We start from the raw sequence: 111,148 nt of genomic DNA, 5'->3' as shown, positions 1-111,148 counted from the left end.
TTCAGAGAAGGCGGTAACCGTTCCTGCGAGAAAGATATGGATTATGGATAGCGTAAAACATATACATTCTTATATTTCAAATAAAAAGCAGGCACCGGCAAAAGCCGCCGGCAGCCTGCTCTTTTAATGTGTCTTACCATCCGTTTCGCTGAATAAGGGAGGTAATCTGGGCAATATGATGCTTGTTATGCCAGATATATCTTTGCAGAGCGGCATCCAGACTCAGCTCGCCCAGGCCGGCGCTCACGAAGCCTCTTTCAAAGTCCGGCTCTGCCATTGAATTCAGCAAGGTTACGAACCGCCGGTTAAGGCTGTCCATAAGCTGCAGCGAGGATTCTGCCGGTTCTTCCAAGTAGTCGCTTTGCTCAGCCCACAGATCCTGCCGGTAAGACGGAATCTGAGGCGCTTCCTCGGTCAGCCCTTTTTTGAAACGGAGATAGGCATACATCCCGCTATCAGCCAGATGATGAACGACCTGCCTGACACTCCAGCCTCCTTCACGGTAGGGAGTATCCAGCTGTAACAACGTCAGTGGCAGAACGGCTCTGCCCACATCGTCTGCCAGCCGGCCTGTTGTCTGGATATCCTGTTTCCGCTCCTCCGCATTCAGATAGATTCTTGCTTCAAATCTGCCGATAGGATAACGTAACCGCTCAAGCTCCTCCGGTGTAATTCCGCTCATATTGTTGTCCTCTCTTAAAGGCATGTTATAAGAGCCCGTAGCATTCTTCCAGCGACACCACTGTATAATCCGGCTTCACCGTATGCTTCCAGCTTGCTCCGGTCCGGTTAATCCAGCATGAAGTCATTCCTGCCCTTGCTGCTCCCAGAATATCTGACGGCGTATCTCCGATATGAATAATCTGCTCCGGTGCTGTTCCGTAGTGGGTAAGGACCGCATTAAACATAAGATTGCGGCTGTCGTTCTTGTAGGATTGGTACTGTTCAGAAGTAAACAGGGTGACAGGATAGTTCAGGTAGAACTCCGGAAGCATCAGGATATCTGTATCACTGACAATGCAGACCTCATATTCCCGGCAGACCTGTTCCAGAAACCGTTCCGTGTCATCATACAATGCAGACAGCCGATGCTGTGCGAACAGAATATCTACAGCCTGCATGTAATCAAAATCCACCTTATGCTGTCCGAATACCCGCTGGAAGCCGTGTGAGTATATCTCTTTACTGGTCCAAAAGCTTCCCGTTTCCCTAACCTCTGCCGCCGTTTCATAATAGCTTCGCAGCAGCAGGCTGCCTAGCTCCAAAGCCCGTTCTTCACTGTAATCCTGCTTCAGGATAGGCCTCCATACATATTCTCTGCGTCCTTCAATATTCACCAGCGTCTGAAACATATCCAGACTGATTACTTTGTAGCGGCTCATCCCCGGCTGTTCCCTGCGTTAAACCGCGCTGCAACAAATACAGCCGGTGAATTCCAGTAAATCGTAACCTCATTGGTGGAATAGCTCGCCTCATGATCTGCAAAGCACTGCGCGGCAGGCTTGCCCTGCAGATGCTCTCTGACATGTTCATCATGCAGACCGCTGTCCGGTCCGCCGGACACTAGCCCGGGAACCGGCTCCGCCACCCCGTCTCCCACTGACGGCCTGTGATGCGGATAGCGGACCGGATGGTCGCCGTATCCGGTTACATAGCTGATGTCGAGTACATTCCGGCCGAGCAGATAATGCAGATGTTCCAGTGCATGTTCCGCATAGGAGGTATCTCCGCTGAAGCGCTCTGCTGCCAGCAGCAGCATCGCATTATTCATCACGAGCATATTGCTGCCCCAGATATAATCCTCTTCCCGCAGGGAAATACCGTATCCGTCTTGTTGGCTGACTGCAACCAGCCGGTCAGCCTCAGCCAGCAGGCCTTCCAACAGTGTCCGGTACAGGATCTCACCGGTCTGCTCCTTACCGGTCAGCAGATAAGCAAGTGTGCCGTAACCGCCCATATCCGCCCAGCCCAGGCTGTATTTCGGGAACGATAGCGGGATCAGTTCATTAGCGGCTTCGTGATACGCCTGTTTACCGGTAGTCCGGTACAGCTCCGCCGCTGCCCAGAAGCGTTCATCCCGGTCTGTGTCGTCACCGTACTCTCCGGTTGTTATTCCCGGAGGATTAGTGAAGCCCGGCTCATCCGGATGCTGGTCCAGCCAGCGCCAGGCAGCTTCCGCTGCGTCCAGACAGCGGGCTGCATAGTCCTTATCCCATGGCTCATAAATTCTGGCTGCCATAGCCATTACCCCGGCGAAGTCGCCTGTGGCTGCCGCAGATACCGGTGAGAAAAACAGCTCGGTCGTGTCATCCTCAGGCATCACTTCGAGACCCGGAAAGCCCGCAGTCGTCAGCTTGTGATACACACCGCCGCTGCCTGCTTCCTGCATTTTGAACAGCCAGTCCAGCTCGACCCTGCACTCCAGAAGCACATCAGGTGTACTGCCGTCACTTTCCGGAAGTGTGAGCGCATCCAAAAAGGCAGCAGGGTACCATTCAAAGGCAAGCAGCAGATCGGCAACCGCCTTGGCTCCCGGACCTGAATATTTACCGTAATCTCCGGCGTCATGCCAGCCTCCGCTGCTGTCCAGCTTCACACCATCCTGTCCGATTACACTGCCCTCGGCCAGATGACAGGCAGCATGCCCCCACGGACCGGCGTATTCTCCGCCCAGCTCTGTCCCGCAGCGGTAATAATAAAAGGCTTTCAATAACCCCTTCTGCAGCTCATTATAAGGCCGTTCTTCAATAGCAAATACAGCAGATCTCGCGCCATCCTCAGCTTCGATAAGGTAACGGCCTGCAGCTGTAACCGCAGAGAAATCTGCGGAATGTACTGCAGCTCCGCTGCTCCCGTCTATAACTGCGGCTGATGTCTCCCCGCTGAACACGACCGTGCCGGTTGTTGCCTCCAACACTCTGTATTGATGCGCCTGGCCTGTGAAGAAGGCGGTCTTCCTGCTGCTAACCGGATAACCGATCTGATTCACTGTAATTGTTCTGATATTGTGCTCACTCACCTGATACACTCTCCCTTTTCATATTCAGTGTATGTTTCAGATACGTTGCGACACCATCTTCATTATTGGAGGCAATCACCTCATCCGCCAGTGCTTTGAGCTCAGGCTGGGCATTCTGCACAGCTATTCCCCGGCCAGCTGCCTTGAATAGGCCCACATCATTAACATGATCACCGAACACAGTGATATTGCTTGTCTCCACCCCCATATGCTGTGCCCACAGTTTCAGCCCATCACACTTGTTGCCCCGGGGATGGCTGAATTCCAAGAAATAATGCTCTTCTATGTATAGGTCCTTTATGAAATGAATCTGCAGCTTATCCCCGAACCGCTCCAGCGCCGCCTGCCGGATGGGCTGAAGCTCCCCGAATAGGCCGATGTAGCTGATAATAAGTGTCCGGTACCGGTCCGGGCACTCCAGCCTATCTACCTCACGGAACCGTTTGTCGCCCGGCCGGCTATTATAGAACTGCACCTCTCCACTCCTTTTAAGCGGTTCATGCAGCACACGTTCATTGTCCGCTTCATCGAGTGAAAAATAAAACGGGCTTACGCCGCTAACCTCCCGCCCGAGAGCAATGATTTCCCCGGAAATAACAGGGTCCAGCCAATAGCCGTCAATTACCTTTCCGTTAATTCCGTCGTAGATCAATGCCCCGTTGTACAGAATCAGGGGATGTTTCCAGACTATCTGTGAAACGGCGCGGGCTGCGCTGACATACCCTCTGGCGGTTGCATAGCTGATTAGGACACCCTGATTCAGCGCTTCCGTAATCACCTGCACTGTAAAGTCAGTAAGCTTCTGTTCTGAGGTGAGCAGTGTTCCGTCCAGATCCGTAATAAAGGCCTCTGCCGGCATAAATGAACCTCCTTAAATGTATTTTATTCGCCCAGAAGCTTCATGAAACCTGCCGGCAGATTGAACTGCTGATTATTAATCATGATCCGCTGGAATTCGATGGAGTCATCTTCTGCCTGGGCATCCTTGATTTCCTGTATCTCACGGTGCAGGCGCTCCATCTGCAGATCCAGCTCATTTGCTTTTACCGCTGCATTCTTCAGCTCGCGGGTCAGATGCTCAGGAACAGACTGGCTGTACTTATAGAAAATTTTATGTTCAAGACTGGCCCAGAAGTCCATGGCGATTGTGCGGATCTGTACCTCTACACATACCAGCTCCGTACAGTCTGACAGAAACACCGGCACTTCCACCAGCAGGTGAAGGCTCTGATAGCCGTTCGGCTTCGGGTCTTTGATGTAATCCTTTACCTGCAGCACTTTCAGGTCATCCTGCTTCTGCAGCATCTCGCTGACCTGATAAATATCCGAGATAAAGGAACATGTAATCCGGAGACCGGCGATATCCTTGATGCTCGATCTTACTGCATCCAGAGAGAACGGTTTATTTTTGCGCAGCATTTTATTCATAATACTCTCAGGGGATTTGATACGGGACTTGGTATGTTCAATCGGACTATAGTCATGTAGCATCTGGAATTCCTGCTTCAGAATTTCTATTTTGGTCTCTATTTCTTCCAGGGCAAACTTGTAAATCATCATAAACCGGGTCAGCTCATACTTAATCTGCTTAAAATTCTCAATCTGGTTGCCAGCGTTCATCTTCATTTCTCCTCTTTCTGCTGCCGATAGGCTCGGCAGGTTCTCTTTTAATCATAGCTACTAAGACCGAGGAATTCAAATATGCCCAAAGAATAACAAAAGCCACCCCAAGTGCTCATATAAGGAGCATTTCAGGATGGCTTTTATGGATAAAGGTATGAAACAACGGCAGTCTAGACCAAAACCTCTTCGACCGTCAATGTACGTTCACGCGACAAATCCCTATATCCTTCATTCACTTTGATCAGCGGCTTAAAAATATCAAGGGCATTGTTCATCACAATCGTCCCGGTCTCCCCGTTGCTGAGCTGCACCGTCTTTCCGACAAAGCCCGGCAGCAGATGTCCGGTCAAAGCCTGAACCACATTGCCGTTCAGTCTGCCGAAGCCCCATTCATGCACCTGACGGAGTACGCTCACCAGACCTTGCTTAGGACGGCTCAGTCTGGACGTGGTAAGCTTCATGTATATATCCGCAACTGTAACAATTTCGGTATACGGATGAAGCTCCGACTTGCCCAGACCGGCCGGATAACCGGAACCATCCTCATATTCATGATGCTGCAGTGCAACAAGCGCTGCGGCTTCATCCTTCATCGACCCGCGGATGATATCATAGCCGTAGTTAGTGTGGCGTCTCAGCTCAGTAACCTCCGCCGGGCTCAACAGTCCGGGATTGTTCAGAATCGACAAGGAAACCTGGCTTTTGCCGATGTCATGCAGATAACCTGCACGGCTGATCCGGTAACATTCTTCCTTGGAATGTCCCAGCCATGTGGCAATATAGTAAGACAGCAGACCCACCTGAAGCGAGTGCTGGTACGTATCAATATCTTCACGGTCAAGCAGGAGCAGCAGTGATACAACATCCTTCTGCTTGTCCAGCGTTTCCAGCAGCGGCTGAAGCGTAGCATCCACTAGATCCGGAGTGAAACACCCTTGGGACAAGGCCTCCAGAAAGGTCGCTTCATAATTCATAATGACCTCGTCAAATTCTATATCCAGCCCGTGGCCCGACTCCTCGCCCTGCAGCAGCAGCCCGCCGGCCTGGATGGAGACATGGCCTACTCTGTGCCTGATCAGCAGTGAAATTTCATCACGCTGTACAACGGTTCCGCCGGGCAGAATATGCAAGCCCACACTGTTGAAAGTATCAGTCAAGAGGCGGTCGCCGGGTTTAAGATCAGTGACATGAACCTTCAAGTAGCAGCACTCCTTTTACATGTAAATATAATCTTCTTATGTTACTTGATCATAGCTAAATATTAGCTTAGCAACAATATGGTAAAAGTCGCATTCATCTATCCGGTCTAGTTCTAATGTATCCCGACTTTAGCCGCCTTTTTTAATTGCAATTGTTGATTTAGTAAAGATTAGAGTATAATCAGTCCCGGATCAATTATAATTAGGAGGTTCGATATGTTCGAGCATTTGGTAGTATTCAAGTTCAACAGCAGCTATCAGCCGCAGCAGGAGCAGCAGCTGGTCCAGACGCTTCTGGGGCTGAGGGATCAGATTCCGGGAATTACCGGGTTAACAGCAGGAGTGAATGTAACTGAAGAGACGGAGAATATCCACGGCTATACACTGGGGCTCCGCGTGACCTTTTCAGATCAGGAAGCCCTGCGTGCATACGGACCGCATCCGGCCCATCAGCATTTTGTAGCGATGCTTGAGGGGATTATTGAAAGTGTTGTAGTTGTAGACTATCCTGTTCAGGGCTAAAACATATCATTTACATTAGCAAGCATTTTGCCGACCAACTGATCCTTGGCGACAAACGGAGTTGCCCACAAATGGGCATCATAGCTGACATTCCGGTTATCGCCAAGGAAAAAGTAATGCTCCTCCGGCACAGTAACCGGACCGAAAGTATAATCCATCGGTTTCTGCAAGTACGGTTCGGCTATCTGCTCACCATTTCGGTACAGCGCCCCGTCTTTAATTTCAATTATGTCCCCCGGAAGGCCGATCAGCCGTTTCACATAACGCTTCTGCTCCTCCCCGGGGACAGGCGGATGGAACACTACGATGTCACCGTGCTTCAGCTTAGTCATCCAGAGCATTTTTTCAACGAACAGCCTGTCATTCACTTCGATCGTGGGAACCATGGAGTCGGTCGGGACTCTCATGGCTTCGGCAACATAAGAACGTATACATAAGGACAGAACTATACCCAGTGCGATACTGGGCAGCCATTGCTTCAGAAATTTTTTCATGCTGGCACCTCTTTTGTCCGAATAGGAATAGAATTAAAGCTCAAACTTTGCCGATATCCGTGACATTTCAGCCTCAACATCGACGGCAGCCCCGTCATGGATATGTATGACAAAAAAACCTCCAAAAATGTGTTCAGAACGCCCGCCATTGTCCTTAACCGCCTGCTTCAGCGCTGAAATCTCTCTTGAAGCTGCCGCTTCCTTGCTGAGCAGCCACGCAAATCTCCGGTAGTCCGACTTTTGCACAGTCTCGATATAATAAGAGATTCCCTGCTTCACTTTGACGCGGATGACATCTCCGAGCGCAATGCCCGGGTTAAATATCGGCGTCTCTTCAATTCTGTATTTATCCTGCGCTACTGGAGTCACATCGAGCACCTCAATCTCTCGTCCCGACTCATCAAAGCAGATATGCAGCCCCACTGTTTCCGGCATTGTACACCCCGATTCTCTATGCAAATCCATGAATCTTCATTGTATTCAAACTTTCAAAGTTTGGCAATGAGCGTGATCATTAGACGTTATGCATACATGACCGGCCTGGATAGGAAAGGCCTGAGCTCAGGCATCCCGTCTACGGTACAATCCGATAGCTGCCGATATAAACATCAGTGTCCAAGACAACGATAAGCCTGTCCCTTGCAATGCTGTAAGGGCATCAGCTTCGGCAAAAGTAAACGGCGTGTACATATAGTAACCTGCTCTATCAGGGAAATAATGACTAATGCCAGGCAGAATGCCCATTGTTAATGGACTAACTATGAAATAATAACTCAGCAATACTACCATAGCAGGGGTGCTTCGTCTTAATACAATGCTTATAGCTGCACTTAGGAGTGTGGTTAGTGTCAGATAACCTGTTGCACCTGTTAAAGAACTTATCACTGTGCCTATTTCTATCCCTGCTGCTGTCTCTTTCATCATAAAAAAAGAATATAGAATACCTGATCCGGCAATGATAAAAGCCGCAGGAACGGTTACAAGGGCCAATACCAAAAGCTTGGCGGATAATAGAAGCCCCCGCCAGGGCATCACTGTCAAAGTTGTTCGAATCTGTCCGCCGGTGTACTCTGAACAAGCAGACAAGACACCAAGCACAATGAACCCCGTTTGAAGATATTCCATAGAGGCGAGCCCTGTATTCAAAATAGCTTGTGTTCCTGCAGCCCCCTGCAGGCCGGCAGAGGTAAAGGCCGCAGCCAAAACTAAATTAAGCATGAAGGCAGCCATGAGATTAAAGCGGATTGTGGGTAAGGTGGCCAGCTTTTCCAGTTCAGCAGCAAATATCCGGAGGAGCCTTCTATTGAATGAGACTTTCATGAAGCAACATCCCGCTTAAGGATTACAACAATTGCTGCAGAAAAAAGAACGCCTACCCAGGCAAACATGACCAAAGCGCCTGTGAACGGGCTGAGAATGCTTTCACTTAAAGACATAAACATATCAATGCCGGCCCGGTCCGGCAAATATAGTGCCAGCTTTGTAACCTTGGAGAGCAGAAAGCTGATGGATACAAAGGAAGAGTTCATTATGAGCACAGCGAGCGGGACTATACCATTCTTTGTAATGACTGTTATTCCGAATGCTAAAAGAGCAGTGAATGTCCAGTAACATACGGCACCGATAAGCTTAGGCCATTCAAACAAAGGGGTATATTCACCAAGAATAAGATACGTGGCCGGTACAACAGCCGTAATCGCAATTATGCACTGCAGCATGCTGATTACCGTCACTGCGCCTGCTTTTGCCAATAAAAAATGAAGCCTGGAGGAAACAACCGTTAAGCTTGATGCAATTTGCTGCCCTCCGCCGGATTCACTGCTCTCGGTAGAATACTCACTGCTGACGGCAAGCACACCGAGAATAATGACACCTTGCACACCTACGGCTAATCCGATGTAACCAGCTTCCGGCAGCCGTGTGCTGACTCCAGCTATAATATCCTCTTTTTGCGCTATACTGTCCAATACAGCAATGACCGCCGGGGCAAATGCCCCGATGCCGCAGGCAAGCCAAATGCCCGGCAAGGAGAACAATTTAGACAGCTCTGCAAGAAACGCCCTCATACATTCTCACCAGGATATTCAGTGGTCAGGGCAAAATAAGCTTCCTCCAGCGTAGGATGTTTCCCTATTACTTCTGCTAATGTCCCATCTGCAACAATTTGACCCTGCTTAATAATAACCACATCATCGACCGTCTCGGCAAGCTCTCCCATTAAATGACTGGATAACAGCACCGTGTTACCAGACTCCGCACGTGTACGAAGAAATGTCCGGATCCAGCGGATACCTTCCGGGTCGAGCCCGTTTACAGGCTCATCTAAAACAAGTATTTCGGGATCACCAAGCAGAGCAGCAGCCATTCCAAGTCTTTTTCCCATACCAAGGGAGTAGCTCCCGACTCTTTTGCCTGCTGCATTAGTAAGGCCTGTTATTTCCAGAACCTCCTCGACCCGTGCACGGGGCAATCCTGCCGCGCGGGCAATCCAGCACAAATGTGCCCGTCCTGTCCGCATCCGGTGAGCTCCAGCTCCATCCAGTGCAGCACCTACCCTTGTCAGCGGATTATCTAATTCTGCGAACGGCTTGCCGTTTATTAGCGCGCTCCCTGAAGTGGCACGGTCAAGTCCAAGGAGAATACGAAGTGTAGAGCTTTTACCCGCCCCGTTCGGACCTAAAAACCCGGTTACTCTGCCCGGCCTGGCTTTAAAGCTGATGCCTGATAAGATTTCTTGCTTCCTGCGGTGTTTGACCAGACTATTAATTGTAATCAACCATAACACTTCCTTTCGGTTATGGTTCTCATTATAAAGAAGCAGGGTTACATGCCGGGTATCCGCTTGTTTAATTCCGGGTTACATTTAGGTTAAGCTCTGCCTATCGTTACACTTGTGCCGGTTTCATCCGTTGTAAATTCAGCCTTCAACCTCATTTTTGCCAGCATATAGCTCACCGCAGATAAACCGATTCCCGCCCCGTGCCCATAGGATGAGTTGTCCATGCCCGGACCTCTGTCTCCAACTATGACCCTTTCTTTTTCAACATCAACTGTTATGCTTATATATTTGCCCTCAGCCGCATGCCGAATGATATTCTGAAATAAATTATCCAGCACCCGTGCCAGCCATTTAGGATCTGCTTCCCAATAAAAAGTATCCTCTGCGGGTATATCAGCATCAATCTGAATGTCCTGTTCTTCAAATATAGGATACCATGCTGCAACAGAGGCTCTTACCAGGCGCCCAATATCTGTTGAAGCAGGTACAAATGGCTGTTTTCCTGATGTAAGCAAGGTATAAGAAAACAAATCGTCCATCAGCTCTCCGACTCTTGTAATCGTAAGGTCCATCTCTGCTAATGAGCTTTGTCCGTCTGAACTGACTGATTCTTTATTTAATCTGATGACATGTCCCCGTAAAATGGTAAGCGGTGTCCGTAAATCGTGAGATAAGCCCGCAATTAGCCGGTGCCGCAATAATTCCTCTTCGCGCTCCCGCGTACGGCTGTCTTCAAGCTGCTGAATCATCCAATTGAAGGAGCTGCCTAACTGGTCTATCTCATCCATCCGGTTACTTTGAACAGGTACAGGCTGCGGGAACGGGTTATGTTCAGCTGATAATGCCATGGCTTCCTGTAAGCTGGTGAGGCGTCTGCGAAGCTTCAAGAAGAACCGCCAGGATATCAGAACAAACGCAACAATAATAAAACCAAACAAAAACAGGGTGGCGTAAAATTGATTCAGCGTATCCAGATTTACTTCATTGACAGTAACCCCGACAAACGCAGAAAGAATAATAAGCACTATGGGAGGAAAAAAGATAAACATAAAATGCACTTTCAGATAACTTCGAAATAACGGCCTGCCCTGTTTCATAGCTTCACCCGGTAGCCGATTCCCTTCAGCGTCTCAATAATCTCCGGTGAGTCCGGGTTGCGCTCCAGCTTTTGACGCAGCCTGCGGATATGAACCATTAAGGTTTTGTCCCCTGTAATGTAAGCTTCCTCCCAGACGGCTTCATAAATCTGTTCCTTGGGCAGAACCTGATTGGGGTGGCGCAGGAAGTACATCAGGATTTGATGCTGTTTGCCTGTTAATATAATTTCATTCCCTGACCGGTTATCAAAAACCATCTGTCCTTCGCGGTCTACTTCGATATGGGTACCCAATAAAATACGCCTCGTGTGTGCCCCCCCGCTCCGGCGGATCAACACTTCCATTCTCGCCACTAATTCATCCGTATGAAACGGTTTTGTTAAATAGTCATCTGCAAACTGCAAACCGTCCACCTTATCATTTATAGATGTCCGGGCAGACAAAAGCAGAATAGGAACAGTAGGAGCGGCCTTTTTTAAGCGTCTCCCCACAGTAAATCCGTCTAAACCGGGTAACATGATATCAAGAATAACCACTTCATGCCGGTTTACCTCTTGCTCAGCCCCTTCACCGGAAAGCAGCCACTGGACCGAAAACCCCCGCTGCTCCAGTTCTTCCTTAACCCAGCTGCCTATTTTCTCGTTGTCTTCAATGTACAAAACGTTTCTTTTCAAGCAATACCCTACTCTCTAAAAGAAGTCACACAGCTTATTTTATCCCTGCCAGTGTTTTGGCGATGAAGCGTTCAAGCGTTTTCCAGGGCAGCAGGCTTTTGCCGAAAATCAGGCTGTTAATGCCTTTACCAACCGGATAACGCAGCTTGGGAGAGCGCTTCTGTACAAGCCTTCCTATCAATTCTGATACCTGTGAAGGATCAGGCGCAGCTTCTGCAGTGCGCCGGGAGTAACGCAGCACCTGCTCCAGCTGCTTTTTGTAAGGAGAGGTGTCACTGGTGCGGATGCTGTCCATTCCTTTGCCCCAGATCGGTGTGCGGAAGGAGCCCGGTTCGACCAGAATGACCTTAATCCCAAAAGGCAGCAGCTCCTGGCGCAGACTTTCGCTAAAGCCCTCTACCGCAAATTTGGATGCCGCATACGGCGCATAGCCGGGAAAGCCGAACAGGCCGCTCACGCTGCTGACATTAATAATACAGCCTTCACGCTGTCCGCGCATAACAGGCAGCACTGCCTTGGTAACCTCCACGAGACCGAAAAAATTCGTATCCATCTGCCCCCGCCATTCCTCCATGCTCACCTCTTCCGTGAAGCCGCCAAGAGCAAAGCCCGCATTATTCACAAGTACATCAATGGCTCCGAAACGCTCGTTAACCGCGGATACAGCCGCTTCAATAGAGTCTGAGCACGTAACATCCATCGTCATCAGATGAATTTTCTTGGTTACACCGGCCGCCTCCGCCTGGCGGAGCAGCTCGTCCCTTCGCTGCAGATCACGCATTGCTGCAACCACCTGATACCCCTGGGCTGCGAGCTTTACCGCTGTCAGCAGCCCGAATCCGCTGGAGGTTCCCGTAATCAGCACGATTCGGTCCCGGACCTCTTCTTGTGTTTGTTTCATATTATACCTCCTGTTATGTAGCACACCGCAATTCTGTAATTCGAATGATTGCGAACTAACGTTCCTTTATTCCTTGACTTCCCATATCATTCAAGCTATATTAAGTATAAATTATACATGTTAAGCGGGCGAAGCACCTCGCAGGATTGGCATTCATGCCTTTCTTGGGGGTGCTTTTTTGCGTCCGATAATAACATGCAGAACTGGAGATGATCTAAGTGAACAATGCTGTAATTGCACACAGATGGCGCAGGTTTACGGTACTGCTCGTCCTTCTAGCGGTTTTGTCCGGGAACACACCACGGGCTGCCGCAGCCTCAGACTGGGATGAAGCACTTGACCAGATCAATGACCTCTACAGCAGCTACACCGCCCTGCAGGAATACGTTAAGGCTGACAGCAAGCGAAATCAGGAGCTTCGCAAGCAGAACACGGCCGATCTTGCTGCCGTTAATGCCAGGCTTCTGGCAACGGACAAGAGTCTCTTGAGCCGCCTCAAGTCAGACGCCGATACGGCCAGAAAGAAGCATGCTCCGCTGCTGGAGCAGTACGCTTCGCTGGGCAAGCAGGCTGCTGCAGCCCGCAAAGCAGGCAATCTTAAGAATGCTACTGCCTTCGATCTGAAGCGCAATAAATTGAAGGCTGCTGCAACAGCAGCTAATGCTGAGATCAAAGCGAAGAACACTGCGCTGACGGAAGCCAAGGCAGCTGCCGCGGCCAAGAACAAGCCTGCCAAAGATGCGCTGTCGCCGGTAGCCGGGCTCAGAAAGCAGATCACGGCCGGCAACAAGCAGATCAGCGAAGCGCAAGCTCACCGCTCAGAAGCGGACAAGCAATACAAGACAGCAGTAAAGGCCGGAGACGCTGTCGCAGCTGCGGCCGGAATGAAGCGTTCCTGTGCCCGGATGACGGAAATCCGCACCTTATCACAGCAGGTGTATGTACTGGAGCAAAAGATCACTGCAGCCCTCCGGCTGGCTGAAGCTAAACTTCCTTGAGTGGCCTTGTCAGATCAGCTGAACCATCCAGCTGATAAAATAAGCCGCAGGCTCGAACACAAGCTGGCCCAGCAGTGTGCCCAGAACCCTTGAGAACATCAACAGAATATAGATTTTACCGAGCTGGTCACGGTACTCTGCACTCTCCGTAGCCTTGTGGGTGATAATCCCCAGCTGCGGATCAATAAACACTGTCAGCAGAATGGTAGCCAAGCCGTTAATTAGCCCCGAAGCGTTAGAGGCAGTGGCAAGCAGCTGGGGAGACAAATGTCCGGCGTACAGTGAAGACAGCACCCCGACCGTATAGAACCCTGTGACGAAGATGTTCATAATGATAAAGCGCTTGGGGATGCCAAGATACCGGAAGCTGGGCAGGCGCAGGCCGGGTCTTTTGAAATATTTGCGGGTGTTCTTGAGCTGCTGCACCGTCACACTGCTGAGCAGCTTGGGAATAGAGCCCTCTACCTCCAGCTTGGAAATCACCCTGCTGAACAGGCCGACAAAGGTGGGGAAAAGTGCAATAGCGAGCAGGGTACCCAGGGTGGAAGCGAGCATAATAATCCGCAGATAATTGCCGAGCGGAAAGCCGGGATCATCATTGTTGGAGTAATCTACAAATTTAGCCGTCAGCGGGGCCTGAATCATATTCGCCGTTCTTGAGATCAGCACAATAATACCGGTCAGGGATAAGGCAATAGCAATCTTGTTCAGCTTCACACCGGCAAAACGGACTGAATAAGATAACGTTTCTGCCGTATTGATGATCAGAGTCAGCAGGCATACGACTATCAGGCTGTTCGTCATTGTCATTAGGGAATGTCATCTCCATCATACTTATTTATCAAGTTGATGCTCTGTTCAGGAAGAACCGGTCCAATGCACAGGCTGTACAGATTCCAGCTGTATAGCGAACCAGGTCGATCCAGAGAAAACCTCTGCCCAGAATCAGTCTGCCGGGCAGCGTGGCCCGCCATCCGTTAATCCATGCTGCCTGGTACAGCTGGCTGAACTCGATGCTGAAGCTGAACAGCACGCTTAACGCGAATGCCAATACCAATGGTCGCCCGGGAAGCAGCAGGCGGAATCCGAAATAGACCATTGCCGCCCATAATGCATCTCCCAGATGAGCTGCTGCGAAAGAAGGCAGATAATCTGCATATGCCCTGGAACATAGTCCTGACACTACAGTAATGAGAATGGCACAGCCATAGATAATTCTGCTGCGGCGGTTCACCGGGAATCTTTGCATGCTAATAGCTCCTGTCTCTACAAGGAAGAATCTACTCAAAAATGGCTGGCGATGCTTCACCGGAATGCCTCCGGAACAGCTCTGCCGGATATGGAATGGCAGTCTGCGGCAGCTCTTCCTCTCCGAAGAATCTGAGCTCCTCGCACTCCCCGTCCATACTTCTCAGTGTCCCCTTTACGATGGCGCACTCAAACACCGTTACGGTGTACTCAACACGGTCGCCGTTGCTGTACTCATATGTGTACTTTTCTCCGCCGAAGACACCGCTGATCTCAAGTGGTGTTACCATTAATCCCGTCTCCTCGAACACCTCCCGGCGTATGGCTCTGGAAGGCGTCTCCCCCGGTTCAACAGCACCGGCCGGCAGGCCCCACAGCTGTTCCCCGCCTTTGCGGATGAAGAGAATTCCTCCTGCATCGTTACGGATAACCGCAGCCACTGACGGAACCATCAGAAGACCTGCTCCTACACTGCTGCGCAGTCCGCGGTAATATTCAGAAATCGGCATCTTCACTCATCCTCACTTCCTTGTACTACTATATGAGTTTATCAAAGAAGGCATTACGTCACTACCTATATTTGACACTGGATTCCCCATCCCAAATAAATCCCTGCACCTGTACATTCTAGGATGCCAAAAAAAAAGGACAATGCTTTGCCGGATTAGCAAAGCATTGTCCCTATATATAAGCTGGACTTCAGGCAGACGTCATCCCTCTTCAGGCTCCAGCCCGTTCAGACTGCGCCGGCGTACCCGCCAGGTCCAGAGCAGATCCAAAACGAACAGCAGCGTAACCAGCGGCAGCAGCGGTATCCACAGAAGGCGGACCGATGAATAGATCAGCCTGATCAGCGGATGCAGCACATAAATGCAGCCTGCGGCCAGCACCCACCAGTACAGCGAAAATTTCAGGCAGATGTGACCATGAAGCTGGCGGGGCATGTCCGAATAATCCCACCATTGCTTATGGAAAAACCCCTTTAGCAGCCAGCCGCTGATGTATTCAACCAGCGAAGGAATAATCAGCACCAGTGCCAGGAAGAGCGGCAGCGGCAGCTCCAGTCTTTGTATTGTAAGCAGCAGCAGCGGCGCAAAGCCGTACATCGGCTTAACCGGCCCTTTTAGAAAACCCTCCTTACGGAAGCTTCCCTGACTATAAAGATTGTATGTCCCTTCAAGCAGCCAGCCCAAAAAGGAATAGACCGCAAAGTAAAAGAAATATCCGCCCGCCGCGGATATTGCCGTATAACCGCCCGGCGGCAGCAGCGGAAAAAGATTCACCAGCCCCGCCTCCCCTATTGTCAATTATTGATACAGGTCCTTCCGGGAGGTAGTATGTCAATACGCCGCTGTAATTATGCGGACAACAAGTGGAAACGGATGCCGTCCTTATGAGGACGGCATCCGTTTCAGCGAGAAAGATAAGTATCATTTATTGTGCAAAGCATATAAATTCTTATCTTCAAAAAAAAAAGATGTCCCAAAGCCTGTTAATTACGGCTCCCGGGACATCACCTTGTAATGCTCGTCTGCATACTGAACACCTTATGTTCACTGCTTCTGCTGCTGTTCCTTCATCAGCTGCGCTGCCGGCAGATTATCATATTGCTTCCTGATTGCCTCCAGTGTAAGCTCGCTGCGCGCACCAAAATCCGAGCCGTACTTTTTTTCAAGATTTCCTGCCAGCGCTTCACCGCGCTTTTGCCTGTCCCTGCCGTTATCGCTACGACTACGCATCCTCATACCTCCCTCAAGTTCATTAGAATGAGTTCCGGGAAATCTGCGCTGCTGTTCTATTACGGGAAAAGCGGCTGTACTTGAACTGAGTATACAACAGCCGCTTATCATACTCAATACGCCGGTGTGCCGTAATATACAGAGACAGGCTGCCCGGATCGGACAGCCTGTCTCTGTTAGCAGCGTTTAGTTTTTGGGAAGCGGGTCCGGGTGAGCGGATTCTGCCGGTTTGGCTACCCAGTCATCAGCCTCCGGTTCAATATCTACGCCATTCTCCATTTTTTTGCGTTCTGCCAGAGAGTCGCCGTCCTTGTTCTCTTTATTGCGGATGTCCGCTTCATTCTGAATGTGATCTGTCACTTGATTTCCTCCTTGAGCTTAACAGTATTGTGGGACACTTAGTTATAGTTACCCGATGGACTGCTTTGCAAACATAAAACTCTGATTGAAAGAATGGTTCAAGAAGTCCTATTCATAATAAACTCTAAATACAATATCCTGCTCATAATTGCCGAAGCCGCGCCCGTAGAGCGTCAGTCCGCCCCGCCTTCGGGTTGAATCTTCGGCCGTCAGCCTGAATGTCCACTGATCCTTCTGCCAGCATACATCATCCAGCGTTAACGCCGAGATCTGCTGGCCGTCGATATAGGTCCCGCCCCGGTTCACCCGCAGCACCTTAAGCAGGCCATACTGGTTCACATCGGAATTCCACCATGAAGGGGTAAGCCGTCCGCGCATTACTCCGAAATCACCGGGACTTGTCCATTTGCCCAGCTCGTGCCCGTTCAGCGCGAAGTGAATTTCAGACGGCCACTTCTCATTGACATTCGGGGCCTCCGAGCCAAGCTCCATGGAGATTTCAATCTCCTGAACCTTCTGATCCATGAACAGATAGTTCGGCACTTTGTATTCTGCATATCCTTTTGCGAACCATAGAATTCCCGCATCCACCCGCTCAGGATCAAGAAAATAACGCGGATCATCATAGTACCCGATCAGCTTCTCTGTCGTGGCGATTCCGCAGGTCGGAGAAGCCTGAAGATCAGTGTAATGTCCAACCGGAACCGACACCTCCACTACCTTACGGGCGATCCCCTTTGCTCCCGACAATTTAATCTGCAGAAAGTTTGCTGACAGCGAGCAGTATTTGTAGGTTCCGCCATCAATTCTTTTCATCTGCGAGCTGACAATCCCGGCTTTCTGCAGCTTGGCTACATGGGAGCTGACTATCGCGCTGCTGAGATACAGCTTCGAGGCCAGTTCCTTAATATGCATCTCTTCCGTGCCCAGCAGGTCAATGATTCTGAGCCTGACTTCACTTGCCAGCGCTTCATAAACCTTAAGTGACTCCGAATCTGTAGTTAAGTACATCGTTACCCTCCACTCTCTTTGGATTAGTAATTATATTAATCCTAAAGATTTATATTGCCTATTTTAGCGTAAAATACGTATGATGTAATCATAAAACGATTAATTAATTAACAAATTCATTAATTCTAATTAAAGGAGCTGCACAGATGACAATAAAATCAACAATGATCGTTGACAAGGATTTCAGACTAGGTGAGGTTGACCCGCGGGTATACGGTTCTTTCATTGAACACCTGGGCCGGGCGGTATACGGCGGAATCTATGAACCCGGACACGCTACAGCTGATGAAGACGGCTTCCGCGGAGATGCCCTGCAGGCTATCCGTTCACTGAACGTACCTATTATCCGTTATCCGGGCGGTAACTTCGTCTCCGGCTATAACTGGGAAGACGGCGTGGGCCCCCAGTCCGAACGTAAGCGCTCTCTTGAATTGGCGTGGTGGGTTACTGAAACCAATCAGGTAGGCACCAATGAATTCGCCAAATGGGCGAAGCTGGTCGGCTCTGAAGTCATGATGGCGGTCAACCTGGGTACACGCGGAATCGATGCCGCCCGTAACCTGGTCGAATACTGTAATCATCCATCCGGCTCGTATTACAGTGATATGCGTATCTCCCACGGGGTAAAAGAGCCGCATAAATTCAAAACCTGGTGCCTGGGCAATGAAATGGACGGCCCTTGGCAGATCGGTGCCAAAACGGCGGTAGAGTACGGCAGACTTGCTAATGAAACTGCCAAAGCGATGCGCTGGGTTGATCCGTCACTTGAACTCGTTGCCTGCGGCAGCTCAGGCAGAAGCATGGCTACCTTTGCCGAATGGGAAGCTACGGTGCTTGACCTCAGCTATGATAATGTAGACTTCCTGTCCCTTCATACCTATTACAATAATAATGAAGGCGATTCGCCGAATTTCCTGGCCAGCTCGCTGGATCTGGACCAGTTCATCGACAGTGTAGCCGCTGTGTGCGACTATATCAAGGCCAAAAAGAAAAGCAAGAAGAAAATATACCTCTCGCTTGATGAATGGAACGTATGGAAATCACAAGGGTCCAGCCGGGCTGAAACCTACTGGGAGGTTGCACCGCCTGAATTCGAGGATGTATATAATCTGGAGGATGCCCTGGTTGTGGGCTGCTGCCTAATCAGCCTTCTCAAGCATGCGGACCGGGTAAAAATGGCCTGTATCGCCCAGCTGATCAATGTAATCGCCCCAATCATGACCGAAAACGGCGGTCCGCTCTGGCTGCAGACCACTTTCTACCCTTATATGCATGCTTCACAGTTCGGCCGGGGCACCGTGCTGCACCCGCTGATTACCAGCCCAAAATATGATTCCAAGGACTTCACCGATGTCCCTTATCTTGAGGCAGTCAGCGTCTACAACGAGGAGCTGGGTGAGGTTACAGTATTCGCAGTTAACCGCCATTTGACTGAAGGCATGGAATTCTCGGTTGACCTGCGCAGCTTCGGTGAAGCGTCGGTTATCCAGCACACGGTGCTTGAGAATGAGGATCTGTATGCTGCCAACACCCGCCAGAATCCCGGCAATGTGCTTCCGCATGACCGCGGAAACGCTGCTGCTGACGGCGGACGTGTAAGCGCCCTGCTGCCTAAGGCTTCCTGGAACGTGATCCGCCTGAAGGTCAAAGCAGAATAAACTTGCTTCCGGCTAATGATACATGATCCATGCGACGAGCGGTCCGATTATAGAGCCCACGATGGCACAGACTGTCATCGCCACCGAGCTCATGGAGACGGACTGCTCGCCGTATTCCAGCGCTTTGGCTGTTCCTAGCGCATGTGATGCTGTGCCAAGCCCGATTCCGATTCCCGCCTCACTGCGGATTCTGAACAGCTTAATAATGTAAGGGCCGCCGATGGCTCCGGTGAACCCGGCAATCATCACGAATACGGAGGTCAGTGAAGAATCTCCGCCGAGATTATCTGAGATTTGAATGGCTACAGCTGTTGTAATGGATTTGGGCAGAATTGAGAGGACGTAGATTTTGGAAAAACCGAGACTAGCCGCCATCAAGAGCCCGCTGAGCATTCCTACCAGCAGGCCGGTGACTGTTCCCCCAAGAACAGCCGGCAGATTCTCCCGCAGCACGTGCCGCTGTTTATACAGCGGATAAGCCAGGGAGACGACCGCCGGACCAAGCAGACGGTTTATCCATTCGCCGCCGATCATATATGTATCATAGGAAATATTGAATCCGAGCAGCAGAACCACTACGGTAAACGTCGCAGTCAGCGCCGGCAAAAGAACAGGGAGACGGTAGCGCTTATACAGCATAGCCATGAACAGGTAGATCGCAACATTGAATACTACAAATCCGGCTGCCAGCAGTATTCTCATGCGCCCTTCCTCTTTTCACCCATGCTGTCCGCCGGGAGGCTCTGTCTGGCGCCGGCCTGTCTGGACCCCAGGCCGGTTATCCACTGGCTGGAATGCGCAGTGACAACCATAGTCAGCACACTGCTGATTATCAGAACTGCTATAAGCAGCAGCCCGCGGCCGCTAAAAATATCAAGATGGTTCATAATGCCTGCGGTTGCCGGAATGAAGAACATCGGCAGATAAGCCAGTATAAACGACGAGCCGTTCTCTATCAGCTTAACGGGTACAATCTTTAGCAATAACAACGCAAAGAGCAGCAGCAGGCCGACAATACTGCCGGGAACCGGCAGATGCAGCAGCTTCTGCAGAGCATCGCCAGCAAGATAGAACACGTACAATATTCCGACCTCAGCTATGACACGGATCATTTTCATGTTGCAGGAATCCCTTCAGTCTAAAATGATTATTTCACGGATGATACTTCCCTTCTTAGACTAGCGGGCTTTCAGCAAATTTTCAATCGTTTTTCGCACCTTCTCAATATTTTCACAAAAAAGAAAAAACCTCTCTGCTAACCGGCACACGCAGTACCGGCTTTTACAGAGAGGTTGTTTGTGTTGCAATGACTCAGACCCACTGAATGACTTGTTCAGCGGTTTGCCGAATCCGCCGCCAGATCGGCCGGCTGCTGTCAAATTCCTTAGTGCCATGCCTGAACCTATTGGCTTCCAGAATGTCTTTCTTTAAGGCCGGTTTCTTTTCCAAAGTTTCCATAACGGCTACACTTTTTCCTGTCCTGCAAAAATATTATTTTGACGTTATCCTGTTCACATGCTTAATATTAAGGTATATACAGCAGGCCTGTCCCGTTGGCGGATCTGTCTCCAGTTAGAAGTTGCAACTAGGTGAAAGCGTATTTATTATTAATAGGAATACGTAATTATTATTTTAAAAGGAGATGTTACCCATTCGATTCGGAACTTTAGCACACACGGCAGGTTGCCTGCCACTCGACACACTGGTTTCCACTCTGCAGGCTCACGACATTGATTTTGTGCAGCTAGCCTTAACCAAAGCTATTCAGGATATTGATCTTTCTCCGGGCAAATTCAGCCCTGCGCTGGCTAATTATATCGGTGAGAAGTTCGACAAGGCGGGTGTCCGTATCGGCGTGCTCGGCTGCTATATTGATCCGATCAACCCGGACCCGGCAGTACGCAGGGCTGAAATTAACCGCTTCAAGGAGCATTTGCGCTTTGCCAAGCAATTCGGGGCGCCGATGGTAGCCACTGAAAGCGGAGGCTTAACCACTTATCAGTCTGCTGATCCGGAGCGTTATGAAGAGATCGGCTGGCAGACCTTCAGAGCTACGCTGGAAGAACTGGCTGAGGAAGCGGAGAAATGGGGCGTATTTGTAGGCATCGAAGGTGTAAGCAGCCATACTCTCGCCTCGCCTCAGCACATGCGCCGGATTCTGGATGAAGTACCGTCCAGCAACATTGGTGTCGTATTCGATCCCTGCAATCTGATCGGGCAAGATGTCGAGCGCCAGGATGAGATTGTAGACAGCTCGCTCGACCTGTTCGGTGACCGGATCATTCTCGCCCATCTGAAGGACATCTACGCTGAAGGCTCGGGTTACCGTCACGGAGTCCCGGGAGGCGGACTGTTCCATACGGCTGAATTCTTCAAGAAGCTCCAGGCACGTAAGCCGATGCTTGATGTGTCACTCGAAGAGATTACACTGCCTGTTATGAATGAAACGGTCGCCCTGCTCCACAGTCTGCGCAGCTAGACCCCTGATGCTTTTCTTGCTCTGGCCGTTGCGGTGCGTGCAATGCGCTGCCGCTCCGGCCAGAATCCTCTGACAGCCCCCAGCATCCCCATAGACGTTTAACCAAAATTCGTTCCTTTTCTCTCTTCGCTGAATAATATGCTATACAGATCTATAATGCCAATTCAGCGCGATAAAGGAAGGGAAGAGATCAGCGATGAGGTTCACATTTCCCATTCTCACCCTATGCCATGGCGGAGCGCAACGCATGCTGGTGGAACTCACCAATGGTCTTACAGCTCTTGGCCATCAGGTGATCATTGTCATGCCGGTCCACGGCGATATCTCCTATGACATCCATTCTACGCTGCACCGTACAGACCATACCGTACTCCGCGAATCCGATTTCCCGGCTAGCGATATTATTGTCTCTAATTTCTATACCACCGTGCCTGTTTCAGAAGAGGCCAGCCGGAGCGGCAAAGGGCTGCATATCCGTCTTTCATTATGCTATGAACCGCTGTTTCTGCCGGAGAATCATGTGTCTTTTCCCAGCTATAATACCACTTCGAGACTGCTCGTGTTATCAGAGTGGCAGCGTGATATCATCGCCCTTAACCACGGGATTACCGGCAGTATTGTCCCGGTCGGGATCAGCACCGTTTTCCGAAACCGGCATATCCGTCATAACCTGCAGGAGCCGGTGAACATTACCGCTATTCTCCGCAAGGTCGAGAACGGCTTCTCCTGGCACCGCGAACAGGAGTATCTCATCTCACAGCTCGACATCGTAAAGCAGAATCTACCGCATGTGAATATCAATTTTATCAGCCCGCCGGACGAGTTTTACACCTCGGAATCTCTTCAGCAGCTGAAAGCCGGCGGCAAATACCGCTTTTTCACTCCACTGAACGACGAAGAGCTGAATTACCATTACAATTGTGCAGATATTTTTGTCAGTTCAAGCATATTTGACAGCGGCTCCCTGCCGGGGCTGGAAGCGATGCGCTGTGGTGCAGCACTTGCTACCGTCTATTCCGGAGGAAATATGGAGTATGCAAGGCACGAAACGAACTGCCTGCTCTCCTTCCGGTATGAAAACAGGCTGGCTGGCGATGTAATCCGGCTTGTGCAGGATCATGCGCTCAGGATCAGGCTGGCGTCACAGGGAGAAGTGGACTCAAACCGCTGGACCTGGGAGAGCAGTGTCCGGATTATGGAACAGACTATTCACAATTTCATGCAAGGAAATTACACACACTGATTGCGGGGAACCGGCAGCCATTACCGCACAGCAGACAGCTTCCGGGACGGATACACATAATAAACGGGCAGCAGTACATCAACGGATACCGCCGGTGTGCTGCTGCCCGTTTATTATTAGTAGAACATTGTATGAAATCTATTTCCCGGCATTACAGTTATTCAGGATGGGCCGCACCTGAATCTGGTGTATCAGGCGATTGCAGGCGGATGTAACGGTCCCCGAGCAGATTCTGAAAATAATTGCGGTTATACAGCATGCTCGGATGGGCCGGATGGAACAGCAGCGCTGTTTCATTATGCTGATTGGCTTTCTCATGCTGTCCCAGCCGGTCATAACACAGAGCGAGCTGAAGATGCGGAAGCCAGGTCGAATATGCTTCATTCCTGAAGGCCATTGATTCTCCGTCCCGGGGCAGCATAACAGCCTGCTCATACCAGTATACTGCAGCTTGCAGCTGTCCTTTGTCCAGATGCCAGGCTCCCAGCCTGCAGCAGAATTCTGCGCGCGGCTGGTCATATTGCAGTGTTCTGCACAGCGCAGCGAAGGCAGCTCCCGGATCACCCAGCTGCTCCCTGCATTCTGCCAGCTTCAGGCAGGCCTGAATATTATCCTCAATCCACCCCCGTCCCCCATCCAGAAACTGATCATAGTATCTGGCTGCCTCTCCATGCATCCCGTGGTCACGAAGCTCATTAGCGAAGTAATACTGATCGCGGGGTGAGAACTTCTCCCCCGCTTCCGCCCGCTTCTGGTAGATGCGCAGATTACGGTCAGTATATGCCTTGTCTTTTTCATGAGTAACACAGACATCACTGCTGAGTGAAGCTCCATACACCTCCAGATATTCATGCACGGGCCCGATCCATCTGAAGTTGCGGCTGCGCCGGACCAGACGGTTGCGCCGGAGTGATACTGTCACATTTCCGTCCGCATCAAAACCCAGATTGTACTGCATGTTCACAGTGTCAATCCCCCCCGGCATCTCCTGCTTCAGCCGGATAAACCGCTGCCTGTCCTCCTCCTTCAGGTAATCATCTGCATCCAGCCAGAGGATGTATTCTTTGGTGGCTTTGCTAAACGCAAAATTACGTGCAGCGGAAAAGTCATCAATCCACGTAAAATCATAAATGACGGCCCCGAAAGCAGAAGCTGCTGCTTTGGTCCCGTCTGTGGAGCCTGTATCCACAATTATAATCTCATCGGCAATAGAGGCAACCGTAGACAGGCAGCGGGGCAGGCCGGCTTCCTCATTGCGGACAATCATGCATAAGCTGATTTCTATCATTAGATCCTCCTGACCGGTTCAACACCAAACCGTATTTTGTGCTCCTATATGGATATGCAGCCCGGCAGATTTGCAACCCTGTTCCTACCCATGCGGCTGCTTCATTCCGCAAGTATTCTTCCCGAAGGTACACTGTATAAAAGTTTTTACGCAAAAAAAGCAACTTATCCGGATGCAGATGGGTCAATGTTATAGAGACTGGGGGGCAAGGCATGTCAATGGAGCAGAATGAAGTCACCACGATGAGCGCAGGCGCATTAACAACACTGATGGAAACCTATGGCGAGGATGTATGGAATTACGCCTGCTTTCTGTCGGGCAGCAGCAGTGCTGCTGATGACATTGCCCAGGAGACCTTCATCCGGGCATTTAAATATATGCATTCATTCCGGGGAGAGGCCTCGGTCAAAACTTGGCTGCTGCGGATTACCCGCAACCGCTGGTATACCTACCGCAGCAGCAGCTTTATGAAACGGGTGACCTTGCAGGCCGCGCCGGACAACACACGCACGGAGCAATCAGCAGAGGCTGTCTATATGAATGAATCACTCAGCAGCGAAATCTGGCAGCTTGTCCTGCGCCTTCCCCGCAAGTACAGGGAAATTCTGATGCTCCATGCACACTATAATATGTCAATGGAGGAGCTCGCACATACACTGAACATCAGCCTGCCGGCGGCTAAGTCAAGGCTGCACCGGGCACGGCAGAAAGCTAACGAATACTGGGAAAAGGAGCTGGACCGCAATGAGTAAGTTACCGCAGGACTGGGAGAAGATGCTGCAGGAGAAGCCTTTTGCAGGGAGCCGCTTCAGTAAACAGCTGCAGCAGAAGGTTCATGACCGTCTGCCGGGTCCGCTTCCCCGGAAGCTTCGTGCCCGGACGTATGCTGCGCTGGTGCTCCCGCTGCTTGTACTTGTGCTGCTGATCGGCTACAGCACCGGCGGATTCAGCAGCGCACCAAGCAGTTCCGGGATTACTGGAGCTGCCGCTCCCGGCGGCGGTCCGGATAAAGTCCCTCCTGTTAACGGAGCCGGCAATTCTCCGGACGATGCTGCCGCAGACAGCCTGCCGGCGTTGCTGTCCTTTCCTTCAGCAGATTCCGCCGGGGAGGAGGTGCAGCTGCCGCTCCGTGCCATCCCTGCCCTCCCCAGCGCAGAAAACGGGCTCCCGGCGGTGAAGAATCCGATTCCCGCCCTGCCTGAGATGACCTTTCCGCTTGCCGGCAGTGTGGCAGATCAGCTGCAGGCTACACTGGTCTACCGCACAGATGCGCAAGACAGCTACCTGCTGCTCGCTCCAGCCGGCTGGGAAGCCTCTGCCGTCATTGGAGTGAACGGGTCCTATGGCGTGACTTACCGGAACCCTGCTGATCCTGTCCAGACACTGATCTACACCGATACCAACTGGAGCTGTCAGGGCTGTGCGGTCGGGGATATCGGGCTCTATTATCCGGATAAGGAGGAATGGGCAGCGGATCAAGGCTTTCCGGTCTATGTGCCGCTGGAATTCACGAAGCGGCAGCTGGGGAGTACCGGTGATGCGGCTGCGCGCACCCTCCGCTATGCACTCGAACCGGATACGGAGAGCCTTGCTGCTGACGGAGCGGCTTATTACGAAGAAGGCAGCTGGGGTTATCTGATCCGCCGGCTCGAGCTGAAGCATACCTCCGGTAATTCCGGGCAGGAAGCAATGGAGAGCATAATGGGCTTTTTCACTGCTAATCAGGGGGCGCTCAGGCTTGCAGAACCGCAAGCAGATTCCGCAGCAGCAGACGCTGTCCCGTTCCCCGCTAGCGCCCTGACAGGTGCGCTGGAGCAGCAGGGTCTCAGACTGGATGCAGTGAACGCCGGAGAAGAGCATATGTTCAATAAAGAGCTTGCAGGCGTGTGGCCGGATGAGCTGCTGATCGACTATGAAGGTCCGCTGACAATCACAGACCGCTTATCCGTCTACACTTATGACGGTGCCGAGGCCTGTGCTGAGGGGATTGAAGCCCTGAAGCTGGAGATTAACCGCACCACCTACGACGGTGGAGCCCGGACGTATCCCCATGTATTCAGGGGAGGTAACTTTCTTGTGGTGTATTGGATGGGCCCCGGCGGTGACGGCGGCTTCAAATATGACAAGGCAATAAAGACCGCCCTTGCCGGCTTCAGCAGTAAGGAATAGACCGTGAACTACAGGCAGCGCAGCACTGAAAAAAGGGTGTTGCGCTTTTTTTGGCGACGCTAGCGGTGTTTTTTGTTATAATGTCGTAGTGCAATTAGAAAGAACTTTATGTACAAGAAGGAGACGTTCGCCTTGTCAAAAATCGTTAAAACCCTAACTATAGCCGGTAGTGACTCCAGCGGTGGCGCAGGCATCCAGGCTGACCTCAAAACCTTTGAGGAATACGGCACTTACGGCTTCAGCGCATTAACTACTATTGTTACAATGGACCCGGATAACGGATGGCATCATAACGTTTACCCGGTGGATGCTGCTATCGTAGCCGAGCAGCTCAAAACAATCTTCGCCGGCGGTCCTGTAGACGCCATGAAGACAGGCATGCTGGGCAGTGTCGAAATTGTCCATGTCGCCGAAAAAGCAATTAAAGACAACCTTCAGACCAATGTAGTTATCGACCCTGTTATGGTCTGCAAGGGCGAGGATGAAGTCCTCAATCCGGAGAGCGCCAATGCAATCCGTGATCTGCTGCTGCCGCTGGCAACAGTCGTTACGCCTAACCTGTTCGAAGCAGGGGTATTGTCCGGACTGGGCAAGCTTACAACCCTTGAAGATATGAAAGAAGCAGCACGCCTGATCCACAAGCTCGGCACCAAAAATGTTGTCGTAAAAGGCGGAAAGGCACTGGGCGGCGATCTGGCGATTGATGTCTTCTTTGACGGTACAGACTTTACCGTGCTGGAGACTGCAAAGATTGAGCCGGCTTACAACCATGGTGCAGGCTGCACATTCGCTGCGGCAATTACCGGCGGTCTGGCAAACGGCTTGAGCGTCCATGAAGCTGTAGCCAAGGCTAAGGACTTCGTCTCTGCCGCAATCCGCAGCGGATATGCCTTTAACCAGTATGTCGGACCTGTATTCCACGGCGGCTACCGTCTGGAGAAATAGGACAAGCCCGGCGTGTGACAACCGCTTCCTGCTCTGCTCAAAAACCGTGTACCCATTCGTGGGCACACGGTTTTTAGCAGAATATTATGATGTCCTGCATCTTCTTACTGTGCAGCCGATTCTCCGGCAATATGCTCAATAAAAGAAATAGCCTTGTCCTTGACTTCATCCACTCCGAGGACCCCAATAATCATATTCTCGTCCTCAGCCTTATTAACCGGCAATGCGGCAACAAAGGCTGAATCCGTAATATCTACGCCATACAGCTCTTCCTTTCCGCTCTGCGGATTAGTCCCCCACTTCAGCCGCGGGTCATCCTTATCCAGGCTTCCGCTTGCAACAATAGCGCTCAGATCCTGAAAGCCGTCCTGCCCGCCGATCCATTCCAGTGTTGCATCATCCAGAATAATAATATCAGGATGGTTCGCCGCCAGCTCCACCACCGCTTTTTGCATATAGTTCATATCGAAGGAATCCCCGCCCTGCCCGGTTCTCGGCAGGTATATCATGTTACTTTCTACCCGCTTCCACTCCGGATACTGCGCAATAATAGCGGCATCCAAATCGGCTGTCTGTCCGTCCGGGTCCTGCACACCGAAATTGCCCAGAAACATAATTTTGGCATCCAGCGGAGGCAGGGAAGCCAGATATTTACGATGCTGCCAGTTGTTATAAATAGCATTTCCGGCAACAGCAAGCACAATGACGGCAATGACCGATACAATAACATGCGTCCGGTACAGGCGGAAGAACCGTTCCCATTTGCTTGCCGCTCCGGAGAACTTGCCGTACTTAGCCAGACGCTCCTGCTCCGCTTCTTCGATCTCCTGCTTGTCCAGCGTATCAAGAATAAACTTGAAGGCCTGAAAATCCTCCTCGGGCGCTGAGCGCTCCTCCTCCGAAGCCTTGGACTTCCGCCGTTTAATCAGCAGGTCAAAGCGTTTATTAATCTCTTCCCTGGATACGTTTTCAGATAAGCCTAATTTATCATAGGCCTGCTTCAGCTTCTCATTCACATTCATTTCTCCTTTGGTATGTATGATGCCAACTTCACAAATGCAGATAATCTTATTTTAGCAGATTGTAGTCCCAATACTCCAGTTTCGCCCGGTTTGGGCTCAGCAATCACTATTTTACAATGAGGCTACTGTATAGCATCTTCATTTCATCCGTCAACGGGCTGTCACAAAAACTGTGTAAATGGCAGTGCTTCACTGCAATCGCAGGTATATCTGTTTGTATACGTCATGAGGAGGAATGCATCGCCTGCGGAGCCTGCAATTCTGCTGCCCCCGATATATTTGATCTGGATGATGAAGGAATTGCCGCAGTCATTTTTGCAGGGGACAACAACCGCGGCATTACGGCTATCGCCGAGGAGCTGCAGAAAGAGCTTCAGGATGCCATTGCCAGCTGCCCGACCCAGTGCATTCAGCTTGCTGATGCTCCTTTTGCCTGAAAGCTACACTGAACATCCAGTTCATTATACAAGCAGCAGGGCAGCCCTCCCGCTCCGGGAACAGCTGCCCTGCTTAACCATGCGGTCCAGCCGGCTGCAAGCTTACTGAAACCAGGACCCTACGATGGTATTAAACGGCTTATAGATTATGATAAGGAGTAAAAGCGGACTCGGAACGTTCACCCGCAGCAGCGCACATACAGCCGATGCGATTCCAGCTGCCCAGAACAGCATATATACAACCCGGTCCCGGCGCTTCCGCTTGCCCTTAAGCAAAGGCAGGTCGGCGGCAATACAGGCTGAAGCGATGACCAGGCACAAAAGAACAAGCAGCATCTCTGTTTCACTCCTTTATCTGATCTATAAATGAATTATCGATGGCCCCGATCCGGTTAATGATAACTGTGGCCTTGTAATGAACAGGCAGGCTCTTCAGGTAATCACCTCCGCTCTGCTCCAGCAGTCTCGTCCAGGCTTTAGGATTCGCCTCAAAAATGGATTGTCCGAAACCGAAAATATCAACGTTAAAGCGGTCATTAATCTGTTCTACAGACTGCTTCATTCTCATGACGATCCGCTTCTCTGCCTTCCTTTCCAGATCCAGAATAATCTTGTCTTCATCGAGCTGGTCTCTCCCTGTCACTTCCTCGACATTGCAGAGGGCTTCAATATCGAGATAAATATGCGGTTCCCCTTCAATAAATTTGACCTTCCTCCTGGTTTTGGATTTCAGCGCTTCAATCACGACTAATCCGTCCTCGTCACCATCAACATGTCCGGTATTCTTTATCACATTATCCGTAATATAGTTATACCCGGCTACCTCTTCGGCACTCAGCCAGCCGAGCATCTTATCTTTTCTAAATACAGCAACACTTTCATAACGCAGTTTGGTCTTTGGATTGGTGCGTTCCGTATTTCTTTTTTCACCGCCTGCATCGGGATCACCTTTAACCTCAACTCCGGTCAAGACAGGATTCTTTCCCTGATAGAGCAGATCTTCTATGAATCTGTCCAGTGTAACTGCGACCGTTCTGGCTGATACTTTGTAGGACTTATCCAAAGCATTGTATAGTTTATTTGCCGGAAGCCTATCCAGGGCGCTCAGAACATTCAGTGCTTCCTCCGCAGTCCCTCCCTTTGCCACCATGACATAGAAATCCATCCGCGGCTCACGGCTGCGCTTCAGTACATCCAGCATCGGGCTAACTCCCTCGCGGGCTAGTGATTCTCCAATGACCAGAACCCGGATATGTCCCATATAGGCTGAGCGTGAGACGGTCATATTGAATTGGCGCAGCGATTCATATATGGTGGGTGCAGTAAAGCTATAAGAAGCTACAGGCACTCCGCCGCCCGCGGCCCCGCCGTTCTGGGATGATATCGCTGAGGGAATCACGACTTGCATCGTTATCTTGAACCCACTCTCCGCCTTATCTATTCCCAGAGCAAGAACAAACGCCAGCTCGTTCAGCTCCCTCCTCTCCCAGCAGCCGCTCAGCAGCATAGGCAGCAGCACTAAAGGCAGCAAGGAGCATAGCGCTCTGCGAAGTTGTCTCATCATCATTTATTCTCCCTGCGGCGCGCCGTCCCTTGGCGGTAAAAGTTTTTGGTAAGATTCTCTGCCGGCCGGGTCCTGAGGTGAGGCCATGGAAACCGGAAGATGGTATCCTTCATATCCTCTGGCCGGTACGGACCGAGCGGACTCATATAGGGAATGCCGAAGGAACGCAGGCTCGCTAAATGCAGCACAATAACGAATACGCCGCAGAGAATTCCGTATAAGCCGATAAATCCGGCAAGGCCGATCAGGGCAAACCGGATAATCCGTGCAGCAATGGACATTCCCGCCTCTGGAATAACGAAGCTTGAGATGGCAGTTATAGAAACGACAATGACCATTGCAGCAGAGACGAAGCCTGCGGCAACCGCCGCCTGGCCGATTACCAGCGTTCCGACAATTGAGATCGCCTGGCCGATGTTTTTAGGAATTCTCACTCCGGCCTCACGCAGGATTTCATAAGTCAGCTCCATCAGCAGCGCCTCAATAAAAGCGGGAAACGGTACGGTCTCACGCTGGGCGGCAAGGCTGATGACCAGGTTGGTCGGAATCATCTCCTGATGATAGGTCGTAATTGCCACGTAAAAGGCCGGAGCCAGCAGCGTAAGAAAGAAGGCAAGAAACCGGATAAACCGCAGCAGTGTTGAAATATCAGCCCGCTGGTAATAGTCCTCAGCCGATTGAAAAAAAGCGACGAATATCGTCGGAGCAAGCAGCACAAACGGTGTTCCGTCAATTAAAATAGCCACTTTACCCTCAAGGATGCCTGCGGCAATGGTATCCGGCCGGTCACTGTTATATATGGTCGGAAAAGGCGTCTTAGCGGTATCCTGGATGAATTCCTCGATATAACCGCTCTCGAGTATGCTGTCGGTGTCGATTGTGTTCAGCCGCCGCTTTACCTCCTGTACAAGCTCATCATTGGCAATATTGCTTAAGTACATGAGTGATACGCTGGTCTGGGTTACCCTGCCAATCTGAATGGTCTCCAGCCATAAATGACTGTCCTTGATTTTGCGGCGCAGCAGTGCCGTATTGGTCCGCAGGTTCTCCGTGAAGCCTTCCATCGGACCGCGTACCACCGATTGCGAGCTCGGCTCACTTACCGACCTGTCCTCCCAGCCGGGCAGGCCGATTCTCAGTGCATTTGCAGTCCCATCCACTACTAGCATGACGCTGCCGGACATCAGATCATGGACAAATTGACCTGTTTTATGAATAACCGTCAGATCGCCTGCCATCAGAATACGCAATCTCAGCAGCTCAACCGTAGCATCAGGACTTAGCCCTGCCAGCATATCCGGCACCCTGCTTCCCTGCAGGGAGTACAGAATTGAATTATGCAGCAGCCCGGTATCCACCAGCCCGTCTATATAAAATAGGGATATATGCGTGTTATCTCCAAGCAGCAGCTCTTTACTTACCAGATCGGTGCTGGAGCCAAGCAGTTGCTTGAGCTGTTCGTAAGTATCCTCCAGGCGGCTCGATAGGGCCTCCTCGTGTCTCTCTTTCATCGTGCTGCCTCCCTTTCGACCCTTCTGTCCCATAGTTTGATTCAGATCTTGATAATTATTCCTTGGCTGAGAATCTCCTGCGCTAACATAAAATGGGCTAAATAAGCCATACTATGCCAATACATACAAGGATATCCGATCTCGGTGGAGACAGGGGAGACAAGATGATGCTTGAAAAAGACAGGATTAGCTCAGCACAGATGGTTATACTCGGAATGTTTGCTTATATCGGGGATATGGCACTGGTCTACCCTGCCGTTATGGCTTCTACAGCCCATCAGGATGCCTGGATTACCGGACTGATCAGCCTGCCGCTTGGGATCGGGACTATTTTTCTGTTAGTAACCTTATGTAATATTGACCCTAACAAAACGATTATCGAGCTCAGCCGGCAGATTTTGGGCAAATGGCTTGGCGGAGCCGTGGGACTGTACTACCTGTTCTTTTATCTGCTGGCCGGTTCTACCTACATCCGTGAGATTGAGGATTTCCTCTGTACACAGATTTATGAGGGGACACCCGGCGGAGTAATCAGAGTGATGGGAATATTCATACTGGTATACGGCCTGCGGCTGGGATTAGAGACACTGGGGAGGGCATCGCAGATTTTTTTCCCGCTGTTTGCTTTCTTCCTGATCTGCCTGATTGTCCTGCTGCTTCCTCAGGTGCGTGCTGAGCGTCTGTTACCGATGTTTAATACACCGGTTCCCGATATGGTTCATTCCGTAATGTACGGTGTCTTTTATCCGTTCGGGGAGATGTGTGTATTCTTGATGATCTACCCTTATGTCACTAAATCGGATAAAATTAACCGCGATATCTTCATCTGCATCTGTATTGGAGCGTTGGTCCTCAACATTATCCTGATCCTGTCACTCACCGTGCTGGGTGTATATTTCTCCGAGCATGACTTCTACGCCGCCTATCTTCTGGCCCGGAAAATCAACATTGCCAACTTCCTCCAGCGGATTGAAGCCCTTATGGCTACAGCCTGGATTATCAGCACCTATTTCAAAACCGTACTGTTTTTTTATGCCTTTGTACTGGGGGCTGCCCAGTTCTTAAAGCTGAAAAGCTACCGCCCGCTGATCTTTCCTACTGCGTTTCTGCTCTATGGACTCTCCCAGCTGATTGCCAAAAATATTATCTTCTATGTAAAAGAAATTCCAGCCTACTGGGTAGACTGGAATTTCACCTATGCCTTCGTCCTTCCGGTAATCATGCTTAGCGTCAATAAGATACGGAAAATCTTGTCCCGGGGTTCATGAGGAGCTATGATTGAACCGGAGGAGGCTCAGTCAAGCATGGAAATCAATCAATATGAGCAGCTGGTGCCGGATGTTTTTTTGTTTGTTGACCGGAAGTGCTTTGAAGGCTGGGGAATCGGCCGGAGCACCATCGACTTTCATGATCTGACCTTTGTTGTCGGCGGCAGAGCTGTCTATTCGATCAACGGGGTGAACTATACGGTTGAAGCCGGAGATATGCTGTATGCCCCGGCAGGCAGCATCCGTGAGGCTCACACCTTCCGGGATGCGCCGATGCATTCCTTTGCATTCAATTTCTTCTGGCTGGGCGGGGGCAATGACATACGCCTTCCCTTTAAGACGGTAACCCGCAACTGGCGGACTAAGGAAATTCTCGATGATATCCGGGAATTCTCGCATATATGGATGAGCAAGCAGCCTCTATACAGAATGAAGGCCAGAGCCGTCTTTCAGCAGATCATCTACCGTCTGCTCATTATCGCCCATCATCAGCAGGCACCGTATGTTGATCCGAGAATACATAAAGCAACAGCCTATATCATGGATCATTATGCAGAGGAGATTACGATCGGCGAGCTTGCTCTACCTGCCGGGCTGAATCCCGAATACATGGGTAAGCTGTTCAAGCAGAACACAGGGGTAGCATTGAAGGAATACATCAACAGGGTACGGGTCAACAATGCCGAGATGCTGCTGTCGGCCGGCGGCTTCAATGTCTCTGAAGTCGCCGCCCATTGCGGCTACCGGGATGCCGCCTATTTCAGCAATGTGTTCAAGCAGATCAAGGGCTATCCTCCGTCAGCTCTGCTGAAGTGAGATAACTCTCCTCCGGTCCAAGATAGGAATACGGCAGCGGCCCGGCGGACAGCACCAGCTTCTGCAGCACCAGCCCGGCATCCAGTCCATAGAACCGCAGTGTATGAACACCTTTTGTTAAGGTGTGGCTGGTAGAGCTAACATGAATGTTATTCAGTACCGCCCGGCACCAGGGCTCATTACTATGGTTACCGCCTTCATAGCCGGGAGGCAGCGCGTCGGCAACAATAGGCTCATATCCGTCAAAGCCTGCTGCATACTTCAGGCCGCTGACCGGCGACAGATGATTTGTCGGCGCAATATAAGCATTCAGGCTATATTCGCCGTCCCGCTTGACCAGCAGGCTGTACTCCAGATAGGGCGCTTGCGCGGGTTCACTGAAGGATACAGTGTCCGGGTACATTTTGACGGAGGATAGAGTCCTGCCATAATCGCTGATTGTTGTCCATTCAACTCCGTCCGCCGCACAGCGGTTAAGGGTATGCTCAGCCTCTATCGATACAACGTTATGCGCTTCAATAAAAGCCGCTGGCGGCAGCTCACTCACGCTGCTCCAGTCTACCTCTGCACAGACGGTTACCGTTCCGCCAGCTCCGCTGATAACGATATTACCGCTGCATGCCCCCTGCACCTTCTCCCAGTCCACCGATACTGTGATGGTCTCTCCTGTGTCCGTCCAGCCGCCGCTCCGCTCCAGCCTGATCCAGTCGGCACTCCCGGCTGCTTCATAGGCAAAGCCCGTGTCCCCCCCGCTGCTGACCGTAACGGAATAGTTCTCTTTATGCAGATTTGTAAAAGCCGGCAGAGCCGCCGTTCCCGAAGTATATCCTTGCTCCATGCCCTGCACATCGACAATCATAAGCGGGCCTTCTGCCGGTATAACGGAAGCCGCCTGCGGATAACTCCACCCTGCCGCGTCCCAGTTCACATAGCCTACATGTGCCGAGCTCATCATCCCGCGCCATTTCCCGCCGGAAAGATCGTTATTGTACGCCAGCTCCAGCTGTTTATCCCGTTCAATCGCTGCTGCTGTAAGCTCAGCATACGTATTTGCAAGGACGCTGCCGCGTTCTGCGTAGAGCTTACTAAGCCCGGTATACACTTGCATTTGCAGGACATTGGCCGAAGCAGCCGCCGGATAATAAATGAGCTGGAAGTAAGCATCCTGGAGCTGCTCCGGAATCCCGCTTCTGTAATGCCCAGCGGTCTCAACAAGCTTGCCTGCCTGCTTCAGCACCTGCTGCGCCTCATTGTAATGCACGGGACTGAAGGTCTCCGGCCTGATAATCTCCGGCTTGCGCCGCCCGTTCATTCTCGTATATTCCGCCAGTACACCGGCAATTCCGCTTACGGCGGCTTCGTCCGCTGCATCGCCGAACTGCTGACGCACCCACTGTTCTGTGTATTCTGCAGTTTTGTTAGGCGCAGCGGTTCCCCAGGCTCCGAAATCATAAGCTAAATCCAGAAAATAAGAGATGGGCAGCTCCATCGGCTTCAAATCTCCGACATTAACAATCCACACATCCCGGATGCCGTAATCATAAGCCATGCTCATCTGCTCCCAGATCTTCTCCAGCGGCGTCGTATTGACCCATTCATAGGAATGCGGGCCGCCGTGATAGTCCAGATGATAATACATCCCCCAGCCCGCGCTGCGCTGCTGCTCCCGGCCGGACGGGATTTTGCGGAGGTTGCCGAAGTTATCATCTGACAGCAGAATCGTTACATCATTCAGCACCTCCCAGTCCTTCAGTCCCGCCGCTTCAGCCGTTCCATACCAATACTTCTCCACCTCTTTGTAGACAGCCAGAACCTGCGGTGCCTGCTCAAGCCCATACCGCTTAAGCAGTTCTTTTTGCGTGAGGATAATGTCCTTCAGCAGTTCAATATTGTAGCGGTCGCTGCCTTCCAGCTCTGAATCACTTTCTCCGCGCATGCCCAGTGTGATCAGGTTCGGATACTCTTTATTACGCTTAATCCCGTCCTCCCAGAAAGCAGTGACCGCCTCCCGGTTCCGGGCAAAATCCCACAGATTGCTTGTCCCGTAATCCTTATACACCTTCTGCCATTCACTGCCCGCACGGAACAGGGGCTCGTGATGCGAGGTGCCCATAATGATCCCGTATTCCCTGGCAAGCTCGGCATTGGCAAGCGGATGACGATTGCCGTTAACACTGAACTCTGCGCTCCACATCGCCGGCCAGAGATAATTCCCCTTCAGCCTGAGAATCAGCTCAAAGACCTTTTCGTAGAATGCTTCGTTGAAATCCCCGAATGCTCCGGTTACCCATGAGCCGAGTGAAGGCCAGTCATCATTCAGAAAGATCCCCCGGTACTTCACTGACGGCTCTTTGGAGATAACATTCAACTGATGGTCCGGCAGATCAAGCAGGTCTCTCCGCTCCGGCATTACATCGGCAAAATAAACCCACGGGCTCACCCCCATCAGCTCAGATACAGCATAGATCCCGTAGATTGTTCCTCTTTTATCGCTGCCCGCAATGACCAGCGCCTGTTCAACACCGTCACAGGGATGCCCGATCCGCTGAATGCTGTAGCATTCCCGTTTGCCTTGAATAGCCGGCACATCCAGTTTGCCTGCGGCAGCCCATTCATCGATCAGCCCGCTGCTGCCTATAGTTCCAATAACGATAGCGGTATTCCCCAGCTGTCCGGGTTCAGTGACGATTTCCGGCCTTGTGCCGGTGACTAACTCTATATCAGCGGCAAAAGAATCCGCGCCCCGCCGCAAGCCATCATAATCGGCTGCTCCCGGATCCAGATGAAGCTTTGCTGCCGCTCCCTGTTGTACCAATATCATTGTATTCCCATCCTTCCGTATCGGCTGTTTACGCTGCTCAGGCACATTATATAAGTTAAGCGGTTTCAACAGCCATGTGTAAAGCAGATACTTCTTGTAATAAACCGATATGAATTTCCGCAAAAGTACACTTTTCACAAGGGACCGCATTTCGTACAGCATGGATTTCTGCTAAAGTGTAGGCATTGTATGGCGCATCTGTTTTCTTGTTCAGCTATCATTCGTAAGCGCCTTCAAAATTTCAGCCATGAGGATGATTGATATATGTCAGATTCAATAAGCTCCCAGGATATGATCACCGCCGGCAGCGGGCCCAGAGCCCCCAAAGATCCTGCTGAGCGCCGGCACGGATTTTTTGTGCTGTTCGAAACCCATATTGAAGCAACTGCACGCCCTGCAGGCAAGCCGTCACAGGAGGTCTATCTGGAGGGCAGCTACCTGATTGACAAGGCCCGCTATATCGGCGGTGTTGAGGATGCGCATATGCTGGAGCTGCTGCAGACTTGTGCCGGCTTCCGCACTTTAGTCCATAGCATCGGGGTGTCGGTCAAAGCGGGGCATAATCAGGGGGATATTACTTTCCTGCTTCAGAACTGGGGACAAACAGACAAATACACCTCCGGCACAGCGCTTCGGCTTCCTTGTCCGGCAGACGGCTCAGAGCTGATCATTCAGCTGGATCAAATAAGCTGGTCAGCAGACGATGATGTTCCCGGTAAATTTGCCTTTGAGTTCGATCAGGCGGGCGGGCTTGCGGTGGCGAGTATTATTTTTTATCTGAATGAGGGGTATGCTGCGCCTGAGCTGTCACCCGAAACGCCGGTTGCCTTCCGTTCGGAGCCGTACCATGAGATGATCTCGCATTCCCTGTTCCATTCGGGTAACAACCTTCGGCTGAAGGCTGCTATAGCTAAGGCTGCCCGGGGTGAAGACGTCACCATTGCCTATATCGGGGGTTCCATCACCCAGGGTGCGGGAGCGAAGCCGATTCATACGGAATGTTATGCCTATCAGTCATATCTGGGCTTCAAAGCGCTGTTCGGTAAGGACGGAGGCGGGAATGTTCATTTTATAAAAGCGGGAGTTGGCGGTACGCCGTCAGAATTAGGCATTATCCGCTACGAAAGAGATGTGCTCAGGGATGGAGCTGCCAAGCCGGATATTGTGATTGTGGAGTTTGCCGTCAACGACGAGGGGGACGAAACCAAGGGCAACTGCTATGAGAGCCTGTGCCTGAACATTTTGTCCGCTGACAATCAGCCTGCAGTCATACTGCTGTTCAGCGTATTCATAAATGACTGGAATCTTCAGGAGCGGCTCTCCCCTGTCGGGATTCGCTATAATCTGCCTATGGTTAGTGTAAAAGACGCCGTGACCCCACAATTCAAGCTGACCAAGGCGGAGGGGAATGTGATCTCCAAAAGACAGTTTTTCTACGACATCTATCATCCTGCTAATGATGGACACCGGGTCATGGCCGACTGCCTGATTCATCTGTTTCAGCAGGCCGCCGCCGCTCAGGCAGACGCTGAGGATATTGATCTGCATCAGCCTCCGGTAATCGGGAACAGTTTCAGGAATATCCGGCTGCTGGACCGTTCAAGCTCACCCGGAAATGTGCGGATTGAGCCGGGCAGCTTCACAGGGACCGATACGGACCTGCAGATGGTGGAGCTGGACGATAATCCGTCCGGGACACCCGAGTTCCCGTATAACTGGATGCGCCCGGCGGAGGCCGGAGGCAAGCCCTTCAGATTAACAATCACCAGCAAAAGCCTCATCCTGGTATACAAGGATTCCGGCAGCACCGGCTTCGGCAGCGCTGATGTCCGTGTGGACGGCAAGCCCGTGCTCACCGCTGATCCGCATGTGAACAACTGGACCCACTGCAACGCAGTCATTGTGTACCATCAGGAGACGAGCGGTGAGCATACAGTGGAAATTACCATGGCTGACGGCGAACAGGACAAATGCTTTACGATACTGGGGTTTGGATATTGCTGACAGCGTCGGGTGAGCGGATAAAGCGGGATATTGAGGGACCTGGAGGGTACGTAGGTAGGGAGCAAGATAAGTGTGTAATTTGTACGTTGTCATATGGACGGGCGCTAGTTAAGTAACTAATATGTGAATCCGCCTCCGTCCCACTGTTTCGGGCCCAATCAAAGGGGTTTTCCCCTTTGGTTGCTATCCTTTCCCGCGGTCATGCCTGCTTAAATTCCCATCCCCCTACTCCCTGCAAATCGAATCCATATGGCTGTGCAGCACGCGAAGGATCCGCTCTCTGTCCAGCCGCTGGGGTTCAAGCAGCGCATGGAGCGCCACCCCGTCAAGCAGTGCGTACAGCCGCTCCGCTTCGATGCTCATATCCAGCCCCTCCCGCAGCAGCTCACACTCCTCTAAATGGCCCAGCAGATTGACAATCCCCGGATAAATTCCGTCATTTAAACCGCCGTAGTCCTCCTCTGCATACTTAAGGTGAAACACAAACGCGAACCATACCTCCATCTCCGCCATATTATTATCATTTAAAGGCAGCAGCTCCATCAGTACCCTCGTTACCAGCTCCTTCGGCGGTAAGCCAAGACCGGCAATGTCTTTAATTCTGGCGTTAGCCCGGTCACTGACCAGCTTCATGGCAAAGCCAAGCAGCTCCTGCTGGGTTGCAAAATAATGACGCAAAGCGCCCAGCGATACTCCGGCTTCCTGGGCTATTTTGCGTACCGTAGCCCCTTTCATTCCCTGATTCAGAATGACGCGCCAGGTGGCTTCGGCAATATGTGATTTCCGTTCTTCGTGATCGACTATTTTTGGCATGTCCGTATTGTAGCATACCACCGGATTAGGCTGCAATTTAAATAATACAGTTGTATTATTTAAATCCGGCTGCTATAATCCCTCTTAACTACAACATTTTCTGATGAGGAGTGCATGATGAACACTGTAGCCTGGGCTATTGTCACTGTTGAAATTCTGTTCTGGGTTGTAATTATTGCAGGTCTTACTATACGTTATATATTTAAGCACCCTAAGCTGGGGCTGTTCTTTCTCGCGCTAACTCCGGTGCTGGACCTTATTCTGCTGGTCATTGCAGGGACTGATCTGTCCAAAGGCGCCACCGCTACTACCGCCCATGCCATCGCAGCTGTCTATATCTCGGTATCCGTCGTTTTCGGCAAAAGCATGATCCGCTGGGCAGACGAACGCTTCCGTTATTATGTAACGAAACAAGGAACCCCGCCGCTCAAGCGTACCGGAATGGACCATGCCCTGCATTATTTCAGGAGCTGGCTATTGCATTTGCTGTCCTTTCTGCTGGGAGCCGGCATTCTCTACGGTCTGATCCGCTGGATCGATGAGCCTGCCCGCACCGAAGCCTTGCAGGGTGTTCTCAGCATATGGACAATTGTTGTCGGTATCGATCTGCTGATTGCAGGCTCATATTTCCTGTGGCCGCGAAAAGAAAAAGCAAAAACATCCGCGTAGCAGCAGAAACTGCAGCACTCATACCAAGCAACACATATCCCAAACAGCTCGCATCACAAGCAGCACATATCCACAGCACCACTATAACCACAGCAAAAAACACACCCGGCGGTGTGTTTTTTCGTAGCCAAGCCTATTACAGCTGCGGTCCCGCGAAACCTTTCGGACGGCAGCATACTTTTTAGCTTTTAGCTGAACTAATGACAGCGGTATGAATCAGCAGCCTCAATCCCCGGTACGACTTAGTTCACCTTGGTCAGAGCCCACTTCTGAGCATCTGTTCCGTTGTCAGTCCATTGCTGCACTGCCGCGCCATCGGCTGTGGAGGAACCGGATACATCCACTGCCAGGCCACTCACCTTGGATATCAGCTTGTAGTAACCTCCGCCGGCATCAACAATCCGCCATCTCTGCGCATCCGTTCCGTTATCGTTCCACTGCTGCAGCTGAACGCCTGTAGCTGTGGACGAATTCGGAACATCCAGCACCTTGCCGCTGTGTACAGCTGTAAGCTTGTAGTATCCGTCACCCGTGCTGTCTACCCGGAACTGCTGGTTAGCGGCCGTGTAATTGGTCCATTGGTGGATTTTGGCGCCGGCTGCCGTGGATACGTCGACCACATCCATTACTTTACCGCTTGCCTTGGAGGCAAAGGTGTATACACCCCCGCTGACAATGCTTGCAGGTGAAGCAGCCTGATAGACCCGTACATAATCCACCAGCATCTGCGCCGGGAAGGCAGTCGAAGCATTCGGGCTGCCCGGCCAGTTACCGCCCACCGCGAGGTTCAGCAGCAGAAAGAACGGCTTCTGGAATTCTTCTGTGTTACCGGTGTTATTCTCAATGTAAAACTCATTAAACAGGTTGCCGTCCACATACCATCTGATGTACTTCGCATCCCATTCGATGCTGTACACATGAAACTGCGAGAAATCGAGATTGCCGGATACCTTACCGTACTCGGCGTGGCCGTTGGCATCCCAATGAACAGTGCCGTTAACATAAGCGTTATTATTTACCCGCTCCATAATGTCGATCTCGCCGCTTTTCGGCCAGCCGACGGTATCCATATTAGAGCCGAGCATCCAGAAGGCCGGCCAGATGCCCTGACCCGAAGGCAGCTTCATCCGGGCTTCAATTTTACCGTAGGTGAAGCTCTTTTTACCCTGCGTCTTGATCCGGGCCGAAGTGTAGCTGCTACCGTTATACGATTCCTTCTGGGCTGTAATGACCAGATTGCCGCCTGTTACCTGAAGGTTCTGCGAACGGTTCGTATAATACTGCAGCTCGTTATTCCCCCAGCCGCTGCTGCCGGTTCCATTCTCCGCAGTCCAGTCTGCCGTATTCAGCGAGGTTCCGTTGAATTCGTCGCTCCACACCAGGTTCCAGCTGGTTGCTGCTTCTGCCGCTTTACCAGCCGGGAATAACGTAATCAGAAGTGCCAGAGTCATAAACAGCGCTGCCCATTTCCTTCTACGCATCGTATTCCTCCTAAAATTTTTCGGATAGCTGCTTATTTCAATACACGCCGCGCGTAACGTGCCTTTGAAATCGTTATAATAACAGGATCTGAATCAGCGAAACCGCTTTATTTCCACCCCTTTGCATTCTATATCCTTTCCGGCGACAATATGACAGGAATCCGGGCAAGGCTGTCCACCCGGCTTGTTGACAATGCTGTGGCAGGAGCATAGATTTAAGAAGATTGGCAAAGAGACAGCTGAAACATATTATGAAAGCGATTAATCCGCACGGCGCGAAATAATCCATATACACAAGGAGAAGCAGCGATGAAATTATCTGTATTCTATGAGCATATCCGTGAAGCAGCCGGCCAGACCGGCCGGAGCCTGGAGGAAATCTGCACACTAGTTAAGAGCTTCGGCATTGACGCACTGGAGATGGACGCCGACCGGTTTCAAACAGAGGAAGACGCGATACTGACCCTGCTGGAGAAGACAGGACTAAGGGTAAGCTGCATGTACGGCTTTTTTGATTTTGGCCATATTACCGGCAGCGTAGTAAGGGAGGAACAGATTACCTCCTTTCTGTCCATGGCCGGCCGGGCAGGAGCCCCGCGTGTGCTGGTTATTCCGGGCTTTGTGGAGGAGCATGAGCAGGACCCTGCTACCGTGGAGTATCAGCAATGTGTGCAATACATGAAGGAGGCCGTTGCCGACATGTGCGCGCATGCCAAACCGCTGGGCATTACGGTCGGTATGGAGGATTTTGATGACGCCAGGGCGCCGTTCGCCACAACAGCGCAGCTGCTGTCTTTTGTAGAGGAAATACCTGAGCTGTCCTGCTTCTTTGATACCGGGAATTTTCTGTACAGCGGAGAAGATGTCCTCGTAGCCTACGAACGCTGCAGACCTCATATCGGCTATGTCCACTGCAAGGACCGGACGTTTGAGGTTGACCCTAAGGAGGAGCCTAAGCTGACAGTGGACGGCCGGGCCATGTATGCGGTTCCTGCCGGGAGCGGCAGCATTCCGATGAAAGAGCTTGTAACGGATCTGCTCAAGAGCGGCTATGATGACACCTTTGTCATTGAGCATTTCGGTGCTCAGGATCAGCTAGCGTACATGAAGGAGTCTGCCTTGTGGCTGCTGGACCTGAGAAAGAAGGTGCTTGGCGCATAGCCGCCGGCCAAAACTTTATCCAAACCTTAGATTTGGTTTAGAATAGATAAAGATTAGACCGCTATACTGGCCAGGGGTGATGGATTATATATACGATACTGATTGCTGATGACGAGCCTGAAATTGTTGAACTGCTACAGCTTTATCTTGAAAAAGACTACCATATTCTTAGCGCTTCATCCGGATTAGAGGCTCAGCTTCTGATCCGGGAGCAGACTGTTGATCTGGCTATTCTTGATATTATGATGCCGGGGATGGACGGGCTGCAGCTGCTGAAGAGCATCCGCGGCTCACACCGCTTTCCCGTCCTGTTCTTGTCAGCCAAGAGCCAGGATCATGACAAAATTCTTGGACTTGAGCTGGGCGCTGACGACTATATAGCGAAGCCCTTTAATCCGCTGGAGGTTGTCGCGAGAGCGAACGCCCTGCTGCGCAGGGTTCATCATTTTGATGTGCCGGCCCTTCCGCCGGAGCCCGAGTTGGATCAGCTTGTACTGGGTGCACTTACCCTGGATTTGAATGAATGCATGCTGTATGTGTCCGGCGAGCCTGTTGTGCTGACATCGACCGAATACAAAATTCTCAAGCTGATGATGGAGGAGCCGGGCCGGGTTTTTACCCGTAAGCGGATCTATGAAGCCGTATGGGAGGATTTCTATATGTACGAGGATAACAGCATCATGGTGCATATCAGCAACATCCGCGAGAAGATTGAACGGGATTCCAAAAAGCCGGAGTATCTGAAAACGATCCGCGGACTGGGGTACAAAATCAATGCGCCTGTGGAAAAATAGACAGCAGAGGCCGCTGCAGGCATCGCTGGCCATTGATTTTCTGCGGTTTCTGCTTATTGTGCTGTTAACCGTGACGATTATTATCTTCGGCACCTATGCCTTCATGCAGCTGGATGTCGCGCAGAAGCTCCAGGATTACCAGCTGGCTGACCCTGACCTCAAGACGCAGGCCAGTCTGTATCTGGACAATCCGCAGAACGGACCGGAGACAGAGAAGCTGCTGCGCAGTGAGGGCTGGCTGGAGGTGCTGGACAGCAGCAAGACGGTCCGCCAGGTCGTCGGAAGCAAACGGGATGCTCCTCACAGCTACTCGGAAGAACAGATTTATCAACTGCTCGAGAATGATCCGGATCAGGCTTACTACACCTCCCTGGCGGCTTATCCGCAGAACGGCGCTGCAGGCTGGCTGCTGCTGAAGATTCCCCGGGACCGTATCGACATCACGATTAACAGCTATCCGTTCATGTCTTATTTTAACAGGTCGGTTACCTTCTACATTATGCTTGGCGCCATGCTGCTGCTGCTGCTGGTTGTTACGTACAGCTATTCCGTTGCCCGGCGTATCCTGAAGCCGCTGAAGACTATAGTCCAGGGACTTAAGGAAATGATCCAGGGTAATTACAACACCCGTCTTACCGTTCATGCCGAGAAGGAATTTGAGCAGATGGCTGAGACCTTTAATTACATGGCGGATATGATTGAACGTACCACTATCGCCAAGCAGCGGGCCGAGGACAGCAAGCAGCGGATGATTATGGATCTGTCCCATGACCTCAAGACGCCGATTACCAGTATTCAGGGGTATGCTCAGGCCCTATATGAAGGCCGGGTGGAGGATGCGGAAAGGCAGCGGAAATATTTACTCTACATTTACAACAAGTCCTTTCAGGTCACCAGGCTGATCCAGAATATGATGGAGCTGCTTAAGACCGACTCTCCGGATTTTCTGCTGAAAATGGGGCGTCATGAGCTCGGCGATTTCCTGCGGGAGATTATCGCCGGGGCTTACGGGGAGATTGAACAGAAGCAGTTCACGCTGCGGCTTGAGGTGCCCGATCAAGACGTCTATGCCCAGTTCGATCCGGAGCTGCTGTCACGGGTAGTCCAGAATCTGGTCACCAATGCACTGGCTTACAATCCGCCGGGAACAACGCTGCGGATCGGGCTGGCACCAAGGCCGGATGCGGTGGTCATTGAAATCGCCGATAATGGTGTGGGCATCGCTAAAGAGCTGCGGCCGACCATCTTCGATCCTTTTGTACGGGGCGATGAAGCCAGAACCGCCTCCGGCGGGACAGGCCTCGGGCTGGCTATTGCCCGGAAGAATACAGAACGGATGGGCGGAACACTTGAGCTGTCCGGCACCAGGCAGGAAGCTACGGTGTTTACCATTACAATTCCTGATTAAACGGAAGACACAGCAAAGCGGCAGCCAAGGAGAATGCTCATTCCTCTGAACTGCCGCCTTTTTGCGCACTGCTTCATGAACAGTACCTTTACCGCGCTGCAACAACACCAACCACTGTTACATTCACATCGGTCACTTGCAGCCCGGTCAGCTTTTCAACCTGGCTCTTGATACTCTGCTGCAGAAGCTGGGCCAGCTGGTGAAGCGGTGTGCCCAGGGTAATAATCGGGAAGAGCTGGACCGACAGCTCACTGCCGCTGATTTTCACCTTGATCGCCTTATAGAACTCCTCCCGCTTCTTCCGCTTGGTGCTGCCTTCCACAAGCGCCTGTACCGCCTCAGTCTCCTGGACAGCCATTCCGGCTATTTTGGAGATAACCTGCTGTGACACCGTCAGTTTTCCTACACAACTTATTCCCATTTCCGGTTGATTCATTCTGCTTCCTCCTTCAGCTCTCATATGCCTACAGTCCCTCCCACTTCTCCTTGAGAAACAGCTGGTATGTATGCTTGGATATAATCTTGATTACCATGTACACAGGAATGATAATCAGCATACCGATAATCCCGAAGAAATTCCCGACTCCCAGCACAAGCACCGTCGTTGTAATCGGATGAATGTCGAGGCTTTTGCCAAAAACCAGCGGTGATATTATATTATCCTGAATCTGCTGGGCAAGCAAAATAATGATGAGTGACCACAAGCCGACCATTGGCGAAACAGTCAGGCCGATGATCACAATCGGAACAGAGGAAATGATCGCTCCGAAAAAAGGAATAAAGTTCATAATGAAAGCAATCAGGGTCAGCACAAGGGCGTAAGGCAGCCCGATCAGCAGGAATCCAAGATACATCAGCACGCCCAGTGCCAGATTGACGATAACTCTGCTTACAATGTAGTTGCTTAATGCGCCGTCAATTTCTCCTGTAATCGTGCCTGCCCGCTCCCGGAAACGCCGGGGCACCATTTTGACAAAGGCTTTACCGAACTTGTCCCCCTCCTTAAGCATGTAGAACAGCAGAATCGGAAAGGTGAACAGGATGATTGCCAGATTGGACACCGCTGAGAATAAACCGGTGACATAGCTGGTCAGCAGGGTAAAGCCCTGGCTTAAATATTCATTTAACTGGGACAGCAGACTGAAGTCCTCGGGAAACAGCTTGGCGAAAAAGCCTGACTGCTCCAGCTCGGATATTTTATCGTTAACGATGTCGAACAGCTGCGGGGCATTCTGCACCAGTGTCAGCAGCTGCGATTTCAGCGGAGGCCATACCCCGCCAAAAAATCCGATTAACAGCACGCCAAGCACGAGATAGATCAGCAGAATAGCCTGCGTGCGCTTCAGCGTCCAGCGCCTGATCTTCCAGCGCTCCATCAGCGGCAGCAGCGGCCGTAACAGATAATAGAAAAACACCGCCAGCAGCACCGGAATAAGAATAACGCCTGTCAGTGACTTAAACGGCTCAAAGATAAAATCAACCAATGACCCCACATAAACAATAAGCAGAACTAGCAGTATTGCCTTACCTACAGTTAAAAATTTGTTCAGCTGCTTCATCTGCTTCCCCCTGCCCGTTGACAACCCGGCAGCCGGAGCACGCCGATTGCTGGTTTTGTTACAACTGTACCCCAGCAATCTTAATGCTGCCTAAGCTGAACCTAAAGATTAGCTAAATTATAGGAGGCAGACGCAGACTGGCTATTCCGGCTGTGTAAGCGCAGCTTCTACCAGCTCAAGCGACTTGCTTTTGATATTGGGATAATCTCCGAATACCCATTGCGGCATAATATGCAGGTTGCCCTTTTGAATGGCGCTGACCTTCTGCCACACTGCCGTTTGCTGCATATCAGCCAGCAGCTTCTCGGCATCCTCATCCTGGCTGACAGTGGATTTACCGACCGTCATGAAGATATGGTCCGGATTCAGCTCCGGCAGCACCTCAAGAGATAATGCCGCATAGCTCTCCTCCTGCTTTTCCAGCCCGGATACATAAGACAAGCCCAAATCCTTGGTTAATGTAGCCGCCAGATGCACATTGGGGCTTGCTGCCTGCATCTCCTTCTGCAGCCGGATGAACAGGAACGTTTCACCCGGTTCAACATACCCGGCAATCCGCTGCTTTACCTCAGCCGCCTGCTTGTCGTAGTCCGCAAGCCACTTTGCCGCTTCGTCTTCCCTGCCGACCACACTGCCGATCTCCTGCAGCTCCTCACGCCAATCCCCGTCTCCGCGGAAGACGAGCACCGGAGCGACCTTGCTTAGCTGCTCGTACACATCCGGCTCAATGTGGCGGGCAATGATCATATCCGGCTCAGTCTCCACCGCTGCTTCAAGGTTGATTTTATCCCCGAGCGGCACAATCGCTTCATTCTGGTCCTCCTTGTCCATATACGGCAGCTCCACTGATCCGCTGTAGGTTGTCGTTGCGTACGGCTGAATGCCAAGCGCGTATAAAGAATCCAGAATGCGGTAGTCAGCCGCAGCGATTCTATCCGGAATGCCGCTTACCTCGGTAACGCCCATAGCATGCTCAATCTGCATCCGCTGCGGTGATGCGGACGATGACGGCTCTGCGCCGCAGGCACTGAGCAGAATCATCATGCACAGCAGCAGGGCTACCGCCAGCGGCGTTTTGTGTTCTTTTGACATAGCAGAATCTCCTCTCTCCACCCGTATATGATCAGGGCTCATTCGGGTTTTAGTATAACGGAGAGACGGCGGGCTCCACATGGACGATCTGAGCCTTTTAGATGGAACATCCGGCACCTGCTGCAGCTGGACTGCCAGCTTGCGGAATTGTCCGGGGACGGCGCCGGTATGCTTTTTGAACCGTTTGATAAAATAAAACAAATCATGATAGCCGACACTTTCAGCAATATGCTGAACTGTGTGGTCCGTTTCCTGCAGGAGCCTGGCTGCCTTCTCCATGCGGATATGGATGTGGTAGTCGATCGGGCTGCGTCCTGTCTTGGCTTTGAACTTCCGGGACAGATAGCGGACGCTGTAATTCAGCTCTTGTGCGATAGCATCAAGGGTCACCGGCTCCTGCAGATGCTCCTCAATGTAGCGGATCGCCTGATCCACAACGTCTGCCTGTGCCGCTTCAGCCGGCGCCTGGTCCAGCTGGCTCATTACCTCGTGCATGAACATGTAAAAGACCGTTTTCGCTTTAAACCGGGCCAGCTCCCCGCCCTTAAGCCAAGTGTCGTAGATGTCACGGGCATGCTGGTGCAGCAGCGCGGGGAACTCCGGGACGAAACGGAACGGCTCTGCTGTACCTGCCGGTGAATGGCGCGGTGCGGACGCAGATCCGGGCTCGCTTTTATATAAAATCAGATAAAATCCCAGCTGCCCAAGGCTCTCAATCTGCAGCTCCAGCCCTTTACCGCCATGCAGCAGACAGCTCCGTGACAGTGTAAACGAATGGCCGCCGATCCCCGCAATCCCCTGACCGCGGCACAGCAGTACAAAGGCATCCGACGGAAGCGGATAAGCAGGCATTGTCACACCGGGCTTCAGCACAATATGGCGGATATCGAATAAATGGAAGGATGAAGCGGCCCAATACTGGATAAGACTGTGAACATTCATAAAAGCCTCCTGAGCCTGCTTGGCAAAGATATAGGCTTCATTATAGTTGATAATCATTCTCAATACAATGGAAATACGGGTGAGACTCCTCCCTGCTGCGCACCTTGCATGCCTGTCAGTAGAGAAAAAGTGCATAAAGTTGAAGATTGTCGAATGTTAACCGGGGATGATTGTTCTGCCTATCGGTGAACGATATACTTGAATGAAGATAGAGGGGGGCCTGACATGGTTGACACTTTTTTTAACACCAGCCTGAAAACAAAAATCGTCCTTGTCTTTATCGTGATGATTACCCTGATTACGTCGGCTCTCGGGCTGTACTCGTTTCACACCTCCAAAAAACAGATTGTTAACAAGGTCAGCACGACCAATCTGTCGGTCATCCGGCTGATTGACAACAATATTGTAGAGATGCAAAAGAGCATTAAGGACTGGGTGACCGTCTTCAGCCTCTCCCCGGTTGTACAGGAGGCGCTGCAGAATGAACCGGGCGGCAGTGTGGACCTGGAATCGCAGATCTACTCGGGGACGATGTCGGCCATTATGAACCAGATGCTGGTTACCGGCAATTTCGATTACCTCTCCCTTTACGGCCAGGATGAGCTGCCGCTCTATCAGGTTGCCACCGATGACAGCAGCGGACCGGGCAGCTACAGCCGGATTACAGCCAGTGAAGTGTATAAGCAGACGCTTGAATTCAACGGGGCCTCCTACTGGTACCCGCTTAACAGCAGCAATAATGTATTCATCGACGTGAACCGCAATGAGAAAATCGCCATGAGCCGGATTGTCCGCAGCACGCTGAACGGGCGGAATATCGGGCTGATCTTCGTCGGCATTAACACCGAAACGATCCGCAAGCGGTATCTGAAGGATCTGTACGACGAGTCCCATGGAATCGTGATTCTGGATCAGAACGGGGTGCCGTTCCTCACAGCCGGAAAGCCCTTTTACAATGAACAGGAGCCGCTTCAGCTTCCCAAGACCAAAAACGGTACAGAAGACGGCTCACAAATTATGAATCTGAACGGTGAAGAGCTGCTGCTTACCTACACTCAGAGCAACGCCGGCTGGCAGATCCTCTATGCGGTTCCGCTGGACACCCTGACCAAGGAGCTCAACTCCATTAAGCTGTTTGTTTTTATTGCCATTCTGGTGAGCCTGCTGCTGAGTGTACCCCTGATGCTGGTTATGTCCAATTTTCTGACTGCACCGATTAAGCAGCTGCTGTTTTCCATGCGGCGGTTCCAGAACGGGCATTTTGACGAAAAGGTGGAGGTGCGCTACCGGGATGAGATTGGACTGTTAAGCCGCGGCTACAATACAATGGTCGGCAATATCAAGACGCTGGTGGATGAAGTGTACGTCCTGAAGCTCAAGGAACAGGAAGCCGAGCTCAAGGCGCTGCAGTCGCAGATTAACCCGCATTTTCTCTATAACATGCTGGATACGATTTTTTGGGAAGCGGAAAGCGCCGGACAGGACAAGATCAGCGAGATGGTCATCAATCTGTCCCGGCTGTTCCGGCTTAGTCTGAACCGCGGCAAAAGCTTCACCAGCGTAGCCAAAGAAAAAGAGCTGATCCAGCTCTACCTGTCCCTGCAGCAGATGCGTTTCCGCGATAAGCTCCGTTATTCAATTGACATCCCGGAGAAGTTGGACAGCTATGTTATCCTGAAGCTGAGTCTGCAGCCCTTTATCGAGAATGCCCTGGTCCACGGCATTGAGCGCAAGCGTGAGGGCGGAACAGTCAGCATAACCGGAGAAATAGACGGCGGGTATCTGCGTTTTGTCATTGAAGACGATGGCATCGGGATGGATGAGGCGACGATTGCGAGGATTACCGATGTCCATGAGGAAGATGACATTCACACCGGTGCGAACACCGGCGGGTATGCGGTAGCCAATGTGATCCAGCGCTTCCGCCTGTATTATAAGGATCAGTTCAATATCCGGTATTCCAGCAGGCCCGGGTCAGGTACCCGGGTAGAGCTTATCATTCCAGTCACATCTGAACCATTGGAGGAGAACCATGATTAACTTAATGATCGTCGATGATGAAGAGCGGGCCAGAACCGGAATCAGAACGCTGATCGACTGGGCCAGCCATGATGTGGAGATTATTGCCGAGGCGGGGGACGGAGCGGAAGCCCTTGAGCTCATGCACCAGCACCACGTGGATATTCTGCTGGCCGACATACGAATGCCGGAGATGGACGGTCTGGCCCTGATTGAGCAGGTAAAGCGCGACTTCCCGCATGTTAAATCGGTCATTATGAGCGGCTATAACGATTTCCATTATGTCAAAAAAGCGATCGCACTCGGCGCATCCGACTACCTGCTGAAGCCGAGCAGACGCCAGGAGATTACCGACACTATTGTCAATGTAGTGGGGGAGATTCTTGAGGAGAAGCGGCAGACCGCACATCTGAAGCGGCTGACTGAAGGCTTCCGCGAGAGCCTGCCGCTGCTGAAGGAGCGGACCCTCAGCCAGCTGGTGCTGTCCGAGGAGGTAGCCTACGATAAGATCCGGGACAGTCTGGAGCTTAACCGGATTTATTTTCCCAACGACTATTTCGCTGTCCTTGTCATGCAGCTGGACAATCTCCATACACTGCAGAAGAGCTATACGGCGTTTGAGCTGGAGCTGCTGAAGTACGGGCTCAAAAATATCAGCGAGGAAACCGTCCGACAGCCGAATATCGGCCTGAGCTTTGAGCATCAGGATGATATCATCGCCATCCTTAACATGCCTGTTGAGCTGGACAGCAGTGAGCTGTTAGCGCTGGCCGGGGAATTCCAGTCTAATGCCAAAAATTATCTCAAGCTCGGCGTTTCCGTCGGCATCGGCGTCACCGGAACCCAGCTGCCCAGTCTCAACCTGTCCTACAGCTCTGCCATCAATGCACTGGATGACCACTATGCCCTGGGCCCGGGCAAAATTGTGAATGCCCAGGATAGCCGGGCGGCTGAGCACGGGAGCTGGTCTTACCCTATTTTGCAGGAAAAGACTGTGCTGCTGAGTGTAATGAACGGTGACGCGAACAGCATCCGCGAGAGTCTCGCCACGTTCATGTCAGCTCTCCCCTCCTCCAAGGAACAGATTGTCAGCTGCTCGCTTGCGCTTTATTTTGCCCTGTACAAGCTGTATATAGAGAAAAATGCCGGCGGGATGGACGATTTCGGCCTGAGCCTGCAGGACAGCATCCACAATATCTCCAAAGAAGACCCCGAAGGCATCAAAGGTGAGCTGCTTACCGCTGCCGTCAAGGTCAACGAGCTGCTGAATGCCAAAAAGAACAAAAACAAGCTGTTCGAGTCCATCCTTGCCTACATTGACGCAAATTACTACATGGATATCAGCCGTGAGACGGTCGCCAATGAGGTGTTTATCACCCCAGGCTATCTGAGCCTGCTGTTCAAGCAGCAGATTAAGACCAATTTCCTCGACTATCTGCACAAAATCCGCATCGATCAGGCCTGCCTCCTGCTCAAGGACCGCAGCCGCAAAATCGGCGACATCGCGATGAAGGTCGGCTACAACGATGAGAAATACTTTTTCCAGGTGTTCAAGAAATACACAGGGTTCACGCCTAACCAGTACCGCAATAATCTGGATGAGACGGGATTAAACTTATAATCCTGTTAATCTGGAGCTCCGCGGCTATTCCCTTAAGCTATGTATTCAAGTGCGGTCTATGTAGCTTTTATATAACGGGCAGCAGTCCTGTTCAGCACTAGCACACCGGTTATTAGTGCTATGTTGATGATAAGGACAACAACGCTGCCCTCTATGGCATAGCCGCCGCCTGAGAGCAGGGCTGAGCCTTGAAAGCTGCTGTTATAGAGATTCGGATAATCTCCTGCTAATGAGACTCCGCCTAAAATCACCGCCCCCGCCGTGTTCCAGACGAAATGAGCCAGAACCGGTGCTATTAAGGTGCCTGTGTATTCCAGCAGTAATGTCATAAATATACTCATCGTTACTACATTCAGAACCGGGATGATCCCTGCTTCAAAGGCTCCGCCATGCATCAAAACAAACAATAGTGTGGTTACTGCGGCCGCCGCCAGCCTGTTGCTCCTGTGTTTCCACAGTTGATACAGATAACCTCTCACCAGCAGCTCTTGCATAGCCACATTTAACAGTGACGCCAATATCCAGATCCATATGTAAGCTACCTCATTCCGGCTATGTATCGCCATCGTATCTGTCAGCAAGAGGACGGCCACTGCACTCCCCAGCCATAAAGTACCTGCCGCTATCCCTAGTAACGTATTCTTAAAGAATTGTGGCGCTAATGGAACACTTATCCTCCCCCGCTCGATGAATCTTACAAAAAGAACAGTAAACAATGCAGCTGCCGCCAAAGGCGCGAACTCCCACCACAGCCGACGGATTGCAGGATTGCTAAAAGGTCCATCAGGTGTAAAAGAAATTACCGCCGCCCAGCCGGCGAAAAACAGGACTGTTCTTACAATGGTGCTCACAGGCTTGTTCATACGTGGTTCCTCTTTCTCTATAGGCTATAGTAAGTTACCCGGCTCATCCCGGGGCATCCTAACATTAGACGCCTGTGAGGGCGGATTGCACTGCAGTCTGCCGGGGAGTGTTGGCCGGGTGTTAGGATTTGATCCAGGCCGCTGGATTAGAATAGATGTATTCTGTGCAGCTAAAAGCAGCTGAAATGAGCCGCTGCGACGTATAACTGCATTCTGTGCAACTAAAGCTGCATGAAACAGCCAAAATCGGCTGTACAGAGCTTTTTAGTTGCACCAAATACAGTTATAACGCTGTTTGGAGCAAAAATAGGCGTTCTAATTGTACAAAGTGCAGTTAAGTGTGAATGGGGCGGCGAACATAGCATGCTTGCCGCCTGGCCTGCTGCACAAAGAAGACCAGCCGGATGATCGGGCTGGTCCTTATTCTGCCTTAGTGTGCTACTTATGTTCCCGATACTCAAAGTAATCGAAGTCCGCTGTGATTTGCCTGCGGTACGAATCCTGGCAGTTGATCCCGGCGAAGGCGCCGGTGAAATGGCCGGAGGTGGAGTATTCATCCGAGCATTTGGTGCCGTCCAGCTCCGGGCCGACCTGCTGCCACTGCTCCCCGTCCGGTGAGGCGGAGAAGGTCAGCATCCCCTCAAGGAGCTCGGCGCGGAGATAGACTCTTTCCCAATTCGCGACCGGCAGCCGCGACTCCGTAAGCTCCACTTTGGTACCATTGTCGGCGTACAGAATACCCAGACACTTCCCTCCCAGGCTCTCACTATAGTAAATCCGCAGATAGTAGAACATATTCTGGTCATAGAAGAGCGTAAGCCCGGCTGACTGATGATAGTTCTCCGGTTCAAACTCCACACAGGTCTCTACCGTTGCATTAACAGACTGCAGCCGGCGTGCCACCAGACTCTGCTCATGCAGCGAGAATAGCGATTGCCGCCCGCGCAGCCGTAAGAATCCCGGCCGGGCCGACAGGGCGGCCCAATCCTCATCAACCGGAACCCGCAGGGAGTTCAGGTGAAGGTTCCACTTCCCGCTGTCGAATTCCTCTCTGGCCGGTTCCGGTGCGAACGGATGAGAGGTGAGCTCAGGAGCCGGAACCTCGCTCAGGGCTGCTTGCCCGCCGCCAATCATGCGCAGCCAGCCGTCTGCCGTCCATTCACATGCCTGCAGAGCCGTTTCTCTGCCCAGCATACTGCGGATTTGCGGCAGCACAGGCCGGGCACATAAATGGGCGATGTACCACTCCCCGTTCTGCGTTTCCACCAGTGAGCCGTGCCCGCTTTTTTGCAGCAGAGAATCCGGGTTATATTGGTATGGCTTCAGGTAATCATCCACATTCCGCCGGTCCAGATTGACCAGCCTGGCGGATGTAATAATCGGATTACACGGGTCGGATTCGTATGGGCCGAACAGCTCGCGTGATCTGGCTATCGTAACACCATGTCCGAAGCCGGTTCCGCCTTCAGCGGTCATCATGTAGTAATAGCCGTTACGCTTATAGATATGCGGAGCCTCCATGCAGCCCATATCCGTTGCTCCGCGGAAGATGCTCCGCGCTGTGCCGGTCAGCTCCTGCCGCACCGGATCATACTCCTGAATGACAATGGAGCCTGGATGCTCATACCCTTTGCGCGTCTCCCACTCCAGGTTGACCAGCCACTTGCGCCCGTCCTCGTCATGGAACAGTGAAGGATCGAAGCCGGAGCTGTTGAGATAGATGCGCTCCGACCAGGGGCCAAGAATATTCTTGGATGTAACTACATAGTTGTCCAGATCAAACGCATTGCCGTTCGTACTTCTCATAATCGTATAGATCAGGTAAAAGGTCTGCTCCCGCTCATCATAGGTCAGACACGGTGCCCAGACACCGCCGGAGGCCTCAGTTCCCTTCATGTCCAGCTGATCCGGCCGGTCCAGCGCATAGCAGAGCGTCTGCCAGTTGACCATGTCCCTGGAATGATGAATCTGCACACCGGGGAACCATTCGAAGGTGGATGTCGCCATATAATAATCGTCACCGACGCGGAGAATCGACGGATCGGGATTGAAGCCCTTCAGTACCGGATTTTGAATCTTTATGGTTGTCATTATGCTCTCTCCTCCTCTCTATCCGCTATTCCTGCTCCAAAATAATCTGCACACCCCAAGGAGCAAGCTGAAGCTCACCGTCTGCAGACACCGCGCTGCCGGAGAGCAGTTCGGTTCCTCCCTTGACAGGACTCACTCCTGAAACCTGCTTGCCGGAGTAGTTATAATAGAATCTCACTGGAGCTCCTTCACGGGTCGTTCCGGATTTGACAATTAGCGGGAAGGCATACGCCTGCTGATCTGCCCACAATCCGGCTGTCTGCAATGTATCGCGTACGATTACTGCCAGATCGGCGCCGTCCATCATACAGCCGACATAAGTTGCCGTCCCTTCACCGAAGCGGTTACGCGTAGCAGCCGCATAATTGCCCCATTCCGGATGTTCATAAGAAGCCAGCACTTCAGCGGTTCCCGGAACCAGCAGCTCCATCCAGCTGTTGACTGTACCGGCGCCGCCTTCCGGGAACAAGCCCCCAGTAAGGCCGGTCTCTGTATCCGGCGTTACGAACATGCTGTACCCGATCCCGCAGGCTTCGCTGAGGATACCCGGCTGCTGCACAGTCCGTACCTTGACCTGCTCGTCGGCAAAGCCGCTTTTGAAGGAATACAGGACATGTCCGCCGCCCTTCACATACTCATTAAGCGCCAGCAGCGCCTCATCCGAAACGGCGTACAGGGCCGGCACAACCACCAGATCATATTCATGTAGATACGGGCTGGAAGGCTGGATGAAGTCACATTCCGCATTCACACGATAGAACGAATCATACAGCCAGCGCACCACATCATTGTAGTTCTTGCCGTCCGGCAGCTTGAACCATTCCATTGCCGACAGCGCCTCATTGCTGATCATGAAGGCGATTTTGTTCTTCTTCACCAGTCCGGTCAGCTGCGGGCTGAGCCGCGCGAAATCTTCTCCTATCGTACAGGCTTCCTTATACACCGGATTAGGCAGGAAATCATGGCTTAATAGCCCTTTCCAATACGTTTCAAAGGAATTGTGGATCGAGTGCCAGTGCCAGTACGCCACCATGTTCGCACCAGAGCCGATATGACTGAAAGCCAGCAGCCGGAGCTGTCCAGGGTAAGGCGTCCACTGGGGAAAAGCCTGTGCCTGTGTCTCCAGCACCAAGTAATTGCTCCGCTTCACAGAACGTGAAATGTCTCCGCCAAAAGCAATCTCCGCCCCGGTCAGCTCGGACTGCGACGGATGATAAATATCCACTCCGGCAATATCGAACGGCTCAGCCGCTGCAAAATGATCCACCGAAGGCTGAACGCCGAAGGAATGCCCTCTCCACTCATAGTCAAAATTCTGGGTTACGAATTGACCCGGCTGCTTGTATTCATTGACAACCGCTACCTGCCAGGCCAGAAACTCATTCACAAGCCCGCGCTGGAAACGGGCAAATTCTGCACCCAGGCTGCCATTGATCGTACCCACAATAGAAGGGAAGTCTTCCCAGCTGTCGATCCGGTTACTCCAGTAATCGAGCCCGAACTGATGGTTAATCTTTTCCAGTGTTCCGTAGGTATTTCGCATATATTTCACGAACTTCAGCTGGACATTATCCCCTGCTGTCTCGTAATGCTTGGTTTCATTATCGGTCTGGTAACCGATGACTGCCGGATGTCTATGGACCCGCTCCAGCAGCTTGCGGATGATCCGCTCGGCATAGAACAGGTAGACCGGATGGGTGATGTCCATAATCTGCCGTGCTCCGTATTTCCCGCGTCCCGCCGAAGTGACCGCCAGCACATCCGGGTGCTCCTTGACCATCCAGGCAGGAATGGCATAGGTCGGCGTTCCGACAATGACATGTATACCGGCCTCATGCATGGCGTCAAGTACGCGGTCCACGGATGTGAAGTCGAACACCCCGTTGTGCGGCTCATGCGTGCTCCAGGTAGATTCGGCAATCCGGACGGTATTGATGCCCGCTTCCTTCATCATGCGGATATCTTCAGCAAGCCTCTCATGAGGCATGTATTCATCGTAATAGGCAACACCGTATAGCAGCTTATCCATTGCTTCATTCTCCTTTTGACCTAAAGTAACGTCTCCTTAGCCTTTCACCGCGCCTGCAGTAACCCCTTTGGTAATCTGCTCGTTAAAGATGGCGTAAATAATGATCGCCGGTACCGAAGTCAGCACCATAACCGCAAACTGTGAACCGTAATCCGAGGAATACTGGCCTGTGAAGTTCATGACCGAGAACGGCAGCGTTTTGAGCGAATCCTTGCTCAGGAAGGTGGAAGCCATAATAAATTCATTCCAGCAGTTCAGGAAGGTCGTTACCACAATGGTCACCAGTGCCGGAGCCGTCAGCGGCGCAATAATGCCGAACACGATCCGGTAAATGTTGGCGCCGTCGATTACTGCCGATTCTTCCATCGCCTTAGGAATGGAGCGCAGAAAGCCTGTCAGCATAAAAGTCCCGAGCGGTACAGATACTGCAGTATAAGGAAGAATCAGTCCAAGATAGGAATCCGTTAAGCCCAGCGATTTAAAAATAGCAAAGTTAGGCAGCAGCGTCGCATGGATCGGAATCATAATCCCGAGCAGGATCACCGTAAAGAACAGGGAGCGCAGCTTCCACTGCATCCGTGTGAACGCATAGCCCAGCGTAAGAGATAATACAACCGTCAACACAATCGTGACCGCCGTTACGAAAAAGCTGTTGAAGAAATACCGGGCAAACTTGCCGTCCACCCACGCGTTAATATAGTTCTGCCACTGCGGAGCATCCGGCCATTTCAGTATGCTGGAGGAATAGAACTCGCTGCTGCTTGTAAACGAGAAGTTCACCAGCCAGATGAACGGGAACAGCTGAACTGCGGCGATGATCAGGAAGAACAGCCAGAGCATGATTTTTGTATTTTTCTTCATGGTGCTTCCCCCTTAGTATTCGGTAGCATCGCTGCGGGTCAGCTTGTTGCTCAGGTAAGTGAACAGCAGACACACGGCAATGAACAGGATGGATATGGCATTGGCATAGCCGTACTGGCTGGCCGAAAAAGCTTTGTTATACAGATAGACAGCGAGGAACTGGGTAGAGTCGCCGGGACCGCCGTTGGTTGTCAGGAACACCATCTCCATCTGCTTCAGTGCAGTAATCATTGCCAGTGTTATCTGAACTGTAATGACCGGCATAAGCAGCGGAACGGTGATGCGCAGATGCAGTTTGAAGCCGGAGGCGCCATCAAGCGATGCCGCTTCATACAGGTCTTCCGGGATGCCCTTGACTCCCGCATAGTAGAACAGAAGGCCCCAGCCGAAGCCGGCCCAGATCAGGATGACCAGCATGGAGACCAGCGCAGTGCTGCTGTCGCCCAGCCAGGCATGTTTTAGTGCACCAAGTCCTACAGAATCGAGCAGTTTATTCAATACGCCGAAGGTCGGATCAAGCAGCGAGAGCCACATTTTTGAAATAACCACGACGGAGATGACACTGGGAATGAAGAAAATGGTCCGGAACCACTTCTCGGCTTTGCCGCCGATCCGGTCCAGCATGATGGCGAAGAAAATGGCGATCGGGTGCTGGATGATAATAAAGCCCAAGCCCAGCAGAACCGCATTACGTAAGGAAAGCCAGAACCGGCTGTCATGGAACAGCAGCTCGGTATAATTGCCAAGTCCGACAAACGTCGAATTCGTGCCGGGTGCGAGTGTATCACGGAATGAGTAGTAACCGCTCAGAACAATCGGAGCCAGAAAGGTTAATGCGAATAGTAAAATGCCGGGAAAAACAAACAGAAAGATGGCAAGCTTGTTGTTAAGCACTTTATGCATGGGCGTTTCCTCCATCCTCCGGACGGACAAAGGGCAGGGAGTTCACTTAAGTTCCCCGCCCTTGTTCGTACCGTTATCTTTATAATTGTAAAAGGGTTGTCTTACTGGGAAGCCGCCGCAGACTGCAGATCGCTCAGCAGCTGCTCCGCCGTTGAGCCGCCGGCGAAGAATTTGCCGAAAGCATTCTGGGAATCATCCTTGAATTTCGGTGTTCCGTAATCAAGACCCAGCGAACCAGCTGTAGTAGTCGCACCGGTCAGCACTTCTGTCAGTTCCTTCTGAAGGCTGCTTTCATTACCGTTCAGCTGATACGTCTGTGCAGGAACCGCAGCACCGATATCCCATACCGTTTTGGCCCATTGACCTGCGTTCATCAGATAATCGAAGAATTTCTTGGCTTCCTCCGGATGCTTCGAGCTGTTCACCAGGGAGTAGCCGCCGCCGTTCCACGCCAGCAGATCCGTATTTTTGCCTTTACCGCCTTCCACTACCGGGAACTTAAGCACCGCTACATTATCACGGAAGGTCTGCGGAAGATTTTCGTTAGTCGCCATCCCTGCTTCCCATGAGCCCATGTACCACATAGCTGCCCGCTCCTGAGTGAACAGGTTCTGGGATGCGCCGTAGTCAGAGGTCATGTACGATGCCTGGAACAGTCCGCTGTCTCTGGCCTCGCCCAGCAGCTCAGCCGCTTTCTTAAAGGTTTCGTCTGTGGTGAAATCCTTTTTCTTGGCTACGGCATCCAGCATCAGGTTCTGGTCTCCGCCAACCCGGATCACGAGATCCTGGAAGAATGCGCCGAAGCTCCACAGGTCCTTACCGTTGATCGACATCGGCTCGATGCCCTTTTCCCGGAACTGCTTGCCTGCTTCGATCAGCTCAGCGTAGGTAGTAGGTACTTTAATGTTATTCTCTTCGAACAGCCGCTTGTTATAGTAGATCACTTCATAGTCACTGTTGCGCGGGAGGCCGTACAGCTTATCGTTGAACGTGAAGGAGGTGTATACACCCGGCAGGAAGCTGAATGCTTCGCCTTCATATTCCGCAGGATCGAGCTCTTTTACATAACCGGCTTGTACCAGTGTGTTGAGCTCGGCGCCGCCGTGCACCATCGTGACGTCAATCGGCTCATTGGAGGCCATGTAGGCCTTCAGCTTGTTTTTGAACGGCTCCTCGGCCAGTGTTTCCAGCTCGATTTTGACATTCGGATTCTCTTTCGTGTAATTGTCAATGACCATCTGCTCTGCCAGGCCTTGTCCCGATTTACGGTCCGGAAGGTTAGAGAAGACGCGCAGTGTTACCTGTTCCCCGCCTGCTGCCGGCGTATTATTTCCTTCGGATGCTGTATTGCTGCTGTTATTACTGCCGCATGCGCTTAGTACAGCCGTTGCTGCAAGTGCCCCGGCCAAAAGTGCGCTTCTGCCTGAGAGTAAACCTTTGTTCATGATAAATCCCCCTCAAAGATGAGTATGTTTAGTTTGTTTCGCTTAGTGGTGGTTCGTTCTTTCTGACCTCATATTATCAGAGCAGCCCACGGCCGGCAGTAGAGAAAAAGTGAGGAAGGTTGAAATTTATCGAGACCCTTCAAATTTGCAGCAAAGTTATACTGTACTAAATTTCAAATCGTATTGGCGTGTTTTCTGTTATAGCTTCCCCTTTTTTCGGGCTCATTAGAACGGCATGACGTTCATGCGGGCTGCATTTTGGCGGACTTAAAAGACTCCTTCCACTAGGCTGGGAGTAACGAGCGCCTGCGCCGGAATCAAGGGCATTTCTGCCCTTCATTTCGCCATTTCCGCACCATGTGCCGGAATCAAGGGCATTTCTGCCCTTCATTTCGCCATTTCCGCACCATACGCCGGAATCAAGGGCATTTTTGCCCTTCATTTCGCCATTTCCGCACCATGTGCCGGAATCAAGGGCATTTTTGCCCTTCATTTCGCCATTTCCGCACCATACGCCGGAATCAAGGGCATTTTTGCCCTTCATTTCGCCATTTCCGCACCATGCGCCGGAATCAAGGGCATTTCTGCCCTTCATTTCGCCATTTCCGCACCATGTGCCGGAATCAAGGGCATTTCTGCCTTTCATTTCGCCATTTCCGCACCATGTGCCGGAATCAATGGCAATCCCTCTTCGCCCGCCGCACACTTGACTCAGCATTGATTTTAACAAGGCGTCAATTTACAAGAAAAAACCCGGCAGCCTAATGGCTACCGGGTAAATACAGTAAACTTATTCTCGTGCCAGCCACCCGCGGGTACGGCGGCATGAACTTTACGCCCTGGAAGGAAGGCCTCGAAGCGAGGTGGATGACTTTGCGCTGCTCTAGTTATCTGTATGCCCGAGGCCTGTCCCCGCGTCATAGGCATCCAGTTCAGAAGGCTATTTCAGGTAAAATACTTCCTTCAGGCTCTTCGATACCGGGCTATTGTCCGGATTAGTCTCCATCAGCGGCTCCATGTAGACCCACCATTTCCGGCAGATCTCAGTCTCTGACATCTGATCCCACTTGGCCTCATCCTCAATCTCCACGTAAGCAAACAGATTGCCTGTCTCCTCGTCGAGGAAAATGGAATAGTTGCGGGAGCCGTGGTTTCTCAGCTCTTCAGCCATCTCCGGCCACAGCTCATCATGGCGGCGCTTATACTCTTCATAATGCTCCGGGTAAACGCGCATAACACTAGCTTTTCTAATCACTGTTCAGCACTCCAGACATAGTAGGTTTGGAAATAAACTATAATGAACATTATAATTCATAAATGAACTTTTTTGAAGATTAATAAACGAAAACAAACATCTATCAGCTATCCACTTGATTTAAGTGCAGCACACTACTCTTTATTAATAGAGCGGGCTTATATAGAATAGTGAATATAGAATTATAGAATAGAGTAACCACACACGGAAGGTTGAGGCAGACGTATGAATCTTGTTCGGCGCCATGAAATGATTATGGAAGTGCTCTTGAACCGGAAAAATGTAACGGTCAATGAGCTTAGCGATAAACTGCAGGTAACGGGAAAAACAATCCGCGAGGATCTAAGCAGGCTGGAGGAGCAGGGTCTGGTTCAGCGCGTTCACGGGGGAGCAGTGCTGGCGCAAACGGATCAGTTCGGCATCCTGGCCTCCAGGCAGCCGCTGGATAAGCACGCCGCAGAGAAAAGGGAAATTGCCCTGCTGGCGCTGGCCCACATCGCCCAGGACGATATTATCGCCCTGGACGGAGGCAGCACAACACTGGAGATTGCCCGGCGGCTGGACAATATGCCGCTTACGGTCATCACTAATGATGTCTATATTATCAGCGAGCTGGTTCACAAGGATCAGATCCGCCTCGTAGTGCCCGGGGGCTACCGGGTCCGCAATGTACTGGCCGGGCCGGAGGCTGTAGCTTATGTGCAGCAGCTGAATATTCAAAAAGCCTTTCTCTCCGCTACTGCCATACATCTGACACACGGCCTTACGGTCTATACCGGCGATTCACTGGATTACAAGCAAGCCCTGGTGCAGACCGCCCGTAAGGTATTCGCCGCCGCCGATCATCACAAATTCGGCCAGATCGCCCTGCGTACCGTTGCCTCGCTGAACCAGGTGGATGTACTCCTGACAGACAAGGGACTTTCACAGGAGCTTGCTGAGCAGTACCGGCAGGCCGGTGTGACCATTGAATGCGGATAACGCACCGCATATCCCCAACTTCAAAGGGTATCTATGTTCACAGAACATGACGGCTCAGCCTCAGCTCCCCGCTCTGAAGAATCGCTTCTGCCACCAGCCTGGCAATCTGGATAGCACCCGTCTCCGAGAAGTGAGTATTATCCTGAGCCCCCTCCGGAAGATTAGGATATTGGCCCGGTTCTGCCCACAGGAATATGTCCTTGGTCCGTTCTTCTCCAAGCTCCTCAAAGTACGTTTTACTTAGCGCTGCCAGATCTGCAAACGGCACGGCTTCACGTACAGCAAGCTGCCGCATCGCTTCAATATAATCGCCATGGGTATTGCGGATAGAGCCGTCCGGTTCGAAGAACCGGCGGTGCATGGGCGCTACAAGCACAGGATATGCCCCGGCGGTGCGGGCGAGCTCAACATGTTCCTTCAAGTATCGCTGGTAGGTGGTGAACGGTCCTTCGCCCTCCTCCTTTTCCTTCTCATCGTTATGGGCAAATTGAAGGAGCAGGAAGTCGCCTTTACCTATTTTTTTAGCAATCCGCAGCAGCCGGCTCTCTTGGATAAAGGTCTTGGCGCTTTTCCCGGAACGCGCATGATTGGCTACCGCTATCCCTTCATTCAGATACAGCCCGATCATCTGGCCCCAGCCTGAATAAGGGAATTGGCCGGACGGCTGATCCGTCACTGTAGAATCACCGGCAAGATACAGGGTAGGAATATCAGCTGCCCGCTCTGCCCTCACATGCTGTACAGCAGGCGCGGCTCCGCCAAAGGCCAGCTTTAACTGACCGTCATCAACATGGACAGCGAATGTTCTGGTCATAAGCTCGCCAGCCTCTGTCTTCAGATCAAGCAGCTTTATCCGGCCAAGCCCTTCTCTTACTGTCGTAACGGCAGGCCTGTCCGCCGAGCCGATCTGCAGCGTCACCCTATAATTGCCGTTAGGCACATCCATCAGGAGCGTCGGCACGCCTTCTGCAAAATAATCACCGGGCCACGAATCCCTCAAATCTTCATTGTTCGAGCCTCCCGCTGCTGCTGCATAACCGTAGCCTTGTTCCCTGTCATAGCAGCAGTCAGCTGCCGGTGTGAACGAATAACCGAATTTCATAAGTAAAGCCCCCATCTTTTTCGTCCAGCTTAATCCATCCGGTGTAATTCCGGCAATCAGACTTTCTTGCAGCTTTTGCACTTTTCCTTTTTCAATTCCGCATTGACAATAATATCTTCAGTCTATAATATTAGAAGTCCTGCCGGCTGTCTGCCGGCGATAAGGGAACCTGATTATACAGGTTCATTCTTATTGAAAAGGATGGTTTGTATGAATAAAGAGCAACTGATGGAAAGCGCTCGCAGCGTTAAAAAATCCGCTTATATGCCTTACTCCAAATTTCCGGTCGGTGCCGCATTATTGCTGAAAGACGGTACTGTCATCAACGGAGTTAATGTAGAAAATGTATCGTTTGGGGCAACAAATTGCGCAGAACGGACCGCTATTTTCACGGCTGTTACTAACGGCTATACCAAAGGTGATTTCCAGGCAATTGCCATTGCAGGGGATACGGAGAATTACTTGCCTCCTTGCAGCATCTGCAGACAGGTAATGGCAGAATTCTGTTCGCCTGATATGCCTGTATATTTGACTAATAACAAACGGGATATCCTTGAATTGAAGCTGAAGGAATTACTGCCTTACGCTTTTACTGAGCTGGATATGTAATAGACCAAGCTGTAAAAGAAGCTGCGCAACGATGCGCAGCTTCTTTTTGAACAGGTGGTCCCGCAAAGAATTAAATGCGGCTGATCAAGGCGGAAGTGAACCGAAAACTCAACAGGATACGGGTGCTGACTATGGATGCTATGTATTACAGCTTCACCGAGGGCTCAATGAGTAAAGGAAACGGTTATAAGCCTGCAAACTTACATAAATGGGGGCCTGGTGTCCGTGATGTGTATGCCCTTCACTACATTGTCAGCGGCCAGGGCTTTTTAAAAACCGGTCAGACTACTTTTCCGGTGCAGACGGGTGAAAGCTTTATTATTTTTCCGCACATGGAGGTGTATTATTATCCTGATCCCCTGGACCCGTGGGCGTATTACTGGATTGAGTTTAGCGGGCCGGAGGCCTCCCGCCTGCTGCCGATGATCAGCATTACTCCTGACCATCCGGTCCTGGAGGCCTCTCCGCAGGACTTTCAGCCAATGTTTCAAATGGTAAAAACTGCCGGAACAGCACCGTTTGAACGGGAACGTGCGGATGCAGGATTACAGCTGCTTTTATCCTATTACATGGAATACTATCCCAGCTCCCGGGCTGTCCTGAAACAAGACTATGCCTTGTCAGCCAGAGATTATATTGAAAGCAACTACTGGAGATCCTCCTTATCCGTTCTTGATGTCGTGGATTATGTTAAGATTGAACGCAGCTATTTGTTCCGGCTGTTCAAGCAAGTGAACGGCATCTCTATATCCGGCTATCTGACAGCCATCAGAATTCAGCGTGCCTGTGATTTACTTGTACATTCTGAATTATCCGTCAAGTCGCTGGCTTATTCCGTCGGCTACCAGGACCCGTTATATTTCTCAAAGGTATTCAAAAAAGCAACTTCGCATACGCCGTCTAAGTACAGGCAGGCCCATCGCAGCCCTTAGCGAAACAGCACACAGTTCCCGGATTTCCGGAAATATTGTATCAGCTGCTCAATGGGCTCCCGTCCGCATTTCAGCTGTTCGCCCAGACAGTCTATACACAGGAAGTCTTTAGCATTCCGTGTAACAAGCTTCAGGTATATTGCCACATCATCGGTCATTAAGGGAACCCCGCAGGTCCGGCATGTCCTGTGTACACTCATGCTGCCCGTCACACCAGTTTCGCACGCACAATCAGACAATCGTGAGCAGCAACTACGGGAGCATATCTTTCTTTGAATACGCCGATCTCTTTGTGCTCCCAGCAGTCGTATAAGGACAACGATTTGCCCGAAGCATACGGGAGTCCGACATCCCAGAATTGCAGCGAGATCTCCCTTTGACCGTCACTCAGATTGAAAAATCCGATAGCGAGGTCTCCGTCTGTTAACACTTTTACCAGCATAAAGACATCATCTGTATGGAACCACTGCGGTTCCGGCTTAATGCGGTAGGCACCGCGCCCCTCCACATCCTGATTAATGGCAAGCAGATCCCTGTTCAAAAGAATATCCTTGGTTACCTGATTAGCGGTCCGGATGTCACTGCCAATCATGAGCGGAGACCCCATCATGCTCCATAACGAAAAATGGGTCTTGTACTCCGCATCGCTGCAGCCGCCGATCTGATTACCGATGAAGCTGCTGTTGCTGCCTCCGTACATGCCAACGACCAGCATATCCAGATCATTATGACAAAATGACCCCGTATAGCGCGCTTTATCCAGCTGCGACAACGTCAGCTTTTTAACCGATTCCCAGCTGTCCTGAATATCCTCTGTAGACCGGTACATATGCGCTCCTGATTCGCGAATCCAGTGATATACGTTATCCTCACCCCAGTTGCATGCCGAGAACAGGATGTCCCTGCCGCAGGTTTTTAGCGCCAGGCTCATACGCTTGTACAGCAGCTCTCCTGAAATATGTCTGGGCTTAAAGCAATAATCATATTTCAGAAAGTCTACGCCCCACTCTGCCAGTAATGCCGCATCCTGGAATTCATGCTCAAAGCTGCCCGGATACCCCGCGCAGGTATGTGTGCCTACACAGGAGTACATCCCGAATTTCAGCCCCTTGGAATGAATATAATCGGCAAGCGCCTTCATTCCACTCGGGAATTTCTCGGGATCGGCGACTAGATTGCCCTCTGCATCCCTCTCCTTCAGACTCCAGCAGTCATCAATCACAATGTACTCATATCCGGCATCCTTGTATCCCTCTGCAACAAAGGTATCCGCGGCCTCCCGGATCAGCTGCTCATTAATGTCCCAGGTGAAGGTGTTCCAGGAGTTCCAGCCCAGTGGCGGCTTTAAGCCAAGCTGTTGATTATTCATTATTATTGTGCACCCTCTCATGTAACTCAAATATAGAATCTTAGTGTATTTAAACATATCAGGCACCTGATAACTATAGTCTAACGTTGCTTTCACATCGACATTTGTTGCTTTACGGAACTGCCTTTAACAAGTAGAAACGGCTATGCCGTCCTTCAGAGATGGCGGTAACCGTTCCTGCAAGAAAGATAAGGATTATGGATAGCGTAACACATATACATTCTTATATTTCGAAAAAACAGCGGCCCTCTTGTAAAGGAGAACCGCTGCTTTGCTTCTATGAAACGTTTATTAGGGAAATGCTACTGCCCAAGCAGTATTTTGGCATATGGCGAATCAATCGGGATCATGATTACCGGCTCATTCTGCAGTGTGGTCACATAACTCTGCAGGGTACGGTAGAAGCTGTAGAATTCAGGAGACTTGCCGTAAGCCTGATTATAGATTCTGGCAGCTTCCCCTTCGCCTTCAGCGATAATTTTCTTGGAGTCCGCTTCGGCCTGGGCAATCAGCTCGGTAGAGGTACGGTCGGCCTTGGAGGTTATTTTCTTACTTTCCTCGTCACCTTCAGACAGATAGCGTGCAGCAATGGATTGGCGGTCCGAAATCATCCGGTTGTATACACTCTGCTTGTTCTCTTCAGGCAGATCTGTGCGTTTAATCCGTACATCAATGACTTCAATCCCGTAATTATCACGGGTAAGGGCGGAGATGACGTCTTTGGTGATCTCATCGTTAATATTGCCCCGTCCGGTGTCTTCACTGATAATATTCTCGTAGTTGACCTCAGACAGCTTCCGGCGCACCGAGTTATAGACTGCTTCGTCAATACGCTGAATTCCGCCGCCTACAGATTGTACGGTTCTCAGGAACTGTGAGGCGTTGGTAATTCTCCATACGGTATAGTTATCAACCACAATCGGCTTCTGATCCTTGGTCAAAATGCTCGTTGGCGAGCTTTCGTACGTCATCTGATATTTAGGAAGTGCTGAGACATTCTCGATAAAAGGGATTTTCAGCTTCAGGCCGGGCTCCTCAACGGCACGCATCGCTTCACCGAAACGGAGAACCACCTTATATTCGCCTTCCTTCACTACATACATAGAGCCGGCAAGCAGTATGACTAGTATTACAGCTGATATCAGTGTGATGATCTGGTTTTTTTTCATTCTGCTGTTCCTCCTTGCGGTGCGGCTGAAGCAGACGGGCTGACAGAAGTATTGCGCATCAGCTCATTCAGCGGCAAATAATTCACAGTATCACTATTCGAGTTGGTTATGAAGATCTTGGCGCTAGGCAAAATGGTCTCCAGCGTCTCCAGAATCAGCCGGCTTTCGGTTACACTCTGGTTGTTGCTGTATTCGGCAAAAATCGCATTAAACTGGGCTACATCCCCCTGCGCATTAAGAATACGCGATTTCTTCTCTCCTTCGGCTCTCTCAAGCAGCGCCTGCGCTTCACCGCGTGCTTTCGGAATGATATCGTTCTCATATTTCTTGGCATTGTTGATCTTCGTGTTCTTCTCTTCGCGGGCATTGGTTACCTCACGGAAGGCTTCCTCTACCTGACCGCTCGGCGGCTCAATATCCTGGAACTTGATATCAATGATCTGAATACCGGTGTTATATTTTTTCTGCAGGTCGATGAGCAGCTCACGGACTTTATCCTGAATAACCGTCTTACCGTCGGTAATCGCATAATCCAGCTTCTCAGAACCGATAACTGCTCTGATGGATGAGCTGGCTGAGTTACGCAGGAATTGTTCCGGATCATCAATGTTATACAGATAATCACGGATATTGCTGATTTTCCATTGAACGACCGCATCGGCTGAGACGATATTCTCATCGCCTGTAATCATCATCGCTTCATCTTCAACGGCTACCGCACCCTCAGCCTCCTGACGGTACCCGATATGTATCCTCTGGGTCAGCTCCGCAGGCACTGTAATTACTTCCTGTACCGGATAAGGCCATTTGAAATGCAGTCCTGCTGAGGACTCATTCGTATATTTCCCAAAAGTCAGGATAGCTGCACGTTCCTGCTCCTGCACGGTATAAAAGGAGGTTGAGCCCAGATAAATCAATACCGCGGCAGCGGCTCCCCATAATCCGATCTTTTTGTAATTTTCCGGTTTCATTCCCGGCAGCTTGCGTCCAGGCACCGGATTCTCTCCATCCCCATTCATGAAATTCAAGATGCATCGCTCCTTTTTGCGTATTTAAGCCTATATTAAGATACATATACGTGAATAAAACAAAAAAGTCGCAAATTTCGCGACTTATTTCAAGCTTTCTGGATTTTACTGCATTTCTCTCCCGGCTAATGCGATTACAGGCACAATAAAACACCAAGCAAAGCGTTCTTTATTCTATCTAAAACTCCCTATAGAAATCATCCCGGATTTCAGAAACGGCAAGATAACAGCTTTTCCCCTCCAGCAGCTTCGCCGGCACTCTCCAGCTTTCTCCGTAATAGTAGCTGTCAGCAACCAGCTCTCCGTCTGCATATAGCTGTGCAACATCGCCGTAATAGTTAATATTTACAAAGCCTTGAGAGCCTGTAACCTTTATTTTCTGCCAGGAGACCTTACGCTCGCCGCCGATATGAAGCTCCTCTGCATATTTAGGTTCAAATGGAGCCTGTTCCGCACCTTCTAGAGAGAGGACAGGTTCAGAGAAAGGCTTTTGGACAGTGCTATATGCAAAACCCTTGCCCTGCCAGTGCCAGTAACCGAATGTCCCATCGGAGATGGAACGGATTTCGCCGTCAGCCTTGTACAGGTCGCACTTCTCTCCGATATAAAGTTCTCCATCCAGCTTGCGTAAATATTTGGCCTGCTCCCAAGTGAGTGTAATAACGCTGACCTCATTCACCTGGAATGCTGACTCCAGTCCGGCTTCAAGGGTGAATTTCCGTCCGTCCTCAAACTGATATTCCGCAGCAACACCCGGGATCTGGGCGAAGAAATAGGTATTGCCTAATCGGGATAGCGGCTGAGCCGTCGCATACTTCAGCACATTTCCGGACAGATCCATCCGGAAAGGCATAAAGAAGCTGACATCTCCGCACACATCAATCGCCGGGAAGACAACGGTCCCCGTATCGATTACAGCACCCCGAACATCCTCAAGCTGCGAAAGTCTCTGGTAATGGTTGATAAAAACAAATCCGCTGTTACCGTCTGTACGCATAACATACCGCAAGGACGTCGTATCATCCCTTTTCACCGTTTGCTCAGCCTCTACCCGGGTCATCGGGGCAAGGGCCTGGTCAAAGTCCTGCACAAACAGATGCAGCAGATTCAGCAGCCGGTACTGTCCCCGTGCTTCCCCATACTCTGAGAGCGCTGTCTGAAAATCATAGGAGAGCACCGGCAAATCATTCGGATAGCCCGTAGCCTTCGATTCCTGGAAGGCGGACAGCTTACCGATCTGATTCGTCCCGCCATGGTACATGTAATAACCGATCAGATTGTTGCCGTCACCGAGCTTCACAAGTGAAATCGCGTAAATATCCATCTCTCTGATTATAGGTCTGCGGTGATGGGTCACCTGCACACCGCCGCCGAGTTCACAGGTTGCAAAAGGATAGCGTTCATACGGCAGCTGCCATTCACCGTCTTCTTCGCTTCCGCGTGGAAGTAGATCCGCCCCGATTCCTGTATCGTTGCGCATACCGGTAAAGAAATAATGCGGCGACGGCGGAAGCGGATTCAAATGATCCTCCCACGGGGCTTCACAGTAACCTCCGAATACGGGAATCACCTCGTCAACAGGGATCTTGGCACCGGAGACCGCATTCCAGCCTGTTACAGTATAAATAGGCGCAATCATTCCGCACTCTATTGCCATCTCTTTCAATCTAGCCAGATGCTCGGCATCATTGGTCAGCTCGTTCTCGATCTGGACGGCAATGATATTACCCCCATCCTTATAAAAGAAGCCTTGAACCTGCTCCGAAATTTTCTCATACAGGATCTTGGCTTTGGCAAGATACTGCGGATTATTCTCGCGCAGCTTGTAGGGCTTCTCAAGCAGCCAATCCGGATATCCGCCGTTTCTGCATTCGCCGTGCGCCCATGGGCCGATGCGCAGAACAACTTCCAGGCCGGCCTTCTGGCTCTCCAGTATGAAAGCACGCAGATCATTGTCGCCGGAGAAGTCAAATACCCCCTCAACCTCCTCATGGTATATCCAGAAGACATACGTAGACACAAGCGTTATACCGCCTGCTTTCATTTTGCACAGCTCATCATACCAGTCTTCTCTGGCATATCGGGAGAAATGGAATTCACCCATTACCGGAATGAACGGCTTGCCGCCACGCGTAATATATAAACTTGATACCTCAATCTTCTCTCCTGCCGGATTACTTCCTCCGAGATTTAAGTGATTGTGCAGGATCTCCGGCTGCTTATACTCTTTAAATGTATACATCTGTAATCTTCCTCTCTGCAAGCTCATTTAAGCTATCCCTAATGTAACGCAGTCCCTGAGAGAAGCCAATCGATCTTATTCGGCTATTCATGGATTATATTCTTGCTTGGCGGCCTCCTCTTGAAGCTCCGCTGGCTGCATTGCCATTGTAACGTAAAGAATAATTAAGCCGTTAGGATTATAAGACTCAAAAACTAGTATAGAATGAACATTTCACGTAGAAGCGTATGTACGCAGCCCTGCTTCACTCCGCACAGAAACAGCCCGCCGGCATAATCCCGGCAGGCTGAGAACATCAGGCCTTCCTATCCTGCTGCTTATTCTGCATCCGCAAAAATCTCCTCCAGCACCCGTCCGTCCCCATGCCCGAAGGCTACACCGAGAATTCGGCCCATCGTCGGGGCGATGTCGACCATCTCGAGCTCCCCGAAGGCAAAGTCCTGCCTGATCTGCCTGCCGGAGACAACGATATTGCAGCGGTAGCCGCTTTTATCAGGAGAATAGCCGTGTGTGGCATAACGGATGCCGTGTGCTGCCAGATCAACAATGAACGGCTGGTCCAGGCTTTCGTCGAAGCTGTAGCCCTTCTTGGCTTCCAGCATAACACCGGTTACCGGACTGGCATGAAGCGGGTCCAGCATATCTCTCGTATACACCGCATCAACACCTGACGCAGCATCCTCCATGTACGCTTTTACAGCTTCAAGGGCCAGCTGCTCCGCCTCAGCATCCCCCGGCCGGATATGCAGGTAAGCCGAACCGCCGCCGCACTGGAAGTAAGCCCGCCAGTTCATTTCGCCGTTCTCTTCATAGATCAGGCCCTTGTCCTGAAGCAGCTTGTTCAAATGCACTTTGTACCGCACATTGAACTGCCCGTGATCACCGAGCACCATAATTACCGTATCCTCCTTGATCCCGGCAGCCTCAACCGCCTGCATAATCTCGCCAAGCCGGTTATCCATCCGCAGGATGACCTGCTTCACTTCCTCGCTGTCAGTCCCGAACTGATGCTTGGCATCATCGAGATCAATCAGATGCAGCATAAGCAGGTTAGGCTTTTTGCGCTTGATGGTATCCACAGCACATTTAGTCGTGAAATCATCCAGATAAGGCTGCTGAATCCCCTGCCTGATCTTTCCGTGCCTCAGCTCCATCTGGATGCAGTATAACGGACTGCCGCTGCGGAGCACCTTAAGCGCCTGATTCTCCCCCTTAAGTGCTCTGATCTCTGGAATATTATATTGAATGGAGGACTTGCCGGAGACCGGCCAGAGAATACCTGCGGTATTCATTCCGGCCTTGCGCACAGCATCATAGATCGTCGGGACCTTAATCGCCTCGCGGAACCAGAACCAGTGCTGATCCTCCTCCGCGACGAACGGCTGCAGCGGATTGTTGTGATGGATGCCGTGCTTATCAGGGTAGACGCCGGTCGCGGTGGTCGTATGAACGACATAGGTGAGCGTTGGATATACGCTGCGCAGCCGGTTGCTGTATGCACCGCTCTGCATTAATGTTGCCAGGTTAGGCAGGCGGCGCGCTAAATCCCAATTATCCTCTGAAAAAGCATCATAGGAAATAACGATCAGATGCTTCGCTTTTGGCGTAAATGCTGCTTTGGAGTCCATTTTAGTTCCCCTTAGGTAAGGTGATGAAGACAAACAAGCCAATCAGAAACAGCGGAATGATCGACAAAATGCTATAGCTGGCATTGCCCGTCAACGTAGTGGTTAGAGCCATTAGGGCAGGTCCGAGTATCGCAGCAAATTTTCCGAAAATATTATAGAACCCGAAGAACTCATTGGAGTTCTCCTTCGGAATGATTTTGGCGAAATACGACCGGCTGAGCGCCTGAATTCCTCCCTGTGCTGAACCGATCAGCGCCCCCAGAACAAAGATATGCCACACGGACGAGATAAAGAAAGCGGCGATACAGGAGATGATGTATGTAAAAATACCGGCGATGATCATTGTGCGTGCAGAGTATTTTTTGGCCAGATTACCGTAAATAATCGCACACGGAAAAGCAATAACCTGGATAATAAGCAGAATCCCGAGCAGTGTGAAGGTGTCCAGCGAGTCTGCGCCGAGCACCGCCGTGGCATATGGCACCACCATTTTGATAATCGTATCCACTCCGTCAATATAGAAGAAATACGCAAGCAGGAACACGAACACGATTTTGTGCTGACGGATGTTGGCAAAGGTAACGGCTAAGCGTTTAAAGCTTTTGGCCACCGGCTTAGGCTCGGGTTCGATATAGTATCTCTGTTTCACGTCACGGATCATCGGCACGGTCAGCAGCCCCCACCAAAGCGCCGTAATGATGAACCCGATCTGGTAGCCGACGGCCTTATCCATCCCCATAACAAAAATCAGCAGCAGGCTGATCCCGAACGGAATGACGCTGAAAATATAACCGAATGCAAACCCTCTCGTCGAAACCTTATCCATCCGCTCATCCGTGGAAATGTCCACCAGGAACGAGTCGTAGAAAATATTGGACCCGGCAAACCCGATGGCCGACAGTATGTAAAAAGCAACCAGCAGCTGCCACTGTCCGCTATCCGGTGAGACGAATGCCAGAGAAGCCGTAGCCAATATCCCGATCGCCGCAAAAAAGATAAAAAAGCGCTTCTTCCGGTCCTTATAATCGGCAATCGTCCCCAGGATCGGGCTGAGTATCGCCACCAGTATGCTGGCAATCGAATTAAAGTAGCCCAAATCCATACTGCTGTCCACATTCTTGAACATGCCGAACACAATCGGCAGCAGTGCCGTCGTCACCGCCATCGAATAGGCCGAATTGCCGCAGTCATACAGAATCCATGATTTCTCCTCTTTGCTCAGCTTCATCTAATCTTCTCCTCTTTATAACCGGATGTTTCTGTTATATCACGTGAAGATATGGAGCATGTTAAGCGGATGTTAAATCGTGGAAGCTGCCCTTTTCAGTACTCTCCTTTGATCACAAAAAAAGACCCGCGGATCGTTCCGGCCAGCTTCGATTTCTGCCGCGCGAACTTGAACTTCTCCTCCAGCTCCTTGGGCACATCCATCCCCTCGGACAGCTTGAAGCCGACCGCCCGTTTCTTCGGGTCGTCTACGGTATACATCACATTAATCGCCAGGCCGTCCTCGTAGAAGACATAGGTAAACTGAATATTTTCCACCTGAAAACGTGAGGTTTCCAGCGGCTTGGCGGCAAATTCGATATTGCGCTCATTCTTCAGAATCCGGTTCACATAGTCAAGGTCTTCCTGGCTTTCACCGGCCGGTACGGTCGTGAACACATGCTTGTACTTGTTCATAAAATAACGCGCTTCATTCGCCCGCAATCCGGCCAGCGCCTCTGCCACAGGAGATGATTCCAGCCCCACTGCAGACACCTCTTTAAAATCAACGGTATATGGCATGTCTATTCCCCGCTTCTATATTATTTATTTTCAGATTTACTATTAACAAATTCAGCTATATATATCCGAACCGTATATTCGACAGCACTGCTGTTAAATCCTTCATTTTTTAAGTAAACCGTTACGACAAAAAAAGCAGCCCGCCAGAGCTGCCTGTCACTAAGTCCGATTAGCTGTTACAATGGGACTGCTGGATCCCACTCCATTCTCAAACAGCAGCCGGTAGAGGGTATTCTCCTGCCACAGTTTCTGATGCTTGCCCTGATCCGCAATCTGCCCGTTATCCAGCAACAGAATTTCATCCGCGTACATGACCGAGGAAAGACGGTGTGCAATAATAATTACTGTGCGATCAGACGGCAGCTTGGCAAAGGTCTGATGAATGGCTGCCTCTGTAATATGATCAAGCATAGAGGTCGCTTCGTCCAGAATAATAATTCCGGCATTTGACAGCAGCACTCTGGCCAAAGCAAGCCGCTGCTTTTGTCCGCCGGACAGCTGTACTCCCTTTTCACCGACAACGGTATCATAGCCAAGGGTCAGCTTTCCGATATACTCTTCCATCTCAGCCAGCCTGCAGGCCTCTTTAATTTCCGCCGCAGAAGCGGCTGGCCTGGCCAGCTTGACGTTCTCCAGGATAGACATATTAAAAATGGCCGGATTTTGCATGACTACACCGAAGGATTTACGCAATTCGGCTTCACCAATCTGCTGTAGCTCCCGTCCGCCCACTTGGATGCTTCCATGAGAAGGCTGACCGATTCTTAGCATTAATTTGGCTATTGTGCTTTTGCCGGAGCCACTCCTGCCGACAATTGCTACTCTTGACCCAGGCTGAACAGCAAAGGAAATATCCCTCAGTACAGCAGGACCCTCATCATTATAACAGAAAGAAACATTCTTAAATTGCAGGACAGGAAGATGATTCTGATCTGCCGTTGGCTTCACTCTAACTTTATTTTTCGTATCTGGCGTTTCAGCCAGCATGGAGGAGATTTTTTCAAGACCGGGCACATCGCCATTAAACTGCATATCAAAATCGTTGATGGCTCTTAATTGCGTAAACAGCATTTCATAATACTTCATAAAGACCAGCAGTCCGCCGATCGTCATTTCTCCGTGAAAGATTAGCAGTCCGCCGAGAAAATAAAGATTCATCCTAGTTATAAAAAGATCCTTGAACTCCTGAAGGACACGGTTGATGAACCAGTACATTTCTTTTCGAAAAAAAACTTTGCTCATCGCATGCCAATAGCCTGTGAATTTGAGTGAACTCCGCTTCTCCATCCGGTTGATCTTAATTTCCCTCCAGCTTTGGATGGATTGTTGCAGCCATCCCTCATACTCACCGTAAATCTGCCGGTAGCTTGTGGAAACCTCTCTTGCCCGTCTACCAAGCTTATCTGTAATCCAGAAGGAAACAGGCACCATAAGCAAAGCGACCAGTGCCAGCTTCCAGCTGAAGACTGCCATCATGGCTGCACCCGCCAGCAGGTATGCAAAACTATAGCTGTACTCCATCAGCTGTACCTTGAACAAACGGTCCACTGCATCTGTATCCTGGTCCATTCTACCTTTCAGATCGCCTGTATTCAGCTGGTTATACGTACTGAGCGGCATATTAAGATATCTGCTCCATAAAGCTGTGCGTATATCAAACGTCACATGGTTCGTAAATTTATTGCCCACAAAGGTTTGTCCACCCAGAACGATAGACTGCATAACATATATAGCAGCATAACCGGAACAAACAAGCCAAAGTGCCTTTAATTCATGCTGCACTATAACCCTATCAATCAGGAGCTTGAACAGTAAAGGTGAGAACAGCCCTAAACCAAGCAGAAGCACCTTACAACCTCCGAGCATACCCAGATCATAACGGCGGGGCTGCAGTTCAGCCTTGAAGGTCTTGATGTAGTGAAGCTTAAGCCTGATATTGCGCAGCAGGTTCTCCATGATTTCTCCCCAATCCGTTTTCTGCATATTGCTCATAAAAGAGCCGACGGTAGACTTCGCTGTCAGACAGCAGCCGCAAGTGGTGATCATAAGCGATGATCTTACCGTTATCCAGGACCGCTACCTTATCAGCGCTTAATATCGTGGACAGCCGGTGGGCAATAACAATAGCCGTCCTGCTCCCGCTAAGGTTATGCCATTGAGCCCGCACAGCCTTCTCTGCTTCACCGTCGAGTCCCGAGGTGGCCTCATCGTATATAATGATCGGGGCTGACCGCAAAAAGGAGCGCGCCAGAGATATGCGCTGCTTTTGTCCCTCTGACATTCTCAGTCCCTGTTCTCCTTCAATCAAGGTGTCCATTCCTTCGGGCAGTGTCCGTATGTATTCTGAAATGAATGCCTTCTCACAAGCAGTCCACAGTGCCTTGTCCTTCTGATAAACGCTTCCCCAAAGTAAATTTTCGCGCAGTGTGCCTTCAAAGAGAAAAGTTTCCTGTGCGGTGGTACCAACTGCCCGATGGAGAGATCGCAGGCTGCAGCCGCTGATGGGGGTTCCGTCAACCCTGATTTCTCCCGAATCGGGCTTATAGAGACCCAGCAGCAGAGATGCCAATGTGGTCTTCCCGCTTCCGCTTTTGCCCACAAGAGCCACTGTCGTTCCGCCCTCCAGAACAAGGCTCAGGTTCTGTAGAACCGGAGTTTCGGGGTTATAGCTGAAGGAAACGTTGTCAAATTCGATATTCCCCTTTGTCACCCGCAGACCGGGTAAATCTAATCCCTTATTCTCTTCGGGCTCCTGAAGCAGAGAAATAACCCGGTCTATCGCCACTTTATTGCGCTGAATACTGCGGCTTGCGCCGCTAATTCTTTGCAGCAGCTCACCACCCTTGGAGAAGTATTCCATACTTGCAATAAAGACGCCGAGCGTCAGCTGCTGATGGATAATGAGATAGCATGCCGTAATATACAAAGCGAGGTCAGAACAAAGACTGATTAACCCTACCGTTCTTTCAGAGATCCATTCCAGCTTACTTGAGCTGTTCTTAACACGCATATATTGGATAATCAAATGTACAAATGTTCTGGAGCTGTACTTTCCGGCCCCCAGCAGCCTGATATCCTGCAAACCAGCCAGCATTTCAAAGCACCAGCTCATCAGTGATCCATACTGCTCTCTCTGCTCCGTCAGTCTGGTTCGTAATCTCCGGTTAAACAGCACCGTTACAAAAACAACCGCCGGAACGGCCACCAGCATCAGGAGCCCTAAATAGAAGCTTGCATATAGCACAAAAGCTACCGCTGTCAGTAAACGGAGGATATTAGCTGCAAGAAAAAAAACATTAAGATGGATGAAGGCCAAAACTTCTTCGGTATCCCGGTTAATAATGGTCATTAGATCACCGGATTTGCTTGCAGTGAAAAATGCCGGCCGCAGTGACAGCAGCTTATCATAAAGCGTCTTACGGATATCAAACGAGAACCGGGTAGCCAGATAAGCCCAGGCACTGTTAAAGCAGATATGCAGACATTGCTCTCCGGCAAAAACAGTGCCATACAAAATCACGATATATTTCAAGAACTGGAAATTCCTCTGATAGAAGACTTCATCAATAAGCATTCCGAAGATATAGGGATAAACCATGCCTATAACAGAAGTAACCACAACGCAGATGAACAAATTGATGAAACTCCACCTGTACCGGCGGATAATCGGCCACAGCGGTTTCATCTGCGTATAAATTGTTTTCCTCATAGGCGTTCTCCCTTATGAATCATTTTGAACCACAAGCTTCGTTGCCCCTGGGGAATTTCTACATAGACCTGCTGTCCGGAAAGTGCCTTACCCGATTCTGTATTAGCCCGGGTCCATTGGCTGCTGCTGATTTCAAGCTCGACAGTACTCCGGCCCGGTTCAGCCTGCACCGCTATGACCGTTCCCGTATATCGCCCTCCGTCCGCACTTAAATACCAGCTTGCAGTATCGCGGATTTCGATATAGGAACTGTCATAATTCCCCTTTAAGCGAACAAGCATATATTCCTCCGTCACAGACACCAACCCGCTGACCGTTACATAATGTTGCAGAAGGAGGCTGTTCGCCCAAATGTATAAGCCTCCGCATAGTCCTGCAATGATTAGCAACGCCGCTATCGGCGTTCTGATAAACAGATAAGAGAATCCGTTCCACAGCCGCCCGTTCTTCTTTCCTTTTGCAGCATTCATAAGCGGCCCCATTTACTTATTAAGAAGCTCTTGCCAGTAGGAAGTAAGTAATTCTGGGGCGATACCCAGCTGTGCAGCATATCTTACACATAAATAGGAAGGCCCAAAAAAATCACCCAAAGCAATCTCAGATGCGATTCTGCACTTCTTGACAGCCGGCCCGCATTGGTCAAAATGTTCACATTGGCTGCAGACCGTCAGCTCATTGCGGCTCATTACTTTTCTTACCCGGTTCATCCCTTCGGAATTCCAGACTTCAAGCAGCGAATTTCGGGTAACATTTCCGCAGTGATCAACCGGACGGGCCGAATTCGCATAAATCATGCAAGGATACACATCCCCGTTGTAATCAACAAACATCTGGCTCACACCGCCATCGCAATTCGTTAAGACATCCTTATCCCTTTTAACAACATCATAATTACCGCCCTCCATGCGATTTCCGCTGAGAATACCGCTCAAGAAGGCTTCGGCGTTCTTCCGGGCTAGCGAAGGCTTCTCCTGAAAGAGTCCGGTGGGAAAATAGGGGTCACTGTAATGCAACTCGACTCCAAGCTCCAGGCCGGAAAGCTCACTGACTCTATGCAAGTAACGGAGCCGGCTGTCCCACTCCAGCTCAAGCTCTTGAATTTGCGGATTCCTGTCAAAGTTGAATACGGGGTGCAGATACAGACTCCCGACGCCATTCTCGCGGCAGATAGCGATTAAAAAATCCAGTTCAGAATACAGCTCCGCTGTAGCCATACTTTCAACGGCAGCAACAGGTATTCCCCAGCGGTTAAGCTGCTCCAGTGATCCGATGATCCGGTTAAAGCTTCCAGTGACGCCCCGGACGCCGTCATGTGTTTCCGGGGTTCCTCCATCCAGGGAAACATGCAGCTTTAAGCCGCCGGGTTTCTGCTCCTGTATGCTCCGGAACAGGGTCAGCCACTTCTCATTGATGAGCATGCCGTTGGTATATAGAATTACCGTGTAGCTTCTATTCAATGAATCTTCAATAACGGAATAGATCGATTGCCACAGCAAAGGCTCTCCGCCTGATAGAACTACATTCTCCACACCGCAGGTATCTGCCTCATCCAGAAAAGCTTGTATATCCTCGAACCGCAGAATATCCTGCTGCTTATAATGCTTATCAGATACAATGCAGTGCTTGCAGCGCAAATTACATTTAGGGGTACAATTGAACATAATGGTCCGGGGAATAAGCGGTATTCCCTTTAGACGCTCTTCGGAGCTGCCCGTAAGCAGCCTGGCCTGCCCGGAAGCCGGTCCGCCTTTTAATAACAAGAAATCCCGGGCAATCAGCCAGTCTAAAACTGCCCGAAGCTCCTCTTCGTCCCCCCCGTACCGGCTCAGCAGCTCAGCGTATTGCAAAGGCTGCATCAGCTCTGTCAATAAGCTGAAGGACTCTGCTTCCAATACCGTTGTCCTTCTATTCTCAGTGTCACGTACATAATAAGATGGGTTCAACGGAAGCCCCGCAGGCGCTCCAGCACTCCGTACCGATTGATCGACCAGAATCAATGAAGGCTTAGCTTGGTATACTTTCATGATTAGTCTCCTTAGAAATAGCATTCGGTCCTTCCGCTGGCTTCATCAAATCAGCAGCAGCCTGAAGCCCGGCACCTGCGATGGTCTGTAAAGCGTGTCCGAGGGTGACTACAAAGCGGTTTTCACCGTAGATATGATATTTCTCGGATTCCTGTTTGGGTGTGTAGTTAACTGTGATTACATTGGCTCCGGCATTCAGTCCGGCAATTTGTCCCCCCGCTCTGATTTTTTCCAGTGCGCTTACGGAAGGGATCAACCATTCCGGATGTAAAATCCGCATAATAGATATAGCATTCAGCGACAAATCAATCGAACCGCTGCTGTAACTCTCAAGCGGAGTGTGCGGAGCCGGCAAAAAAGGCGACACACTGCACATATGTACATTCAGTGATTTAGCCAACAGAATATCGTCAGCGATACTGTCGATGGTCTGGCCGGGCAAACCGATAATCATTCCGGTGCCCACCTCATAACCGGTCTCAAGCAGCATCTGAATCGCCTCAATCCTTTTATCCAAAGCTTCATGCCGGAGCCGCTCATGATTGATGGGGTCACTTGTTTCAAATTTCAGAATATAACCGTTCGCCCCCTGCTCATATAAGTACGCATACTCTGCAGCCGTTTTCACACCCAGGTTCAGAATAATATTCACTTCATCCCGGTACATGGAACGGATCTTCCGGATGGCGCCTCCTGCTATCCGGGTATTCGCCGGATTTTCCCCGCCCTGCAGAAACACTGTACGGATTCCGCAATCTGTCATTTGCTCAACCGCTCCCAGGATTCCCTCCTCGTTCAATGTAAACAACGAGTTGTTTTTCAGGTTATCCCGCCGCATCGGGCAATAATCGCAGTTGCACAGGCAGAGATTACATACCTCGACGACACCTCTAATACTGACTCCTTCCGGAAACTGCTTATCCCTGACCCCCTTCGCTGTGTCAAAAAGCATCTGCTGCTCTTCTCCGTCTGCCGTTAAAAGTTGTATGATTTCTTCTTTATTCAAGCGTTATCCCCCGCTTTCACCTGATTACAATCCATATAGTCAATTACATCACCAATCCGCTGAAAAGACAGTAAATTCTGATCAGGAATATTACAACCAAGCCTGTTCTCCAGCTCTGCAACGAAAAAGAATATATCAAAGCTGTCGAGACCCAATTCCCGCAGCTTCGAGTCTTTATGAATTCCTGCCGTTTGTACAGAAAATTTGCGTTCTAAAAGCTCATAAATAAATTCCTGGGATTTCATACCGGGCGCCTCCTTATTCAAGCTTTGCTTCCAATTCTTTTTTGTTAATTTTACCGCTAGTAAGCTTTGGCAATCCGGCGCATTGCATAACACGGAATTTAGTAGGCGTAAGCGCATCATTCAGCAGCTGAAGAATATCCGGATACATTCTGCTTGATTCCGAATTCGCCGAGTAAAAGATGCCTACCGTATGGCTTACATCCGAATAAACCGCTGCTATCTCCACTATGCCGGGCAGGCTCCCGATTTGCTGCTCCAGCTCATGCAGTGAAATCCTTCTCCCTGCCGCTTTAATGAAAGAATCTGTCCTGCCGGTAAACGTCAGCACACCATCGGCATTACAGGTAACCGTATCTCCGGTATGATAGTAGCCGTTCTGATCAACAGGTTGCTGTTCCTCATAATTCCAATAGCCCTTCATTACGCTATCCCCGCGTATCAGCAATTCACCGCTGCCCGGTTCAATTATCAGCTCATATCCGGGCACAGGAAGACCCAGAATAGTCCCCTCCTCCAGAAAAGAGGCTTCCGGCATCACCAGTACGATCCCCGTAGTCTCCGTACATCCCCAAACCGATATCAGCTTTTTCCCCGTCCGGTTATAGAATTTAAACCTAAGGTCATATGGAACGTTCTCCCCGGTCCCCAGCAGGAATTTAATGCCCTGCCAGTCTTCCCTGCCCTGGCATATTTTCAGCAGATTCGATAAGGTGTGGGGGGTAGCCAGCAAATGTGTCAGCCGGTGCTCACGCATGTGATGCCCGAAGCTCCGTAATTCGTGATTGGCTACTAACAGACACCGGGCTCCAAACAGCAGAGGTCTGGCAAATAGTTCATGGGGATGCATATCTGGAGCAAATAAACAGCAGTAACAGTCTTCTGTGTTGAGAGGGAGACGCTCGCTGACAAGCAGCGCATTCATAATAATCTCCCGGCTCCCTGTTCTCACCGCTTTAACTCCGCCCGTAGAGCCTGAGGTGAGATTATAGTAGCTGGCGTTGGCCTCTGACGGTGAGTACGTATAGCCTGCATAGCTGTCGCTCAATTGATATGGAATAAAAGTACGGTCCGTTTCTTTTATATAGCCGTCCTTAGCAGGCCTGATCCTATACATTACATAGGACTTACTGCCAGGCTGGCTGTATCCTTCGTATTGAATGAGAACGTTCACCGGGATCAAGGACAATATCTGCTGCAGCCGGATCTCCGCTGCCTGCTCGGGAAGCGGAACGACAGACAGTCCCAGTCCCAATGCAGCCACATACAGGAGGACAAGGGAAACGCAGCGGGGAGCAGATATCCCTACAACATCCCCCTCGCGCAAGCCCCGTGAGTGCAAATAGCCCTGCAGCTCGCGCACCTTACACAGCAGCATACTGTAAGTCAGCTCCTGTTCAGCATCGGCCACCGCAGGACTGCCGCCGATGCGCCCGGCCCATTGCTCCAAGTAGTCATTAAATGTGTACATCCGGATTGCACCTCTTTTCAGGAGATCAGCACTCTGGGCAGACCATTGAAAGCTGGGGGTGTGTTGTTTGTTTACAGGACATTGCCTTATAGGCTGCTCTCCATTTACTGATTTTGAGCAGAAGGTTCATTGAGATGAATCTTCCGTCCAGGTGAGTCAGTACAAAGTCAAAGATCCGTTCATCAAAGCCCAGAAAGTGCGGAATAAGCAGCTCATTGCCTACTTGCCCAAGCAGCATTTCCAGTCCGCTTCCCGGTGAGATCCTTATCCCAAAGGAAAAGAAAAGCTGACCCGGTTCAAGAAAACGGTTGGCAAACTCACAGGTTTCTTTAATAGTCAGCTCTGTTTCTCCGGGGCCGCCGAATAATAGCAGACCTACAAGATTTACTTTATATTGGGCGCATAAGGTTATGAATCTGCTGATGGTATGAACAGAAAAACCTTTTTTCAAGTTTGTCAGCATAGCGGGAGAAAAGGTATCGAACGAAACACTCAAGGTCTTACAGCCTGAGAGAGCCGCCAGCCTCAAAAACTCTTCATTGCGGGTTGGCCTGGCATATGCAGTCCACTCAAGCTCCGGCAGATTAAGCTCAATCAGCAACAGACATAGATTCCGGGCATGCTCAGGTGAAATATTGATTAAAGAATCCGTAAAGAACAGCTCTCTTACGCCAATTTGATAGAGCTGGATAATTTCATTACGCAAAAGGTTAAGTGGACGGGTATAATGGGTATTCTGGTCGAGCAAACCGTAAGAGCAATAAATGCACTGCATCGGACATCGGCCTCCGCACCGGGTCGGAATGCCGATCTGTTTCGCCCCAATTGCCAGATAAGCCCTTACAAGCTCCGGTTCATACTTAATTTCGAATGCAAACCGTTCAGGGCAGGCACTGCTAATACCTGCAAGCTGGTCATTCTGCATTTCTTCGATATGGCCAGCGATAAACTGAAATAAGCGTTCCTCTGTATCGCTGTCTATAGCGGCATCAAAGGGAAATACTTCAGCAAATCCTTTAGGGTAGGCGGTAAAGGCGCTTCCTCCCAGAAGAATTTTCACATCGGGATTCTGTTGCCTGCCCTGCTCTATAATTAAGGTTGTGATTTTCAAGTAATAATCTACCAGATATTCACCGTCCAGCTCCATGGAATCCAGGTTTCGGATGGAGAATGCGATGCAGTCGAACTCTTTTTCCAGAAAATCCAGCGTTTCCAGCAAGTCCGGATGCTGCACAAAATCGATAAAATCAACTTCTGCACCCATTTCGGATAACAGTGAAAATACATAATTGGCACCTACCGGGAAAACCGGACTGAATCCCAGATTCGGCAGTGAATTAAGATTGACCAGAATTACCTTATAGTTTCGCATAGGACATTTCCTTTAACGGATTTGAAAAGATAATGGGTTTCATGACCGCACTCATTGGTATACGGCGAGAATCCCGAAAGACGAAGGAGCGTGATTTTCCGCTGATGCTCCAGGTTTATTCTGTATGTAGTTAGCCCGTCACGGTTCAGCACAGCGAGCAATTGAACAATAGCTGCCGTGATATCCAGTTCAGGTTGGGAAGAAAGTGTAAACATCGCGAACAATGTATCTCCATAAACACACCACCGGATGCCTGCGGCTATTCCCAGTTCATCCTCTCCGACAAACCAGCCTGATTCGGGATTGGTAAAATCACCGCTCAGATTGACACTATCAATGAAGGAGCTTGGTGCTTCTGCAAGACTCTCAATATCGGTACTGTCTTCTTGCACAGCGCACCGCCACTGCAGCAGGCTGTCCTTAATCTCTGCCTGCCGCAGCCGCTGCAGTCCTGCATCCTTAAAAAACAGCCGGTAGACCGGTCTGACGGATGAACTGAATTCCAGCCGCTTCATCATCACAGATTTCCAGGAGGGCATGTCGTCAATCCATGTAATAAAGCCATCCGTTACACATCCGGAAAGGGAGTCTACAGTGTGCTGAACCAATTGATAACAGCTCCAGATATTATGATTCTCAGGACGGACATAGACCCCGTATAAGAATCCCCATCCGGAAAGCAGCACTGTCCGGTGGCATCCCATAATAAGGCCATTATATTTGAGCACTTCCCATCTAATTAGTCCGCTATACCATGCTTCAAGCTCAGCGGACAGCTCTTTCATGAACGGGATGTGTAACCGGGACATCTCCTCAAGATCGGAAAGTGTAGCTGTACTGTAGATTTCTGTATCCATACATTCAGCTCTCCTTAATTAAAAGCTGAGTATGGAGAAGATCCCATACTCAGCTTAACAGTAAATAAATGGTTTATTTAGGCTGATCACATGAACTCATTGCAATGTTCGATTTGTTGATAAACTCCACGTTATTGGAAAGCTTACCGACAACCGCTTCAAATAATTGCGGATTCTCGCTTAATTGCTTCGTAAAGTCAGCAAGGCTGATCCCCAATCCGGCTGCTCTCAAAGCAGCATCAGGATTATCAGCAAATTGTTTAACAAAATCAATACTCTCCATACGTTCGAGCAAGCCGGAGAATAAGCCTGCTGTTTGTTGTACAGCAACTGCCGCCATATCTGTCACCTCCTTTCCCTATAATCCATATAGAAAATTGATGTGTAAGTATGTGAGTTGTTCTTATATTAGTTTCTATTTTTTAAATTGTCAATCATATCCATTTATAATTATTTTTAGGTAAATTTCTTTTTTATAAAATATAATGATTTATCTGTATTAATATCTTTATAATTCTTCATTAATACAGTTAATTCACCGTGAAAAAAAGATGAACCGCCCTCAAAAGGGGCGGTTCATCAGTAAAGCTGTCCAGTACAACTTCGGCTATTGCAATGATTTAACCAGATTAGACCAGAACGCAGAGTAATGCGGCCAGTCCATAAACTCCAAGGAGCCCCAGTGCGGGGAGCAGTCACTGGCAAAAGCGGCGGTTTTGCCTTCACCGTACGTACCCACGGTAAGTATAGCATCGCCGTTATAGCTCAGCAGCTCAGCGGCATCCGGCTTGGCAGCAAGCTTGTTGTAGCCGAGCAGCCGCGGCCAGTCGCCGTAGCCCACCAGCGGATGCTCCTGCGCCGCCACCGGCGAGAAGCCGGCCGGCATCTCCACCCGGTCATCGCCAGGCTGCATCACTACCGGCAGCACCTCAGCCAGGACTGTGTTTACATAGTTTGCTTTACCCTCAATGCCCATAAAGGTCAGGTACCCTCCGACCATTAACAGCCCCCCGCCTTCGGCCACATACTGCTTAATGTTGTCCAGCGCATTCGGGATAATCTCCATCTGGTAAAAGGTCGGGTTCTGCAGCAGGAACGTATTCGCACCCACATCACTGATCACGATGGCATCATAAGCTTTTAACTCTTCAAGCGACTGGGGGAAGCGGACCTGGACCTCATGCGCCGGCATGTAAGTCACATCAATTCCCTCTGCCCGCAGGCAGGACAGCAGATAAGTTGCCCCTTCCTCGTATTTGGTAGAAGTGAAGCTGTCATATCCTTTGGTATGGATCATATGGACCACCCAGGATTCGCCGACAAATAGAATTTTCATGCTGTTATGGCACCTCCGTATATGTTATAAGGCCGTTGCCCGTTTAATATCCGTCTTTAAGTTGTCTTTTCATTAAGCCTTCTCTCATTACGCCTCTTCTGCACCGCACCAGTCGATAATCGTCTTGGCCATCATTTTGACCGCCTGGATCACTTCAACGGTTGGCGTGAACTCATCGCTGTGATGAGCCAGGCTCGGGTCGCCGGGTCCAAAGTTGACCGTCGGGATGCCGACATTGACCGGCCAGCCCATATCGGTATGGAAGCCGAGTCCTTCGATCCTGCCCTCTTCGCCAATGGCCTGCAGCGACTGGACACAGGTCTGCACAAACGGATCAGCCACATCGGTTTCAGCACAGTCGGCATCCACCATCCACTCGATTTCCGGCAGATGCTCACTCAGCCACGGGTCCTGTCCGGCAGTTTCACGCAGGAAATCTATAAGCTCCTTTTTCACATGGCCGCCGACCAGCTTTTCGTCACGCTCCGACGGGAGGTACTGGGCATTAAAGACAATCTCCGCTTCATTGGCAAAGGAGGTCGGGTATTCTCCGGCATTCAGTTGGGCTACATGCACCTGACAAGGGATAGATAAATACGGGTGGGTCTTGCTTACCGCCCACTTTTCATTCAGCCGGTCGAACGCATCCAGAATATACCGCGCTTTCTTGATGGCATCCACCGCTCCGCCATCTTTCCAGTCTGCCTGCGGCATTTCAATGTGCCCGCTGCGGCCCTGAATTTTGATTTTGCCCCACAGAATGCCGCGGCATAGCGGTGCAATGGTCAGGGAGGTAGGTTCAGTCAGGATGCAGGCATCCGCCCGGTAGCCGTGATGAATGAAATCCAGCGCGCCCATGCCTCCGGCCTCTTCATCGACAACCGTTCCCACGACAACCGGTCCCTTCAGCTTCAGGCCGCTGCGCAGAACCGCTTCGACCGCCATTATCATTGCAGCCACGCCGCCCTTCATATCCACGGTGCCGCGGCCGTACATTTTGCCGTCAATGATCTGGCCCTCGAACGGGTCTACCGTCCATTTCGAACCTGCCATTACAACATCGATGTGACCAAACAGCAGGAGCGACTTGCCGTCTGTCTCCTTACCAAAAGTAGCTGCCAGGTTAGGTCTGCCGGTAAAATCACGCCCCGGATAATATCCGGCCATCCCCTCATACTGCTTCAGATCATCCGCAACCGGCTCCCACATTTCGATTTCCGCGCCAAGTTCCGCGAGCTTACGGGAAATAAACTCCTGCACATCCTTCTCTTTGGACGGGCTCGGCTCGTCGAAGAACCAGGGATTCACGCTGGGAATCTGAATCAGCTGCTGCAAAAATCCGAGGATGTCATCCTGATGTCCGTCAATCCACTCCATCACTTGCTGTTCCTGTGCCATCATCGTATGCTCCTTTATGTTTTATCCAAAAGTAACACTGTCTCCGCCGGTAAAATCCACCCACGGGTTAATCATTTCATCGCCGAATTTATCCTTTTTCTTTTCAATCGCAAACAGGTACCTTGCATCCTCTGCTGCCGGATAGGCCGGACTGTGCCAGACGCCGCGGCCGATGACAATCGCTTGTCCCGGCTTTATACGAAATGCCTTCACCGTAGAAGGATCAGGCTGCTCCTCCGGGTCGTTGATGTCGATGCAGACGGCAACCGGCTGGATAATCTCTTTATCAAAGGTGAGCAGCAGCTCCTCACGGCTGACATGCCGCTCCATCGCTGTCACCTTGAACTCCCGCTGCTTCGTGACCACCAGGCCAAAGCCGACCGGTTCCGATACATCAAGCATCTGGATATAGCTCCAGCAGTCCCAGCCTTCGCCGCTCTTGGACGGCTCTCCTGCAGGAATATCCACCACTTTTCCGTATGGGGCAAAGCTGTCTGCTGTCAAATCTTCAATGATTATTGTATGTTCCATGCAAGCTGCCTCCTCTAACAGCTCTGACTAGAAGTCAAAGCTGCCTACATTTTCGCTGGTCACTTCAAGTGTGCCGATGAATACGTTCTGGCCGTCTACGGTAACAGGCCCCACATTCGGGATTTCCATACCATCCGTAATTTCATTGCCCTGAGCCAGCTGATCCAGAATATACACGGTAGTGTAAGCAAGCTTACCCGGATCCCAGATGATGTCGGTCTTGATCGTGCCGCTCTCAATGTAGCTCTTCACAACGCTCGGTACAGCAATACCGGTAATAGCGATCTGTCCCTGCTGAATCGTACCGGCCTTCACAGCCTGCTCAACCACTTCAGCCGCTGCCGGCGGCTCGCCGCCCGCAAAGCCGATAATTCCTCTGAGGTCCGGATACGTCTGAATCAGGTTCTGGGCATTGGCGTAAGCCTTTTGCTGATCATCGTCACTGGCTACCGTTGTTACCAGTTCAATGCCCGGATAGTTCGCTTCAAAGTAAGCTTTTGCCGCATCCGATTTGGCAATCTGATTCTGCGAACCAAGTCCCGCTACCATGAACGCTACCTGTCCCTCGCCGCCGATCTCCTCACCAATCGTCTTAGCCAGCAGTTCGCCTACTTCCTCGTCAGTAGCAGGAGCTACGTAGTATTGGCGGTCCGTCTCGGGAGCATCGCTGTCCCAGGTTACGATCTGCACATCCTGCTCGGCTGCTTTTTTGAAGACCGGCCCCACCGCCTTGGCATCATTCGGAGACACTCCGATTCCGCTCACCTTACGGGTCAGCATATCCTGAATCATGTTGATCTGCTTGGAGGAATCCGCCTCAGTCGGTGCATTGAAAATCACCTCAACGCCCATATCCTCGCCTGCCTGAATAGCGCCTTTTTCCGCTGCCGCCCAGTATGCGGGGCCGATTGATTTCGGATTAATGAAGTAGGTTCTGGTGCCGGAAGCGGCCGCTCCGTCATTGCTTGAAGACCCGGCATTATTAGCCGGAGGGTTACCTGAATTTCCGCTACAAGCAGTCAAGGTCAAAGCAAGTACGCCAGTCAATACAGCCAATGTCATTTTTTTCATAGGTTTCACTCTCCGCTAATTTTTTTATTGGCTACCGCAAGCAGCAGCAGCGCCCCCAGAATAACCGCCTGATAGAGCACCGAAACACCCAGCAAATTCAGACCATTGCGCAAAAACACGATAATCAGCAGACCGACGAAAGTACCGGTAAGGCTTCCCCTCCCTCCAAAAATATGAGTGCCGCCGATTAAGGTAGCTGTGATGACGTCAAGCTCTATATTGGTACCCGATGTCGCTTCGGCGCTCGCCAGCCGTGACACCAGGAATACACCCGCCAGTGCTGAGAACAATCCGCTAAGCATGAAGAGGATAAACCGGACACGGACTACGGAAATACCGGAGAACCGGACAACCTCCTCGTTATTGCCGATCCCGTAAATGTAGGTGCCGAACCTCGTCTTTTTCATGAAGAAGCTGGCTATGAGGAACATCATAACGAGGACGATGGCGTTGAACGGAATACCGGCAATATACTCCTGCCCCAGGAAATAGAAGGAATCAGGGAAGCCGCTGATCGGTCTGCCTTCATTCACGACATAGACCAGACCGCGAAGCATGACCAGCATCCCGATCGTGACTACAATCGCCTGCATCCGGTGCCGGGCAATCAGATAACCGTTAACCGCACCGCACATCAGGCCGGCCAGCAGCCCGAAGATCACGCAGACCCAGATGTTATAGCCGCGTTCAAAGGCAACCCCCATCGACACCGCGGAAAAAGCGAGGATCGAGCCGACAGACAGGTCCATCGCACCGGATATAATGATCATGGTCATCGGAATGGCGATCAGCCCGACCTCAACCATCTGGTTCAGCACATTCATGAAGTTGGTTACAGACAGGAAATAGGGTGACAGGAAGCTGAATAGGATCAGAATGAACAGCAGCAGGATCAGCTGAACGAGCAGCGTACCCGATTTGAACGGCAGACGGCTTGTCCAGGTTGTCATACGAGATCCCCCTCTTTCCCTTTATTTTGGCGTGCCCGCTGCAGCGTGTTGATGACGATAGCCAGGATAATCAAGAATCCGGTAGTAGCATCCACCCAGAACGGGGATACCTTGGCGATAATCAGCCCGTTCTTGACAATGCCCATGAACAGTACGCCGAGCATCGTGCCGGCAATCGTTCCCACCCCGCCAAAGATGCTGCCGCCGCCGATCAGCACAGCCGCCATGACCTCAAAAGAGAGGCTGTTACCGGCAGTCGATGCTTGTACACTGCCTACCTTGGCTGCAAAAATGACAGAGGCGATGCCCACCAATAGCCCGGTTAATACGTAGACCATAAACTTGGTCTTGGGGACGCTGATCCCCGCAAGCTTGGCAGCGGAGCTGTTGCCCCCGACCGAATAAATTCTCCGGCCTGCCCGGGTGAATTTCAGCAGATAGATGAATACGGCTATCAGCAGGATTGCTGCCAGGAGCGGAAACGAAACACCTCCCGCCGTCCCTTGTCCGAAGAAGCGGAAGCCTTCCGGAAAATTGTTCATCCAGGTGCCGCCGCTGATGCCGACCGCTACGCCCCGGAATATATACATCGTAGCCAGGGTGACAATGATGTCAGGAATTCGGCGGACGGCGATAAAATAACCGTTGACCATCCCGCAGAGAACACCGATTACAACCCCCAGCAAAGCCGCAATAACCGGAGATATCCCCTTGCTGAGAAACAGGCCGACTGAGGTTGCCGTTACTGCCAGTACTGAACCGACAGACAGGTCCATCCCCCCGAGCAGAATAACCATTGTCATCCCGATTGCCACAATAAACATGGTGATATTCTGGTCCAGAATCAGCTTAAAGTTATTGATCGCGAAAAAATCAGGTGAAATAAGCGAGAACAGTACGATGACTAGTATCGTGAAAATCAGGATCGGCGCCTCGTGCACATTTAAAATACGCTTCATTTTGCGGCTCCTTCCTTCCGGGGATGGGATGCCCGCTGCAGCAGCTGCTCCTGATCGGCTTCACCACGGGCATATTCATGGACAATCTCCCCCTTGTACATCACGAGCACCCGGTCGCTCAGGCCCAGCACCTCCGGCATTTCGGAGCTAATCAGCAGAATGCTGAGCCCATCCCGGGCAAGCCCGTGGATGATGCTGTAAATCTCCGCTTTGGCGCCGACATCCACGCCCCGGGTCGGCTCCTCCAGAATCAGAATATCGGGCTTGGCCGCAAGCCATTTGGCTATAACCACCTTCTGCTGGTTGCCTCCGCTGAGAAAATCGACGCTTTGTCCGTCTCCCGGTGCCTTGATACGCAGCTTCTCCATGTACTCTGTACTCACCTCACGGATAGCATCACGGTCCAGCAACAGCCCCTTGGACAAAACAGGCAGGGTCGGAAAAGAAATATTCTGCCTGATCGACATCGGCTTGATGATACCCTGACGGTGACGGTCAGGCGGGACGTAAGCTAACCGGTGTGCCTTGGCATCGCCAGGACTGGTAATCTTAACCGCCCGGCCATTGATTTCAACCCCGCCGTTTCCCCGCTTGAGCCCGAATAGCCGCTCCGCAACAGTGTGGGAGCCTGAGCCCGGTATGCCGAACAATCCTACGATTTCCCCTTTGCGCAGCTCAAACGAAATGTTATGGCTTGCATCCAGCGACAGCCCGTTGACCTTCAGCACTACCTCCTGCCCGTGCGGCTGCTCCCGCTCAGGGTACAGCTGCTGAACCTCTTTGCCGACCATCATCTGGATCAGGCTCTGCTCCGTGACTTCACCAATCGGCCTGGTGTCAATTCTGCGGCCGTCGCGCAGAACGGTGACCTTATCAGCTATTTCGAAGATTTCCTTCATCCGGTGCGAGACGTACACAATAGCCACTCCCTGCGAGCGAAGCTTCCGGACAACTTCGAACATCTTTTTCACTTCATTCTCAGGCAGCGCAGCCGACGGCTCATCCATGATCAGCACATCTGCCTTAAAAGATAGTGCCTTGGCGATTTCGACTACCTGCTGGCTATGTACACCCAGATGCCGGACCTCCTGGCGTACATCAATTTCACCGCCTCCGATGGAGTCAACCAGCGCTTGTGCCTCCTTCACCATTTTGGGCCACCTGATCCGGCCGAACCTGCCAGCCATTTCCGGACGGTCAATGAAAATGTTTTCTGCTGCGGACAGGTTGTTGAACAGATTAAACTCCTGATGGATAATGGATACACCCTGGAGCTGGGCATCAAGCGGATTGCCGAAAGCCGTTTCCTTGCCCTTAAGCCTGATTACACCTGCGGTTGGCGAGTAGACACCGGACAAAATTTTCATCAGCGTCGATTTACCGGCTCCATTCTCTCCCATCAGTGCATGGACCTCACCGGGATAGAGCTCAAAATCAACATCCGCCAAAGCTTTGACACCCGGGAACTCCTTGCTGATTCCTTGCATGGACAGTACTGGCTGACTCATGATCTTGACCCCCTTCTTCATTGACAGATCCGAAACCGGATATCATTTCCATGCTTTAAAAAGACTAAGCGTTAATGGATAAAAGTTTATGGATGCAGAATTGCAGCTCCCGCCGGGAATAACGGTATGGACCCGATATTTCGCGGGATTGACCGTGACACCAGAAGATGTTTGGTCTTCCTGCCACTTCATCACCGGCTGCGTGTCAGGCCTCGGTCTGATCAAGAAAAGCATCCACCTGTTCTTTCACTGGTATAGAGCTCTGTGCTCCGGCAGCTGATACAGCCAGCGCTGCTGCTGCAGACGCATATTGCAGACTGTCCACCAGCTCTGTGCCCCCGTAATAGGCAGCGGCAAATGCCCCGATGAAAGTGTCACCGGCAGCTGTAGTATCCACAGCATTAACCGGATAAGACGGCGTCTTTATTACCGTCCCGTCAGCGTCCATGTAGAGCGAGCCCTTGTTGCCCAGTGTAATAATCAGTTGCGGAATTCCTTCATCAAGTAACCTCCGTCCTGCGGTCTGTGCCTCATTGAAGTCTGCAACCTGAACTCCGCTACATGCCTCTGCTTCAATTTCATTCAAGATCAGCAGCCTTATTCTACTGGGCAGAGCTTGTTCAAATCCGCTGACCGGAGCAGGGTTCATACAGACCGGAACTCCTGCTGCCTCTGCCTTTTCAAGTACCGCTTCGTTCACGCTTCCCGCTATTTCATTCTGCAGCAGAATCACATCATAGCGGGAGAAATCAAGCCATTTCAGATCCTCAGTGCAATAGCTAAAGTTCGCACCGGGTGACAGGATGATGCTGTTCTCCCCGGAACTGTCGGTAGTGATAATAGCAATTCCGGTCGTTTCCGGCTTATTGACGACCGCTTCGGTATTAATTCCATCTTCCTCAAGCTGCCTGAGCAGCTGCCGGCCAAAGGGATCGGAACCAAGCCCGCCGGCCATTGTAACCTCCGCTCCCGAGCGGGAGGCCGCACAGGCCTGATTCGCGCCCTTGCCCCCGGCATGAAAGCCGGTACCAAGACCGTGTATCGTTTCACCCGGAACAGGAAGGCCCGCAACACGTGTCACAATATCCATATTCATGCTGCCTACGACAAGTATATTGGCCATATGTCCTCCTCTGAGCCGCTAATTCAGCTTTTTAACAGAACCACGCTTGATCAATTCCACATCCAGCACAACCTTCTTCAGCTTCGTCCGCTCGGCTGGAGGGGTTTTAATTTTCTGAATCAGCATTTCGGTTGCCTGGATGCCCATCTCCCGCATCGGCCTTCCCACCACAGTTACCCGGGGCTGGACAAACTGGGCGAGCTCATTCTCATCAAATCCAATCAGGGAAACATCCTCTCCGATCCGGAGATTCAGGTCGCGTATCGCCTTTATGGCGCCAGTGCAGATAACGTTATTAGTTGCAAAAATTGCGGTAGGCGGCTCAGCAGCCTGCATCAGCTCCATTGTATATTTGTACCCGTCCTCCTCCAGCCAGCTGCCCTGCTTGTGATATCCGGGGTCCGGGGTGATGCCATGTTCATGAAGTGCCTGGCGGTAGCCCCAGTAACGGTCCTTACCGTCATTGAAGTCATGCGCCCCGTCAATAACGGCGATACGCTCATGACCGTTATCTACAAAATGCTTCGCCGCCTCGTAAGCCCCGCGGAAATTATCGATTACCACTCCGTCATGTCCGCAGTCATTGATGTAGCGGTCCACCAGAATGGTAGGCTTACGGATGTTCCGGTAGAAGCCGGCTTCCTTATGTGTGCCGATCAGAATGATCCCGTCCACATTGCGTCCCAGAAAGCCGTCGAAGAATTCCTCCTCCTCCGCCTCATCGTTATATGTAGAAACAACGAGTGTTGAGAATCCCTCCTTCTTGGCCGCTTCCACGGTACCGCCGATTACTGCGGTATAGAACGGGTTCTGGATTTCTGGCACGACCACGGCCAGCATATGCGTCTTTTTACTGACCATAGAGGCTGCCATCGTATTCGGAACGAAATTCAGCTCCTCAATGATTTTAAGAATTTTCTTGCGGGTTGCATCGCTTACACGGTCCCTGCCGTTCATCACCCGCGAGACGGTAGCCACCGAGACACCGGCGAGTCTGGCTACGTCTTTGATCGTAATCTCTCTCTCAACCATATTTTTCCTCTCTGTCATAACGTTTACGCAGCATATTCCTCATATATATCAGCGTCATGACCGGTGAAGTGTCCTCAACTTTGCAAAAACGTTTACGCAATTTCTAGGTTTATTTTAGTATAGGATATTCTAGATTACAATCCCTTTTTACTGAAAATTTAAAATAAAAACGTTTTCAAAAGAAATACCTAACTCATATGCGTTAGGTATTGTGGCTTGTTTTTCCATATTTATTAGTTATTTCATCGTTTTATGTTAGTTTTCATAACATATAAATTCTAATTGACCCTCTTTATATATATGAGTTTTGACTTATTACCGGGAACCCGGTTGTCCATCCCTGAAGGCCATGATAGCGGAAATCCATTGTAAAAACGTTTACGCAAAAGACGGATATTTCATACTAAAAAACACACGAAACACACGGTAGCATATTACATGCTCCGTGTGTTTTATATTTAACATAACAACCCCGGACTAGCTTCCCGGACGCCTCCCATGGCGGATAAAAGAAACTGCCAGTAAAAACAACGGAATCGCAACCATATTCACCGGCATCACATATCGGACCCAGACTCCCTTCAACAGCAGACCCGCTGGCGGATTCAGCTTGATGACCAGCATTGTGAGAATAAAGGTTGCCGGTGCTGCCACCCAAGTGATTTTTTTCCAGCTCCGCGCTTTCCCTATCCACTGTGCTAATCCATAACAGGTAATGAACATGTAAATCGACAGCTTCACGAAGATGCAGACCAGCCATATCGCCATAACAAAAACATCCATATTCTGAATGAACTCCATCAGATAGACCAGCTTGACCATCTCAAAAAACGGGAATTGCAGCCGGCTCCCAACCGCCGGACCAAAGGTCATAATGACCCACAGAACGCCGAGCAGCAGCAGGAACGATGAGAACCCTACTCCCAGCAGCAAGGCTTTGCGCGTTTCTTGTCCGGGATGCTCCACAAAGGGAAACAGCATCATAAGCAGCACAGCTTCACCCAGCAGCGAGAGTGGGGCAAGCGCTCCTTCTACAATTGTCATTAGCCCTGTATCTGCATATACAGGCAGCACCATTGTCCAGTTAAGATTATTAAAGGTCAGGCCTAAGGTCAGTGCCAGAATAACTATAACTATCGGTCCCCAGAGCTCGCTGACTCTGCCAATCGCCTCTATCCCTCCATGGTATACGGTGTACAGCACCACCCCAATCATCGTACCGATCACCACCCAGTCCGGTGTTTTGTAGAGAACACTTAGGCGGATGAACAGGTATTCATCCCTGAGGATCAGGCTCATCACCCAGAACCACTGGAGGATAAAAGGGATGATGATCAATTTCCCGCCCCATTTGCCCAGAATGGCTGTGCTGTACTGTATTAGAGTCTGGTGCGGGTAACGGGAGCTGAGCCGGGCGGCGGTATAGGTGATGATCAGCCCCGCCGCTCCAGCCATTATGTAGGAAATCCAGGCATCCTGCTTGGCATTGTGAATCGTAGCTGTCATCGAGATCAGCAGGTTCATGCCGATCTCCATCATCAGAATCATCCAGAACAGCTGGCGGTTGCTGATCTTCATTATTTATCACCGCCCTCGCTGTCAGGCAGCAGGGATTCGCCTGTAACTCCGGTTCCTGTCAGATTAAGCTTAACCTTTATATCCAGCTCAATGTCCGGAAAGACAGTCTCCCAGTCAGCGGCAAGCTTCTTCCAGCGGTAGGGATGAAACTGGTGAAGCATGTCTCCCAGCCCAAAAATATCACTTTTGAAATCCTTCTGTACTTTTTTGACAACCTCTCTGACCCGTTCTTCAAGGTATACATTCATCCGCGCCTCCACTTTCTCTATATTCTCTGTTTTGGACAGATTCAGCGGCGAGTCATTTTCCTCTATGTAGCCCTTTCCCTGCAGCCGGATGCGGAACCTGGGCAGCTCACCGTCAAAAACAGGAGTGATCTGACTCTTGAAGGTATCCACATTCACTGTTACAGCCTGGCTGCTTGTTGCTCCGGATAATGCATCTGCGGCCGCCCCGCCCGGCTGATCGGCATCAATAGCATTGACAATTGTAGTAAAATTCCAGCCGGTCAGCTGATCCGTAATCCACAGTCTGACCCAGTATTCATTATGGTTCAGATAACCCGCCAGCTTCAGCCGGCTGTTAAAAATAGCCGCCCCGTATAAACTGAGTGTCGTTTGCGGCGGACTGTCATTTTTACTTTTTTTGTCCATCTTCACTTCGGGAGGCACAATCTTAAGCGCGGGCATAATTCCGCAGCCGGTGCCATTAGCCATGATAAAGAAGTCGAGCAACGACCGGCTGATCGGCGCACCGCTTTTCTCCTGGATTTTCTGCACTGCTATCGCCGGATTAGTCTCAAGCTGGTAGGCCAGGCTCATTGCATCCTGCGCCGTCCCCTCTTTGACGACAAAGATATTCGTCCGCGGCCGGACCATCGGGCTTCGTCCATACTCATCAAGGATAGAGAAGACGCCATGCTCCGCCAGCTTTTCCCCGATAAAGATGTTACGCCGGTGCCCCGGAAAAATAACCCGTGACAGCTTTCTCTGCATGTTCTGTTCCGCATCCCGGTTGTTCTTGCCATATGCGCTTTCTGTCATGAAGCCGGAACGGCCGCCCTGTTCCCCGCCCTGCTGTCCGCCGGATTTCGAAGCGAGCGGGAGCACCAGATTGGCGGTCGCCAGGTAGACTCCCTCCTTCTCCAGGTCCATTCCCCAGCCAAGCACAATGGCCTGATCATTCAGCTCCTGCCTGTCCCAGCAGCCAGTGAGGAGCAGCGGCAGAATCAGAAGTAAGGCTGTTATTTTTCTGTACATATCTCCGTGCCCCTTTCCGCCTGTTATTTCTTTCGTTTGGGGAACCGGGCTGCCCCGCTCTGGGCCAGCCACGGCTGCAGCCAGCGCATCTTGGATTTGGGCGCCCGGACAAGCACATCATTCAGATTACGGATTGTCATCGGCGCATAGGGTGACATGTAAGGCACACCAAAAGGCTCCAGCGTTACCATATGAACAGACAGCACAATGAGAAACAATACAATTCCGTAGAAGCCCAGTACCCCCGAGACGAGCAGCAGCGGAAACCGGAGCATCCGGTAAGCCGTCCCCAGGTTATAGACCGGGAAGGCAAAAGAAGCAATCCCAGTAAGGGAAACGATAATGACCATCGGAGTTGAGATAATTCCCGCAGCCACAACCGCCTGCCCTATAACCAGAGCTCCCGCAATACTGACCGCCGGTCCAACCTGCTGGGGCAGCCGGATGCCGGCTTCACGCAGGCCTTCGAATATAAATTCCATGATCAGCGCCTCAATTACAGCCGGCAGCGGTACGCCTTCCCGGGCAGAGGCGATGCTGACCACAAGCGGTGTCGGGATTACCTGCAGATGGTATGTGGTCAATGCCACGTACAGTGAGGGCAGCAGAAGTGAAACATGAACAAAGGTATACCGGATCCAGCGTACAAAGGTAGCGTAGATGAACCTGTCAGTGTAATCGTCGACTGCCTGCAGTCCAGACCAATAGGTCATGGGTAAAACCAGCACGAAAGGCGTATTATCCGTGATGATAATGACTTTGCCCTCCAGCAGGCTGGAGACTGCCACATCCGGACGCTCTGTATTCTGAACTTGCGGAAAGGGCGAGAACATATTGTCTTCAATATATTCTTCAATATTGCTGGAATGAATGATGCCGTCCAGCTCGATTGTCTGCAGACGCTTCCTCACTTCCTTGACCAGCTCTTCCTTAACGATACCCTCCATATAGCCGATCACAATCTCCGTCTCGGTCAGCCTGCCCAGCGTCATGCATTCCAGCTTCAGCTTGGAGGAGCGGATTCGCCGCCGGAGCAGAGAGGTATTGGTACGAAGCGATTCTATGAACGCATCCCGCGGCCCGCGCACAACCTTCTCCGAAGTCGCCTCCTCAATTGAACGCTGCTCCATTTTCACCAGATCGGCCAGCATTACAAAAGCGTTTCCCTCTGTAAAAATAGCTGTTTCCCCGCGCAGGATCGCCTTAATAACCTTCTGTGTTTCATAGACGATGCTGATCTTTATCGAGGGTATAAAAACTTCCTTCAACTCAACCTCCCGGACCTCATCCACCCGCGAACTGCTGCGGAAATGCTCTATCAGCGGCTGCAGTACAAACTCATCCACCGCCTGGACATTACACATCCCGTCCACATGAATCAGCGTTGCCCGGTTTATGCCCCCGATACTGCAGTGCCGGTACAACACATCTGAGCAATTCAAAAATTCCAGCTGCATCCGCTCAATATTGAACGCCAGATCTGAAGACAGCATTTCCGGCTCTTCGCTCTTACTAAATCTTGTCTGCTGTTCCATTCGACATCCCCCCATTGTTGGTATTTGCAGGGAATGGGATAAATATGCACCGGAACAGGCCGTTTCCGCCATACAGGCAAAAAAAAGCACAGCCGCATCCTTCCGCAGCTGTACTCTTTATCCTTTTTACCTTATTTCAAATTTTGCAGCATATCTCTTATCTTCGTGTAATGCCCGCTGACCTTATCGGCCATGTAATTGTACATCAGCTGATTGTGCGCCAGAGTAGCCATTTCCTGATCCACATCCACATTGTTCCCGTTGTTATTCATCGCTGTATCGCTTGTTCTGGAAATCTTGTACGGAATGACGGGTGCCCCGGTATCCCTGATGGAGATATGCTTATCATGGGTCCTTCTGACATCCAGCTCCTGCTGCGAACCGCTGTTAATGACACGCCTGAGCTGCTCCTCGAATTCCACCGTCTTCTTCTTGTAATTAGGCGTATCCGCGTTGGCAATGTTCTCGGCAATTGCCTGATGCCGTGCATTCAATACCTGCAGAAAAGACTCGTTAATCTGTGAAGACCTGCTCTGGATCATGATTATACCTCCTTGTCACTGCCTGCTGATTGTTCATTTAATAAGGGGAACTGCAAAGTCACTCTGGTCCATTCCCCATATATGCTGGTTATCTCCAGCTTACCTGCGTAGCTGCCCATTAGTCTGGTTGCAATGGCAAGTCCCAGCCCGTTACCTCCATGCTTGCGGCTTCGCGCCTTATCCACCCGATAGAACCGGTTAGTGACCAGATGCAGCTCATCCTCCGGTATGCCCATCCCGTAATCCGTCACTGCAATTTCCAGATTTCCGTTTGTCAGCGCTGTGTCTATGCGGATCTCTTTGGTGCGGCCGGAGTATTTAATCGCATTATCCAGAATAATAATCATCAGCTGCTGAAAATGGCTTTTTTGCACACGCAGAATATAATCATCGCTGATCTCCTGCCGGGTGCTGATAAGGAATTCCCGGTTCAGTGTCTGAAAATTCTCAACAATCTCCCCGATAACCTGCTTTACTCTAATCGTCTGCTGGAACTCCTTGGCGGCAGCGCCGGAATCATCAACCCTTGTCAAAATCAGCAGCTCGGAGACCATCTGAATCAGCCGGTTCGTTTCGTTCAGGCTGAGCTGAATCGATCTGCCCAGAACCTCCGGGTCATCCTTGCCCCAGCGTTTGATCATGGACAGATGCCCGTGAATAATGGACAGAGGCGTCTTTAATTCATGTGAGGCATCCTCAATAAACTGCTGCTGCTGCTTAAAGGACTTCTCCAGGCTGTCCATCAGCTCGTTGAACATCAGTGACAGCTCAGTCATTTCATCCTGATGATTGCTGATTTGAACTCGTTCGTTCAGCCCGTTTTCCCGGATCCGCTTCATCGTTCGAATCATCGAATTGATCGGATTAAGCAGCTGGAACGAGAGCAGCCGGCCTCCCACCAGACTCAGCACAAGCGCTGCCAAGCCGGTGATGATGAACAGCGTGGTGCTGAGATTGATTAGGCTTTCAAAATTCTCCAGATTCCGAACAATCTCAACCGTCCCGCTGAAGCCGTCAAATTCCACAGGCTTTCTGTAGATTAACAGCGCATCTCCTCCGGGAGATACCTCAAGCAGCTCCTCTGAGCTGACATTTCTCGGCTGAACCCAATCTTCAGGCACATGGTCAGACAGGCTCAGAATCGGGGTGTGATCGGCGCCGACAATCCGGATCAGCTGGTAGCGCTCATTCAGAATCTCCAGATATTCCTTGGCCTGCGCCAGATCGCTTCTGTCCCCGTAATCCTGGATAAAGGCAACAATCTCAGCCATGTTATTGCGGATAATTTCCTTTTCGTGATTGTTCACCCAGTTTTGAATTACAGTATATTGCAGCAGATTATAGGACAGAAACAGAAAGAGCAGCAAAAAAGCGGCCCATAGAGTAAGTTTCCACTTAATATTTATATTCCTTAAGGAAAGCTTTCTTTTATTTCTCATCCCGCATTATATATCCTATTCCTCGGATGGTTTGTATATATTCTTCCTTGTCGGCGGTCTCCAGCTTGTTGCGGAGATGCCTGATGTACACGTCTACGACATTGGTTTCAATCCCCACATCGTAGTCCCAGACCTGCTCGACCAGCATTTCCCGTGTCAGCACCCGGTTAATATTTTTCATTAAAATAAACAGCAGCTCGTATTCCTTCTTAGTCAGCTCAATCCAGCGGTCGCCCTTTTTCAGCATTCTGGAGTCAATATGCAGCTCCAAATCCTTAAATGCAAGGGACATGGAGGGCTGGCTGCTGAGCTTCTCATTCCTTCTCACGATTACCCTGATTCTGGCCAGCAGCTCTTCAATGGCAAAAGGCTTCGGGATGTAGTCATCGGCTCCGCTATCCAGGCCGGTAACTCTGTCCATCACACTGTCTCTCGCTGTAATCATAATGATCGGCGTATCCTTTACAGCCTTAACACGCCGGCAAATTTCAATACCGTTCAGCTTGGGCAGCATCAGGTCCAGCAGGATAATGTCCCACTCCTCGCCGAGCGCGGCTTCCAAGCCTTCCCTTCCGTCATAGACAGGCCTGGCCTCGTAACCTTCATGCTTGAGTTCCAGTGTAATAAAATCGGACAAGCCTTCCTCATCTTCTATTACCAGGATGCGCATCCTTTATGCCTCCAATAGTGACATTACTTATAGCTATCATTATAACCTGTTAAAATAACACGGCGCTTAACGCAAAATGAATTTTTTTTCATAATCCAATGAGTTCTGAATGTCCGGCACACGGCGTAGAACACAAATAACCAATGATCCTTAATCAGGTTCATTGGTATTAATGCCTGTCAATTGAGTTCAGGAAGCAGTCACTCTTGTCATAAACACACTATAGGGATCTTCCTCATAGTCTGCGAACGGGGGGCAGTATTCAAATCCGAATCGTTCGTATAATTTTCTGGCTGCTTCAAAGCCGTCTGTCGACCCTGTTTCCAGACTTAACCGCTGGTATCCCAGCTTGTCCGCTTCTTCAAGGATATGAGCCAGCAGCTTGGAGGCAACGCCTTTTCTGAGGTGCTGCCCGGAAGTGCGCATCGATTTGAGTTCCCCGTGCTGATCCCCAAGATCTTTAAGCGCGCCGCAGCCTAGTAGCTCTCCCTCCTCCCAGGCACTCCAGAAGGTAATACCCGGTCCTTTAAGCTTGTCTATACCCAGAGCATGTACACTCTCCGGCGGTGATTGATCAAACATACTTTGCAGATGCTCGGTTATGAGTGCAACAATTTCCTTACCGCTCAGATCATCAATCCTGATATCCATTCCTTCCATTCCTCCGTCACAATGAGTTCAACGACAAGGACGATTATATAGGAAGCGGCCTAGGATTTAAAGAGAATCCTCGTTCAAGAGCTTGAATGGTGCGTTATCAGACGGTCTTTCTCTTATTTCCAAGCAGCATCGAAGGCTTCTTCCATTCTAAATCGGCCAGCTGATCGCCGGTAGGAGCATACGTCCGGAGATGAACAAAAGAGCAGCCCGATATCCGGCTGCTCCTTTGTTCGTCCGGCATATTATTTGCTGACGGTTACCCTAATAATGTCACTCACAGTCTCTCCCGCTGCATTGACCAGCTCCGCCCGGTATTCATACTCACCGTAAGCACGGCCGCTGACGGCAGTACCAGCGTTCTGTGCTGAAGGAGTACCCGCAGACAGAGCCTGTGAGTCGATCAGCTGTCCGTTCTCATACAGACGGTATTCTGTAGCGTTAGTCCCCCACCACAGATTCATCGTCACCGTATAAGAGCCGTCGCCGTCCCAGTTATCATGGCTGAGGACAGGCTTGCCGGGAGCTGCATCACGGATTGTCACAGTGAGCGGCTGGCTTTGAGTCGTACCATATTTATTGCTCAGCTCCGCCGTGTACACATAGATACCGTTCGCCTTTCCTTGAAGCGCGGTACTGGCCGTCTGGGCAGCCGGAGAGATATCCTTTAACTGCTTGCTATCCACCAGAGTGCCGTTTTCATAAAGCTTGTAGCCGGCAGCATTATTGCCCCACCAGAGGTTCATCGTTACTGTAAAGTTCCCATCACTCAGCCCGTTGCCGTGTCCGCTGTTCGAGGACAGCACCGCCTGTCCAGGCTTATCCGTTGCAAGTACCGCTCCGCTTGTAATCTGGAACGTGTAGCTTTTCTCGGCAGTGTTGCCGGCTGCATCTGTTACGATGTATTTAACCGTATGGGAACCTGCGCCCAGTTCAGCGGCGCTAATAGTCTGTCCTTCAGCAACCGGCTGCCCATCTACCAGAAGCTCTTTAGAGGCTACACCGGAGAGCTTGTCCTCAGCAGCCAGCTCGAACTTCAGCCGGGCCTCCTCAGTAACATCGCCGACTGCATGGCCGGACTCCGTCAGCTCTGCCGTTGGCGCAGCGGTGTCGATATGAATACTCAGTGATTTGGCCTCTTCCGGCTTCCCTTTAGCCGGAACTGCATGATAAGCCAGTGTATGCCGGCCGTCTCCGGTGACGGCAACCGGAGCATTGTACACAACTTCCGCACCGCTGTTCAGCGAGTAATAAATTTCGGCTGTCTCGGAATCAGCCTTGAGGCTTACTTCAACCGGCCGGTTCAGCCAGCCCGCAGCGTTCGGTTCTGCAGACAGCTTCGCGTCAGTTACGGGAGCAGCTGTCTCTGGCGCAGTGCTGAAGTCGGCGAGACTTCTCGGCTTAAGCTGGAAGACGCCTTTAAAGACCGCAGCAACGCCTATGATATCCAGCTTCTGTCCTTCCGAGTAAGGAAAGCTGTCCTGCGTAATGCCTGTCCGGACATCTACCCGGATATGATTACTTGTCCCCTCACCGGCGACAGCGTCGAATTCAAAGGAGCCGCTTGGTGCCGCAGAGATAATATTCGTTACCTCCACATTACTCAGCTTGACCAGCTGCCCCTGATTGCTGTCGTTCACCGCAGCTGCGCCAGCAGGCTCAGGGAGCGCCGCTGTGCCGGTCTTTTCGATCTTTACAACCTCGGTCAGCTCCAGCTCTGTATTGTATAAGGCCGTTGAAGCCGTTAGCTTGACCTTGTCACCGGCATGAAAGCCGGCTTGGTTCTGATAGACATACAATCCGCCCGTTTCATCCTGCAGATAAAAGGTATGTCCGCCGAATATTCCCGGTTCGGTTGTGACGGCTCCCTCTACCGTAACCAGAGAACCGGCCGCTTTACTCCGGGCTTCAGTGATGGATACAGCCGCCGGGATCGGATCTTCCTCAGCCGGCAGCGGTTCTGCCGCGACGTTGCCCAGCGTCACGGGCTTGGTCAGCAGGTTCGTCCCGTTCTGGCGGAGACGCAGATTGGAAGCAGCGGTCGTCCCCGGCTTGATCTGCACAGTCAGATCCTTGTAGGCATAGCCGTTCAGATCGGCCGTCAGGCTGAAATTGGAGCTGTAGCCGTAGCTGGCCGGCCAAGTGCCGTCACTGTTCTGGACCTTGGCGATCTGGGCTCCGCCGCTAACCTGGTAAATACCCAGCTGGAAGCCGGATACGCTGGTTCCAGCAGGAATATTATCTGCGCTTACACGGATCTGGAAATTCTGCGCATTTGGCAGCACGGCCTGATGCGTGAATTGGTACTCAGCATTGGCACCAGACGCCGGTCCGCCGTAAGAACCCGCCTTGAACGTGGTCCGGTCGTACCATTTGTACCCGGCATTCGGTGCAGCCCATGGCTCCGGCTGCGGCTCGGTGGACAACGCCGGCTCTTCAAAAGACAGCAGCTGTGTCGGCTGATCCAGCGTCAGGCCGTTAACCTGGGTGAAATCAGTATAGCTCTCCTGCTCAGCAAGCCAGTTGACCGTATTCACCAGAAGCTCCGCATCATCAGCTTCCTTGAAGCCGTCGTATGTTGTTTTTCTTGCGCCGGTGTCCTCGCGCAGATATTTCGGGGTGATATCCTCAACCGGTGAGGAGTCGCCGATAAACGCCGCTTTTCCGGCGCCTTTTTTGGCTACAGCCACATAAGGGCCTTCCTCAACCCCGCCGCCGTTGTAGACCCCCTGGTCCACTGCGTTGCCCCAGGCAGCGTTTGTCTTCGGCAGATAGACGATGCCCTTCGCCCGGGTCGGGTCGAGAATCGCCAGTGTGGAGCCGGCATGCATAGCTACAGCTGATACGCCGGTTGTAATGCCGAATGCCTGGGACGGGGCCACGATGTTGTTCGCGGTAATATCGCCGAGTGCGTTGTAACGGAACCGCACGCCGAATTCTTCCGCCAGCCAGTCGGAGCTGACTACACCCTGCATCGCGGCGGAGCCGGCCTCTTCGGCGCTCATGCCCTTGGCCGGGTTGTCCCAGGCGCCGCGGCGGTAGCCGTTGAAGGACTCATTGCCGTCCCAGCGGTTCTTGTTACGGTCTGCGTTATAGTGGTCACCGATGAAGAAGATGCTGCCGCCGTTCTCTACATATTCCGCCATCGCCGCCTGCTCGCTGGCTTTGTAAGGAATGTTGGCTTCAGCCACGATGAAGACATCATAGCCGGAAAGATCACTGGACGTAATCGGAGCCGTCTTGCGGAGCTCCTTAACGTAATAGCCTTCCTGCGCAAGCGCATTGCCAAAATCGGAAAAAGCACCATCGATTACCCAGTCGGCCGCTCCGGCCGTCTGGGCATGGGTATTATCGAACAGAATTTTCTGGCCGGCACGCTCATTGGCCACCTTGGCTTCAATATACGGTGCGGGGTCGCTTGGCCCGTCAGCATATACTGCTGTTCCGGCACCGAATGCGAACAATTGCAGCGGTACAGCAACTGCTGCAGCCAGCGTGCCGTTAAGCAGCTTCTTTTTCCAACCCGAATGCTTCTCCTTCATGTCCTGCCTCCTTAGATTATAGATCAGGCGGTATAATCCATAATTGTCCACCGCTTATCGTCTTATATGCTAACGGGCAAGGATCAACAAAAAAACAGTTTTATGTAAATGTATGGAAAATTATACTTTTGACCTATACACCGATAAAAAAGAACGTCGAATCCTGTATGTAAAATACGAAAAAAGTCACAGTGTTCTCTTCTTACTGCCTGGAACGCCTCAAATCATTCCACAACAATAAAGCAGCCGGCTTTAAAACCCGCTGCTTCATTGACTTAATTTAATTATGTGTTAACACAATGTATAAAATTTAAGGAATAATACTGCAGCTTAAAACAAAACAATCCCGCCTACCGCCGATAACAGGATAACCGCAAATGGATGGATTTTATATTTAAGTACCGCAATCAGACTTGCCACGCAGATCAGAATCATTCCGGCAGCCGACCAGCTTACCCAAGATCCGTTAGTGCTCCCTATACCAAAATGAATGGCCGCATAAATGATAAGCCCGGTAATAATAGGACGTAATCCGTAAAAAGAGGAACGTACCCAGGTATTGCTTTTCATCCGGAGAAAAAATGCGGTAAACAGAATGACAATCAGGAGCGATGGCAGAATAATGCCTATTGTAGACACGATTCCGCCTATCACTCCCATTTGCGAGTAGCCGATCAGTGTGGCTGTATTTGTTGCAATCGAGCCCGGTGCCATCCCTGCCAAGGCAACCAGCTCCTGGAATTGCCCTGCAGTAACCCAGCCCTTTTCCGTAATCTCGCGTTGAATAAGTGCAATCACGGCATAACCGCCGCCAAATGAGATCAGTCCGACCTTAAGGAACAAAACAAACAATTCACCTAACATGTTACCAGCACCTTCAAATGTAATATTCCAGGTAATTCAGATCAGCTTGCTGATCCTTCACCTTCTTCTCCGTTTGTGCCGAGAGACCTAATACCCTTTTGACCGCTATAATAGAGACTCCTGCGACAGGCCCCCCCAGAATGAGATACAAGGAGTGAAGCGGTGTGAACAGCAGCAGAACAACACAGCCAGATGCAATCAGCAGCGTGGGAATATCCATAATCGACGCCTTGCCAATTTTTACAGCAGCCACAATGATTAGTGCCACAACTGCAGCATGCACTCCTTTCAGAGCAGCCTCTACCTTGGGAACATCCTTGAACAGCATGCCTAGTATGCTCAGGATGAGTACGATGAGAAAGGTGGGCAGCGTAATGGCAAAAACGGCAACGGCCGCTCCCGCAACACCTGCCAGCTTATATCCCACAAAAGCAGCCGAATTGACGGCAACCCCTCCCGGAGCGGAACCGGCAACCGAAACCATATCTCCGATCTCATCCGGCTCCAGCCAGGCCTTTTTATTCACAATTTCCCGCTCAATCGCCGCGATCATGGCATAGCCGCCTCCAAAGGTCGAAGGTCCCAGCTTAAAAAAGATAATAAACAACTGCATTAAAACGTTAAAATGATCCTTATTCCGAGCTTTCATTACAAACCTCCGTACCCGTATTGCGCCGTTGTCCTGTTCATCCCTTAAAAGTATAACACGTTAATTTCATTTTGGATAAAAGTATGCCCGGATCCTTATGCTTTTCTGGCTGATCCCCGTTTCCGGAGCAAAGTTCTATTTCCCGCAGCATTTGACTTTGCAGAAACTATATCGTATTATTCGAATATAAGGATATATAACAAACGGGAGGTACCCCATGAATAATAGCGCTTTTCTTGACAGTGATTCCAAGCAGTTTAACGAACTGGCTGAATTACTAAAGGCATTGTCTCACCCTGTCCGCCTGTGCATTGTCCGCGGTCTGATGCGTAAGAAGAAATGTAACGTATCCTATATGCAGGAATGCCTGGACCTTCCGCAATCGACCGTTTCCCAGCATCTACAGAAGCTGCGCAGTGCAGGCATTGTTGCAACCGAGCGCAATGGCCTGGAAGTGAACTACGTGCTTGCTGATCCGCGGATTGCGCAAATGATACTTATTTTATTTGGAGAGGAAGATTGTGAATCATGAGCAGGAAAGTATTGATTGTTGGCGGAGTTGCCGGAGGTGCCTCCGCAGCAGCCCGTCTGCGCCGACTGGATGAGCATGCCGAAATTATTCTTTTTGAAAAAGGCCCTTACATCTCATTTGCCAATTGCGGCTTACCTTACTATATAGGCGGTACAATTTCGGACCGCGAACGACTGCTGGTACAGACCCCTAAAGGTATGGCAGACCGTTTCCGGATTGATGTGCGGATACAGAGCGAAGTTATTGGCGTAGATCCTGTCAAACGTACGGTTCTAGTCCGGAGTGAGGGACGGGGGCTGTACGAAGAGGGCTACGATGAGCTGATCTTATCACCGGGTGCCCGTCCAGTCATTCCGGATCTGCCGGGGAAGGATCATCCGCTCATCCATACCGTCCGCAGCATTCCGGATATTGACCGTATAAAAGCACTTATTTCTTCTCATAACAACCAATCTTCTATTGTTATCGGCGGCGGATTTATTGGTGCCGAAATGGCTGAAAATTTAAGGGAGGCCGGATTAGATGTAACACTGATTGAAGGAAACGAGCAGCTGCTGGCACCCTTTGATCCCGAACTGTCCGCTTCTTTAGCCCAGGAAATGGAACAGCATGGTGTTAATCTGCTGTTCTCACAGCGTGTCCAGGGCTTCCGGTCCATTAACGGAGGTATTGGCGTAGAGCTTGCCGACGGCCGTCTGCTGGCTGCAGATCTGGTCATTCTGGCAATCGGGGTTACTCCGGACACCGCTTTTCTGCTCGGAAGCGGAATTAGGCTTGGCGAACGCGGACATATCCTTGTTAACGAAGCGCTGGAAACCAATCTCCCGAATATTTATGCTGCGGGTGATGCAATTGAAGTTATGGACTTCATTCATGGCACCAGGACGGCGGTTCCGCTGGCTGGCCCCGCCAACAAGCAAGGCCGAATCATTGCCGACCGGATTGCCGGACTGAATTCCGTTTATAAAGGAACCCAAGGCTCATCCATTATTAAGGTATTCGGATTGACCGGAGCATCGACAGGTAGCAATGAGAAGACATTGAAACGCCTTGGAGTCAGCTATCGGGCGGTCATCGTCCATCCCGGGTCCCATGCCTCCTACTATCCCGGCGCAAGTCCGATAACCCTTAAACTGCTGTATACGCCGGAAGGTAAAATTCTTGGCGCACAGGCAGTCGGCTATGACGGGGTGGACAAACGGATTGATGCGATAGCCGCAGCTATTCATTTCGGCGGTCATATCAGTGATCTGGCAGAGCTTGAACTGGCATATGCCCCTCCATATTCGTCTGCAAAAGATCCGGTTAACATGGCCGGATATGCAGCAGAGAATAATATAGCCGGACGTGTACAGCTTTTCACCTATGACCAGCTCGAGCTGCGCGAGCCTGAACGAACCATCCTGCTTGACGTACGCAGCGTACTGGAGCATCAGAACGGGCACATCCCGGATTCAATATCCATACCGGTAGATGAGCTCCGCGAACGGATGCATGAGCTGGACGCTTCCAAGGAGATCTGGGTCTATTGTCAGGTTGGCCTGCGCGGATATACTGCTGCCCAAATACTGAGACAGCATGGCTATCAAGTAAAAAATCTCAGCGGCGGCTATAAAACGTACCGGCAGTCGCAGTATAAGCCAGCTCCATTCTCCGGACCGGACGGCAGCGGCGGGACAGCTCCTAAGATTAGAGGGCGTTCTTCAGCCGAAAGTGAGCCTGGTCTTCAGATAGACAATGAATTAGATGTATGCGGCTTAAGCTGTCCGGGCCCGTTAATGCAGCTCAAGCAGACTATGGATCAGCTGGCTGAGGGCCAGAGCCTGCGCGTAAAAGCATCTGATCCCGGATTCTATGAGGATGTGAAGGCATGGGCGTCAATGTCCGGTGCCCGGCTTCTTCAGCTGGACCGGAGCCCCGGTGGTATCATAGAAGCGGTAATTGCCAAGATGAAGCCGTCCTCTTCACCTTCTTCTGATGTTATTTCTGCTGCGGAGCCGGCAAGTACCCTGGTTGTCTTCAGCGGTGATCTGGATAAAGCTATAGCCACTTTTATCATTGCCAACGGGGCTGCTGCCAGCGGCCGCAAAGTAACAATGTTCTTCACCTTCTGGGGTCTGAGCATCTTACGCAAGCCGCAGCCTCCGTCTGTATCGAAAACCGCGCTTGGACGGATGTTTAGCAAGATGCTGCCTTCGAGCAGCCGCAAGCTCGGCTTATCCAGAATGAACATGCTCGGTGCAGGTCCGAAGCTGATCCGCCGCATCATGGCAAGCCACAATGTTGCCTCTCTAGAAGAGCTCCTTCAAAGTGCAGCCGCACAGGGTGTGGACATGGTTGCCTGTCAAATGTCCATGGATGTTATGGGCATCCGTAAGGAGGAGCTCATGGACGGGATTAAAATCGGCGGAGTCGGTTATTATTTGGGTGAGGCGGCTTCAGCGAATCATAATCTATTTATTTAAAGGTGTATAACAAGTAGAAACGGCTATGCCGTCCTTCAGAGAAGGCGGTAACCGTTCCTGCGAGAAATATAAGGATTATGGATA

At 51.0% G+C, this 111,148-nt stretch carries 102 protein-coding genes; 23 read left to right on the top strand and 79 right to left on the bottom strand.

Going from position 1 to position 111,148, the window contains the following annotated elements:
* Window positions 1-133: 133 nt before the first annotated feature.
* From BN3772_RS19925 to BN3772_RS19900, 6 genes are all read right to left on the bottom strand, one after another.
* Complete coding sequence (locus tag BN3772_RS19925) at window positions 134-682, bottom strand: YfiT family bacillithiol transferase (protein ID WP_052380604.1); 549 nt, start codon at window positions 680-682, stop codon at window positions 134-136.
* A 25-nt stretch (window positions 683-707) separates the two neighbouring features.
* Window positions 708-1,382: an HAD family hydrolase gene (locus BN3772_RS19920; RefSeq protein WP_042201669.1), complete on the bottom strand. Its 675-nt coding sequence runs from the start codon at window positions 1,380-1,382 to the stop codon at window positions 708-710.
* Window positions 1,379-3,019 (bottom strand): glycoside hydrolase family 9 protein, encoded by a 1,641-nt coding sequence (locus BN3772_RS19915; RefSeq protein ID WP_042201668.1) that lies wholly within the window; start codon window positions 3,017-3,019, stop codon window positions 1,379-1,381. The genes BN3772_RS19920 and BN3772_RS19915 overlap by 4 nt, the downstream gene beginning before the upstream one ends.
* Window positions 3,012-3,878: an HAD-IIB family hydrolase gene (locus BN3772_RS19910; protein ID WP_042201666.1), complete on the bottom strand. Its 867-nt coding sequence runs from the start codon at window positions 3,876-3,878 to the stop codon at window positions 3,012-3,014. The genes BN3772_RS19915 and BN3772_RS19910 overlap by 8 nt, the downstream gene beginning before the upstream one ends.
* Before the next feature lie 23 nt (window positions 3,879-3,901).
* Window positions 3,902-4,639, bottom strand: a complete 738-nt coding sequence (locus BN3772_RS19905; protein WP_042201664.1) for a GTP pyrophosphokinase — start codon at window positions 4,637-4,639, stop codon at window positions 3,902-3,904.
* 173 nt (window positions 4,640-4,812) lie between these two features.
* Window positions 4,813-5,841 carry an HD-GYP domain-containing protein gene (locus tag BN3772_RS19900; protein ID WP_042201663.1) on the bottom strand — a complete coding sequence of 343 codons (1,029 nt, stop codon included), beginning with the start codon at window positions 5,839-5,841 and terminating at the stop codon, window positions 4,813-4,815.
* A gap of 216 nt (window positions 5,842-6,057) precedes the next feature.
* Here BN3772_RS19900 and BN3772_RS19895 point away from each other — a divergent pair, with 216 nt between their 5' ends.
* A complete protein-coding gene (locus BN3772_RS19895; protein WP_042201661.1) occupies window positions 6,058-6,363 on the top strand; it encodes a Dabb family protein in 306 nt (101 codons plus the stop codon).
* Here the strand turns inward: BN3772_RS19895 and lepB are convergent.
* The 8 genes from lepB to BN3772_RS19855 all read right to left on the bottom strand — a co-directional run bounded on the left by lepB (window position 6,360) and on the right by BN3772_RS19855 (window position 12,308).
* Window positions 6,360-6,857 carry a signal peptidase I gene (lepB, locus tag BN3772_RS19890; RefSeq protein ID WP_042201660.1) on the bottom strand — a complete coding sequence of 166 codons (498 nt, stop codon included), beginning with the start codon at window positions 6,855-6,857 and terminating at the stop codon, window positions 6,360-6,362. The genes BN3772_RS19895 and lepB overlap by 4 nt on opposite strands.
* A gap of 33 nt (window positions 6,858-6,890) precedes the next feature.
* Window positions 6,891-7,292, bottom strand: coding sequence for a DUF4265 domain-containing protein (locus BN3772_RS19885; RefSeq protein ID WP_042201658.1), 402 nt, complete (start codon window positions 7,290-7,292; stop codon window positions 6,891-6,893).
* Between the two features lie 126 nt (window positions 7,293-7,418).
* Window positions 7,419-8,177, bottom strand: a complete 759-nt coding sequence (locus tag BN3772_RS19880) for a hypothetical protein (protein WP_042201656.1) — start codon at window positions 8,175-8,177, stop codon at window positions 7,419-7,421.
* Complete coding sequence (locus BN3772_RS19875; protein WP_042201654.1) at window positions 8,174-8,923, bottom strand: hypothetical protein; 750 nt, start codon at window positions 8,921-8,923, stop codon at window positions 8,174-8,176. Before BN3772_RS19875 ends, BN3772_RS19880 begins: the two co-directional genes overlap by 4 nt.
* Window positions 8,920-9,633, bottom strand: coding sequence for an ABC transporter ATP-binding protein (locus BN3772_RS19870; RefSeq protein ID WP_042201653.1), 714 nt, complete (start codon window positions 9,631-9,633; stop codon window positions 8,920-8,922). The genes BN3772_RS19875 and BN3772_RS19870 overlap by 4 nt, the downstream gene beginning before the upstream one ends.
* Window positions 9,634-9,725: 92 nt before the next feature.
* Window positions 9,726-10,733: a HAMP domain-containing sensor histidine kinase gene (locus BN3772_RS19865; protein ID WP_042201652.1), complete on the bottom strand. Its 1,008-nt coding sequence runs from the start codon at window positions 10,731-10,733 to the stop codon at window positions 9,726-9,728.
* Complete coding sequence (locus tag BN3772_RS19860) at window positions 10,730-11,407, bottom strand: response regulator transcription factor (protein ID WP_042201651.1); 678 nt, start codon at window positions 11,405-11,407, stop codon at window positions 10,730-10,732. Before BN3772_RS19860 ends, BN3772_RS19865 begins: the two co-directional genes overlap by 4 nt.
* Before the next feature lie 34 nt (window positions 11,408-11,441).
* A complete protein-coding gene (locus BN3772_RS19855; protein WP_042201649.1) occupies window positions 11,442-12,308 on the bottom strand; it encodes an SDR family oxidoreductase in 867 nt (288 codons plus the stop codon).
* Window positions 12,309-12,526: 218 nt separating this feature from the next.
* On the opposite strand from BN3772_RS19855, the gene BN3772_RS19850 reads away from it, so the two are divergent.
* Window positions 12,527-13,306: a hypothetical protein gene (locus tag BN3772_RS19850; RefSeq protein ID WP_052380603.1), complete on the top strand. Its 780-nt coding sequence runs from the start codon at window positions 12,527-12,529 to the stop codon at window positions 13,304-13,306.
* A gap of 9 nt (window positions 13,307-13,315) precedes the next feature.
* Here the strand turns inward: BN3772_RS19850 and BN3772_RS19845 are convergent, their stop codons facing one another.
* The 7 genes from BN3772_RS19845 to BN3772_RS19820 form a co-directional block, all read right to left on the bottom strand.
* A complete protein-coding gene (locus BN3772_RS19845) occupies window positions 13,316-14,110 on the bottom strand; it encodes a lipid II flippase Amj family protein (RefSeq protein ID WP_042182551.1) in 795 nt (264 codons plus the stop codon).
* Window positions 14,111-14,147: 37 nt separating this feature from the next.
* Window positions 14,148-14,555 (bottom strand): ribosomal maturation YjgA family protein, encoded by a 408-nt coding sequence (locus BN3772_RS19840; protein WP_042201648.1) that lies wholly within the window; start codon window positions 14,553-14,555, stop codon window positions 14,148-14,150.
* A gap of 31 nt (window positions 14,556-14,586) precedes the next feature.
* On the bottom strand, window positions 14,587-15,063 hold the full coding sequence (locus BN3772_RS19835) for an NUDIX domain-containing protein (protein ID WP_042201646.1): 477 nt from the start codon (window positions 15,061-15,063) through the stop codon (window positions 14,587-14,589).
* A 201-nt stretch (window positions 15,064-15,264) separates the two neighbouring features.
* Window positions 15,265-15,837, bottom strand: coding sequence for a putative ABC transporter permease (locus BN3772_RS19830; RefSeq protein ID WP_244444799.1), 573 nt, complete (start codon window positions 15,835-15,837; stop codon window positions 15,265-15,267).
* 270 nt (window positions 15,838-16,107) lie between these two features.
* Window positions 16,108-16,293 carry a hypothetical protein gene (locus tag BN3772_RS19825; RefSeq protein ID WP_042201644.1) on the bottom strand — a complete coding sequence of 62 codons (186 nt, stop codon included), beginning with the start codon at window positions 16,291-16,293 and terminating at the stop codon, window positions 16,108-16,110.
* A gap of 186 nt (window positions 16,294-16,479) precedes the next feature.
* Window positions 16,480-16,653, bottom strand: a complete 174-nt coding sequence (locus tag BN3772_RS30945; protein WP_167336689.1) for a hypothetical protein — start codon at window positions 16,651-16,653, stop codon at window positions 16,480-16,482.
* A gap of 108 nt (window positions 16,654-16,761) precedes the next feature.
* Entirely contained in the window at window positions 16,762-17,664 is a 903-nt protein-coding gene (locus BN3772_RS19820) for an ArsR/SmtB family transcription factor (RefSeq protein WP_042175622.1), read from the bottom strand.
* Between the two features lie 146 nt (window positions 17,665-17,810).
* Between BN3772_RS19820 and arfA the strand changes: the two genes are divergently transcribed.
* Window positions 17,811-19,322, top strand: a complete 1,512-nt coding sequence (gene arfA, locus BN3772_RS19815; RefSeq protein WP_042201642.1) for an arabinosylfuranosidase ArfA — start codon at window positions 17,811-17,813, stop codon at window positions 19,320-19,322.
* Window positions 19,323-19,334: 12 nt separating this feature from the next.
* Here arfA and BN3772_RS19810 read toward each other — a convergent pair whose 3' ends face one another.
* Both BN3772_RS19810 and BN3772_RS19805 read right to left on the bottom strand, forming a co-directional pair.
* Window positions 19,335-20,024: an LrgB family protein gene (locus BN3772_RS19810; RefSeq protein ID WP_042201641.1), complete on the bottom strand. Its 690-nt coding sequence runs from the start codon at window positions 20,022-20,024 to the stop codon at window positions 19,335-19,337.
* Window positions 20,021-20,440 carry a CidA/LrgA family protein gene (locus BN3772_RS19805; RefSeq protein ID WP_042201639.1) on the bottom strand — a complete coding sequence of 140 codons (420 nt, stop codon included), beginning with the start codon at window positions 20,438-20,440 and terminating at the stop codon, window positions 20,021-20,023. The genes BN3772_RS19810 and BN3772_RS19805 overlap by 4 nt, the downstream gene beginning before the upstream one ends.
* A 524-nt stretch (window positions 20,441-20,964) precedes the next feature.
* Between BN3772_RS19805 and BN3772_RS19800 the strand changes: the two genes are divergently transcribed.
* Both BN3772_RS19800 and BN3772_RS19795 read left to right on the top strand, forming a co-directional pair.
* Window positions 20,965-21,801 (top strand): sugar phosphate isomerase/epimerase family protein, encoded by an 837-nt coding sequence (locus BN3772_RS19800; RefSeq protein WP_042201638.1) that lies wholly within the window; start codon window positions 20,965-20,967, stop codon window positions 21,799-21,801.
* A 247-nt stretch (window positions 21,802-22,048) separates the two neighbouring features.
* Complete coding sequence (locus BN3772_RS19795; protein WP_244444797.1) at window positions 22,049-23,044, top strand: glycosyltransferase family 4 protein; 996 nt, start codon at window positions 22,049-22,051, stop codon at window positions 23,042-23,044.
* Between the two features lie 157 nt (window positions 23,045-23,201).
* Here the strand turns inward: BN3772_RS19795 and BN3772_RS19790 are convergent, their stop codons facing one another.
* Window positions 23,202-24,332 (bottom strand): tetratricopeptide repeat-containing glycosyltransferase family 2 protein, encoded by a 1,131-nt coding sequence (locus BN3772_RS19790; RefSeq protein WP_042201635.1) that lies wholly within the window; start codon window positions 24,330-24,332, stop codon window positions 23,202-23,204.
* Between the two features lie 212 nt (window positions 24,333-24,544).
* On the opposite strand from BN3772_RS19790, the gene BN3772_RS19785 reads away from it, so the two are divergent.
* The 3 genes from BN3772_RS19785 (at window position 24,545) to thiD (ending at window position 27,446) form a co-directional block, all read left to right on the top strand.
* The gene (locus BN3772_RS19785; RefSeq protein WP_042201634.1) at window positions 24,545-25,084 is read left to right on the top strand and encodes an RNA polymerase sigma factor; all 540 of its coding nucleotides are present in this window, start codon (window positions 24,545-24,547) and stop codon (window positions 25,082-25,084) included.
* Window positions 25,077-26,501, top strand: coding sequence for a DUF4850 domain-containing protein (locus tag BN3772_RS19780; protein WP_042201632.1), 1,425 nt, complete (start codon window positions 25,077-25,079; stop codon window positions 26,499-26,501). The genes BN3772_RS19785 and BN3772_RS19780 overlap by 8 nt, the downstream gene beginning before the upstream one ends.
* Window positions 26,502-26,609: 108 nt before the next feature.
* Complete coding sequence (gene thiD / locus BN3772_RS19775; protein WP_042175598.1) at window positions 26,610-27,446, top strand: bifunctional hydroxymethylpyrimidine kinase/phosphomethylpyrimidine kinase; 837 nt, start codon at window positions 26,610-26,612, stop codon at window positions 27,444-27,446.
* Window positions 27,447-27,550: 104 nt separating this feature from the next.
* Here thiD and BN3772_RS19770 read toward each other — a convergent pair whose 3' ends face one another.
* Window positions 27,551-28,462: a hypothetical protein gene (locus BN3772_RS19770; RefSeq protein WP_042201630.1), complete on the bottom strand. Its 912-nt coding sequence runs from the start codon at window positions 28,460-28,462 to the stop codon at window positions 27,551-27,553.
* 212 nt (window positions 28,463-28,674) lie between these two features.
* On the opposite strand from BN3772_RS19770, the gene BN3772_RS19765 reads away from it, so the two are divergent.
* Entirely contained in the window at window positions 28,675-28,905 is a 231-nt protein-coding gene (locus tag BN3772_RS19765; RefSeq protein WP_042201687.1) for a ferredoxin, read from the top strand.
* Window positions 28,906-29,007: 102 nt separating this feature from the next.
* On the opposite strand, the gene BN3772_RS19760 is transcribed toward BN3772_RS19765, so the two are convergent.
* From BN3772_RS19760 to BN3772_RS19750, 3 genes are read right to left on the bottom strand one after another with little or no spacing between them, the layout of a single operon-like run.
* Window positions 29,008-29,241 (bottom strand): hypothetical protein, encoded by a 234-nt coding sequence (locus BN3772_RS19760; RefSeq protein WP_244444796.1) that lies wholly within the window; start codon window positions 29,239-29,241, stop codon window positions 29,008-29,010.
* Between the two features lie 7 nt (window positions 29,242-29,248).
* Complete coding sequence (locus tag BN3772_RS19755; RefSeq protein ID WP_244444795.1) at window positions 29,249-30,472, bottom strand: Ger(x)C family spore germination protein; 1,224 nt, start codon at window positions 30,470-30,472, stop codon at window positions 29,249-29,251.
* Window positions 30,469-31,980 (bottom strand): spore germination protein, encoded by a 1,512-nt coding sequence (locus BN3772_RS19750; RefSeq protein ID WP_042201627.1) that lies wholly within the window; start codon window positions 31,978-31,980, stop codon window positions 30,469-30,471. The genes BN3772_RS19755 and BN3772_RS19750 overlap by 4 nt, the downstream gene beginning before the upstream one ends.
* 164 nt (window positions 31,981-32,144) lie before the next feature.
* Between BN3772_RS19750 and BN3772_RS19745 the strand changes: the two genes are divergently transcribed.
* Window positions 32,145-33,248, top strand: a complete 1,104-nt coding sequence (locus BN3772_RS19745; RefSeq protein ID WP_042201626.1) for a GerAB/ArcD/ProY family transporter — start codon at window positions 32,145-32,147, stop codon at window positions 33,246-33,248.
* 36 nt (window positions 33,249-33,284) lie between these two features.
* Window positions 33,285-34,064: a helix-turn-helix transcriptional regulator gene (locus BN3772_RS19740; RefSeq protein ID WP_042201625.1), complete on the top strand. Its 780-nt coding sequence runs from the start codon at window positions 33,285-33,287 to the stop codon at window positions 34,062-34,064.
* On the opposite strand, the gene BN3772_RS19735 is transcribed toward BN3772_RS19740, so the two are convergent.
* Complete coding sequence (locus BN3772_RS19735) at window positions 34,030-36,885, bottom strand: glycosyl hydrolase 115 family protein (RefSeq protein ID WP_042201684.1); 2,856 nt, start codon at window positions 36,883-36,885, stop codon at window positions 34,030-34,032. The genes BN3772_RS19740 and BN3772_RS19735 overlap by 35 nt on opposite strands.
* Before the next feature lie 264 nt (window positions 36,886-37,149).
* On the opposite strand from BN3772_RS19735, the gene BN3772_RS19730 reads away from it, so the two are divergent.
* Entirely contained in the window at window positions 37,150-38,889 is a 1,740-nt protein-coding gene (locus BN3772_RS19730; protein ID WP_086074668.1) for an SGNH/GDSL hydrolase family protein, read from the top strand.
* 225 nt (window positions 38,890-39,114) lie between these two features.
* Here BN3772_RS19730 and BN3772_RS19725 read toward each other — a convergent pair whose 3' ends face one another.
* The gene (locus BN3772_RS19725; RefSeq protein WP_042201681.1) at window positions 39,115-39,702 is read right to left on the bottom strand and encodes a TetR/AcrR family transcriptional regulator; all 588 of its coding nucleotides are present in this window, start codon (window positions 39,700-39,702) and stop codon (window positions 39,115-39,117) included.
* A gap of 117 nt (window positions 39,703-39,819) precedes the next feature.
* Between BN3772_RS19725 and BN3772_RS19720 the strand changes: the two genes are divergently transcribed.
* Entirely contained in the window at window positions 39,820-40,371 is a 552-nt protein-coding gene (locus tag BN3772_RS19720; protein ID WP_042201623.1) for a hypothetical protein, read from the top strand.
* Window positions 40,372-40,613: 242 nt separating this feature from the next.
* Here BN3772_RS19720 and BN3772_RS19715 read toward each other — a convergent pair whose 3' ends face one another.
* A complete protein-coding gene (locus BN3772_RS19715; protein ID WP_042201621.1) occupies window positions 40,614-41,852 on the bottom strand; it encodes an RICIN domain-containing protein in 1,239 nt (412 codons plus the stop codon).
* 309 nt (window positions 41,853-42,161) lie between these two features.
* On the opposite strand from BN3772_RS19715, the gene BN3772_RS19710 reads away from it, so the two are divergent.
* From BN3772_RS19710 to BN3772_RS19700, 3 genes are all read left to right on the top strand, one after another.
* Entirely contained in the window at window positions 42,162-43,013 is an 852-nt protein-coding gene (locus tag BN3772_RS19710) for a sugar phosphate isomerase/epimerase family protein (RefSeq protein ID WP_042201619.1), read from the top strand.
* 83 nt (window positions 43,014-43,096) lie between these two features.
* Window positions 43,097-43,807 (top strand): response regulator transcription factor, encoded by a 711-nt coding sequence (locus BN3772_RS19705; RefSeq protein ID WP_042201616.1) that lies wholly within the window; start codon window positions 43,097-43,099, stop codon window positions 43,805-43,807.
* A complete protein-coding gene (locus BN3772_RS19700) occupies window positions 43,788-45,215 on the top strand; it encodes a sensor histidine kinase (RefSeq protein ID WP_042201615.1) in 1,428 nt (475 codons plus the stop codon). Before BN3772_RS19705 ends, BN3772_RS19700 begins: the two co-directional genes overlap by 20 nt.
* Window positions 45,216-45,303: 88 nt before the next feature.
* Here the strand turns inward: BN3772_RS19700 and BN3772_RS19695 are convergent, their stop codons facing one another.
* The 3 genes from BN3772_RS19695 to BN3772_RS19685 all read right to left on the bottom strand — a co-directional run bounded on the left by BN3772_RS19695 (window position 45,304) and on the right by BN3772_RS19685 (window position 48,808).
* Complete coding sequence (locus BN3772_RS19695; protein WP_042201613.1) at window positions 45,304-45,651, bottom strand: Asp23/Gls24 family envelope stress response protein; 348 nt, start codon at window positions 45,649-45,651, stop codon at window positions 45,304-45,306.
* Between the two features lie 28 nt (window positions 45,652-45,679).
* A complete protein-coding gene (locus tag BN3772_RS19690; protein ID WP_042201611.1) occupies window positions 45,680-46,774 on the bottom strand; it encodes an AI-2E family transporter in 1,095 nt (364 codons plus the stop codon).
* A gap of 141 nt (window positions 46,775-46,915) precedes the next feature.
* Complete coding sequence (locus tag BN3772_RS19685) at window positions 46,916-48,808, bottom strand: AraC family transcriptional regulator (RefSeq protein WP_167336688.1); 1,893 nt, start codon at window positions 48,806-48,808, stop codon at window positions 46,916-46,918.
* Window positions 48,809-49,033: 225 nt separating this feature from the next.
* Between BN3772_RS19685 and BN3772_RS19680 the strand changes: the two genes are divergently transcribed.
* Together BN3772_RS19680 and BN3772_RS19675 are read left to right on the top strand one after the other, a co-directional pair.
* Complete coding sequence (locus BN3772_RS19680) at window positions 49,034-50,848, top strand: sensor histidine kinase (RefSeq protein ID WP_042201608.1); 1,815 nt, start codon at window positions 49,034-49,036, stop codon at window positions 50,846-50,848.
* A complete protein-coding gene (locus BN3772_RS19675) occupies window positions 50,841-52,448 on the top strand; it encodes a response regulator transcription factor (RefSeq protein WP_042201606.1) in 1,608 nt (535 codons plus the stop codon). The genes BN3772_RS19680 and BN3772_RS19675 overlap by 8 nt, the downstream gene beginning before the upstream one ends.
* 56 nt (window positions 52,449-52,504) lie before the next feature.
* Here BN3772_RS19675 and BN3772_RS19670 read toward each other — a convergent pair whose 3' ends face one another.
* The 8 genes from BN3772_RS19670 to rhaM all read right to left on the bottom strand — a co-directional run bounded on the left by BN3772_RS19670 (window position 52,505) and on the right by rhaM (window position 61,895).
* On the bottom strand, window positions 52,505-53,311 hold the full coding sequence (locus BN3772_RS19670) for a CPBP family intramembrane glutamic endopeptidase (protein WP_042201605.1): 807 nt from the start codon (window positions 53,309-53,311) through the stop codon (window positions 52,505-52,507).
* Window positions 53,312-53,749: 438 nt separating this feature from the next.
* Window positions 53,750-55,402, bottom strand: a complete 1,653-nt coding sequence (locus tag BN3772_RS19665) for a glycoside hydrolase family 43 protein (RefSeq protein ID WP_042201604.1) — start codon at window positions 55,400-55,402, stop codon at window positions 53,750-53,752.
* A 25-nt stretch (window positions 55,403-55,427) separates the two neighbouring features.
* Entirely contained in the window at window positions 55,428-57,431 is a 2,004-nt protein-coding gene (locus BN3772_RS19660) for a beta-galactosidase (protein WP_042201603.1), read from the bottom strand.
* A 36-nt stretch (window positions 57,432-57,467) separates the two neighbouring features.
* Entirely contained in the window at window positions 57,468-58,292 is an 825-nt protein-coding gene (locus tag BN3772_RS19655) for a carbohydrate ABC transporter permease (RefSeq protein ID WP_039872287.1), read from the bottom strand.
* Between the two features lie 12 nt (window positions 58,293-58,304).
* Window positions 58,305-59,195 carry a carbohydrate ABC transporter permease gene (locus BN3772_RS19650; protein WP_042175550.1) on the bottom strand — a complete coding sequence of 297 codons (891 nt, stop codon included), beginning with the start codon at window positions 59,193-59,195 and terminating at the stop codon, window positions 58,305-58,307.
* 101 nt (window positions 59,196-59,296) lie between these two features.
* Window positions 59,297-60,640 carry an ABC transporter substrate-binding protein gene (locus BN3772_RS19645; RefSeq protein ID WP_052380602.1) on the bottom strand — a complete coding sequence of 448 codons (1,344 nt, stop codon included), beginning with the start codon at window positions 60,638-60,640 and terminating at the stop codon, window positions 59,297-59,299.
* Between the two features lie 166 nt (window positions 60,641-60,806).
* Complete coding sequence (locus BN3772_RS19640) at window positions 60,807-61,286, bottom strand: hypothetical protein (protein ID WP_042201601.1); 480 nt, start codon at window positions 61,284-61,286, stop codon at window positions 60,807-60,809.
* Between the two features lie 294 nt (window positions 61,287-61,580).
* Window positions 61,581-61,895: an L-rhamnose mutarotase gene (rhaM, locus tag BN3772_RS19635; protein ID WP_042201600.1), complete on the bottom strand. Its 315-nt coding sequence runs from the start codon at window positions 61,893-61,895 to the stop codon at window positions 61,581-61,583.
* Window positions 61,896-62,120: 225 nt separating this feature from the next.
* Between rhaM and BN3772_RS19630 the strand changes: the two genes are divergently transcribed.
* Complete coding sequence (locus BN3772_RS19630) at window positions 62,121-62,876, top strand: DeoR/GlpR family DNA-binding transcription regulator (RefSeq protein WP_042201598.1); 756 nt, start codon at window positions 62,121-62,123, stop codon at window positions 62,874-62,876.
* 37 nt (window positions 62,877-62,913) lie between these two features.
* Here BN3772_RS19630 and BN3772_RS19625 read toward each other — a convergent pair whose 3' ends face one another.
* Entirely contained in the window at window positions 62,914-63,978 is a 1,065-nt protein-coding gene (locus BN3772_RS19625; protein ID WP_052380601.1) for a rhamnogalacturonan acetylesterase, read from the bottom strand.
* A gap of 210 nt (window positions 63,979-64,188) precedes the next feature.
* On the opposite strand from BN3772_RS19625, the gene BN3772_RS19620 reads away from it, so the two are divergent.
* On the top strand, window positions 64,189-64,587 hold the full coding sequence (locus BN3772_RS19620) for a cytidine deaminase (protein WP_042201596.1): 399 nt from the start codon (window positions 64,189-64,191) through the stop codon (window positions 64,585-64,587).
* A gap of 95 nt (window positions 64,588-64,682) precedes the next feature.
* The gene (locus BN3772_RS19615; protein ID WP_244444794.1) at window positions 64,683-65,519 is read left to right on the top strand and encodes an AraC family transcriptional regulator; all 837 of its coding nucleotides are present in this window, start codon (window positions 64,683-64,685) and stop codon (window positions 65,517-65,519) included.
* 208 nt (window positions 65,520-65,727) lie between these two features.
* Here the strand turns inward: BN3772_RS19615 and BN3772_RS19605 are convergent, their stop codons facing one another.
* The 36 genes from BN3772_RS19605 to BN3772_RS19430 all read right to left on the bottom strand — a co-directional run bounded on the left by BN3772_RS19605 (window position 65,728) and on the right by BN3772_RS19430 (window position 108,067).
* Window positions 65,728-66,888 (bottom strand): glycoside hydrolase family 27 protein, encoded by a 1,161-nt coding sequence (locus BN3772_RS19605; protein ID WP_042201592.1) that lies wholly within the window; start codon window positions 66,886-66,888, stop codon window positions 65,728-65,730.
* Window positions 66,889-67,190: 302 nt separating this feature from the next.
* Window positions 67,191-68,057, bottom strand: a complete 867-nt coding sequence (gene hflC / locus BN3772_RS19600) for a protease modulator HflC (RefSeq protein WP_042201589.1) — start codon at window positions 68,055-68,057, stop codon at window positions 67,191-67,193.
* On the bottom strand, window positions 68,054-69,076 hold the full coding sequence (gene hflK, locus BN3772_RS19595) for an FtsH protease activity modulator HflK (RefSeq protein ID WP_086074672.1): 1,023 nt from the start codon (window positions 69,074-69,076) through the stop codon (window positions 68,054-68,056). Before hflK ends, hflC begins: the two co-directional genes overlap by 4 nt.
* 187 nt (window positions 69,077-69,263) lie before the next feature.
* Window positions 69,264-71,327, bottom strand: a complete 2,064-nt coding sequence (locus BN3772_RS19590; RefSeq protein WP_052380599.1) for a beta-galactosidase — start codon at window positions 71,325-71,327, stop codon at window positions 69,264-69,266.
* 317 nt (window positions 71,328-71,644) lie between these two features.
* Window positions 71,645-72,955 (bottom strand): alkaline phosphatase family protein, encoded by a 1,311-nt coding sequence (locus BN3772_RS19585; protein WP_042201587.1) that lies wholly within the window; start codon window positions 72,953-72,955, stop codon window positions 71,645-71,647.
* Between the two features lies 1 nt (window position 72,956).
* A complete protein-coding gene (locus BN3772_RS19580; RefSeq protein WP_042201585.1) occupies window positions 72,957-74,183 on the bottom strand; it encodes an MFS transporter in 1,227 nt (408 codons plus the stop codon).
* A gap of 95 nt (window positions 74,184-74,278) precedes the next feature.
* Window positions 74,279-74,743, bottom strand: a complete 465-nt coding sequence (locus BN3772_RS19575) for a hypothetical protein (RefSeq protein ID WP_042201583.1) — start codon at window positions 74,741-74,743, stop codon at window positions 74,279-74,281.
* 159 nt (window positions 74,744-74,902) lie between these two features.
* Window positions 74,903-76,699: an ABC transporter ATP-binding protein gene (locus tag BN3772_RS19570; protein ID WP_042201581.1), complete on the bottom strand. Its 1,797-nt coding sequence runs from the start codon at window positions 76,697-76,699 to the stop codon at window positions 74,903-74,905.
* On the bottom strand, window positions 76,668-78,452 hold the full coding sequence (locus BN3772_RS19565; RefSeq protein ID WP_042201578.1) for an ABC transporter ATP-binding protein: 1,785 nt from the start codon (window positions 78,450-78,452) through the stop codon (window positions 76,668-76,670). The genes BN3772_RS19570 and BN3772_RS19565 overlap by 32 nt, the downstream gene beginning before the upstream one ends.
* Window positions 78,449-78,922 (bottom strand): hypothetical protein, encoded by a 474-nt coding sequence (locus BN3772_RS19560; RefSeq protein ID WP_157643626.1) that lies wholly within the window; start codon window positions 78,920-78,922, stop codon window positions 78,449-78,451. Before BN3772_RS19560 ends, BN3772_RS19565 begins: the two co-directional genes overlap by 4 nt.
* Before the next feature lie 12 nt (window positions 78,923-78,934).
* A complete protein-coding gene (locus BN3772_RS19555) occupies window positions 78,935-80,476 on the bottom strand; it encodes a radical SAM/SPASM domain-containing protein (protein ID WP_167336687.1) in 1,542 nt (513 codons plus the stop codon).
* Complete coding sequence (locus BN3772_RS19550; protein ID WP_052380598.1) at window positions 80,457-81,482, bottom strand: biotin synthase BioB; 1,026 nt, start codon at window positions 81,480-81,482, stop codon at window positions 80,457-80,459. Before BN3772_RS19550 ends, BN3772_RS19555 begins: the two co-directional genes overlap by 20 nt.
* The gene (locus tag BN3772_RS19545; RefSeq protein WP_042201571.1) at window positions 81,479-81,727 is read right to left on the bottom strand and encodes an acyl carrier protein; all 249 of its coding nucleotides are present in this window, start codon (window positions 81,725-81,727) and stop codon (window positions 81,479-81,481) included. The genes BN3772_RS19550 and BN3772_RS19545 overlap by 4 nt, the downstream gene beginning before the upstream one ends.
* Before the next feature lie 13 nt (window positions 81,728-81,740).
* Window positions 81,741-83,195: a class I adenylate-forming enzyme family protein gene (locus BN3772_RS19540; RefSeq protein WP_042201568.1), complete on the bottom strand. Its 1,455-nt coding sequence runs from the start codon at window positions 83,193-83,195 to the stop codon at window positions 81,741-81,743.
* A 25-nt stretch (window positions 83,196-83,220) separates the two neighbouring features.
* Window positions 83,221-84,567, bottom strand: coding sequence for a B12-binding domain-containing radical SAM protein (locus tag BN3772_RS19535; protein ID WP_042201565.1), 1,347 nt, complete (start codon window positions 84,565-84,567; stop codon window positions 83,221-83,223).
* Complete coding sequence (locus tag BN3772_RS19530; RefSeq protein ID WP_042201562.1) at window positions 84,549-85,424, bottom strand: hypothetical protein; 876 nt, start codon at window positions 85,422-85,424, stop codon at window positions 84,549-84,551. The genes BN3772_RS19535 and BN3772_RS19530 overlap by 19 nt, the downstream gene beginning before the upstream one ends.
* Before the next feature lie 73 nt (window positions 85,425-85,497).
* The gene (locus BN3772_RS19525) at window positions 85,498-85,764 is read right to left on the bottom strand and encodes a hypothetical protein (RefSeq protein ID WP_042201561.1); all 267 of its coding nucleotides are present in this window, start codon (window positions 85,762-85,764) and stop codon (window positions 85,498-85,500) included.
* Between the two features lie 267 nt (window positions 85,765-86,031).
* Window positions 86,032-86,760 (bottom strand): glutamine amidotransferase, encoded by a 729-nt coding sequence (locus BN3772_RS19520; protein WP_042201560.1) that lies wholly within the window; start codon window positions 86,758-86,760, stop codon window positions 86,032-86,034.
* Window positions 86,761-86,847: 87 nt separating this feature from the next.
* Window positions 86,848-88,161, bottom strand: a complete 1,314-nt coding sequence (locus BN3772_RS19515) for an ArgE/DapE family deacylase (protein ID WP_244444793.1) — start codon at window positions 88,159-88,161, stop codon at window positions 86,848-86,850.
* An 18-nt stretch (window positions 88,162-88,179) separates the two neighbouring features.
* The gene (locus tag BN3772_RS19510) at window positions 88,180-88,689 is read right to left on the bottom strand and encodes an ureidoglycolate lyase (protein ID WP_042201557.1); all 510 of its coding nucleotides are present in this window, start codon (window positions 88,687-88,689) and stop codon (window positions 88,180-88,182) included.
* A gap of 27 nt (window positions 88,690-88,716) precedes the next feature.
* Window positions 88,717-89,760 carry an autoinducer 2 ABC transporter substrate-binding protein gene (locus BN3772_RS19505; protein WP_042201556.1) on the bottom strand — a complete coding sequence of 348 codons (1,044 nt, stop codon included), beginning with the start codon at window positions 89,758-89,760 and terminating at the stop codon, window positions 88,717-88,719.
* Between the two features lie 5 nt (window positions 89,761-89,765).
* Window positions 89,766-90,710 carry an ABC transporter permease gene (locus BN3772_RS19500; RefSeq protein ID WP_042201553.1) on the bottom strand — a complete coding sequence of 315 codons (945 nt, stop codon included), beginning with the start codon at window positions 90,708-90,710 and terminating at the stop codon, window positions 89,766-89,768.
* The gene (locus BN3772_RS19495; RefSeq protein ID WP_042201552.1) at window positions 90,707-91,669 is read right to left on the bottom strand and encodes an ABC transporter permease; all 963 of its coding nucleotides are present in this window, start codon (window positions 91,667-91,669) and stop codon (window positions 90,707-90,709) included. Before BN3772_RS19495 ends, BN3772_RS19500 begins: the two co-directional genes overlap by 4 nt.
* Window positions 91,666-93,177, bottom strand: a complete 1,512-nt coding sequence (locus BN3772_RS19490; protein ID WP_042201551.1) for a sugar ABC transporter ATP-binding protein — start codon at window positions 93,175-93,177, stop codon at window positions 91,666-91,668. The genes BN3772_RS19495 and BN3772_RS19490 overlap by 4 nt, the downstream gene beginning before the upstream one ends.
* 205 nt (window positions 93,178-93,382) lie before the next feature.
* Window positions 93,383-94,300: a ribokinase gene (locus BN3772_RS19485; RefSeq protein WP_042201549.1), complete on the bottom strand. Its 918-nt coding sequence runs from the start codon at window positions 94,298-94,300 to the stop codon at window positions 93,383-93,385.
* 18 nt (window positions 94,301-94,318) lie between these two features.
* On the bottom strand, window positions 94,319-95,332 hold the full coding sequence (locus tag BN3772_RS19480; RefSeq protein ID WP_042201546.1) for a LacI family DNA-binding transcriptional regulator: 1,014 nt from the start codon (window positions 95,330-95,332) through the stop codon (window positions 94,319-94,321).
* A gap of 477 nt (window positions 95,333-95,809) precedes the next feature.
* Window positions 95,810-96,910 (bottom strand): GerAB/ArcD/ProY family transporter, encoded by a 1,101-nt coding sequence (locus BN3772_RS19475; RefSeq protein ID WP_042201544.1) that lies wholly within the window; start codon window positions 96,908-96,910, stop codon window positions 95,810-95,812.
* Entirely contained in the window at window positions 96,910-98,169 is a 1,260-nt protein-coding gene (locus tag BN3772_RS19470; RefSeq protein WP_042201541.1) for a Ger(x)C family spore germination protein, read from the bottom strand. Before BN3772_RS19470 ends, BN3772_RS19475 begins: the two co-directional genes overlap by 1 nt.
* 23 nt (window positions 98,170-98,192) lie before the next feature.
* Window positions 98,193-99,704: a spore germination protein gene (locus tag BN3772_RS19465; RefSeq protein ID WP_042201539.1), complete on the bottom strand. Its 1,512-nt coding sequence runs from the start codon at window positions 99,702-99,704 to the stop codon at window positions 98,193-98,195.
* Between the two features lie 131 nt (window positions 99,705-99,835).
* On the bottom strand, window positions 99,836-100,246 hold the full coding sequence (gene flgB, locus BN3772_RS19460; RefSeq protein ID WP_042201538.1) for a flagellar basal body rod protein FlgB: 411 nt from the start codon (window positions 100,244-100,246) through the stop codon (window positions 99,836-99,838).
* A gap of 2 nt (window positions 100,247-100,248) precedes the next feature.
* Window positions 100,249-101,613, bottom strand: a complete 1,365-nt coding sequence (locus BN3772_RS19455) for a HAMP domain-containing sensor histidine kinase (RefSeq protein WP_167336686.1) — start codon at window positions 101,611-101,613, stop codon at window positions 100,249-100,251.
* A 61-nt stretch (window positions 101,614-101,674) separates the two neighbouring features.
* Window positions 101,675-102,355, bottom strand: coding sequence for a response regulator transcription factor (locus tag BN3772_RS19450; protein ID WP_042201536.1), 681 nt, complete (start codon window positions 102,353-102,355; stop codon window positions 101,675-101,677).
* 189 nt (window positions 102,356-102,544) lie between these two features.
* Complete coding sequence (locus tag BN3772_RS19445; RefSeq protein WP_042201535.1) at window positions 102,545-103,006, bottom strand: GNAT family N-acetyltransferase; 462 nt, start codon at window positions 103,004-103,006, stop codon at window positions 102,545-102,547.
* 251 nt (window positions 103,007-103,257) lie between these two features.
* Window positions 103,258-106,554, bottom strand: a complete 3,297-nt coding sequence (locus tag BN3772_RS19440) for a chitinase N-terminal domain-containing protein (protein ID WP_042201534.1) — start codon at window positions 106,552-106,554, stop codon at window positions 103,258-103,260.
* 330 nt (window positions 106,555-106,884) lie between these two features.
* Entirely contained in the window at window positions 106,885-107,418 is a 534-nt protein-coding gene (locus BN3772_RS19435; protein WP_042201533.1) for a chromate transporter, read from the bottom strand.
* Between the two features lie 13 nt (window positions 107,419-107,431).
* Window positions 107,432-108,067, bottom strand: coding sequence for a chromate transporter (locus BN3772_RS19430; protein WP_042201532.1), 636 nt, complete (start codon window positions 108,065-108,067; stop codon window positions 107,432-107,434).
* 217 nt (window positions 108,068-108,284) lie between these two features.
* On the opposite strand from BN3772_RS19430, the gene BN3772_RS19425 reads away from it, so the two are divergent.
* Together BN3772_RS19425 and BN3772_RS19420 are read left to right on the top strand one after the other, a co-directional pair.
* Entirely contained in the window at window positions 108,285-108,599 is a 315-nt protein-coding gene (locus BN3772_RS19425) for an ArsR/SmtB family transcription factor (RefSeq protein ID WP_042201531.1), read from the top strand.
* Window positions 108,596-111,064 (top strand): DsrE/DsrF/DrsH-like family protein, encoded by a 2,469-nt coding sequence (locus tag BN3772_RS19420; protein ID WP_042201530.1) that lies wholly within the window; start codon window positions 108,596-108,598, stop codon window positions 111,062-111,064. Before BN3772_RS19425 ends, BN3772_RS19420 begins: the two co-directional genes overlap by 4 nt.
* Window positions 111,065-111,148 lie beyond the last annotated feature (84 nt).

Origin of the sequence: Paenibacillus camerounensis, from assembly GCF_000723885.1 — a bacterium.
Classification (GTDB): domain Bacteria; phylum Bacillota; class Bacilli; order Paenibacillales; family Paenibacillaceae; genus Paenibacillus_AQ; species Paenibacillus_AQ camerounensis.
This window is presented reverse-complemented; position numbering and strand designations above follow the sequence as displayed.

Bases quoted from the DNA above. Each gene is read 5' to 3' on its own strand.
- BN3772_RS19925 (WP_052380604.1), bottom strand. From the start codon at position 682: ATGAGCGGAATTACACCGGAGGAGCTTGAGCGGTTACGTTATCCTATC.
- BN3772_RS19920 (WP_042201669.1), bottom strand. From the start codon at position 1,382: ATGAGCCGCTACAAAGTAATCAGTCTGGATATGTTTCAGACGCTGGTG.
- BN3772_RS19910 (WP_042201666.1), bottom strand. From the start codon at position 3,878: ATGCCGGCAGAGGCCTTTATTACGGATCTGGACGGAACACTGCTCACC.
- BN3772_RS19905 (WP_042201664.1), bottom strand. From the start codon at position 4,639: ATGAACGCTGGCAACCAGATTGAGAATTTTAAGCAGATTAAGTATGAG.
- BN3772_RS19895 (WP_042201661.1), top strand. From the start codon at position 6,058: ATGTTCGAGCATTTGGTAGTATTCAAGTTCAACAGCAGCTATCAGCCG.
- lepB (WP_042201660.1), bottom strand. From the start codon at position 6,857: ATGAAAAAATTTCTGAAGCAATGGCTGCCCAGTATCGCACTGGGTATA.
- BN3772_RS19885 (WP_042201658.1), bottom strand. From the start codon at position 7,292: ATGCCGGAAACAGTGGGGCTGCATATCTGCTTTGATGAGTCGGGACGA.
- BN3772_RS19880 (WP_042201656.1), bottom strand. From the start codon at position 8,177: ATGAAAGTCTCATTCAATAGAAGGCTCCTCCGGATATTTGCTGCTGAA.
- BN3772_RS19875 (WP_042201654.1), bottom strand. From the start codon at position 8,923: ATGAGGGCGTTTCTTGCAGAGCTGTCTAAATTGTTCTCCTTGCCGGGC.
- BN3772_RS19865 (WP_042201652.1), bottom strand. From the start codon at position 10,733: ATGAAACAGGGCAGGCCGTTATTTCGAAGTTATCTGAAAGTGCATTTT.
- BN3772_RS19855 (WP_042201649.1), bottom strand. From the start codon at position 12,308: ATGAAACAAACACAAGAAGAGGTCCGGGACCGAATCGTGCTGATTACG.
- BN3772_RS19845 (WP_042182551.1), bottom strand. From the start codon at position 14,110: ATGACGAACAGCCTGATAGTCGTATGCCTGCTGACTCTGATCATCAAT.
- BN3772_RS19840 (WP_042201648.1), bottom strand. From the start codon at position 14,555: ATGCAAAGATTCCCGGTGAACCGCCGCAGCAGAATTATCTATGGCTGT.
- BN3772_RS19835 (WP_042201646.1), bottom strand. From the start codon at position 15,063: ATGCCGATTTCTGAATATTACCGCGGACTGCGCAGCAGTGTAGGAGCA.
- BN3772_RS19825 (WP_042201644.1), bottom strand. From the start codon at position 16,293: ATGCGTAGTCGTAGCGATAACGGCAGGGACAGGCAAAAGCGCGGTGAA.
- BN3772_RS19820 (WP_042175622.1), bottom strand. From the start codon at position 17,664: ATGTACTTAACTACAGATTCGGAGTCACTTAAGGTTTATGAAGCGCTG.
- arfA (WP_042201642.1), top strand. From the start codon at position 17,811: ATGACAATAAAATCAACAATGATCGTTGACAAGGATTTCAGACTAGGT.
- BN3772_RS19810 (WP_042201641.1), bottom strand. From the start codon at position 20,024: ATGAGAATACTGCTGGCAGCCGGATTTGTAGTATTCAATGTTGCGATC.
- BN3772_RS19805 (WP_042201639.1), bottom strand. From the start codon at position 20,440: ATGAAAATGATCCGTGTCATAGCTGAGGTCGGAATATTGTACGTGTTC.
- BN3772_RS19800 (WP_042201638.1), top strand. From the start codon at position 20,965: ATGTTACCCATTCGATTCGGAACTTTAGCACACACGGCAGGTTGCCTG.
- BN3772_RS19795 (WP_244444797.1), top strand. From the start codon at position 22,049: ATGCTGGTGGAACTCACCAATGGTCTTACAGCTCTTGGCCATCAGGTG.
- BN3772_RS19790 (WP_042201635.1), bottom strand. From the start codon at position 24,332: ATGATAGAAATCAGCTTATGCATGATTGTCCGCAATGAGGAAGCCGGC.
- BN3772_RS19785 (WP_042201634.1), top strand. From the start codon at position 24,545: ATGTCAATGGAGCAGAATGAAGTCACCACGATGAGCGCAGGCGCATTA.
- BN3772_RS19780 (WP_042201632.1), top strand. From the start codon at position 25,077: ATGAGTAAGTTACCGCAGGACTGGGAGAAGATGCTGCAGGAGAAGCCT.
- thiD (WP_042175598.1), top strand. From the start codon at position 26,610: ATGTACAAGAAGGAGACGTTCGCCTTGTCAAAAATCGTTAAAACCCTA.
- BN3772_RS19760 (WP_244444796.1), bottom strand. From the start codon at position 29,241: ATGCTGCTTGTTCTTTTGTGCCTGGTCATCGCTTCAGCCTGTATTGCC.
- BN3772_RS19755 (WP_244444795.1), bottom strand. From the start codon at position 30,472: ATGATGATGAGACAACTTCGCAGAGCGCTATGCTCCTTGCTGCCTTTA.
- BN3772_RS19750 (WP_042201627.1), bottom strand. From the start codon at position 31,980: ATGAAAGAGAGACACGAGGAGGCCCTATCGAGCCGCCTGGAGGATACT.
- BN3772_RS19745 (WP_042201626.1), top strand. From the start codon at position 32,145: ATGATGCTTGAAAAAGACAGGATTAGCTCAGCACAGATGGTTATACTC.
- BN3772_RS19740 (WP_042201625.1), top strand. From the start codon at position 33,285: ATGGAAATCAATCAATATGAGCAGCTGGTGCCGGATGTTTTTTTGTTT.
- BN3772_RS19735 (WP_042201684.1), bottom strand. From the start codon at position 36,885: ATGATATTGGTACAACAGGGAGCGGCAGCAAAGCTTCATCTGGATCCG.
- BN3772_RS19730 (WP_086074668.1), top strand. From the start codon at position 37,150: ATGTCAGATTCAATAAGCTCCCAGGATATGATCACCGCCGGCAGCGGG.
- BN3772_RS19725 (WP_042201681.1), bottom strand. From the start codon at position 39,702: ATGCCAAAAATAGTCGATCACGAAGAACGGAAATCACATATTGCCGAA.
- BN3772_RS19720 (WP_042201623.1), top strand. From the start codon at position 39,820: ATGAACACTGTAGCCTGGGCTATTGTCACTGTTGAAATTCTGTTCTGG.
- BN3772_RS19715 (WP_042201621.1), bottom strand. From the start codon at position 41,852: ATGCGTAGAAGGAAATGGGCAGCGCTGTTTATGACTCTGGCACTTCTG.
- BN3772_RS19710 (WP_042201619.1), top strand. From the start codon at position 42,162: ATGAAATTATCTGTATTCTATGAGCATATCCGTGAAGCAGCCGGCCAG.
- BN3772_RS19700 (WP_042201615.1), top strand. From the start codon at position 43,788: ATGCGCCTGTGGAAAAATAGACAGCAGAGGCCGCTGCAGGCATCGCTG.
- BN3772_RS19695 (WP_042201613.1), bottom strand. From the start codon at position 45,651: ATGAATCAACCGGAAATGGGAATAAGTTGTGTAGGAAAACTGACGGTG.
- BN3772_RS19690 (WP_042201611.1), bottom strand. From the start codon at position 46,774: ATGAAGCAGCTGAACAAATTTTTAACTGTAGGTAAGGCAATACTGCTA.
- BN3772_RS19685 (WP_167336688.1), bottom strand. From the start codon at position 48,808: ATGAATGTTCACAGTCTTATCCAGTATTGGGCCGCTTCATCCTTCCAT.
- BN3772_RS19680 (WP_042201608.1), top strand. From the start codon at position 49,034: ATGGTTGACACTTTTTTTAACACCAGCCTGAAAACAAAAATCGTCCTT.
- BN3772_RS19675 (WP_042201606.1), top strand. From the start codon at position 50,841: ATGATTAACTTAATGATCGTCGATGATGAAGAGCGGGCCAGAACCGGA.
- BN3772_RS19670 (WP_042201605.1), bottom strand. From the start codon at position 53,311: ATGAACAAGCCTGTGAGCACCATTGTAAGAACAGTCCTGTTTTTCGCC.
- BN3772_RS19665 (WP_042201604.1), bottom strand. From the start codon at position 55,402: ATGACAACCATAAAGATTCAAAATCCGGTACTGAAGGGCTTCAATCCC.
- BN3772_RS19660 (WP_042201603.1), bottom strand. From the start codon at position 57,431: ATGGATAAGCTGCTATACGGTGTTGCCTATTACGATGAATACATGCCT.
- BN3772_RS19655 (WP_039872287.1), bottom strand. From the start codon at position 58,292: ATGAAGAAAAATACAAAAATCATGCTCTGGCTGTTCTTCCTGATCATC.
- BN3772_RS19650 (WP_042175550.1), bottom strand. From the start codon at position 59,195: ATGCATAAAGTGCTTAACAACAAGCTTGCCATCTTTCTGTTTGTTTTT.
- BN3772_RS19645 (WP_052380602.1), bottom strand. From the start codon at position 60,640: ATGAACAAAGGTTTACTCTCAGGCAGAAGCGCACTTTTGGCCGGGGCA.
- BN3772_RS19640 (WP_042201601.1), bottom strand. From the start codon at position 61,286: ATGAAAGGCAGAAATGCCCTTGATTCCGGCACATGGTGCGGAAATGGC.
- BN3772_RS19630 (WP_042201598.1), top strand. From the start codon at position 62,121: ATGAATCTTGTTCGGCGCCATGAAATGATTATGGAAGTGCTCTTGAAC.
- BN3772_RS19625 (WP_052380601.1), bottom strand. From the start codon at position 63,978: ATGAAATTCGGTTATTCGTTCACACCGGCAGCTGACTGCTGCTATGAC.
- BN3772_RS19620 (WP_042201596.1), top strand. From the start codon at position 64,189: ATGAATAAAGAGCAACTGATGGAAAGCGCTCGCAGCGTTAAAAAATCC.
- BN3772_RS19605 (WP_042201592.1), bottom strand. From the start codon at position 66,888: ATGAATAATCAACAGCTTGGCTTAAAGCCGCCACTGGGCTGGAACTCC.
- hflC (WP_042201589.1), bottom strand. From the start codon at position 68,057: ATGAAAAAAAACCAGATCATCACACTGATATCAGCTGTAATACTAGTC.
- hflK (WP_086074672.1), bottom strand. From the start codon at position 69,076: ATGAATGGGGATGGAGAGAATCCGGTGCCTGGACGCAAGCTGCCGGGA.
- BN3772_RS19590 (WP_052380599.1), bottom strand. From the start codon at position 71,327: ATGTATACATTTAAAGAGTATAAGCAGCCGGAGATCCTGCACAATCAC.
- BN3772_RS19585 (WP_042201587.1), bottom strand. From the start codon at position 72,955: ATGGACTCCAAAGCAGCATTTACGCCAAAAGCGAAGCATCTGATCGTT.
- BN3772_RS19580 (WP_042201585.1), bottom strand. From the start codon at position 74,183: ATGAAGCTGAGCAAAGAGGAGAAATCATGGATTCTGTATGACTGCGGC.
- BN3772_RS19575 (WP_042201583.1), bottom strand. From the start codon at position 74,743: ATGCCATATACCGTTGATTTTAAAGAGGTGTCTGCAGTGGGGCTGGAA.
- BN3772_RS19570 (WP_042201581.1), bottom strand. From the start codon at position 76,699: ATGGAGAACCTGCTGCGCAATATCAGGCTTAAGCTTCACTACATCAAG.
- BN3772_RS19565 (WP_042201578.1), bottom strand. From the start codon at position 78,452: ATGAGGAAAACAATTTATACGCAGATGAAACCGCTGTGGCCGATTATC.
- BN3772_RS19560 (WP_157643626.1), bottom strand. From the start codon at position 78,922: ATGAATGCTGCAAAAGGAAAGAAGAACGGGCGGCTGTGGAACGGATTC.
- BN3772_RS19555 (WP_167336687.1), bottom strand. From the start codon at position 80,476: ATGAAAGTATACCAAGCTAAGCCTTCATTGATTCTGGTCGATCAATCG.
- BN3772_RS19545 (WP_042201571.1), bottom strand. From the start codon at position 81,727: ATGAAATCCCAGGAATTTATTTATGAGCTTTTAGAACGCAAATTTTCT.
- BN3772_RS19540 (WP_042201568.1), bottom strand. From the start codon at position 83,195: ATGTACACATTTAATGACTACTTGGAGCAATGGGCCGGGCGCATCGGC.
- BN3772_RS19535 (WP_042201565.1), bottom strand. From the start codon at position 84,567: ATGCGAAACTATAAGGTAATTCTGGTCAATCTTAATTCACTGCCGAAT.
- BN3772_RS19530 (WP_042201562.1), bottom strand. From the start codon at position 85,424: ATGGATACAGAAATCTACAGTACAGCTACACTTTCCGATCTTGAGGAG.
- BN3772_RS19525 (WP_042201561.1), bottom strand. From the start codon at position 85,764: ATGGCGGCAGTTGCTGTACAACAAACAGCAGGCTTATTCTCCGGCTTG.
- BN3772_RS19520 (WP_042201560.1), bottom strand. From the start codon at position 86,760: ATGAAAATTCTATTTGTCGGCGAATCCTGGGTGGTCCATATGATCCAT.
- BN3772_RS19515 (WP_244444793.1), bottom strand. From the start codon at position 88,161: ATGATGGCACAGGAACAGCAAGTGATGGAGTGGATTGACGGACATCAG.
- BN3772_RS19510 (WP_042201557.1), bottom strand. From the start codon at position 88,689: ATGGAACATACAATAATCATTGAAGATTTGACAGCAGACAGCTTTGCC.
- BN3772_RS19505 (WP_042201556.1), bottom strand. From the start codon at position 89,760: ATGAAAAAAATGACATTGGCTGTATTGACTGGCGTACTTGCTTTGACC.
- BN3772_RS19500 (WP_042201553.1), bottom strand. From the start codon at position 90,710: ATGACAACCTGGACAAGCCGTCTGCCGTTCAAATCGGGTACGCTGCTC.
- BN3772_RS19495 (WP_042201552.1), bottom strand. From the start codon at position 91,669: ATGAAGCGTATTTTAAATGTGCACGAGGCGCCGATCCTGATTTTCACG.
- BN3772_RS19490 (WP_042201551.1), bottom strand. From the start codon at position 93,177: ATGAGTCAGCCAGTACTGTCCATGCAAGGAATCAGCAAGGAGTTCCCG.
- BN3772_RS19485 (WP_042201549.1), bottom strand. From the start codon at position 94,300: ATGGCCAATATACTTGTCGTAGGCAGCATGAATATGGATATTGTGACA.
- BN3772_RS19480 (WP_042201546.1), bottom strand. From the start codon at position 95,332: ATGGTTGAGAGAGAGATTACGATCAAAGACGTAGCCAGACTCGCCGGT.
- BN3772_RS19475 (WP_042201544.1), bottom strand. From the start codon at position 96,910: ATGAAGATCAGCAACCGCCAGCTGTTCTGGATGATTCTGATGATGGAG.
- BN3772_RS19470 (WP_042201541.1), bottom strand. From the start codon at position 98,169: ATGTACAGAAAAATAACAGCCTTACTTCTGATTCTGCCGCTGCTCCTC.
- BN3772_RS19465 (WP_042201539.1), bottom strand. From the start codon at position 99,704: ATGGAACAGCAGACAAGATTTAGTAAGAGCGAAGAGCCGGAAATGCTG.
- flgB (WP_042201538.1), bottom strand. From the start codon at position 100,246: ATGATCCAGAGCAGGTCTTCACAGATTAACGAGTCTTTTCTGCAGGTA.
- BN3772_RS19450 (WP_042201536.1), bottom strand. From the start codon at position 102,355: ATGCGCATCCTGGTAATAGAAGATGAGGAAGGCTTGTCCGATTTTATT.
- BN3772_RS19445 (WP_042201535.1), bottom strand. From the start codon at position 103,006: ATGGATATCAGGATTGATGATCTGAGCGGTAAGGAAATTGTTGCACTC.
- BN3772_RS19440 (WP_042201534.1), bottom strand. From the start codon at position 106,554: ATGAAGGAGAAGCATTCGGGTTGGAAAAAGAAGCTGCTTAACGGCACG.
- BN3772_RS19435 (WP_042201533.1), bottom strand. From the start codon at position 107,418: ATGTTAGGTGAATTGTTTGTTTTGTTCCTTAAGGTCGGACTGATCTCA.
- BN3772_RS19430 (WP_042201532.1), bottom strand. From the start codon at position 108,067: ATGAAAGCTCGGAATAAGGATCATTTTAACGTTTTAATGCAGTTGTTT.
- BN3772_RS19425 (WP_042201531.1), top strand. From the start codon at position 108,285: ATGAATAATAGCGCTTTTCTTGACAGTGATTCCAAGCAGTTTAACGAA.
- BN3772_RS19420 (WP_042201530.1), top strand. From the start codon at position 108,596: ATGAGCAGGAAAGTATTGATTGTTGGCGGAGTTGCCGGAGGTGCCTCC.